Origin of the sequence: Luteimonas sp. MC1825, assembly GCF_014764385.1 — a bacterium.
Classification (GTDB): domain Bacteria; phylum Pseudomonadota; class Gammaproteobacteria; order Xanthomonadales; family Xanthomonadaceae; genus Luteimonas.
The window spans coordinates 564,373-675,253 of sequence record NZ_CP061714.1 but is presented as its reverse complement, the minus strand read 5'-3'; the positions used below and the strand labels follow the sequence as shown (position 1 = coordinate 675,253).

The 110,881-nt window shown below is 70.6% G+C and carries 110 protein-coding genes, 1 tRNA gene, 1 pseudogene and 2 riboswitches (2 of these 114 running past the window's edge); of the genes and pseudogenes, 64 read left to right on the top strand and 48 right to left on the bottom strand.

What is annotated here, in order from left to right; translation table 11 throughout:
- On the bottom strand, positions 1-193 hold the start of the coding sequence (locus IDM46_RS03160; RefSeq protein WP_185114784.1) for a hypothetical protein. Its footprint begins 509 nt before the window's first position; only the first 193 of its 702 coding nucleotides appear in the window; its start codon is at positions 191-193; its stop codon lies beyond the left edge, outside the window.
- 182 nt (positions 194-375) lie between these two features.
- Here IDM46_RS03160 and IDM46_RS03155 point away from each other — a divergent pair, with 182 nt between their 5' ends.
- A complete protein-coding gene (locus tag IDM46_RS03155) occupies positions 376-1,101 on the top strand; it encodes an arginyltransferase (RefSeq protein WP_185114783.1) in 726 nt (241 codons plus the stop codon).
- Positions 1,098-2,345 carry an endonuclease/exonuclease/phosphatase family protein gene (locus IDM46_RS03150; RefSeq protein WP_185114782.1) on the top strand — a complete coding sequence of 416 codons (1,248 nt, stop codon included), beginning with the start codon at positions 1,098-1,100 and terminating at the stop codon, positions 2,343-2,345. The genes IDM46_RS03155 and IDM46_RS03150 overlap by 4 nt, the downstream gene beginning before the upstream one ends.
- Positions 2,346-2,384: 39 nt before the next feature.
- On the opposite strand, the gene IDM46_RS03145 is transcribed toward IDM46_RS03150, so the two are convergent.
- On the bottom strand, positions 2,385-2,810 hold the full coding sequence (locus IDM46_RS03145; protein WP_182822605.1) for a hypothetical protein: 426 nt from the start codon (positions 2,808-2,810) through the stop codon (positions 2,385-2,387).
- 34 nt (positions 2,811-2,844) lie between these two features.
- The gene (gene purT, locus IDM46_RS03140) at positions 2,845-4,059 is read right to left on the bottom strand and encodes a formate-dependent phosphoribosylglycinamide formyltransferase (RefSeq protein ID WP_185114781.1); all 1,215 of its coding nucleotides are present in this window, start codon (positions 4,057-4,059) and stop codon (positions 2,845-2,847) included.
- Between the two features lie 81 nt (positions 4,060-4,140).
- On the opposite strand from purT, the gene IDM46_RS03135 reads away from it, so the two are divergent.
- From IDM46_RS03135 to rnk, 3 genes are all read left to right on the top strand, one after another.
- The gene (locus tag IDM46_RS03135; RefSeq protein ID WP_185114780.1) at positions 4,141-4,701 is read left to right on the top strand and encodes a hypothetical protein; all 561 of its coding nucleotides are present in this window, start codon (positions 4,141-4,143) and stop codon (positions 4,699-4,701) included.
- A gap of 9 nt (positions 4,702-4,710) precedes the next feature.
- The gene (locus tag IDM46_RS03130) at positions 4,711-5,514 is read left to right on the top strand and encodes a M15 family metallopeptidase (RefSeq protein ID WP_185114779.1); all 804 of its coding nucleotides are present in this window, start codon (positions 4,711-4,713) and stop codon (positions 5,512-5,514) included.
- 145 nt (positions 5,515-5,659) lie between these two features.
- Positions 5,660-6,070 carry a nucleoside diphosphate kinase regulator gene (rnk, locus tag IDM46_RS03125; RefSeq protein ID WP_182822613.1) on the top strand — a complete coding sequence of 137 codons (411 nt, stop codon included), beginning with the start codon at positions 5,660-5,662 and terminating at the stop codon, positions 6,068-6,070.
- A gap of 13 nt (positions 6,071-6,083) precedes the next feature.
- On the opposite strand, the gene hda is transcribed toward rnk, so the two are convergent.
- From hda to IDM46_RS03110, 3 genes are read right to left on the bottom strand one after another with little or no spacing between them, the layout of a single operon-like run.
- Complete coding sequence (gene hda, locus IDM46_RS03120; protein WP_182822615.1) at positions 6,084-6,779, bottom strand: DnaA regulatory inactivator Hda; 696 nt, start codon at positions 6,777-6,779, stop codon at positions 6,084-6,086.
- Positions 6,776-7,942: an AI-2E family transporter gene (locus tag IDM46_RS03115; protein WP_182823837.1), complete on the bottom strand. Its 1,167-nt coding sequence runs from the start codon at positions 7,940-7,942 to the stop codon at positions 6,776-6,778. Before IDM46_RS03115 ends, hda begins: the two co-directional genes overlap by 4 nt.
- A gap of 11 nt (positions 7,943-7,953) precedes the next feature.
- Complete coding sequence (locus IDM46_RS03110; protein ID WP_185115244.1) at positions 7,954-9,033, bottom strand: DUF2066 domain-containing protein; 1,080 nt, start codon at positions 9,031-9,033, stop codon at positions 7,954-7,956.
- A 102-nt stretch (positions 9,034-9,135) separates the two neighbouring features.
- Here IDM46_RS03110 and purM point away from each other — a divergent pair, with 102 nt between their 5' ends.
- Genes purM through IDM46_RS03090 form a run of 4 tightly spaced genes read left to right on the top strand, consistent with a single transcriptional unit; the run spans position 9,136 to position 12,369 of the window.
- Positions 9,136-10,179: a phosphoribosylformylglycinamidine cyclo-ligase gene (gene purM, locus IDM46_RS03105; RefSeq protein WP_223878015.1), complete on the top strand. Its 1,044-nt coding sequence runs from the start codon at positions 9,136-9,138 to the stop codon at positions 10,177-10,179.
- An 11-nt stretch (positions 10,180-10,190) separates the two neighbouring features.
- Positions 10,191-10,871: a phosphoribosylglycinamide formyltransferase gene (gene purN, locus IDM46_RS03100; RefSeq protein ID WP_223878014.1), complete on the top strand. Its 681-nt coding sequence runs from the start codon at positions 10,191-10,193 to the stop codon at positions 10,869-10,871.
- Between the two features lie 10 nt (positions 10,872-10,881).
- Positions 10,882-11,658, top strand: coding sequence for a DUF3108 domain-containing protein (locus IDM46_RS03095; protein ID WP_185114777.1), 777 nt, complete (start codon positions 10,882-10,884; stop codon positions 11,656-11,658).
- A complete protein-coding gene (locus IDM46_RS03090; RefSeq protein ID WP_182822621.1) occupies positions 11,659-12,369 on the top strand; it encodes a DUF3108 domain-containing protein in 711 nt (236 codons plus the stop codon). It begins immediately after the preceding gene.
- A gap of 118 nt (positions 12,370-12,487) precedes the next feature.
- On the opposite strand, the gene murA is transcribed toward IDM46_RS03090, so the two are convergent.
- Together murA and IDM46_RS03080 are read right to left on the bottom strand one after the other, a co-directional pair.
- A complete protein-coding gene (gene murA / locus IDM46_RS03085; protein ID WP_182822623.1) occupies positions 12,488-13,747 on the bottom strand; it encodes a UDP-N-acetylglucosamine 1-carboxyvinyltransferase in 1,260 nt (419 codons plus the stop codon).
- Complete coding sequence (locus IDM46_RS03080) at positions 13,747-13,983, bottom strand: BolA/IbaG family iron-sulfur metabolism protein (protein WP_182822626.1); 237 nt, start codon at positions 13,981-13,983, stop codon at positions 13,747-13,749. The genes murA and IDM46_RS03080 overlap by 1 nt, the downstream gene beginning before the upstream one ends.
- A 126-nt stretch (positions 13,984-14,109) precedes the next feature.
- Between IDM46_RS03080 and IDM46_RS03075 the strand changes: the two genes are divergently transcribed.
- The 15 genes from IDM46_RS03075 (at position 14,110) to mgtE (ending at position 26,554) form a co-directional block, all read left to right on the top strand.
- Positions 14,110-15,117, top strand: coding sequence for a KpsF/GutQ family sugar-phosphate isomerase (locus IDM46_RS03075; protein WP_182822628.1), 1,008 nt, complete (start codon positions 14,110-14,112; stop codon positions 15,115-15,117).
- Positions 15,118-15,127: 10 nt separating this feature from the next.
- The gene (locus tag IDM46_RS03070) at positions 15,128-15,676 is read left to right on the top strand and encodes an HAD-IIIA family hydrolase (RefSeq protein ID WP_185114776.1); all 549 of its coding nucleotides are present in this window, start codon (positions 15,128-15,130) and stop codon (positions 15,674-15,676) included.
- Positions 15,673-16,233, top strand: coding sequence for an LPS export ABC transporter periplasmic protein LptC (gene lptC, locus IDM46_RS03065; RefSeq protein ID WP_182822633.1), 561 nt, complete (start codon positions 15,673-15,675; stop codon positions 16,231-16,233). Before IDM46_RS03070 ends, lptC begins: the two co-directional genes overlap by 4 nt.
- On the top strand, positions 16,214-16,735 hold the full coding sequence (gene lptA / locus IDM46_RS03060) for a lipopolysaccharide transport periplasmic protein LptA (RefSeq protein ID WP_223878013.1): 522 nt from the start codon (positions 16,214-16,216) through the stop codon (positions 16,733-16,735). The genes lptC and lptA overlap by 20 nt, the downstream gene beginning before the upstream one ends.
- A complete protein-coding gene (gene lptB, locus IDM46_RS03055; RefSeq protein ID WP_182822637.1) occupies positions 16,735-17,454 on the top strand; it encodes an LPS export ABC transporter ATP-binding protein in 720 nt (239 codons plus the stop codon). The genes lptA and lptB overlap by 1 nt, the downstream gene beginning before the upstream one ends.
- Before the next feature lie 35 nt (positions 17,455-17,489).
- Positions 17,490-18,935 carry an RNA polymerase factor sigma-54 gene (locus tag IDM46_RS03050; protein WP_185114775.1) on the top strand — a complete coding sequence of 482 codons (1,446 nt, stop codon included), beginning with the start codon at positions 17,490-17,492 and terminating at the stop codon, positions 18,933-18,935.
- Positions 18,936-19,042: 107 nt separating this feature from the next.
- A complete protein-coding gene (gene raiA, locus IDM46_RS03045) occupies positions 19,043-19,372 on the top strand; it encodes a ribosome-associated translation inhibitor RaiA (protein ID WP_182822642.1) in 330 nt (109 codons plus the stop codon).
- A 26-nt stretch (positions 19,373-19,398) separates the two neighbouring features.
- Positions 19,399-19,866: a PTS sugar transporter subunit IIA gene (locus IDM46_RS03040; RefSeq protein WP_182822644.1), complete on the top strand. Its 468-nt coding sequence runs from the start codon at positions 19,399-19,401 to the stop codon at positions 19,864-19,866.
- Positions 19,863-20,819 carry an HPr(Ser) kinase/phosphatase gene (gene hprK, locus IDM46_RS03035; protein WP_182822646.1) on the top strand — a complete coding sequence of 319 codons (957 nt, stop codon included), beginning with the start codon at positions 19,863-19,865 and terminating at the stop codon, positions 20,817-20,819. The genes IDM46_RS03040 and hprK overlap by 4 nt, the downstream gene beginning before the upstream one ends.
- On the top strand, positions 20,816-21,685 hold the full coding sequence (rapZ, locus tag IDM46_RS03030) for an RNase adapter RapZ (protein ID WP_182822648.1): 870 nt from the start codon (positions 20,816-20,818) through the stop codon (positions 21,683-21,685). The genes hprK and rapZ overlap by 4 nt, the downstream gene beginning before the upstream one ends.
- A gap of 67 nt (positions 21,686-21,752) precedes the next feature.
- Entirely contained in the window at positions 21,753-22,145 is a 393-nt protein-coding gene (locus tag IDM46_RS03025; protein WP_185114774.1) for a PTS sugar transporter subunit IIA, read from the top strand.
- A 12-nt stretch (positions 22,146-22,157) separates the two neighbouring features.
- On the top strand, positions 22,158-22,427 hold the full coding sequence (locus IDM46_RS03020; protein WP_182822652.1) for an HPr family phosphocarrier protein: 270 nt from the start codon (positions 22,158-22,160) through the stop codon (positions 22,425-22,427).
- On the top strand, positions 22,427-24,151 hold the full coding sequence (ptsP, locus tag IDM46_RS03015; RefSeq protein ID WP_185114773.1) for a phosphoenolpyruvate--protein phosphotransferase: 1,725 nt from the start codon (positions 22,427-22,429) through the stop codon (positions 24,149-24,151). The genes IDM46_RS03020 and ptsP overlap by 1 nt, the downstream gene beginning before the upstream one ends.
- Positions 24,148-25,086, top strand: coding sequence for a 2OG-Fe(II) oxygenase (locus tag IDM46_RS03010; RefSeq protein ID WP_185114772.1), 939 nt, complete (start codon positions 24,148-24,150; stop codon positions 25,084-25,086). Before ptsP ends, IDM46_RS03010 begins: the two co-directional genes overlap by 4 nt.
- Positions 25,087-25,192: 106 nt before the next feature.
- Positions 25,193-26,554 carry a magnesium transporter gene (gene mgtE / locus IDM46_RS03005; protein ID WP_182822658.1) on the top strand — a complete coding sequence of 454 codons (1,362 nt, stop codon included), beginning with the start codon at positions 25,193-25,195 and terminating at the stop codon, positions 26,552-26,554.
- Between the two features lie 13 nt (positions 26,555-26,567).
- On the opposite strand, the gene IDM46_RS03000 is transcribed toward mgtE, so the two are convergent.
- From IDM46_RS03000 to IDM46_RS02990, 3 genes are read right to left on the bottom strand one after another with little or no spacing between them, the layout of a single operon-like run.
- Positions 26,568-27,500 (bottom strand): aspartate carbamoyltransferase catalytic subunit, encoded by a 933-nt coding sequence (locus IDM46_RS03000; protein ID WP_185115242.1) that lies wholly within the window; start codon positions 27,498-27,500, stop codon positions 26,568-26,570.
- Positions 27,501-27,538: 38 nt separating this feature from the next.
- Entirely contained in the window at positions 27,539-28,000 is a 462-nt protein-coding gene (ruvX, locus tag IDM46_RS02995) for a Holliday junction resolvase RuvX (RefSeq protein ID WP_182822660.1), read from the bottom strand.
- Entirely contained in the window at positions 28,000-28,560 is a 561-nt protein-coding gene (locus IDM46_RS02990) for a YqgE/AlgH family protein (protein ID WP_182822662.1), read from the bottom strand. The genes ruvX and IDM46_RS02990 overlap by 1 nt, the downstream gene beginning before the upstream one ends.
- 85 nt (positions 28,561-28,645) lie before the next feature.
- Between IDM46_RS02990 and IDM46_RS02985 the strand changes: the two genes are divergently transcribed.
- Entirely contained in the window at positions 28,646-30,493 is a 1,848-nt protein-coding gene (locus IDM46_RS02985; protein ID WP_221441769.1) for a DUF4153 domain-containing protein, read from the top strand.
- A 39-nt stretch (positions 30,494-30,532) separates the two neighbouring features.
- Here IDM46_RS02985 and IDM46_RS02980 read toward each other — a convergent pair whose 3' ends face one another.
- The 4 genes from IDM46_RS02980 to IDM46_RS02965 all read right to left on the bottom strand — a co-directional run bounded on the left by IDM46_RS02980 (position 30,533) and on the right by IDM46_RS02965 (position 34,345).
- Positions 30,533-30,994 carry a peptidylprolyl isomerase gene (locus IDM46_RS02980; RefSeq protein WP_185114771.1) on the bottom strand — a complete coding sequence of 154 codons (462 nt, stop codon included), beginning with the start codon at positions 30,992-30,994 and terminating at the stop codon, positions 30,533-30,535.
- Between the two features lie 429 nt (positions 30,995-31,423).
- Complete coding sequence (locus IDM46_RS02975) at positions 31,424-32,050, bottom strand: superoxide dismutase (protein WP_182822666.1); 627 nt, start codon at positions 32,048-32,050, stop codon at positions 31,424-31,426.
- 114 nt (positions 32,051-32,164) lie between these two features.
- Positions 32,165-33,295 carry a PilT/PilU family type 4a pilus ATPase gene (locus tag IDM46_RS02970; protein ID WP_182822668.1) on the bottom strand — a complete coding sequence of 377 codons (1,131 nt, stop codon included), beginning with the start codon at positions 33,293-33,295 and terminating at the stop codon, positions 32,165-32,167.
- A gap of 12 nt (positions 33,296-33,307) precedes the next feature.
- Positions 33,308-34,345 carry a type IV pilus twitching motility protein PilT gene (locus IDM46_RS02965; protein WP_182822670.1) on the bottom strand — a complete coding sequence of 346 codons (1,038 nt, stop codon included), beginning with the start codon at positions 34,343-34,345 and terminating at the stop codon, positions 33,308-33,310.
- A gap of 138 nt (positions 34,346-34,483) precedes the next feature.
- Between IDM46_RS02965 and IDM46_RS02960 the strand changes: the two genes are divergently transcribed.
- From IDM46_RS02960 to IDM46_RS02950, 3 genes are read left to right on the top strand one after another with little or no spacing between them, the layout of a single operon-like run.
- Entirely contained in the window at positions 34,484-35,176 is a 693-nt protein-coding gene (locus IDM46_RS02960; RefSeq protein ID WP_185114770.1) for a YggS family pyridoxal phosphate-dependent enzyme, read from the top strand.
- A gap of 50 nt (positions 35,177-35,226) precedes the next feature.
- The gene (proC, locus tag IDM46_RS02955; protein ID WP_223878012.1) at positions 35,227-36,072 is read left to right on the top strand and encodes a pyrroline-5-carboxylate reductase; all 846 of its coding nucleotides are present in this window, start codon (positions 35,227-35,229) and stop codon (positions 36,070-36,072) included.
- Complete coding sequence (locus tag IDM46_RS02950) at positions 36,065-36,550, top strand: DUF4426 domain-containing protein (RefSeq protein WP_185114768.1); 486 nt, start codon at positions 36,065-36,067, stop codon at positions 36,548-36,550. Before proC ends, IDM46_RS02950 begins: the two co-directional genes overlap by 8 nt.
- Positions 36,551-36,559: 9 nt before the next feature.
- On the opposite strand, the gene IDM46_RS02945 is transcribed toward IDM46_RS02950, so the two are convergent.
- Genes IDM46_RS02945 through pdxH form a run of 3 tightly spaced genes read right to left on the bottom strand, consistent with a single transcriptional unit; the run spans position 36,560 to position 38,428 of the window.
- Complete coding sequence (locus tag IDM46_RS02945) at positions 36,560-36,955, bottom strand: DoxX family protein (protein WP_221441768.1); 396 nt, start codon at positions 36,953-36,955, stop codon at positions 36,560-36,562.
- A gap of 49 nt (positions 36,956-37,004) precedes the next feature.
- The gene (locus tag IDM46_RS02940) at positions 37,005-37,835 is read right to left on the bottom strand and encodes a cobalamin-binding protein (RefSeq protein WP_223878011.1); all 831 of its coding nucleotides are present in this window, start codon (positions 37,833-37,835) and stop codon (positions 37,005-37,007) included.
- Positions 37,832-38,428 carry a pyridoxamine 5'-phosphate oxidase gene (pdxH, locus tag IDM46_RS02935; protein WP_185114766.1) on the bottom strand — a complete coding sequence of 199 codons (597 nt, stop codon included), beginning with the start codon at positions 38,426-38,428 and terminating at the stop codon, positions 37,832-37,834. Before pdxH ends, IDM46_RS02940 begins: the two co-directional genes overlap by 4 nt.
- A gap of 107 nt (positions 38,429-38,535) precedes the next feature.
- Here pdxH and IDM46_RS02930 point away from each other — a divergent pair, with 107 nt between their 5' ends.
- Complete coding sequence (locus tag IDM46_RS02930) at positions 38,536-39,342, top strand: kinase (protein WP_185115239.1); 807 nt, start codon at positions 38,536-38,538, stop codon at positions 39,340-39,342.
- Here the strand turns inward: IDM46_RS02930 and IDM46_RS02925 are convergent.
- The gene (locus IDM46_RS02925) at positions 39,311-39,514 is read right to left on the bottom strand and encodes a dodecin family protein (protein WP_185114765.1); all 204 of its coding nucleotides are present in this window, start codon (positions 39,512-39,514) and stop codon (positions 39,311-39,313) included. The genes IDM46_RS02930 and IDM46_RS02925 overlap by 32 nt on opposite strands.
- Positions 39,515-39,616: 102 nt before the next feature.
- Between IDM46_RS02925 and IDM46_RS13570 the strand changes: the two genes are divergently transcribed.
- The 4 genes from IDM46_RS13570 to hemE are packed head-to-tail and all read left to right on the top strand — an operon-like array spanning position 39,617 to position 42,656.
- Complete coding sequence (locus IDM46_RS13570; protein WP_223878010.1) at positions 39,617-40,162, top strand: shikimate kinase; 546 nt, start codon at positions 39,617-39,619, stop codon at positions 40,160-40,162.
- Positions 40,159-41,247, top strand: coding sequence for a 3-dehydroquinate synthase (aroB, locus tag IDM46_RS02920; protein ID WP_223878009.1), 1,089 nt, complete (start codon positions 40,159-40,161; stop codon positions 41,245-41,247). The genes IDM46_RS13570 and aroB overlap by 4 nt, the downstream gene beginning before the upstream one ends.
- A gap of 43 nt (positions 41,248-41,290) precedes the next feature.
- Positions 41,291-41,548 (top strand): WGR domain-containing protein, encoded by a 258-nt coding sequence (locus tag IDM46_RS02915; protein WP_182822685.1) that lies wholly within the window; start codon positions 41,291-41,293, stop codon positions 41,546-41,548.
- Between the two features lie 34 nt (positions 41,549-41,582).
- Entirely contained in the window at positions 41,583-42,656 is a 1,074-nt protein-coding gene (gene hemE, locus IDM46_RS02910; RefSeq protein ID WP_185114763.1) for a uroporphyrinogen decarboxylase, read from the top strand.
- On the opposite strand, the gene IDM46_RS02905 is transcribed toward hemE, so the two are convergent.
- Positions 42,653-46,216: a hybrid sensor histidine kinase/response regulator gene (locus IDM46_RS02905; protein ID WP_185114762.1), complete on the bottom strand. Its 3,564-nt coding sequence runs from the start codon at positions 46,214-46,216 to the stop codon at positions 42,653-42,655. The two genes, hemE and IDM46_RS02905, sit on opposite strands and share 4 nt — an antisense overlap.
- Positions 46,217-46,497: 281 nt before the next feature.
- Between IDM46_RS02905 and IDM46_RS02900 the strand changes: the two genes are divergently transcribed.
- Complete coding sequence (locus IDM46_RS02900; protein WP_185115238.1) at positions 46,498-47,106, top strand: YceI family protein; 609 nt, start codon at positions 46,498-46,500, stop codon at positions 47,104-47,106.
- On the top strand, positions 47,103-47,660 hold the full coding sequence (locus IDM46_RS02895) for a cytochrome b (protein WP_185114761.1): 558 nt from the start codon (positions 47,103-47,105) through the stop codon (positions 47,658-47,660). The genes IDM46_RS02900 and IDM46_RS02895 overlap by 4 nt, the downstream gene beginning before the upstream one ends.
- Positions 47,661-47,697: 37 nt before the next feature.
- On the opposite strand, the gene IDM46_RS02890 is transcribed toward IDM46_RS02895, so the two are convergent.
- A complete protein-coding gene (locus tag IDM46_RS02890) occupies positions 47,698-47,925 on the bottom strand; it encodes a glutaredoxin family protein (RefSeq protein WP_182822694.1) in 228 nt (75 codons plus the stop codon).
- 124 nt (positions 47,926-48,049) lie between these two features.
- Here IDM46_RS02890 and IDM46_RS02885 point away from each other — a divergent pair, with 124 nt between their 5' ends.
- On the top strand, positions 48,050-49,432 hold the full coding sequence (locus tag IDM46_RS02885) for an L-serine ammonia-lyase (RefSeq protein ID WP_185114760.1): 1,383 nt from the start codon (positions 48,050-48,052) through the stop codon (positions 49,430-49,432).
- Here IDM46_RS02885 and IDM46_RS02880 read toward each other — a convergent pair.
- Genes IDM46_RS02880 through IDM46_RS02870 form a run of 3 tightly spaced genes read right to left on the bottom strand, consistent with a single transcriptional unit; the run spans position 49,394 to position 52,823 of the window.
- Positions 49,394-50,548 (bottom strand): homoserine dehydrogenase, encoded by a 1,155-nt coding sequence (locus IDM46_RS02880; protein WP_185114759.1) that lies wholly within the window; start codon positions 50,546-50,548, stop codon positions 49,394-49,396. The genes IDM46_RS02885 and IDM46_RS02880 overlap by 39 nt on opposite strands.
- Positions 50,545-51,753: an O-succinylhomoserine (thiol)-lyase gene (locus tag IDM46_RS02875; RefSeq protein WP_185114758.1), complete on the bottom strand. Its 1,209-nt coding sequence runs from the start codon at positions 51,751-51,753 to the stop codon at positions 50,545-50,547. Before IDM46_RS02875 ends, IDM46_RS02880 begins: the two co-directional genes overlap by 4 nt.
- Complete coding sequence (locus IDM46_RS02870) at positions 51,750-52,823, bottom strand: homoserine O-succinyltransferase (RefSeq protein ID WP_185114757.1); 1,074 nt, start codon at positions 52,821-52,823, stop codon at positions 51,750-51,752. Before IDM46_RS02870 ends, IDM46_RS02875 begins: the two co-directional genes overlap by 4 nt.
- A 105-nt stretch (positions 52,824-52,928) precedes the next feature.
- Positions 52,929-53,047: riboswitch (SAM riboswitch) on the bottom strand.
- A 129-nt stretch (positions 53,048-53,176) separates the two neighbouring features.
- Between IDM46_RS02870 and IDM46_RS02865 the strand changes: the two genes are divergently transcribed.
- From IDM46_RS02865 to IDM46_RS02840, 6 genes are all read left to right on the top strand, one after another.
- Positions 53,177-54,274 (top strand): phytase, encoded by a 1,098-nt coding sequence (locus tag IDM46_RS02865; protein WP_185114756.1) that lies wholly within the window; start codon positions 53,177-53,179, stop codon positions 54,272-54,274.
- Between the two features lie 5 nt (positions 54,275-54,279).
- Entirely contained in the window at positions 54,280-55,167 is an 888-nt protein-coding gene (locus tag IDM46_RS02860; protein WP_182822706.1) for a peptidoglycan DD-metalloendopeptidase family protein, read from the top strand.
- An 85-nt stretch (positions 55,168-55,252) separates the two neighbouring features.
- A complete protein-coding gene (locus tag IDM46_RS02855; protein WP_182822708.1) occupies positions 55,253-56,857 on the top strand; it encodes a peptide chain release factor 3 in 1,605 nt (534 codons plus the stop codon).
- 58 nt (positions 56,858-56,915) lie between these two features.
- Positions 56,916-57,452 carry a hypothetical protein gene (locus IDM46_RS02850; RefSeq protein WP_185114755.1) on the top strand — a complete coding sequence of 179 codons (537 nt, stop codon included), beginning with the start codon at positions 56,916-56,918 and terminating at the stop codon, positions 57,450-57,452.
- Positions 57,453-57,493: 41 nt separating this feature from the next.
- A complete protein-coding gene (locus tag IDM46_RS02845) occupies positions 57,494-58,135 on the top strand; it encodes a hemolysin III family protein (RefSeq protein ID WP_182823857.1) in 642 nt (213 codons plus the stop codon).
- A 91-nt stretch (positions 58,136-58,226) separates the two neighbouring features.
- On the top strand, positions 58,227-60,203 hold the full coding sequence (locus IDM46_RS02840; RefSeq protein WP_185114754.1) for an AsmA family protein: 1,977 nt from the start codon (positions 58,227-58,229) through the stop codon (positions 60,201-60,203).
- A gap of 18 nt (positions 60,204-60,221) precedes the next feature.
- Here IDM46_RS02840 and IDM46_RS02835 read toward each other — a convergent pair whose 3' ends face one another.
- From IDM46_RS02835 to mtgA, 3 genes are read right to left on the bottom strand one after another with little or no spacing between them, the layout of a single operon-like run.
- Entirely contained in the window at positions 60,222-60,653 is a 432-nt protein-coding gene (locus IDM46_RS02835) for a CBS domain-containing protein (RefSeq protein ID WP_182822714.1), read from the bottom strand.
- A complete protein-coding gene (locus IDM46_RS02830; RefSeq protein ID WP_182823859.1) occupies positions 60,613-61,641 on the bottom strand; it encodes a glycosyltransferase family 2 protein in 1,029 nt (342 codons plus the stop codon). The genes IDM46_RS02835 and IDM46_RS02830 overlap by 41 nt, the downstream gene beginning before the upstream one ends.
- 20 nt (positions 61,642-61,661) lie before the next feature.
- Positions 61,662-62,414, bottom strand: coding sequence for a monofunctional biosynthetic peptidoglycan transglycosylase (gene mtgA / locus IDM46_RS02825; RefSeq protein ID WP_182822716.1), 753 nt, complete (start codon positions 62,412-62,414; stop codon positions 61,662-61,664).
- An 84-nt stretch (positions 62,415-62,498) separates the two neighbouring features.
- Here mtgA and IDM46_RS02820 point away from each other — a divergent pair, with 84 nt between their 5' ends.
- The 4 genes from IDM46_RS02820 to IDM46_RS02805 all read left to right on the top strand — a co-directional run bounded on the left by IDM46_RS02820 (position 62,499) and on the right by IDM46_RS02805 (position 69,144).
- Positions 62,499-63,395 (top strand): Hsp33 family molecular chaperone HslO, encoded by an 897-nt coding sequence (locus IDM46_RS02820; protein WP_185114753.1) that lies wholly within the window; start codon positions 62,499-62,501, stop codon positions 63,393-63,395.
- 142 nt (positions 63,396-63,537) lie between these two features.
- On the top strand, positions 63,538-64,353 hold the full coding sequence (locus IDM46_RS02815; RefSeq protein ID WP_182823861.1) for a hypothetical protein: 816 nt from the start codon (positions 63,538-63,540) through the stop codon (positions 64,351-64,353).
- A 171-nt stretch (positions 64,354-64,524) separates the two neighbouring features.
- Positions 64,525-67,413, top strand: coding sequence for a TonB-dependent receptor (locus IDM46_RS02810; protein WP_185114752.1), 2,889 nt, complete (start codon positions 64,525-64,527; stop codon positions 67,411-67,413).
- 114 nt (positions 67,414-67,527) lie between these two features.
- Positions 67,528-69,144, top strand: coding sequence for a sulfotransferase (locus IDM46_RS02805; RefSeq protein ID WP_185114751.1), 1,617 nt, complete (start codon positions 67,528-67,530; stop codon positions 69,142-69,144).
- On the opposite strand, the gene IDM46_RS02800 is transcribed toward IDM46_RS02805, so the two are convergent.
- Positions 69,141-70,139, bottom strand: coding sequence for a serine hydrolase domain-containing protein (locus tag IDM46_RS02800; protein WP_221441767.1), 999 nt, complete (start codon positions 70,137-70,139; stop codon positions 69,141-69,143). The genes IDM46_RS02805 and IDM46_RS02800 overlap by 4 nt on opposite strands.
- 75 nt (positions 70,140-70,214) lie before the next feature.
- The gene (locus tag IDM46_RS02795) at positions 70,215-71,819 is read right to left on the bottom strand and encodes a sulfotransferase (protein WP_185114749.1); all 1,605 of its coding nucleotides are present in this window, start codon (positions 71,817-71,819) and stop codon (positions 70,215-70,217) included.
- 4 nt (positions 71,820-71,823) lie between these two features.
- On the opposite strand from IDM46_RS02795, the pseudogene IDM46_RS02790 reads away from it, so the two are divergent.
- Positions 71,824-73,167: pseudogene (locus IDM46_RS02790) on the top strand (acyl-CoA dehydrogenase domain-containing protein); the annotation flags it as partial.
- A gap of 14 nt (positions 73,168-73,181) precedes the next feature.
- Here IDM46_RS02790 and IDM46_RS02785 read toward each other — a convergent pair.
- The 4 genes from IDM46_RS02785 to IDM46_RS02770 are packed head-to-tail and all read right to left on the bottom strand — an operon-like array spanning position 73,182 to position 78,230.
- Positions 73,182-74,366: an NAD-dependent epimerase/dehydratase family protein gene (locus IDM46_RS02785; RefSeq protein WP_185114747.1), complete on the bottom strand. Its 1,185-nt coding sequence runs from the start codon at positions 74,364-74,366 to the stop codon at positions 73,182-73,184.
- Positions 74,350-75,711, bottom strand: a complete 1,362-nt coding sequence (locus IDM46_RS02780) for an MFS transporter (RefSeq protein ID WP_185114746.1) — start codon at positions 75,709-75,711, stop codon at positions 74,350-74,352. Before IDM46_RS02780 ends, IDM46_RS02785 begins: the two co-directional genes overlap by 17 nt.
- Positions 75,712-75,737: 26 nt before the next feature.
- Positions 75,738-77,621: a M48 family metallopeptidase gene (locus IDM46_RS02775; RefSeq protein WP_185114745.1), complete on the bottom strand. Its 1,884-nt coding sequence runs from the start codon at positions 77,619-77,621 to the stop codon at positions 75,738-75,740.
- A gap of 6 nt (positions 77,622-77,627) precedes the next feature.
- Positions 77,628-78,230 (bottom strand): LemA family protein, encoded by a 603-nt coding sequence (locus tag IDM46_RS02770; RefSeq protein WP_185114744.1) that lies wholly within the window; start codon positions 78,228-78,230, stop codon positions 77,628-77,630.
- 83 nt (positions 78,231-78,313) lie between these two features.
- Between IDM46_RS02770 and IDM46_RS02765 the strand changes: the two genes are divergently transcribed.
- On the top strand, positions 78,314-79,726 hold the full coding sequence (locus IDM46_RS02765) for a serine hydrolase domain-containing protein (protein WP_182822742.1): 1,413 nt from the start codon (positions 78,314-78,316) through the stop codon (positions 79,724-79,726).
- Between the two features lie 104 nt (positions 79,727-79,830).
- On the opposite strand, the gene IDM46_RS02760 is transcribed toward IDM46_RS02765, so the two are convergent.
- The 6 genes from IDM46_RS02760 to IDM46_RS02735 all read right to left on the bottom strand — a co-directional run bounded on the left by IDM46_RS02760 (position 79,831) and on the right by IDM46_RS02735 (position 85,182).
- Positions 79,831-80,355 carry a hypothetical protein gene (locus IDM46_RS02760; protein WP_182822744.1) on the bottom strand — a complete coding sequence of 175 codons (525 nt, stop codon included), beginning with the start codon at positions 80,353-80,355 and terminating at the stop codon, positions 79,831-79,833.
- Positions 80,356-81,117: 762 nt separating this feature from the next.
- Positions 81,118-81,510: a glycine cleavage system protein GcvH gene (gene gcvH, locus IDM46_RS02755; protein WP_182822746.1), complete on the bottom strand. Its 393-nt coding sequence runs from the start codon at positions 81,508-81,510 to the stop codon at positions 81,118-81,120.
- Positions 81,511-81,579: 69 nt separating this feature from the next.
- Entirely contained in the window at positions 81,580-82,680 is a 1,101-nt protein-coding gene (gene gcvT / locus IDM46_RS02750; RefSeq protein WP_182822748.1) for a glycine cleavage system aminomethyltransferase GcvT, read from the bottom strand.
- A 52-nt stretch (positions 82,681-82,732) separates the two neighbouring features.
- On the bottom strand, positions 82,733-83,173 hold the full coding sequence (locus IDM46_RS02745; protein ID WP_182822750.1) for an NfeD family protein: 441 nt from the start codon (positions 83,171-83,173) through the stop codon (positions 82,733-82,735).
- A gap of 3 nt (positions 83,174-83,176) precedes the next feature.
- Positions 83,177-84,139: an SPFH domain-containing protein gene (locus IDM46_RS02740; protein ID WP_182822753.1), complete on the bottom strand. Its 963-nt coding sequence runs from the start codon at positions 84,137-84,139 to the stop codon at positions 83,177-83,179.
- A gap of 71 nt (positions 84,140-84,210) precedes the next feature.
- Complete coding sequence (locus IDM46_RS02735) at positions 84,211-85,182, bottom strand: aldo/keto reductase (protein WP_182822755.1); 972 nt, start codon at positions 85,180-85,182, stop codon at positions 84,211-84,213.
- An 86-nt stretch (positions 85,183-85,268) separates the two neighbouring features.
- Here IDM46_RS02735 and IDM46_RS02730 point away from each other — a divergent pair, with 86 nt between their 5' ends.
- The 4 genes from IDM46_RS02730 (at position 85,269) to dusB (ending at position 89,797) form a co-directional block, all read left to right on the top strand.
- Complete coding sequence (locus tag IDM46_RS02730; RefSeq protein ID WP_185114743.1) at positions 85,269-86,405, top strand: GGDEF domain-containing protein; 1,137 nt, start codon at positions 85,269-85,271, stop codon at positions 86,403-86,405.
- A gap of 80 nt (positions 86,406-86,485) precedes the next feature.
- Positions 86,486-87,784: a nucleoside transporter C-terminal domain-containing protein gene (locus IDM46_RS02725; RefSeq protein WP_182822760.1), complete on the top strand. Its 1,299-nt coding sequence runs from the start codon at positions 86,486-86,488 to the stop codon at positions 87,782-87,784.
- Positions 87,785-87,794: 10 nt separating this feature from the next.
- Entirely contained in the window at positions 87,795-88,745 is a 951-nt protein-coding gene (locus tag IDM46_RS02720; RefSeq protein ID WP_185114742.1) for a ribokinase, read from the top strand.
- Between the two features lie 53 nt (positions 88,746-88,798).
- Complete coding sequence (gene dusB, locus IDM46_RS02715; RefSeq protein WP_185114741.1) at positions 88,799-89,797, top strand: tRNA dihydrouridine synthase DusB; 999 nt, start codon at positions 88,799-88,801, stop codon at positions 89,795-89,797.
- Here dusB and IDM46_RS02710 read toward each other — a convergent pair.
- Entirely contained in the window at positions 89,743-90,816 is a 1,074-nt protein-coding gene (locus IDM46_RS02710) for a metal-dependent hydrolase (protein ID WP_185114740.1), read from the bottom strand. The two genes, dusB and IDM46_RS02710, sit on opposite strands and share 55 nt — an antisense overlap.
- Before the next feature lie 122 nt (positions 90,817-90,938).
- Between IDM46_RS02710 and metK the strand changes: the two genes are divergently transcribed.
- Entirely contained in the window at positions 90,939-92,150 is a 1,212-nt protein-coding gene (gene metK, locus IDM46_RS02705; RefSeq protein WP_185114739.1) for a methionine adenosyltransferase, read from the top strand.
- 391 nt (positions 92,151-92,541) lie between these two features.
- Here the strand turns inward: metK and IDM46_RS02700 are convergent, their stop codons facing one another.
- Positions 92,542-95,067: a prolyl oligopeptidase family serine peptidase gene (locus IDM46_RS02700; protein WP_223878008.1), complete on the bottom strand. Its 2,526-nt coding sequence runs from the start codon at positions 95,065-95,067 to the stop codon at positions 92,542-92,544.
- A gap of 92 nt (positions 95,068-95,159) precedes the next feature.
- A riboswitch (S-adenosyl-L-homocysteine riboswitch) is annotated at positions 95,160-95,236 on the top strand.
- A 51-nt stretch (positions 95,237-95,287) separates the two neighbouring features.
- On the opposite strand from IDM46_RS02700, the gene ahcY reads away from it, so the two are divergent.
- The 4 genes from ahcY (at position 95,288) to IDM46_RS02680 (ending at position 99,450) form a co-directional block, all read left to right on the top strand.
- Positions 95,288-96,736 carry an adenosylhomocysteinase gene (gene ahcY, locus IDM46_RS02695; RefSeq protein ID WP_185114738.1) on the top strand — a complete coding sequence of 483 codons (1,449 nt, stop codon included), beginning with the start codon at positions 95,288-95,290 and terminating at the stop codon, positions 96,734-96,736.
- Between the two features lie 152 nt (positions 96,737-96,888).
- Positions 96,889-97,710, top strand: a complete 822-nt coding sequence (gene metF, locus IDM46_RS02690; protein ID WP_182822773.1) for a methylenetetrahydrofolate reductase [NAD(P)H] — start codon at positions 96,889-96,891, stop codon at positions 97,708-97,710.
- 86 nt (positions 97,711-97,796) lie between these two features.
- Complete coding sequence (locus tag IDM46_RS02685; RefSeq protein ID WP_185114737.1) at positions 97,797-98,471, top strand: DUF4124 domain-containing protein; 675 nt, start codon at positions 97,797-97,799, stop codon at positions 98,469-98,471.
- Between the two features lie 58 nt (positions 98,472-98,529).
- Positions 98,530-99,450, top strand: coding sequence for a branched-chain amino acid transaminase (locus tag IDM46_RS02680; protein WP_182822777.1), 921 nt, complete (start codon positions 98,530-98,532; stop codon positions 99,448-99,450).
- A gap of 19 nt (positions 99,451-99,469) precedes the next feature.
- Here IDM46_RS02680 and IDM46_RS02675 read toward each other — a convergent pair whose 3' ends face one another.
- The 6 genes from IDM46_RS02675 to IDM46_RS02650 all read right to left on the bottom strand — a co-directional run bounded on the left by IDM46_RS02675 (position 99,470) and on the right by IDM46_RS02650 (position 105,207).
- Complete coding sequence (locus tag IDM46_RS02675) at positions 99,470-100,819, bottom strand: HAMP domain-containing sensor histidine kinase (protein ID WP_182822779.1); 1,350 nt, start codon at positions 100,817-100,819, stop codon at positions 99,470-99,472.
- Positions 100,806-101,489 carry a response regulator transcription factor gene (locus tag IDM46_RS02670; RefSeq protein ID WP_182822781.1) on the bottom strand — a complete coding sequence of 228 codons (684 nt, stop codon included), beginning with the start codon at positions 101,487-101,489 and terminating at the stop codon, positions 100,806-100,808. Before IDM46_RS02670 ends, IDM46_RS02675 begins: the two co-directional genes overlap by 14 nt.
- A gap of 4 nt (positions 101,490-101,493) precedes the next feature.
- Positions 101,494-101,952 carry a hypothetical protein gene (locus tag IDM46_RS02665; RefSeq protein ID WP_182822784.1) on the bottom strand — a complete coding sequence of 153 codons (459 nt, stop codon included), beginning with the start codon at positions 101,950-101,952 and terminating at the stop codon, positions 101,494-101,496.
- A gap of 271 nt (positions 101,953-102,223) precedes the next feature.
- The gene (rimK, locus tag IDM46_RS02660) at positions 102,224-103,153 is read right to left on the bottom strand and encodes a 30S ribosomal protein S6--L-glutamate ligase (protein WP_182822786.1); all 930 of its coding nucleotides are present in this window, start codon (positions 103,151-103,153) and stop codon (positions 102,224-102,226) included.
- Between the two features lie 65 nt (positions 103,154-103,218).
- Positions 103,219-103,292 (bottom strand) — tRNA-Gly (locus tag IDM46_RS02655).
- 79 nt (positions 103,293-103,371) lie between these two features.
- On the bottom strand, positions 103,372-105,207 hold the full coding sequence (locus IDM46_RS02650; protein WP_185114736.1) for an autotransporter domain-containing protein: 1,836 nt from the start codon (positions 105,205-105,207) through the stop codon (positions 103,372-103,374).
- A 151-nt stretch (positions 105,208-105,358) separates the two neighbouring features.
- On the opposite strand from IDM46_RS02650, the gene thiS reads away from it, so the two are divergent.
- The 4 genes from thiS to IDM46_RS02630 are packed head-to-tail and all read left to right on the top strand — an operon-like array spanning position 105,359 to position 108,986.
- Positions 105,359-105,559, top strand: coding sequence for a sulfur carrier protein ThiS (thiS, locus tag IDM46_RS02645; RefSeq protein ID WP_182823865.1), 201 nt, complete (start codon positions 105,359-105,361; stop codon positions 105,557-105,559).
- Between the two features lie 28 nt (positions 105,560-105,587).
- A complete protein-coding gene (locus IDM46_RS02640) occupies positions 105,588-106,388 on the top strand; it encodes a thiazole synthase (RefSeq protein ID WP_182822791.1) in 801 nt (266 codons plus the stop codon).
- A gap of 9 nt (positions 106,389-106,397) precedes the next feature.
- Entirely contained in the window at positions 106,398-107,135 is a 738-nt protein-coding gene (gene trmB, locus IDM46_RS02635) for a tRNA (guanosine(46)-N7)-methyltransferase TrmB (protein WP_182822793.1), read from the top strand.
- A gap of 9 nt (positions 107,136-107,144) precedes the next feature.
- Entirely contained in the window at positions 107,145-108,986 is a 1,842-nt protein-coding gene (locus IDM46_RS02630; protein ID WP_185114735.1) for an SLC13 family permease, read from the top strand.
- A 21-nt stretch (positions 108,987-109,007) separates the two neighbouring features.
- Here IDM46_RS02630 and IDM46_RS02625 read toward each other — a convergent pair whose 3' ends face one another.
- On the bottom strand, positions 109,008-109,388 hold the full coding sequence (locus tag IDM46_RS02625; RefSeq protein ID WP_182822797.1) for a Rieske (2Fe-2S) protein: 381 nt from the start codon (positions 109,386-109,388) through the stop codon (positions 109,008-109,010).
- Positions 109,389-109,441: 53 nt separating this feature from the next.
- Between IDM46_RS02625 and IDM46_RS02620 the strand changes: the two genes are divergently transcribed.
- The 3 genes in view from IDM46_RS02620 to mscL are tightly spaced (at most 45 nt apart) and all read left to right on the top strand, a layout consistent with a single transcriptional unit that may run on beyond the window.
- Positions 109,442-109,723: a hypothetical protein gene (locus tag IDM46_RS02620; RefSeq protein ID WP_182822799.1), complete on the top strand. Its 282-nt coding sequence runs from the start codon at positions 109,442-109,444 to the stop codon at positions 109,721-109,723.
- A 45-nt stretch (positions 109,724-109,768) separates the two neighbouring features.
- The gene (locus IDM46_RS02615) at positions 109,769-110,485 is read left to right on the top strand and encodes a fumarylacetoacetate hydrolase family protein (protein ID WP_182822801.1); all 717 of its coding nucleotides are present in this window, start codon (positions 109,769-109,771) and stop codon (positions 110,483-110,485) included.
- Positions 110,486-110,519: 34 nt separating this feature from the next.
- Positions 110,520-110,881 carry the 5' portion of a large-conductance mechanosensitive channel protein MscL gene (gene mscL, locus IDM46_RS02610; protein WP_182822803.1) on the top strand. It continues 43 nt past the right edge of the window, so 362 of the gene's 405 nt are visible here — the first part of the coding sequence; it begins with the start codon at positions 110,520-110,522; its stop codon lies beyond the right edge, outside the window.

Below are 110,881 nucleotides of genomic sequence, written 5' to 3'. Positions count from 1 at the left end.
CGCCATGGCCGCGACGGCCGTGGTGGCCCTGGCCGTGGCGCTGCGGACGCTCGCCGGCGAGCGCAGGCTGCGCAGCCCCGGCCTGCGACTGGGTAACGCGCGCGGGGGCGTCAGCCTGCGCGCTGGCGACGGACGCCGCGCCGAGCGCGGCGACGGAGAGTGCGGTGGCGAGAAACAGGGCATGACGCTTCATGCGTGACTCCTTTGCGCAGCGACATTGCTGCATGTGCACCGGTCAACGCCCACCGCGCCGCCGGGTTGACGCCGCGGCCAACACGTTCAGCCGGCGGTCGGTTCGCAGCACCTGCGACACGCGGCGCTATCCTGTGCGCATGCACCGCGCCCGCCACGTGCCACCGCGAATTGCCCGCCGCCATGGCTGAGCAGGGCGCCATGCGCCTGTTCCACACCGCGGAGCATGCCTGCGGCTACTGGCCCGAACGCGAGGCGCGCGACCTCGTGCTCGACCCGGGCGACCCGCGCCTGCCAGCCGCCTATCCGCGCGCGCTGGAACGCGGATTTCGCCGCTCCGGCGACCTGGTGTACCGCCCGCACTGCCACGGCTGCCACGCCTGCGTCGCGGTGCGCATCCCGGTCGCGGATTTCAGGCCCGACCGCAGCCAGCGTCGGTGCAGGGCGCGCAACGCCGATGTCGAGGCGCGCATCACCACGCCTGGCGAAACCGACGAACGCTTCGCGCTGTACCGCCGCTACCTCACCGGCCGCCATGCCGGCGGCGGCATGGACGCGCACGGCAAGGCGGAGTTCGACCAGTTCCTGGTCGGCAGCTGGTCCGATGGGCGCTTCCTGGAACTGCGCATCGACCATCGCCTGGTCGCCGTGGCGGTCACCGACCTGGTCGATGATGCGCTGTCGGCGGTCTACACCTTCTACGATCCCGACGAGGCCGCGCGCGGCCTGGGTACGCTGGCGGTCCTGCACCAGCTGGACTGGGCGCGCCGTGACGCGCGTCGCCACCTCTACCTCGGCTATTGGATCCAGGGACACCGCAAGATGGATTACAAGCGCAGGTTCCAACCCCTCGAACGCTTCGACGGCCGCAACTGGCAGTCCTTTCCACGCCAGGAGTGCGGCGCATGAGCAGGCGCGCCGCCACGCGCCGCTGGGCGATGCTGCTGTGCTGCGCGCTGCTTGCCGGCTGCGTGCGCGTGAACGTCCACGGCGACCCCGGACAGGCCATGACCCGACCCGACACCCTGCGCATCGCCAGCTACAACACCTCGCTGTATTCCGACGAGGCCGGCGGCCTGCAGCGGCGGCTCGCGACCGGCGACGCCAACGCGCGCAAGGTGGCCGCGGTGCTGCAGCGCGTGCGCCCGGACATCGTGCTGCTCAACGAGTTCGACCACGACCCCGAGGGCCGCGCAGCCGACCTGTTCCAGCGCGACTACCTCGGCCAGCCGCAGGCCGGCGGCGGCGAGGCGCTGCGCTATCCGTACCGCTATTTCGCGCCCGTCAACACCGGCGTGCCCAGCGGCCTGGACCTCGACCGCAGCGGCACCGTCGGCGCCGCGGCGGCGGCACCCGGCGAGACCCCGGCGGCGCGGCGCGAGCGCGGCAACGATGCCTGGGGCTACGGCCTGCACCCGGGCCAGTACGGCATGCTGCTGCTGTCGATGCATCCGATCGACGCGGCCGCGGCCCGCACGTTCCAGCTGCTGCGCTGGAGCGCGATGCCCAGGGCGGCGCGGCCGCTCGATCCCGCGACAGGCGCGCCGTGGCACGCGGACGCAATCTGGAACCAGCTGCGGCTGTCGTCGAAATCGCACTGGGACGTGCCGGTGCGCACGCCGCTGGGCGTGGTGCACGTGCTGGCCTCGCACCCCACCCCGCCGGTGTTCGACGGCGCCGAGCGCCGCAACAGTGCGCGCAACCACGACGAGATCCGGCTGTGGAGCGAATACCTCTCGGCGGGCAACGCGGACTGGCTATGCGATGACCAGGGGCGCTGCGGCGGGCTGGCCGCGGGCGCGCGCTTTGCCATCCTCGGCGACCTCAACAACGATCCCGCCGACGGCGACGGTCGCCACGAAGCGATCGTCGAACTGCTGGCGCATCCGCGGGTGCTGCGCATGGCCACGCCGCGTGGCGATGGCGCTGCCTACGCTGCAGGTGCCGACAAGCCCGGACGGCGCGGCGCGGTCGCGCATGCCACCGGCGATTTCGGCGCGCGGGTCGGACCGCTGCGGCTGGATTACGTGCTGCCGTCGAGCGGGTTCCGCGCCATCGACAGCGGCGTGTTCTGGCCGGCGCCGGGCACGCCGGATGCCGCGATCATCGATGGCAGCGACCACCGCCTGGTGTGGGTGGATCTCGCCGGGTGACCTGATCCTCCACCCGCTCGAGGGGGAAGATGCCCGGGCCTATGGGGCGGGCTTGGCCGCCGCGTCGCCGGGGTCGGCCACCGGCGCCACGTCGCCACCAGGGCCGCCTTCCGGCACGGACTGCGGTGGGGCACTGGCGGGAGGCGCCGGCCCGGCGATGACCGGCAGCGCGCCGGCCGCAGCGTCGTAGGTCCGCGGCCCGAAGCCGAACATGCCACCACTCTGCCGCGACACGACCATGCGCACCATCGTTGCCGGCACCATCATTTCCAGGGTCACGTCCTCGCCGGCGGGCGTGTGGCCCTTCATCGTCATTTCGATCAGGCCACCGCCGGTGTCGATCTCGTCGCACGACAGGTGCTGGCCGACCACCGGGTTGTCCTGGATGTAGGGCTTGATCGCCTCGCCCAGCGCTTCGAGTGCCTGCGGGAAGAAGAACACGGCATAGCCGTCACGGCCTTTCATCGCGGGTCGGTTCCTGTCGGTTGCGTGGTCGCCATCATCGCAGGTCGATGCTGAGCGCCGCGGCGGCGTGACGCGCGCTCGCGCGGGCACTGTCGACATCGGCCGCGCGCGCCAGGGTCACCGCGACGCGGCGCTGGCCTTCAACGCGCGGCTTGCCGAACAGGCGCAGCGCGGTGTCGGGCGCGCGCAGCGCGGCATCGACATTGCCGAACTCCGGCACGCCGTGGCCTTCGGCCAGCACCGCGCACGAGGCCGATGCGCCCCACTGGCGGATCACCGGCACCGGCAGCCCGAGGATCGCGCGCGCATGCAGCGCGAACTGGCTCAGCTCCTGCGAGACCAGGGTGACCAGGCCGGTGTCGTGCGGCCGCGGCGACACTTCCGAGAACCACACCTCGTCGCCCTTCACGAACAGTTCGACGCCGAACACGCCCCAGCCGCCGAGATCGTCGGTGACCGCGCGCGCGACCGCCTGCGAGCGCGCCAGCGCCGCGGGCGTCATCCGCGGCTCCGGCTGCCAGCTCTCGCGGTAGTCGCCGTCGCGCTGCAGGTGGCCGATCGGCTCGCAGAACGTGGTGCCGGCCGCGTGGCGCACGGTCAGCAGGGTGATCTCGTAGTCGAAGTCGACGAAGCCCTCGACGATCACGCGCCCGGCGCCGGCGCGGCCGCCGCGCTGCGCGTAGTCCCAGGCGGCGTCGATGTCGGCCTCCGCGCGCAGCGTGCTCTGGCCCTTGCCGGACGACGACATCACCGGCTTGACCACGCAAGGCAGGCCGATCGCGGCGACGGCCGCGCGGTATTCGGCATGCGTGTCGACGAAGCGGTACGGCGAGGTCGGCAGGCCAAGCGTTTCGGCCGCGAGCCGGCGGATGCCTTCGCGGTCCATGGTCAGCCAGGCCGCGCGCGCCGTCGGTACCACCCGCAGCACGGGGCCGTCCTCGCCCCCCGCAGCGGCGGATTCGCGCTCCAGGTCGACCAGGGTGCGGGTGGCGATGGCCTCGAGTTCCGGCACCACGATGTGCGGGCGCTCCTGGTCGATCAGCCGGCAGACCGCGTCGCCGTCGAGCATGTCCAGCACGTGGCTGCGGTGGGCAACCTGCATCGCCGGCGCGTCGGCGTAGCGGTCGGCGGCGACCACCTCCACCCCCAGGCGCTGCAGTTCGATCGCGACTTCCTTGCCCAGCTCGCCGGAACCGAGCAGCAGGACACGGGTGGCATGTGCGGAGAGCGGTGTACCAAGGCGGATCATCCGGATTCCTGGCGGCAAGGGGATGCCAGTGTATGGGGCACAATCGACTCCTGATCGCCGCACCGCCCCGAGAGGATCCAGATGACCGCCATCGACGCCCGCCGCCCTGCGCGCCTTCGCCGCGCCGCCCGCTTCGCCCTCGCCGGCTTCGTTGCCAGCCTGCTGCTCGCCTCCACGGCCTGCGCCCGGCCCGCCGCGCCGGTGACCGACGACGAGGCGGTCGCCATCGCCACGCGCTTCCTGGACCTGTTCGACGCCGGCAAGGTCGACGAGGCGCGCGACGCGTTCTCGGTGGACCTGCGCGACACGCTGAGCGTGGAAGACCTGCAGCGGACCCACGCCGTCTACGCGCGGCGTGCGCCCGAGAGCACGCGCGGCGAGCCGCGGGTGGAGCGGGTCGGCGACGCGGCGGTGGTGGAAGTACCGGTGCAGCGCGGCCAGCTGGTGATGCAGGCCTCGATCACCGTGGGGCCGGACCGACGGATCGAAGGCCTGTTCTACAACCTTGACCAAGGCCCGCAGGCCGGACCCGCGCCCGCCGCGGACGGTGCCACCGGGCCGGCTGGCGACACGGACGCGGCGCCCGGCGCCGACACCGATGCGGATGCCGATGCCGGAACCGGCGCCGGCGTCGCCGCCTAGGCCACGGCCATGCGCCGCGGCAGCGACCGGATCCTGTGCAATACCCCGGAGATCGAACTCTGGCCGGGGGGCGTGCTGCGCGCGCGCGGCAACCGCGATGCCCGTGCGCTGGCCCGTGCGCGCACGGTCCTGCGCCGCAAGCGCGACGGCGCGCTGCTGGCCGCGGAACTGCCCGAAGGCCTGCTCGCGCTGGTGCCGCGGCTGGCGCGCGAACCCGGCATCGATGCCGCCCTCGAAGCACTCGCACATCCGGTCCACCATGAACGCGCCGGCCTGGATGCGGTCGCCACGCTCCCCGTGCAGCGGATCGAAGCAAGGCTGGAGGCGCTGGGCATCGACGGCCACGCCTACGCCGCGCGCACCGGCCTGGAACTGGTGCCGGAACCCGCGTGGCTCGCGCACGCCGGCCACGACCGCTACCGCCGCGCGCTGTGGCTGCGCGCCGATGCCGCGCGGGCCTGGCGGGTGATGGTGGCGGCCGCGCTGCGCGAGGGCATCGTACTGGAGGCGATCTCCGGCTACCGCAGCCACGACTACCAGCTCGGCATCCTCGAGCGGAAGCTGGCCCGCGGGCTGGCGCTCGAAGCGATCCTGGCGGTGAACGCGGCCCCGGGCTGGTCCGAACACCATTCCGGCCGGGCGCTGGATATTTCGGCCCCCGGCGAACCCGCCGCCGAGGAAAGCTTCGAAGCCACCCCGGCGTTCGCCTGGCTGACAACCAACGCCGGCGCGCACGGCTTCACCATGAGTTACCCGCGCGACAACCCCCACGGAATCGTCCACGAACCCTGGCACTGGCGCTTCGGGGCCTGAGCGGCACGGATTGAGCTCGCCGCCGGCTCCCGCTACAGTGGAGTCCAAGCAAATCATTGCCGCCGACCATTCCGCGCCCCGGGGCCGACGCCAGTCGACCCGGGGCGTCTTGCTGGCGGCAGGCCCACATGCAGGAGAAGCACGCGTGGAAACCCGACCCAAGATCATCATGTCCAGCCTGGACGCCGAGCGGCTCGAAAGCCTGCTCGAATCCCTCCCGGACGGCAGCTTCCCCGGCCGCGCGGCGCTCGAGGCCGAGCTGCTGCGCGCCGAAGTGGTCGGCCCGAAGGACGTGCCGCCCACCGTGGTCACCATGAATTCCACCGTGCGCTTCCGCGTCGGCCCGGGAGAGGACTTCAACCTGACCCTGGTCTATCCACGTGATGCCGACGGCAGCGCCGACCGCATTTCGGTACTGGCCCCGGTAGGCAGCGCCCTGCTCGGCCTGTCGCAGGGCGACGAGATGGAATGGCCCAAGCCCGGCGGCGGCACCGTCAAGGTGCGCATCGAAGAAGTCACCTACCAGCCCGAACGGGCCGGCGAGTACCACCGCTGAGCGGCGCCGGCGCCTACGCGGCGTCGGGACCCAGCACCTGGCGCAGGAACGGCACCGTCACCCGCCGCTGCGCCGCCAGCGATGCCCGGTCCAGGGCATCGAGCTGCGCCGTCAGGCCGGCCAGGTCCCGCCCGGTGCGCCGCAGCAGCCACGCGATCGCCGCCTCGTCGAACTGCAGCCCGCGACGTCGCGCGCGCAGCCGCAACACCTCGGAGCGGCCCTCGTCATCCAGCGGTTGCAGCGTGATGCGCACGCACTGCGCCAGCCGCGAACGCAGGTCGGGCAGGCCAGGCGGCAGCGCATCCGGCGCGGCCCGCGCGGCATAGAGCACCTGGCTGCCGGTTGCGCGCGCGCGGTTGTGGAAATCGAACAGCGCGATCTCGTCGGCACGCGCGCCGGCAATGGCCTCAAGGCCGTCCAGCGCGACCAGCGCCATGCCGTCCAGCGCCTCCAGCGCGTCACCCAGCCGTCCCGCGGCCGCGGCCAGCGGCACGTACGCGGTGCGCCGGCCGTGTGCCTCGGCCTCGGCACAGGCCGCCAGCGCGAGATGGGTCTTGCCTGTGCCGGCGGCGCCGGCGAGGTACAGCCACTCGCCCTCGCCCATGGCAAGCACGCGCATCTGCTCGAGCGCGCCCGCCGGTGCACCGACGAAGCTGTCGAATCGCTGGTCGGGTGGATAGCGCAGCGCCAGCGGCAACTGCCTGCTCACGTGCCGCCGCTGTCCTTTTCCGCGTGGTCATCCGGCAGCACGATGGTCGGCCCGCCAGACGCGACCACGATGGTCGGCGCCTGCCCGGCATACAGGCGGCTGGCCGTGTAGCGCTCATGGGCAAAGCGCAGCAGCACGTTCGCCACCGCCGCCGCGGGCAGCGCCAGCAGCATGCCCAGGAAGCCGAACAGCTGGCCACCGGCGAGCACCGCGAAGATCACCGCAACCGGGTGCAGGCCGATGCGGTCGCCCACCAGCTTGGGCGTCAGCCAGTAGCTCTCGATCACCTGTCCGATGCCGAACACCACCAGCACCCCGGCCACGTGTTGCCAGTCGCCGAACTGCACCAGCGCCGCGATCACGCCGAGCACGATGCCGCTGGCCGGCCCGAGGTAGGGCACGAAGGTCAGCAGGCCGGCGATCAGGCCGATCAGCAGGCCCACCTCGAGGCCGACGCCCCACAGCCCGACGCCGTACATCACGCCGAGGATCAGCATGACCAGGAATTGCCCGCGCAGGAAGCCGCCCAGCACATCGCTGGAATCGCGCGCCAGCCGCGTCACGGTATCGAGGTGGTCGCGCGGGACCATCGCCGCCACGCGCTCCACCATGCGGTCCCAGTCGCGCAGGAAGAAGAACGTGATCACCGGCAGCAGCACCAGGTTGGTCACCCAGCCCAGCACCGCGAAGCCCGAGCGCGACACGAAGCCGAGCGCGGTGGCGGCCATCCCGCCGGCGCGCTCCCAGTGGTCGCGCACGTACGTGGTCAGGCGCTCCGGGTCCAGCCAGCCGAGGATGTCCAGGCCGGTGCGCGCTTCCACCCAGGGCAGGGCCGTCTGCAGCAGCCAGTCGCCATAGCCGGGCAGCGATTCCACCAGGGTGGACACCTGCCGCACGATCATCGGCACCAGGATCAGCAGCGCCAGTGCCAGCAGCAGCAGCATCGCGGTGAACACCAGCAGCACCGCGACGTTGCGCGAGCGACCACGCGCCTCGAGCCGGTCGACCAGCGGATCGCCCAGCCACGCCAGCATCGCGGCGAGCACGAACGGGGTCAGCACCGGTGCCAGCACCCACACCAGCCAACCGACCGCCAGCAGCAGCGCGGCGCGCTGCAGGCGCACCAGGAAGCGCGAGATCACGACATCGGGCCCGTCGGGCAGGGTTGGCTGGCTCATCGCAGGATGAACACCGGCGGCACGCCCTCGATGTTGTCCGGCGACTCGGCCAGCACGTCGCCGTCCAGCACGCGCCGGAAGCCCGCCAGGCCGGTCAGCAGGTCGAGCTCGAGCTCCAGCGTGTTGGGCGTCGCGCGCAGCGGGCGGATGCCGCGCACCACCGAAGTGGAATGCAGCCACGACGACAGGCGCACGAAATCGCTGGCGCTGCCGATGCCGCTGATGACCACGCGCTCGACGCCCGGCTGGCCGACGGGACTGGCCTTGGCATAGCGTCGGACCAGGGCATTGGCGGCGCCGTCGGCACCGCCGGCGATCGCGCGGCGGGCGCTGGCCTCTTCGGTTGTCCAGGTCGACAGCACGCGGCCCGCGTCGACGAAGGTCCAGTCGGCCTTCCAGCCGCCACCACCGCGGTACAGCTTGCCGATCAGCTGCATCGGCGGGTTGTAGCGCGCCGACAGGCGCGCGATCGCCGCGGTGTCGCCGCGCCAGATGGCCCCCACCGTCGCCTGCTCGGCGGCGCTGCCGTTCGGCAGGCCCAGGCGGTAGCCGCGTTCGATGGCGCGGTCGAGTACCGGCCGTGCCACGGTGTTCTGCGCCAGCGCCACCAGGCGTGGGCCGCTGCCGTCATCGATCGCCAGCCACAGCACCGGCTTCGGGCGCGGCTGCGGCCAGACCGGCAGGCCCAGCGTGGCGACGATCGCGTCCACGTCGTCCTCGCGGAAGCGCACCACCAAGGTGGTCGAGTAGGTCGGCGCACCCGCGGCGGAGCGGCCTTCGTCCTGGCGATAGTCGTACCCGGCGACGAAATCCCCGGCGCGGCGCAGTTCGCGCGCCACGCCCGGGCGACCAGCGACGCTGCGATCGCCGGACAACTTGCCGAGCACCTGCGCGAGGGCGCGCGAATATGCCGACTGCCGCGCCGCCTCGGCCTGGCTGGACACCGTCACCTCGGCCTCGTACAGCCCCTGGGCACCGGCGCGATCTCCTTCCATGCGCTGCGCCTGCGCCCATCCGGGAACCAGCAGTGCGACCAGCAACACAAGCAGCCACGCCTTCGACATTGTCGTTCCCAGGATCCGGTTCATGGCGAAATGGTGCCGCAGTGGGGGCGTGGCGTCCATGAAGGTCGCTCCGGGACTGCTAAAATCGCCGTTTCCCCGTCCCGGCGAGCCATCGTGACCACCCCCATCCCGCTGACCTACCGCGACGCAGGCGTCGATATCGATGCCGGCAACGAAGTCGTCGAGCGCATCAAGCCGCTGGTGAAGCGGACCTTCCGCCCCGAGGTGATGGGCGGCCTGGGCGGCTTCGGTGCGCTGTTCGACATGTCCGGCAAGTACCGCGAGCCGGTGCTGGTCTCCGGTACCGACGGCGTGGGCACCAAGCTGAAGCTCGCGCAGCAGCTCGGCCGCCACGACACCATCGGCATCGACCTGGTGGGCATGTGCGTCAACGACGTGCTGGTGCAGGGCGCCGAGCCGTTGTTCTTCCTCGACTATTTCGCCACCGGCAAGCTCGACATCGACACCACGGTCGCCGTCGTGGGCGGCATCGCGCGCGGCTGCGAGCTCGCCGGCTGCGCGCTGATCGGCGGCGAAACCGCCGAGATGCCGGACATGTACGCGCCGGGCGACTACGACCTGGCCGGATTCACGGTCGGCGCGGTGGAGAAATCCGAGTTGCGCGACGGCGGCCGCGTGCAGGCCGGCGACCTGCTGATCGGCATCGCGTCCAGTGGCCCGCACTCCAACGGTTACTCGCTGGTGCGCCGCATCTACGACCGCGCCGGGCGCCCCGGCGACCTCGACCTCGGCGGCACCCGCCTCGACGACGCGCTGATGGCGCCGACCGCGCTGTACGTGAAGCCGATCCTGGAACTGCTGCGCGGCGCGGAGGGCGATGCCGTGCATGCCATGGCGCACATCACCGGCGGCGGCCTGACCGAGAACATCATCCGCGTGGTGCCCGAAGGGCTGGGCCTGCGCATCGATGCCTCCAGTTGGACGATGCCCGCGGTATTCGACTGGCTGCAGCGCGAAGGTGCGGTGGCGCGCGAGGAAATGTGGCGCACGTTCAACTGCGGCATCGGCTTCGTGCTGGTGGTGTCGGCGACGCGCGCGGCGGCGGTGGAGGCGAAGCTCGACGCGCTTGCGCTCGGCCACTGGCGCATCGGCGAAGTGGTCGCTGCCGGCGACGCGCCGCGCGTGCACATCGGCTGACGGCGATCGCCGTGGCCACCCCCGACGCTGCGGCGGCCTCACCGCGACTGGTGGTGCTGGCATCGGGGCGCGGCAGCAACCTGCAGGCGCTGCTCGACGCCATTGCCGAAGGACGCCTGCCTGCACGCGTCGTGGGCGTGCTCGGCGATCGCCCCAAGGCACCCGCGCTGGCGCGCGCGCACGCGGCCGGTATTCCCGCGCTCGCCCTGCGCCCGCGCGACTTCGCGTCACGCGACGCGTTCGATGCCGCGCTGTTCGCCGAAGTCGTCGCCCTGCAACCGGATTTCATCGTCTGTGCCGGCTACATGCGCCTGCTGGGTGCCACCGTGCTGGCGCCGTGGGCGGGGCGCATCGTCAACATCCACCCGTCGCTGCTGCCGGCGTTCAAGGGCCTGGACACGCATGCGCGCGCGATCGCGGCGGGGGTGGCCGAACATGGCGCGAGCGTGCATTTCGTCACCGCCGACCTCGACGGTGGCCCGGTGATCGCGCAGGCGCGGGTTGCGGTTCAGCCGGATGACGACGCCGCGACGCTCGCCGCGCGCGTCCTCGAGGTTGAATACCCCCTGCTCGTGGCGACACTGGGGTTGCTCGTCAGCGGTCGCCTTGCGCTGCGGGGCGGCGTGGTGCTGCTGGACCGGCGCGTCATCGACACGCCGCTTCAGCTGGCAGCCAACCACCTCGCAGCATGATGGGCGTTCGATGAAGACCACTCCCGCCCTGCTGGCGCTGTGCCTGTTCCCGCTGCTGGCGTCGGCCGCCGCGGTCGACGCGCAGCGCGTGCCGGACGCGGTGCCGGTCGCGCCGCGGGCGACCGACAGCGCGCCGGCGGCGCTTTCGCCTTTCATCGCGACCTATGACGCACGCAATGCCGGCAAGCCCGCGGGCACCGCCAGCATGCGCCTGGCGCGCGAGCCGGCGCGCTGGCGCGTCGAGCTCGACATCACCGGCAACCGTGGCGTGGCGCGCCTGGTGCAGCTCGACATCGACCAGGAAACCCTGTTCGACGAGCGCGACGGGCAGTACCGGCCGCTGAGCCAGAGCACGGTGCGCAAGGCGCTGTTCTTCGGCCGCAAGGTGCACGGCACCTACGACTGGGGCAGGCGCGAGGCGCGCTGGACGGGCGACATCAAGGAGGCGCGCCGCGCGCCCGTGGTGCTGCGCGAGGGCGACATGAGCGGGCTGCTCATCAACCTGGCGATCGTGCGCGATGCCGCACCGGGCCGCACCCTGCACTACCGCTTCGTCGATGGCGGGCGCGTGCGCGACCACGAATACGCCGTGTCGACCGGCACCGAGAACGTCGTCGTCGACGGGCTCAGCTACGACGCCATGCGTGTTTCACGCACCAATGGCGGCAATGATGAAACGATCTTCTGGGTGGCACGTGGTGTTCCGACGCCGGTGCGCATCCTGCAGCGGCAGGATGGCGAAGACGCCATCGACCTGCAGCTGACCGCTTACCAAGGAGTGCAATAGATGCCGATGTCCAACCGCCGAAAGCCCCTCATCGCGGTCGCCGCCGCGCTGGTCGCGATGGCCAGTGCGCCGGCACTCGCGATCAAGCCGTTCTCCGCCGACTACGCGGCGAATTACAAGGGCATGGAAGCGACCGCGACCATGAGCCTCGCCAGCAAGGGCAACGAACGCTGGGAGTACCGCCTCGACCTCGCCGGCATGGGCGCCGAAATGGCGCAGAGCACCGTGTTCGAAGTCCATGACGGACAGTGGCGACCGATCTCGAGCACCGACAGCCAGCGCGGCACCAATGGCCTGGCGGCCATGCTGGTGAAGCGCAAGGCGGTGACCGCGAATTACGACTGGAACCAGGGGGTTGCGCGCTGGACCGGCGACGTCAAGCCGGACCGTGCCGGCCCGGTGGCGCTGCAGGCGGGCGACCTGGACGGCATGCTGATGAACCTGGTGCTGGTGCGCGACGTGGCCGCCGGCAAGCCGCTGGACTATCGGCTGGTGGAGGACGGGCGGGCCAAGCGCCAGCAGTTCACGGTCGCCGGCGAGGAGACCATCGCGGTTGCCGGCAAGTCGCACAAGGCGACGCGCGTGGTGCGCAAGGACGGCAAGCGCGAAATCATCGCCTGGGTGGTCGACGGGCTGCCGGTCCCGGCACGCGTGCTGCAGCGCCGCGACGGCAAGGACGACATCGACCTGCGGCTGACCGCGGTCAAGTGAAGTCCCCCGCGAAGCTCCCGTAGCGCAAACACGAGGCCCCGCATTGCGGGGCTTCTTTCGTTTGGACCCCTGTGGTGGCCGGCGCCCTGCGTCGGCGTTTCCCCCAGTCTTCGTGCCGTCAGTCGATCCGTCGGATCCGCGCGCCAAGCCCCGACAGCTTGCGCTCGATGTGTTCGTAGCCGCGGTCGAGGTGGTAGATGCGGTCGATGAGCGTTTCGCCGTCGGCCACCAGCCCGGCCAGGATCAGCGAGGCCGACGCGCGCAGGTCGGTGGCCATCACCGGCGCGCCGCTCAACCGATCGACACCGGTGACGGTGGCGCGGTGGCCTTCGATGTGGATGTCCGCGCCGAGCCGCATGAGCTCGTTGACGTGCATGAAACGGTTCTCGAAGATCGTCTCGTCGATGGTCGAAATGCCATCGGCGATGCAGTTCATGGCCATGAACTGCGCCTGCATGTCGGTGGGGAACGCCGGATGCGGCGCCGTGACGATGTCGACCGCGCGCGGGCGCCGGCCGCGCATGTCCACGCAGATGCGGTCGCCGTCGATGCCGATGTCGGCGCCGGCCTCGCCCAGCTTGGCCAGCACGGCATCCATGGTGTCGGCGCGCGCGTTGGTCGCGGTGACGCGGCCACCTGTCATCGCCGCGGCGACCAGGAACGTCCCGGCCTCGATACGGTCGGGCACTACGTCGTGGCGCGCACCATGCAGGCGCTCGACGCCGCGCACGACGATCCGCGACGTGCCCTCGCCTTCGATGTCGGCGCCCATCGCGCGCAGGCAGGCCGCCAGGTCGACGATTTCCGGCTCGCGCGCGGCGTTGTCGATCACCGTGGTGCCGAGCGCCAGGGTGGCCGCCATCAGCACGTTTTCGGTCGCGCCCACGCTGACGATGTCGAACATGACGTTGCCGCCGCGCAGGCGGCCGGCACGCGCCTTGATAAAACCGTGTTCCACCACGATCTCGGCACCCAGCGCTTCCAGCGCCCGGATATGCAGGTCGACCGGGCGCGAACCGATGGCGCAGCCGCCAGGCAGCGAGACCTCGGCGGCGCCGTGGCGCGCGACCAGCGGACCCAGCACCAGCACCGAGGCGCGCATGGTGCGCACGAGTTCGTAGGGCGCCACGTGGCTGTCGACGCTGCGCGGGTCGACCATGATGTGGCTGCCGTCGGCATCGTGCTCAACGCCCGCACCCAGCCCGGCCAGCACACGCGTGGTGGTGACCACGTCGTGCAGGTGCGGGACGTTGCCGATCGCCACCGGCTCGTCGGCCAGCAGCGTGGCGCACAGGATCGGCAACACGGCGTTCTTCGCGCCCGAAATGCGCACGTCACCCTCCAGGGCCACGCCGCCGGTCACCTCGATCTTCTGCATCAGGCGGTCCGCTGCTCGTCAGGGGTGTGGGTGCGCAGGGCGAGCGCATGGATCTCGTTGCCCATCAGCGCGCCGAGCGTGGCGTACACCATGCGGTGACGGGCCAGCGGCAGGCGCCCGGCGAAGTCCGGGTGCACCACCAGCGCCTCGAAATGCACGCCGTCGTCGCCGCGGACCTCGACCCGGGCGCCAGGCAGTCCCTGCTCGATCAGCTTGCGGATGGTGTCTGCGTCCAAGGCGGTCGCTCCGGTCATGTGGGCACGTGGGGCGGTTGCCGGAGGCGTGCACGGCGGGTCGCCGGCCTCGCGGCAATCCGCGTAATATGAACACGATAGCGTAGCGGAAAAGGCCCTCGCCCGGAAATGCCCGACAGCAGCAACCAGACACCCGGCGCGGCGGCGGCGTACGACTTCGCGGCCAGTGGCCGGCGCGTGTTCGACATTGAACGCAAGGGCCTGGCGGCGGTGGCCGCGCGCATCGACGGCGATTTCTCGCGCGCCTGCACGCTGCTGCTCGCGTGCCGCGGCCGCGTGGTCTGCACCGGCATGGGCAAGTCCGGCCACATCGCGCGCAAGATCGCCGCCACCCTCGCCTCCACCGGCACGCCCGCCTTCTTCCTGCACCCGGGCGAAGCCGGCCACGGCGACCTCGGCATGGTCACCGATGCCGACGTGCTGCTCGCCCTGTCCTACTCCGGCGAGTCGGACGAAGTGCTGATGCTGCTGCCGGTGCTGAAACGCCAGGGCAACGCGCTGGTGTGCATGACCGGGCGCCCGCGCTCCACCCTGGCGCTGGCGGCCAGCGTGCACCTGGATGTCAGCGTGCCCGACGAGGCCTGTCCGCTGCACCTGGCGCCGACGGCGAGCACCACCGCCTCGCTGGCGATGGGCGACGCGCTGGCGGTCGCCCTGCTCGAAGCGCGCGGCTTCACCGCGGACGACTTCGCGCGATCGCACCCGGCCGGCGCGCTCGGCCGGCGCCTGCTGCTGCACATCGCCGACATCATGCACACCGGCGATGACGTGCCGCGCGTGCACGGCGACGCCACCCTCGGTGACGTGCTGGTGGAGATGAGCCGCAAGCGCCTGGGCATGAGCGCGGTGGTCGACGACGACGGCCGCCTGCTCGGCCTGTACACCGACGGCGACCTGCGCCGCACGCTGGCCGTGCCGGGCATCGACGTGCACGCGACGCGCATTGCCGGATTGATGACGCGCGCACCGGTGACGATCGACGCCGATGCCCTGGCCGTGGAAGCTGCACGCCTGATGGAGACACACAAGATCAACGGGCTGATGGTGGTGGATGGCGATGGCCGCGTGGTCGGCGCACTGAACATTCACGACCTGTTGCGCGCGCGCGTGGTCTGATCCGCCGCCCATGCCTCCCGCGCCCCCCGCCAGTGTTTCCTCCGACGTGCTCGCCCGCGCCGCCCGCGTGCGCCTCGCGTGTTTCGACGTGGACGGCACGCTGACCGACGGTCGCCTGTACATCGGCGACGACGGCCGCGAGAGCAAGGCCTTCCATGTGCACGACGGCATGGGCCTGTCGCTGCTGCGCCGCGCCGGCATCACCGTCGCCTTCGTCACCGCGCGCGACAGCCGCGCCGCCGAACACCGCGCGCGCGACCTCGGCGTCGACGTCCACGTGGGCGTGAAGGACAAGCGCGCCTGCATCGAAGCGATGCGCGAGCGGCTTGGGCTCGCCGCCACCCAAGTGGCGTTCATGGGCGACGACCTGACCGATCTCGAGGTACTGGGCGCGGTCGGATTTGCCGCGGCGCCCGGCGACGCGCATCCGTCCATTCTCGGCCACGTCCACTGGCAGGCCACGCGGCGCGGGGGCGAAGGCGCGGCGCGCGAGTTCTGCGACCTCGTGCTGGCCGCGATCGATGCCGGCGCTGCGGGCGCCGGCGGCATGCCGCAATGACCTGGCGCACGCCCGTCACGCTGCTGCTGCTGGTGGCCGCCCTGGTGAGTGGTTGGTCAGCCTGGCGCCAGCGCGCCGGCGACGCGCCGGCGTCCGCCACCAGCCAGCGGCCGGACTACGTGCTGCAGGATTTCGAACTGGTCTCGCTCGACAGCGACGGCAAGGAGGCGTTCACGCTGCGTGCGCCTTCGCTCAAGCGCGACCCGCGCGACGGCACCATGGCGCTCGCGTCGCCGGTCTTCCTGCTGCCCGAGCGCGACGGCCTGTACTGGGACCTGCGCGCGCGCACCGGATGGATCAGCGCGGACAGCGAAGAGATGCGCCTGCGCGGCGACGTGCTGGCGGTCACCGACCCCGCCGGTGCGCGCGACATGCGCATGGAGACCGAAGAACTCGATGTCTTCCCGGGCACGCGACGGGCCCGCTCCGCCGTTGCCGTGACCGTCAGCCAGCCCGGCACTACAATGCGCGGCACCGGTATGGAAGCCGACCTGGCCGGAAAGCGCCTCCAGCTCCTCACCAAGGTACAGACCCGCTATGTCCCCACGCGCCGCTAGCCTCCTGACGGTCCTCGCCCTTGCGTGCGCGGGCTCCGCGTGGGCCAGGTCCAGCGACCGCAACCAGCCGATGGACATCGACTCCAGCACCATGGCCTGTTCGGTGGAGGACACCGGCGGTCCCTGCGTGTTCACCGGCAACGTGCACATCGTGCAGGGCACGCTCGACATCCGCGCCAGCAAGGCCGACGTGCGCCGTGGCGGCGACGACATCGAGAAGGTCATCCTCACCGGTGCGCCGGTGCGGTTGAAGCAGCAGCTCGACAGTGGCGGCGCGATCGACGCCAGCGCCCAGAACGTCGATTACGACCTGCGCACCGAGACGGTGGTGTTCACCGGCAATGTCGAACTCGTGCAGCCGGGGCGCGGCACGATGAGCGGCGCGCGCATCACCTACAACATGCGGACCGGCCAGGTGCAGGGCGCAGGCAGCGCGGCCGGCGGCCAGATCCGCACGCGCATCCTGCCCAAGGGCGCGAAGCCCTCGCCGGGTGGCGGCTGATGCTGGTCGCGGAGGGCCTGCGCAAGCGCTACGGCCAGCGCGAGGTCGTGCGCGAGTTCGGCCTCACCCTCGATGCCGGCGAAGTCGTCGGCCTGCTCGGCCCGAACGGCGCGGGCAAGACCACCTGCTTCTACATGATCGTCGGCCTGGTGCCGGCCGACGCCGGCCGCATCGTCCTCGACGGCCGCGACATCACCGGCGAGCCCATGCACCGTCGCGCCCGCCTCGGCGTCGGCTACCTGCCGCAGGAACCCTCGGTGTTCCGCAAGCTCAGCGTCGCCGACAACATCATGCTGGTGCTCGAGCTGCGCGACGACCTCGACCGGCAGGGCCGCGAGGCCGAGCTGGCCAAGCTGATGGACGAGCTCCAGGTCACCCATGTCGCCGGCCAGGCCGGCGCCAGCCTGTCGGGTGGCGAGCGCCGCCGCGTCGAGATCGCGCGCGCGCTGGCCGCCAAGCCGCGGCTGATGCTGCTCGACGAACCCTTCGCCGGCGTCGATCCGATCTCGGTGGGCGAGATCCAGCGCATCGTGCGCCACCTCAAGAACCGCGGCATCGGCGTGCTCATCACCGACCACAACGTGCGCGAGACCTTGGGCATTTGCGACCGCGCGTATATCCTCAGTGATGGTGGCGTGCTCGCGCAGGGGGCTCCGGACGCGCTGCTGGCAAATCCCGACGTGCGCCGGGTCTATCTGGGGGACGCGTTCCGCCTGTAGCCGTCGCGCGTCGCCCGCCATGAACCGGGGACGCCGTGAAGCCTCGCCTGCAGACATCGTTGGGACAACAGCTGGTGCTCACGCCCCAGCTCCGCCAGGCATTGCACCTGCTGCAGCTGGCGACGCCCGAGCTCGAGGCCGAGATCAACGCGGCGGTCGAAAGCAATCCGCTGCTCGACTGGGCAGAGCCCGCCGCGGCCGGCGATGCCGATGGCGCTGACGGCGACCAGCACCACGACTCCGCTGGCAACGGCGCCGAAGCCGCTCGCGAGGACGACCGCGGCGACGACGCCTGGCAGGACGATGGCGACGGCGCGTGGTCCGGGAGCGGCGGCGGTGGCGGCAGTGACGACGGCGACGGCGATGGCGACGCCTCGGAGCGCATCGCCCAGTCCGAGACACTGCGCGACCACCTGTCCTGGCAACTCAACCTGAGCCACCTGTCGCCGCGCGAAGTCGCGATCGGCGAGGCGATCGTCGATGCCATCGATGATGACGGCTACCTGCGCGAGCCGCTGGCCGCGATCGCCGAGGGCCTCGCACCCGAGCTTGACTGCAGCGAAACCGAGGTCGCCTGCGTGCTGGACAAGGTCCAGCGCATGGATCCCACCGGCGTGGGCGCACGCGACCTCGGCGAATGCCTGCTGCTGCAGCTGGCCGCCCTGCCCGCCGACACGCCCGGCCTGGCGGGCGCACGCCGCGCCGTGTCCAGCCTGATCGACCGCCTGCCCCGCCTCGGCGTGTCCGGACTGGCGGAAGCGCTGGGATGCGACGGGGCGGAGGCCGACACCGTCCTGCACCTCATCCGCAGCCTGGATCCGCGCCCCGGCGCGCAGGTGGGCGGCATGCCGCAGGACACCTACGTGGTGCCCGACTGCAGCATCGTCCGCCGCAACGGCATGTGGCGCGTGGTGCTGGCCGGCGGCAGCCACTCGCGGCTGACCATCCACCGCGGCTACGAGCAGATGCTGCAGCACGCCGCCGGCGCCGATGCCGGCTACCTGCGCGGGCGGCTGCAGGAAGCGCGCTGGCTCCTGAAGAACATCGAGGCGCGTGGCGAGACCCTGCTCAAGGTGGTGCGCTGCCTGGTGCGCGAGCAGTCGGGTTTCCTCGAATTCGGCGCGCAGGCATTGCGCCCGCTCACCCTGCGCGAAGTGGCGGCGCAGATCGGCATGCACGAGTCCACGGTCTCGCGCGCGGTCTCGCGCAAGTACGTGCACACGCCGCGCGGCACCCTGCCGCTGCGCGCGTTCTTTGCGTCCGGCATCGACACCGGCTCCGGCGGCGAGGCGTCCAGCACCGCCATCCAGGACATGATCCGCAAGCTGGTGGATGCCGAGGACCCGCGCAAGCCCCTGTCCGACGCGCGCCTGGCGGCAAGCCTGAAGGACAGCGGCGTGCCGGTGGCCCGGCGTACCGTGGCCAAGTACCGCGAGGCGCTGCACATCGCGTCATCGCACGAGCGCGTGCGCATCTCCTGAACGGCGATGCAACCTTTCCGGCCTACCGGCCGTGGGTTAACCTGTCCATGACCATCGCGCCGTCGACATGCGCGATGCTGGGTTCCCACCGAACGAGGAGGTTGCCGATGCGTATCGAGACCCATGGCCAGCAGATGGATGTCACACCTGCCCTGCGCGAGTACGTGGAGACCAAGCTCGGGAGGCTCTCCAAGCTCTACGATCCGCCGCTGGAAATGCGCACCCAGTTGAGCATCGACAAGCCCGACCACCTCGCCGAGGTCACCGTTTCGGTGTCCGGCAAGATGCTCCACGCCGATGCCCGCGCGGTCGACATGTACGCCGCGATCGATCTCCTCGCCGACAAGCTCGACCGCATGCTGGTAAAGGAAAAGAAGAAGCTCATCGACCAGCACCGCCGTGGCGGCAATCCGCTGCGTGACGGCGAGGTCGGCTGACGCCGCCACAGGGAGGGCCCGGGGGGATGCCTTACACCGACCTGCTGGCCGCCGAGCGCATCGTGCTGCTGTCGGCGCCCGGCACCCGCGACCAGGTGCTTGAAGCCGCCGCGCGCCTGCTGTGCAGCGCCGATCCCGCGGCCAGCGAGGCGCTGGCCGCCGGCCTGCGCGGGCGCGAGGCGGTCGGCAGCACCGCGATCGGCCACGGGGTGGCCATCCCCCACTGCCGCAGCGGCGCACATGCGGCCAGCGCGGCGTTCCTGAAGCTCTCGCCACCCGTGGACTTCGGCGCGCCCGACGGCGCGCCCGTCGACCTGGTGTTCGCCATGGGTGTGCCGGGCGGCAATGCGCAGCAGCACCTCGATACCCTCTCCGAACTCGCCACCCGTTTCGCCGATGCCGGCTTCCGCGACGCGCTGCGCGCCGCGCCCGACCTGCCGGCGTTGCGTGGCCTGCTGCTGCGCGACGCCGTCGCCGGACCTGCCACGCCATGAATGCCGCGATCACCGCGCGTGAACTTTTCGAGCAGCTGCGCGAGCGGCTGGGCCTGCGCTGGCTGTCGGGCCAGGAAGGCGCGGTGCGGCAGCTGGAAACGGTGGACACCGTTGCGCGACGCCCGTCGCTTGCCGGCTACCTCAACATCATCTATCCCAACAAGGTGCAGATACTCGGCTCGGAGGAGCTCGCCTGGCTGGACGGGCTGGATTCGCGCATGCGCTGGGAGACGTTGCAGCGCATCCTGCAGTACCGGCCGCTGGCGCTGGTGGTGAGCAAGGACCAGTCCTGTCCGCAGGACCTGCGTGAAATGGCCGAGGAGTCCGCCACTCCGCTGTGGTCGTCGCCGCGCCGCGGGCACGAACTGCTGAACCTGCTGCAGTACCACTTGGCCGGTGCGCTCGCGCCGCAGGTCACGCTGCATGGCGTGTTCATGGAGATCTATTCGGTGGGCGTGCTGATCACGGGCGAGTCGGGCACCGGCAAGAGCGAGCTGGCGCTCGAGCTGGTCACCCGCGGCCATCGCCTGGTGGCCGACGATGCCCCGCAGTTCGCACAGATCGCGCCCGACGTGCTCGACGGCACCTGTCCCGAACTCCTGCAGGATCTGCTCGAACTGCGCGGCCTGGGCGTGCTCAACATCCGCGAGATGTTCGGCGACACCGCGGTCAAGCGGAACAAGTACCTGCGCCTGGTGGTGCACCTGGCGCGCCCGGAATCCACCGCCGAGGTCCGCGACCCCAGTGGCATGGTGCGCCTGACCGGCGACCTCGGCTTCCGCCGCGTTCTCGACCTCGATGTCCCCATGATCACCCTTCCCGTCATGCCCGGCCGCAACCTCGCGGTGCTCACCGAAGCGGCGACCCGCACCCACATGCTGCGCGCGAAGGGTGCCGACCCTGCGGTCGCCTTCCTCGCACGCCATTCCAGGTTCCTCGAGGGTTCGTCGTGAGCGATGCCGGCCACTCCCTGCTGATCGTCAGCGGCATGTCGGGCAGCGGCAAGACGGTCGCGCTCAACACGTTCGAAGACATCGATTTCTACTGCGTCGACAACCTCCCGGCCGAACTGCTGCCCGATTTCGTGCGCAGCGCCACGCATCCCGAGCGCGCCTCGCAGAAGCTCGCGGTGGGCATCGACGTGCGCAGCCGCGGCGACCTCGCCAACCTCCCGGAGTGGCTGTCGGCGGTCGGCGCGATGGGCCTCGATCCCAGGCTGGTGTTCTTCGATACCCGCAACGACGTGCTGCTCAAGCGCTACTCCGACACGCGCCGCCGCCACCCGCTGACCCGCCTGGGGCTGGCGCTGAACGACGCGATCTCGCTCGAGCGCCAGGTGCTCAAGCCGCTGCGCACGCAGGCCGACGTGATCATCGACACCAGCGAGCTCAACGTGCACCAGCTGCGCCGGCGCGTGCTCACCGAGCTCGGGCTTGCGATGGATTCATCGCTGTCGCTGCTGTTCGAGTCCTTCGCCTACCGCCACGGCGTGCCGCAGGACGCGGATTTCGTGTTCGACGCACGCGCCCTGCCCAACCCGCACTGGGACGCCCGCCTGCGGCCCCTGTCCGGGCGCGACGACGGCGTGCGCGAGTACCTGGAGGCGCAGCCGGACGTGCTGGAGTACCGCAAGCACGTCTCCGACTTCCTCGACATCTGGCTGCCGCGCATGCGTTCGTCGACGCGCAGCTACGTCACCATCGCGTTCGGCTGCACCGGGGGCCGCCACCGCTCGGTCTACCTCGCCGAGGCAATGGCCGCGCACGCGCGCGCGCAGGGCTGGCACGAGGTCGCCACCCACCACCGCGAGCTCGATTGAGTCGTCCGGACATCGATCGGCGCGCCGGCGCTTCCTGACGGTCATCCGCCTCTGCTAATTTGTGCCGATGACAGTCGGCATCCTCCTGGTCACCCACGAAGGCATCGGTACCGCGCTCGCCGCGGTGGCGACCACCCTGTTGCGCACGCTGCCATTGCGCGTCGAGGTCTTCGAGGTGCCGTTCGAGGGCGATCCGGATGCGCTGCTGCCACAGGCGAGCGCGGCCCTGCGCCGGGCGGACGGCGGGGACGGCGTGCTGGTGCTGACCGACCTGTATGGCGCCACGCCAAGCAACCTCGCCGCGCGCCTGGCGCGCCTGGGCACGCCGGTGCGGCGCATCTCCGCGCTCAGCCTGCCCATGCTGCTGCGCGTGCTCAACTATCCCGAGCTCACGCTCGACGACCTGCCCGCGGTGGCCGCCGCCGGCGCGCGCAATGGAGTGCTCCACGATGACGCATGAGGCAAGGCAGCCATGATCGAGCGCGAACTGCTGGTTTCCAACAAGCTCGGGCTGCACGCCCGCGCCACCGCCAAGCTGGTGCAGGCGCTGTCGGGCTACGCCTGCAACGTCACCCTCACGGCGAAGGGCCGCGAGGTGAACGCCAAGAGCATCATGGGCGTGATGCTGCTGGCCGCCGGGCCGGGCACCGCCGTGCTGCTGCGCACCGATGGCGTTGACGAGGAGGCGGCGGCAGACGACGTCGCCGCCCTGTTCGAGCGGCGCTTCGACGAGGACAGCTGATGCGCAGGGAGTTGCCCGGCCACGGCGCATCGCGGGGCAATGCCCTCGGGCGAGCCCGGGTGCGCCAGCCGCATGCGCTGGTGGTCGCGGAGGAGCACATCGGCGTGGCCGACGTGCCCGGCGAGCTCGCGCGCCTGCACCAGGCGCTGGATGCCGTGCGCGAGGAATTGCGCATGATGCGCTCGCGGCTGCACGGCGCGCTGGCCCAGGAGGTGGGCGAGTTCCTCGACCTGCACGGGCTGCTGCTCGACGACCCGGAACTGCTGCAGGGCCTCGACGACCTGATCGCGAAGGGGCTGTACGGCGCCGACTATGCCCTGCGCCTGCAACGCGACCGCCTGGCCGCGGTGTTCGAAGGCATGGACGACCCCTACTTCCGCAGCCGCATCGAGGACATCGACCACGTCATCCGCCGCGTGCACGCCGTGCTGCACCAGCACGATGCCACCGTCGAGGGCGTGGCTGGCGAAATCCTGGTCAGCGACGCGCTGGCGCCGTCGGAAGTCGCGCGCCTGCAGTCGCAGGGCGTGCTCGGCATCGTCACCTCCGGGGGCAGCACGCTGTCGCACAGCGCCATCCTCGCGCGCAGCCTGCACCTGCCGCTGGTGGTCGGCGCCGCGCACGCGCTCGGCCAGGTCAACGACGGCGACGTGCTGCTGATCGACGGCAGCACCGGGCTGGTCATCGTCGACCCCGATGGCGACGACCTGCTCGCGCACCGCGCCCGCGTGCGCGAGGGCCAGCGCGAACGCCGCCAGCTGCACCGCCTGCGCCGCGAGCCCACGCGCACCCGCGACGGCATGGATGTGCGCCTGTTCGCCAACGCCGAATCGCGCGAGGACGTGGCCGAGGCGCATGCGCTCGGCGCGGCGGGGGTGGGCCTGTACCGCACCGAGTTCCTGTTCCTGCAGCGCAACGAACTTCCCGACGAGGACGAGCAGTTCCTCGCCTACCGCGACCTCGTGCTCGGCATGACCGGGCGCATGGTCACCATCCGCACGCTCGATGTCGGCGCCGACAAGGCCGACCGCAGCGGACTGGCCCTGGTCAACGAGCCCAACCCGGCCATGGGCGTGCGCGGCGTGCGCCTGGCCCTGCGCCGGCCCGATGTGATGGAGACGCAGCTGCGCGCGATCCTGCGCGCATCCGCCTACGGCCCGCTGCGCATCCTGGTGCCGATGGTGACGTGCCGCGAAGAGGTGATCGCGGTGCGCCGCGCGGTGCGCCAGGCAACGCTGCGGCTGCGACGCGAAGGCCATGTGGTGGCCGAGAACATCGCGCTCGGCGCGATGATCGAGGTCCCGGCCGCGGCGCTCGCGCTGCCGTCGCTGATCGACAAGCTGGACTTCATCTCCATCGGCACCAACGACCTGGTGCAGTACCTGCTTGCCGCCGACCGCGGCAATGACGCACTCGACGCGCTGCACAGTCCGCTGCACCCCGCGGTGCTGCAGCTGCTGCAGGCGGTGATCGCCACCGCGCGCGCGCACGACACACCGGTGGCGGTGTGCGGGGAGATGGCGGGCGATGCGATGTTCACCCCGCTGCTGCTCGCCCTCGGGCTCGAGGAGTTCAGCCTGCATCCGGGCACGCTGCTCGAAGTCCGCCGCGCGGTGCGCGCGCACCACCTAGGCGAACTGCTGCAGCGCGCGCCGGCGCTGCTGCGCGCCCGCAACCGCGCCGGCATCGCCCGCTGGCTGCGGCAGTGCGAGGCCGGCACGTGAGCGACGCGTCCGCGCTCCCGCTCGTTGCGCCCGACGTCGCCGCTGCGGCGGATGCGGTGCGCGCGCGCTTCACCTCGGCGCGGCCGTTCGCCCATTGCGTGATCGATGGCTTCTTCGACGACGCGTTCGCCAACGCGCTGCTGCGCGAGTTTCCCGCCTTCGCGCGCGGAGACCACCGCAACGAGCACGGCGAGGCGGGCGGCAAGTCCGTGGTCGAAGGCATCCGCGGGCTGGGCGACGCCTGGCGGGCGCTGGACGACTGCGTGCAGTCGCCCGCGTTCCTGGACCTGGTCGGCCGCATGACCGGCATCCCCGGCCTGCTGTACGACCGCGACTACTTCGGCGGCGGCAGCCACGACAACCGCGACGGCCAGAGCCTCGACGTCCACGTCGACTTCAACCACCACCCAGCGACCGGCTGGCACCGGCGGCTCAACCTCATCGTCTACCTCAACCACGCGTGGCAGGCCGACTGGGGTGGCGCGCTTGAACTGCACCGCGATCCGCGCGATCCGGCGAACAACGAGGTCGCGTCGGTGCTGCCGCTGTTCAACCGCTGCGTGATCTTCGAAACCACCGAGCACAGCTGGCACGGCTTCCCCGAAATCCACCTGCCCGCCGGTCGCTCCGACCTGTCGCGTAAATCGGTGGCGCTGTACTTCTATACCCGCGAACGCCATGCCGGCCAAACCGCGCCGCGGCATTCCACGGTCTACGTGGACCGGCCACTGCCGGCGCACCTGCAGCCGGGCCACGTACTCGATGCCGATGACGTCGCCGCGCTGCATGAACTCCTCGCGCGGCGCGACCAGCACAACCTGCGCCTGTACCGCGAACTCGAGGGCCTGCAGGCCAGGCTGGACCAGTCCACCATCGGGCGGCTGGCGGGGCTGGCACGGCGCGCGGCCGGTCGTTTGCGCCACACGCGCGGATAACGCGCACACGGCGGTGGGCAACAGCGGTGCATGCGGGCGATAATGCGCGCATGAACGCCTGATCCTGTCGCGCATCACGTCGCGCGACGCTCCCCGGAAGCCCGCCATGGCCGAAGCCGTCCGCCACGACAAGACCGCGCGCCAGCTGCGCCTGCTGTCGGACGCCATCGACAGCGGCCGCCTGGGCCCGGTGCGGCGGCTGGTCAACACGCTGGCCCCGGCCGAGATCGGCAACCTCCTCGAATCCCTGCCACCCGGCCGCCGCATGGTGGTCTGGGGCCTGGTCGATCCCGAGGACGACGGCGAGGTGCTGGTGCACGTGGGCGACGAGGTGCGCGAAAGCCTGCTCGCCGACATGGACACCGACGAGATCGTGGCCGCGGTCGAAGACCTCGACATCGACGACCTCGCCGACCTGGTGGGCGACCTGCCCGCCACGGTCATCGAGGAAGTCCTCAAGTCGATGGACCGCGAGAACCGCGAGCGCCTGGAGCAGGTGCTGTCGTATCCCGAGGACACCGCCGGCCGGCTGATGAATCCGGATGTGGTCACGGTGCGCGCCGACACCACGGTGGACGTGGTGCTGCGTTTCCTGCGCCTGCGCGGCGAACTGCCCGAGCACACCGACCACCTGTACGTGGTCAACCGCCGCCACCAGCTGATCGGCTGGGTGGCGCTGCAGGACCTGGTGACGCACGAGCCGGCGAGCCCGATCAACCGCCTGATCGACGACGAACTGACCGCGATCCACGTCGACGCGTCGGCCGAGTCGGTGGCGCGCCAGTTTTCCGACCACGACTGGGTGTCGGCGCCGGTGGTCGACGAAGGCAACGTGCTGCTCGGCCGCATCACCATCGACGACGTGGTCGACATCATCCGCGAGCAGGCGGAGCACCAGGCGCTCGGCGCCGCCGGCCTGGACGAGGACGAGGACCTGTTCTCGCCGGTGCGGCGCGCGGTGCGCGGGCGCATCGTGTGGCTCACGGTCAACCTGGCCACCGCGTTCCTCGCCGCCTGGGTGATCGGGCGCTTCGAGGGCACCATCGAGCGGATCGTGGCGCTGGCGGTGCTGATGCCCATCGTCGCCGGCATCGGCGGCAACGCCGCCATGCAGGTGCTGACGCTGATCGTGCGCGGCCTGGCGCTTGGCCAGGTGGGCGCGAGCAACGCGCGCGTGCTGCTGTGGAAGGAGCTGCGCGTGGCCCTGATCAACGGCCTGCTGATCGGCTCGTTCGTGGGACTGGTGGCGTTCGCGTGGTTCCACGACTGGCTGCTGGGCGTGGTCATCGCGGTCGCGCTGGTCATCAACTTCTGCGCCGCGGCATTGGCCGGCGTGCTGGTCCCGCTGGCCATGAAGCGCGCCAACATCGACCCGGCGGTGGCCGGTGGCGTGGTGGTCACCGCGGTCACCGACGTGATGGGATTCTTCAGCTTCCTCGGCCTGGCGACGGTGATCCTGCTGCGCTGAGGCGCGGCTCCGCTCAGGCGAGCAGCGCTTCCAGCACCGCCATGCGCACGGCGACGCCGTTGGACACCTGGCGCAGGATCAGCGACTGCGCGCCATCGGCGACGGCGTCGTCGATCTCCACGCCGCGGTTCATGGGTCCTGGATGCAGCACCACGGCATCCGGCGCGGCGCGCAGCAGGCGTGCGTGGGTCAGGCCGAAGTCGCGGTGGTAGGCCTCCAGCGACGGCACCAGGCCTTCCACCATGCGTTCGCGCTGCAGGCGCAGCATCATCACCGCGTCCACGCCGTCGAGCGCCGCGTCGAAGTCATCTCCGACCATGCAACCGGCAAGCGTGTCGTCATCGGGCAGCAACGCGCGCGGGCCGCAGGCACGGATCTCGCCGATGCCCAGCGTGCGCAGCGCGTGCAAGTCGGAGCGCGCGACGCGCGAGTGCCTGATGTCGCCGACGATCGCCACCTTGAGCCGCGCGAAGTCGGCGCCCTTGGCCTGGCGCAGGGTCAGCATGTCGAGGAGGCCCTGGGTGGGATGCGCTCTGCGGCCATCGCCGGCGTTGACCACCGCGGTGCCGGGCTGCGCGGCGGTTGCCAGCGCGGCCGCGGCACCATCGGCGTGGTGGCGCACGATGAAGCCGCGCACGCCCATCGCCTCGATGTTGCGCAGCGTGTCGAGCGCGGTCTCGCCCTTGCTGGTCGACGAGGTGGAGGCGTCGAAATCGAGCACGTCGGCGGCCAGGCGCTGCGCGGCGCGCTGGAACGACAGCCGCGTGCGCGTGGACGGCTCGAAGAACAGCGTGCACACCGCGCTGCCGGCAAGCGCGCGCGGATCCGCCGCGCCCTGGCCGTCGACGAACGCCTGGGCACGATCCAGCAGCGCCACCAGCGTCGCGCGCGGCAGCCCTTCAAGGGTCAGCAGGTGGCGCAGGCGGCCATCGTCGTGCGTCTGCATCGGCAGTGCGCGCGTCGCGGCCGGCTGCGGCGAGCCGGTCATGGCGTCACCGCCACCGCGTCCTGCGGCGCCGCCAGCCAGCGTTCGATGATCACCGCGGCGGCCACCGCATCCAGCGCCGCGGCATCGCGCCGGCGCCGGCGGCCTTCGGCGCGGTCGAGCGCGAAGCGTTGCGCCGCCTCGATCGAGCTCGAGCGTTCGTCGACCAGCACCACCGGGATTCCGTAGCGCACCGCCAGCGCGCGCGCGAACGCATGTGCGCGCGCACGGATCGGCTGGTCGCCGCCCTCGAGGGTCAGCGGATCGCCAACCACGCAGCCATCGGGCCCCCATTCCTTCCTGATCCGGTCGATCGCCGACCAGTCGACCGCGTCGCCATGCACGTCCACCACTTCCAGCGCGCGTGCGCCGTGGCCGAATGCGCTGCCCACGGCCACCCCGATGCGGCGCGAGCCGACGTCGAAGCCGAGTACGGTGCCGTCGCTGCGGATCGTGCCCATCAGGCGTGACCGGCGTAGTCCGCCATGCGCGCCATGTCGACGCCGATGCGGCCCGCGGCGGCCTGCCAGCGCGACTCCAGCGGCTCTTCGAACAGCAGCGCGGCATCGGCGGGCACGGTCAGCCAGCTGTTTTCGGTGAGCTCGTGCTCCAGCTGCCCGGCGCCCCAGCCCGCGCAGCCCAGCGCCATCGCCACGTTTGCCGGGCCTTCGCCGACGGCCATCGCCTCGAGCACGTCGCGCGACGTGGTGACGAACAGGCCGTCCGCGATCGCGAGGCTGGAATCCCAGCCGCGGTCGCCGTCGTGCACGACGAATCCGCGCTCGGGATGCACCGGGCCACCGGCAAGCACCGGAACCGCGCACAGCGCCTCGTCGGCGCAGGCGATGCCCATCTGCGAGAACACGTCGCCCAGCGCGTAGTCGGACACGCGATTGACCACGATGCCCATCGCACCCTGGGCATCGTGCTGGCACACCAGCGCGACGCTGCGCGCGAAATGCGGATCGGACAACGCGGGCAGCGCGACCAGCAGCTGGTTGGCGAGCGGGGACATGGTCATGCCGCCATTCTAGCCAGTGGCGGGCGCGCCCGCCCCAGCCGCGCAGGCATACTCGCCGGGCCCGACGACCGCAGGATGCAAGCCGATGACCGTGGACACCCCGCTGCCCAGGAACGAGCGCGCGTTCATCGTGCTGCTGGCCGTGCTGCAGGGCGGCCTGATGTACCTGGCGCAGAAGGGCGACGCCGCCGGCTGGTGGCCGTTCAACGCCCTCGGCGGGCGTGTCTGCTGGTACACGCTGGTGCTCGCCGTGCCGACCGTGATGGCGCTCAGCGTGCGGCGCCTGCGCGACGCGCGGTTCTGGCAGCACGCGGTCGCGACCCTGCTGGTGGTCGCCGCGCTGGCCACCTGGGCCGCCTGGAACGCCACCGGGGGGCCCGGCATCCGCGCCTCCGAGGTGCTGGGCCCGTTCGGCGTGTCCCTGGCCATCGGCCTGTTCGTGATCCTCCCCTGGCTGCAGTGCCGGCTGGTGGACGGCCACTGGCGCGCGGCCTACCCGGCGCTGGTCGAACACGCCTGGCAGAACGCGCTGACCCTGGCGCTGGCCGCGCTGTTCACCGCCATCTGCTGGGCGGTGCTGTACCTGTGGGCGGCGCTGTTCGCGCTGGTCAAGATCACGTTCTTCCGCGAACTGTTCCGCGAGGACGCGTTCGTCTATCTCGCCACCGGTGCCATGGCCGGCCTCGGCGTGCTCATCGGCCGCACCCAGGCGCGGGCGGTGCAGGTGGCGCGCCAGGTGCTCTTCGCGATCTTCACCGGCCTGCTGCCGCTGCTCGCCTTCATCGCCGTGCTGTTCGTGGTGAGCCTGCCGTTCACCGGGCTGGCGCCGCTGTGGGAGCGGGCGTCGGCGGCAACGATCCTGGTCAGCGTGGTCGCGCTGCTGGTGGTGTTCACCAATGCCGTGTTCCAGGACGGCGAGGGCACGCCGCCCTACCCGGCCTGGCTGCGCCGCGTGGTCGACGCCGGCCTGCTGGTGCTGCCGCTGTACGCCGTGCTCGCGCTCTACGCCCTGTGGCTGCGCATCGCGCAACACGGCTGGACCAGCGCGCGCGTGTGGGCAGTGCTGCTGGTGGCCGTGGTGGCGGCGCATGCGTTCGGCTACGCGTTCGCCGCGCTGCGCGGGCGCGGCCACTGGCTCGGGCCGGTGCGCGGCGTGAACCGGGTGATGTCCTGGGTGGTGGTGGCGCTGGTGGTGCTGGCGAATTCGCCGGTGATCGACGGCCAGCGCATCGGCGTGGCCAGCCAGATGCAGCGCCTGGCCGATGGGCGCACCGCGCCCGACGACTTCGACCTGGCCTGGCTGCGGTTCGACAGCGGGCGCCGCGGCTACCTGGCGACCCTGTCGCTGCGTGGCAATCCCGCATTCACGACCGAGCCCGCGCGCCTCGCGGAGCTCGAGCGGGTGCTGGCCCGGCCATCACGCTGGGGCGGGTTCGAGCCGGGTGACGACAACCGCAAGCGCGACGCCGAGGCGCTCCGCGCAGACCTGCAACTGGCGGGCAGCGCCGTGGCACCCGACGACGGCTGGTGGCAGGCCTTGGCCGCTGGACGCCTCGGTGCCGGGGACTGCCTGCGCGAGGGCTCGGACTGCATCCTGCTCACCCCGGACCTGGACGGCGACGGCACGCGCGAAACCTTGTTGTGCGTGATGCGCGAGGACATGGGCGGCGACTGCACGCACGCCACGCCCGGTGCCGATGGCGCCTGGCGCGTGACCGGCAGCCTGGGCCTGTGGCAGCAAGCCGATGGCGGGCGCGCCGGCCGCCGCCAGCTGCGCGCCGACCTCCTCGCCGGGCGCATCGCCCCCCAGCCGCGGCGCTGGCCGGACGTGCGCATCGGTGATGGGCCGGTGCGCGAATTCCACGACAACAGGGGCGAGGCGACGGTCGAGGCCGACGCCCGCCCAGGGGCGTGCACCGACTGCGGTCCCTGAGCGTTCGCTGCCGCTCGGGGCCGCCCGGGCGCGCTTATGTCAGCCGAGGCCGAATTGCACCTCGTCCGGGGTCGGCACGCGCACCGAAAGCACTTCGACTTCGGCGCGGAACGCACGTCCGGCCAGCGGGTGGTTGCCGTCGACGGTGATGCCGTCAGCGGACACCGCGGTCACCACCACTTCGAGCGGTCCGCTGGCGGTGGTGGTCTCGAGCTTGTCGCCGACCGTGGGCTCCGACGGGGCGCGCCACATCGCGCGCGGCAGGGTCTGCACCAGCGCGTCATGGCGTTGGCCGAAACCGTCCTCCGGCGCCACCACCACCTCGAACCGGTCGCCGGCCTTGCGTCCTTCCAGCGCCTGTTCGAGCCCGCGCGCGATGCCGCCGCTGCCATGCATGTAGGTCAGCGGCTCGTGGCCGCGCGTGCTGGTGATCGCCTGGCCGCTGGCCGCGTCGGTCAGCGTGAAGTGCACGGTGGCAATGCGGCGGTCTGCGATATCCATCGTCGGCGCGGTCCTCGAGGGGTGTCGCCGCAATCCTCGCCAGCGCGGCTCCACGACGCAACCCCGGGTGTGCCCGGGCGTCATCAGCACGTGTCCTGATTCTCCTCACATTGGAGAAAAAGCGCGGCGCTGATACGGGCGCCGGGTGCCAAGGCCCTTGAGGACTCATGTCCCCCGGCGATGGCCTTGCGGCCATCGCCTCCTCCTTGACTTCGCCCTCAAGGGCCTTGGCACCCGGTACGCCGCACTTCGCGGTGGTTTGAGGAGCAAAGCCACTGCCCGCGATCCCGTGCGTGTGCTCTCCGGAACCAGCGACGCGCGAAGAGCACCAGAGTGGCCGTGAGGCCAAACAAGAAAAACCCCGCATCGCTGCGGGGTCTTCGAGTTCGGAACCACTATCCCCGGCACTGCCGGGGAAGCGTGCGCTACTCAGCCCGCGATGGCTTCCTGGTAACGGCGCTCGACTTCGTTCCAGTCGACCACGTTGTAGAACGCGCCGATGTAGTCCGGGCGGCGGTTCTGGTACTTCAGGTAGTACGCATGTTCCCACACGTCCAGGCCGAGGATCGGGGTGTTGCCCGAACCGATGCCCTTCATGAGCGGGCTGTCCTGGTTGGCGCTGCTTTCCACCAGCAGCTTGCCGGCCTTGTCGGTGGACAGCCACGCCCAGCCGCTGCCGAAGCGCGTCAGCGCCGCCTTGGTGAAGGCTTCCTTGAACGCGTCGAAGCCACCAAGGTCGCTGTCGATGCGCTTGGCCACCTCGCCTACCGGGTTGCCGCCACCCTCATGCGACATCACCGTCCAGAACAGCGAGTGGTTGGCGTGGCCACCGGCGTTGTTGCGCAGCGGCACGCGCTTGTCCTCGGGCAGCTTGTCGAGGTTGGCGATGATCTCTTCGGCACTCTTGTCGGCCCACTCGGTGCCCTCGAGGGCGGCGTTGGCGTTGTTGATGTAGGTCTGGTGATGCTTGGTGTGGTGGATTTCCATCGTCTGCGCGTCGATGTGCGGCTCGAGCGCGTCGTAGGCGTAGGGCAACTTCGGCAGGGTGAAAGCCATGGGGATCTCCGGGTGTTGGAACGGCCGGTCATTGTCGCCGGTGGAAGGTAAAAAGGGCGCAAACGTGAAGGGCGCCACCAGGCGCCCTTCGCGGAACACGTGAAATGCAGCGTTTCAACGCACCTCGGCCACCTCGACGCCGTCCAGCCCCTGCGACAACGTGCGCGCATCACCGCCCTGCGCCAGCTTGATGCGCAGGCGCACCTCGTTGGCGGAGTCGGCGTAGCGCAGCGCATCCTCGTAGGAGATCTCGCCGGCCTGGTAAAGCTCGAACAGCGCCTGGTCGAAGGTCTTCATGCCGAGGTTGGTCGACTCCTTCATCACTTCCTTGAGCTTGTGGATCTCGCCGTCGCGGATGTAGTCCTGCACGAGCGGCGTGCCGAGCATGATTTCCATCGCCACGCGCCGCCCCTTGCCGTCCGGCGTGGGGATCAGCTGCTGCGCCACCACGCCCTTGAGGTTCAGCGACAGGTCCATCAGCAGCTGGCCGCGACGGTCCTCCGGGAAGAAGTTGATGATGCGGTCCATCGCCTGGTTGGCGTTGTTGGCGTGCAGCGTGCACAGCACCAGGTGGCCGGTTTCAGCGAACGAAATGGCGTGGTCCATGCCCTCGCGGGTACGCACCTCGCCGATCATGATCACATCGGGCGCCTGGCGCAGGGTGTTCTTGAGCGCGTTCTCCCAGCTGTCGGTGTCGATGCCGACCTCGCGCTGGGTGATGATGCAACCCTCGTGCTTGTGCACGAATTCGATCGGGTCCTCGATGGTGATGATGTGCCCGGTGGAGTTCTGGTTGCGGTAGCCGATCATCGCCGCCAGCGACGTCGACTTGCCGGTGCCGGTGGCGCCCACGAACAGGATGATGCCGCGCTTGGTCATCGCCAGGGTCTTGATGATCGGCGGGAGGTTGAGCTCCTCGACGGTCGGGATCCTGGTCTCGATGCGGCGCAGCACCATGCCGACCTGGTTGCGCTGGTAGAAGCACGACACGCGGAAACGGCCCACGCCCGAGACACCGATGGCGAAGTTGCATTCGTGCGTGCGCTCGAACTCCTCGCGCTGCGGCGGCGACATGACGTTGAGCACCAGGTCGCGCGCCTGCTGCGGCGTGAGCGGGTTCTGGGTGATGGGCGAGATCTTGCCGTGGACCTTCATCGACGGCGGCATGCCGGCGGTGATGAACAGGTCCGAGGCCTTCTGGTGGGCCATCAGCTTGAGGAACGAGGTGAAATCGATGGCGCTCATGTGGTGCTCCGGTTACTCGAACAGCCGCTTGTCCTTGGCGTAGTCACGGGCCTGCGGCCGCGTGACCATGCCGCGCTTCACCAGGTCCTGGAGATGCTGGTCGAGGGTCATCATGCCGTGCTGCTGCCCGGTCTGGATGGCTGAATACATCTGCGCGACCTTGTCCTCGCGGATCAGGTTGCGGATGGCGGGAATGCCGACCATGATTTCCCAGGCCGCGGTGCGCCCGCCGCCCACCTTCTTCAGCAGCGCCTGCGAGATCACCGCGCGCAGCGACTCCGACAGCATCGAGCGCACCATCGGCTTCTCGCCAGCGGGGAACACGTCGATGATGCGGTCGATGGTCTTGGCCGCCGAGCTGGTGTGCAGGGTACCGAACACCAGATGCCCGGTTTCCGCGGCGGTCAGCGCCAGGCGGATGGTCTCGAGGTCACGCAGCTCGCCGACCAGGATGTAGTCCGGGTCCTCGCGCAGCGCCGAGCGCAGCGCCTCGTTGAAGCCGTGGGTGTCGCGGTGCACTTCGCGCTGGTTGATCAGGCACTTCTGCGCGGTGTGCACGAACTCGATCGGGTCCTCGATGGTGAGGAGGTGCCCGTACTCGGTCTTGTTGATGTGGTCGACCATCGCGGCGAGCGTGGTCGACTTGCCGGAGCCCGTGGGGCCGGTGACCAGGATCAGGCCCTGCGGCTGGTCGATCAGCTCCTTGAAGATCCGCGGCGTGCCGAGGTCCTCGAGCGTCAGCACCTCGGACGGCACCGTGCGGAACACCGCGCCCGCGCCGCGGTTCTGGTTGAAGGCGTTGACGCGGAAGCGCGCCAGGCCGGGAATCTCGAACGAGAAGTCGACCTCGAGGAATTCCTCGTAATCGCGGCGCTGCTTGTCCGACATGATGTCGTACACCAGCGAATGGACCTGCTTGTGGTCCAGCGCCGGGATGTTGATCCGGCGGACGTCGCCGTCGACGCGGATCATCGGCGGCAGGCCCGCGGACAGGTGCAGGTCGGACGCCTTGTTCTTGACCGAGAATGCCAGCAGTTCAGCGATATCCATGCATGCTCCCCAGCGGCATTGCATCAGTAGACAAATCGAGTGGCCACGCCACCCCGCGGCTGGCGCCAGACTACTCCCCGCAGGCAGTATAGCCTCGTATCCGCGTCACAAATCCACGGTGGCCAGGGAGGCGGACCGATGTCATCCGGACGGCTCGAGCGCGTATTGCGCGACATTGAAAACGCCTCCCGCGACGCCCGCAGGCCAGACGCGCGGCTGGTCGCGGTGGGCAAGACCCGCAACGCCGGCGAGTTGGCGGCGCTGGCCGACGACTGGGCGCGGGCGCGGCCGGGTGCCGCGCGCGCGTTTGGCGAGAACTACGTGCAGGAGGCCGCGACAAAGATCGCGGCGCTCGCAGGCGCCGGACTGGAATGGCATCTCATCGGCCACCTGCAGTCCAACAAGGCCGCGCAGGCCGCCGTGCTGTTCGACTGGGTGCAGTCGGTGGACCGCCTCAAGCTGGTCCTTGCGCTGGCCGCGGCGCGTCCCGCCGACCGCGCGCCGCTGGCGGTACTGGTGCAGGTGAACATCGACGACGAGGACAGCAAGCACGGCTGCGCGCCGGGTGACGTGCCCGCGCTGGCCGACGCGATCGCGGCCCGTCCCACGCTCGCACTGCGTGGGCTGATGGCGATCCCGGCACCGCGCGCGGACGAAGCCGGGCGCCGCGCCGCGTTCGCCGCGATGCGTGGACTGTTCGACGCGCTGGCCGCCCGTCATGCCGGGGTGGACACGCTGTCGATGGGCATGAGCGCGGATTTTCCGGAGGCGATCGCCGAGGGCGCGACCATGGTCCGCGTCGGTACCGCGCTGTTCGGCGCGCGCGCCTGAGACCGCCCTCGGCGACAATGCCGCCATCGCTCGCATCCGAGACCGCCGCCATGCCCGCCCAGCCATCCGCTCCCGCCGACACCGGCATCACCGCCTTCGTCGGCGGCGGCAACATGGCGCGCAGCCTGGTCGGTGGCCTGGTCGCGCGCGGCGTGGATCCCGTGCGCATCCGTGTCGCCGAACCGGTCGCGGCGCTGCGCGACGCGCTGTCGCGCGACTTCGGCGTGCAGGTGTTCGAACACGCACGCGATGCGGTGGCGGGCGCCGACACCTGGCTGCTGGCGGTCAAGCCGCAGGTGATGCGCGGAATCTGCGAGGAGCTGGCCGCCACCGCGCGCGACGCTCGGCCGCTCGCGATCTCGATTGCCGCCGGCATCACCGCGGCACAACTCGACCGCTGGCTGGGTGGCAGCGCCGCCGTGGTCCGCGCCATGCCCAACACCCCCGCGCTGCTCGGCGCGGGCGTGAGCGGACTGCATGCCAACCGCCATGTCGATGGCGACGGCCGCGCGCGTGCCGAAACGCTGCTGGCCAGCGCCGGCGCCACGGTGTGGATCGACGACGAAGTGCTGATGGACGCGGTCACCGCGGTTTCGGGCAGCGGCCCGGCCTATGTCTTCCTGCTCGCCGAAGCCATGGAAGATGCCGCGCGCGCGCAAGGCCTGCCCGCAGACGCCGCCCGCACCCTCGTGCTGCAGACCATCCTCGGCGCGGCGCGCATGCTGGCCGAGTCCGGAGAGGCACCGGCCGAGCTGCGGCATCGCGTCACGTCACCCGGCGGCACCACCCAGGCAGCAGTCGAGACCTTCGAATCCGGCGGGCTGCGCCCGCTGGTGGCCGCCGCCATCGACCGCGCCACCGTGCGTGGCCGCGAACTGTCCGCCGCCAATGACTGAGCACACGATCGCCCCGCGCCGCCGATCCGCCCTGTTCGGCCTTGCCCTGGTAGTCACGCTGGCCGCCTGCGGCAACGGCCCCGCGCCGTCACCGCCGCCGAATGCGGTCGAACCGCCGGCCGAACTCCGCGACGGCGACCGCGTGCTGCGTGCCAGCCTGGTGCCTGCTGGCGTCGTGGGCGCGGCGATGGCGCGCACCTACGGCATCGACCGCGAGGCCGCCGGCATGGTGCTGGTGATCAGCCTGCGCGCGGGCCCGGACGAGGCGTCGCTCCCGGCGCGCGTGGAAGCAAGGGCCAGCGACCTGCTCGGCCGCGGCCAGCCGATCGCGCTGCGCGAAGTGCGCAGCGACGGCTACATCGACTATGTCGGCACCCTGCGTGTGAAGCCGCCGGAGACGCTCAGCTTCGACATCAACGTGGAGGCCGCGGGTGCCGCGCCGATGACGCTGCGCTTCAGCCGCGACATCCTGCCCTGAGCGACGCGCTCAGCGCTGGTTGAGGCTGTAGCGGCCGGGCCCCAGCAGCATGATCGCGACCGCCGTGGCGAGGAACATGCCCTGCAGTTCCAGCGCCCAGCCGCCCTCGCCGTTGAACTGGCCGAGCTGGCCCATGTGCGCCAGTACGACGGCGAACAGCATGTTGATGGCGACCAGCGCCGCGCCGAGGCGTGCATGGAAGCCGAGCAGCAGCATCAGTGGCGCCAGCACCTCGCCGACCAGCACACCGTAGGCCAGCACGCCCGGCAGGCCGTTGGCCTCGACCAGGCGCTCGATCCCGGACATGCCGCCGCGCAGCTTGGCGACGCCGTGCAGCAGCACCAGCACGCCGAGCGCGATGCGCAGCAGGAGGCGGGCGGCATCGTGCATGGCGGCCTGGTTCATGTCGGTTCTCCTCGGGGGTGGCGGATCATCGCAGAGCGCGCGGCGCGCGTCAGCCCCGGCCGCGCGCGCGTTCGCGCTGCGACCAGCCGTGCACGATCGCGGCCAGCGCGCGCACGCCGTCGGTCAGCGCCGCCGGCCCCGGCTGCAGGATCAGCGGCGACTTGACCTCGTGCAGCTCGCCGTCGCGGACCGCCGGGATCGCGTCCCAGCCCGGCCGCGCGGCCACCTTGTCGGGGCGGAATTTCTTGCCGCACCACGAGCCGATGATGATGTCCGGCGCGCGGCGCACCACTTCACCGGCGTCGGCGAGGATGCGCTGCTTCGCCAGCGGCTCGGCGGCAAGCTCCGGGAACACGTCGTCGCCGCCGGCGATCCGCAGCAGTTCGGCGACCCAGCGGATGCCGGTGATCGGCGGGTCGTCCCACTCCTCGAAATACACGCGCGGCCGGCGCGGGAGCGCGGCCGCCAGCGCCGCGACCTCGTCCAGACCGCGTCGCAGGTCATCGGCATAGGCATTGGCGCGCGCGGCCACGCCGACCAGCGCACCCAGCCGGCGCACGTAGTCGACGATGCCATCCACGCTGCGGTGGTTGCTGATCCACACCTCCACGCCGTTGCGCACCAGCTCGGCGGCGATGTCGGCCTGGATGTCGGAAAAGCCGATCGCCATGTCCGGGCGCAACGCCAGGATCGCGCCGATCTTCGCGCTGGTGAACGCGCTCACCTTCGGCTTTTCCCGGCGCGCCTCGGGCGGCCGCACCGTGAAACCGCTGATGCCGACGATGCGGTCCTGCTCGCCAAGCGCGTACAGGGTCTCGGTGGGCTCCTCGGTCAGGCAGACGATCCGCCGCGGCCCATGCGTGGCCCCCGCTTCGCTCACGGGTACAGCATCCGTTTGCTGCAGTCGCCGGCGTGGTCGCATTCGTACAGCCAGCGTTCGTGCAGGCGGTAGTCGGCGCCGTACCAGAACTCGATGCGGTCGGCGCGCACGCGCAGGCCGTTCCAGCGCGGCGGGCGCGGCACGTCGCGGCCGTCGAACTGCTGCGCATAGTCCGCCAGGCGGCGCTCGAAGTCCTCGCGCGCGGCCAGCGTCTCCGACTGCAGCGACGCCCAGGCGCCAAGCTGGCTGCCGCGCGCCCGCGTGGCGAAATACGCGTCGGCCTCGGCCTCGTCGATGATCGCCACTGGCCCCTCGATGCGCACCTGCACGCCCTGGCGGACCCGCGGCCAATGGAACAGCAGCGCGGCGCGCGGGTTGGACTTCAGTTCGCGGCCCTTGCGGCCGTCGAGATGGGTGTAGAACACGAAGCCGCGCGCGTCGTGCGCCTTCAGCAGCACGGTGCGCGCCGAGGGTCGGCCGTCGGGCGTGGCGGTGGCCAGGGTCATCGCGGTGCGGTCGGGCTCGCCGGCATCGCGCGCCTCGTCGAACAACGTGTCGAAGGTGGCCAGGGCTTCGGCGTACAGGTCGGTCATCACGGCAGGACTCCACATGGACGGCACGCGCGCGGCACGCGCCGGCGCCGCGCTATCGTGCACGGATGCAGACGCCCTTGCACCCGCGCGGCGGTTTCGGCGATGCCATGATGGCCGCCGTGCTGGCCGAGGTGATCGCGTCCGGCGCGCGGGTGTTCGCGATCAGCGGCGTCCAGGGCTCCGGCAAGTCGACGCTGGCCGCGCAGCTGGCGCGGGCAGCCGCCGCACGCGGCCTGCCCACCGCGGTGCTGTCGATCGACGACGTCTACCTCGACCACGACGCGCGCCAGGCCTTGGCCCGCGACGTGCACCCGCTGCTCGCCACGCGCGGCCCGCCCGGCACGCACGACCTGGCGCTCGCGTTCGCCACCCTGGACGCGCTGCGCGCCACCGGCTCGGCCGACCTGCCGCGCTTCGACAAGCTCGCCGACCGGCGCTGCACGCGCAGCGACTGGCCGCGGGTCGCCGGCATCCGCCTGGTGATCCTGGAAGGCTGGTTCATCGGCACAACCGCCGAGGACGACGCCGCGCTGGCCACACCGGTCAACGCCCTGGAACGCGACGAGGACCCCGACGCCACCTGGCGCCGCTGGTGCAACGCCGCACTCGCCCGCGACTACCCGGCCCTGTGGGCGCGCGCGGACCGGCTGCTGTTCCTGCAGCCGCCCGGCTTCGAGGTCGTGGCGGACTGGCGCTGGCAGGCGGAACAGGCGCTGCACGCCGCCGCGCCTTCCCGGCCGGCGATGACGCGCGCCGGCATCGAGCGCTTCATCCAGCACTACGAACGCGTCAGCCGGCAGGCGCTGCGTACGCTGCCGGCGATCGCGGACCTGGTGATCGGCCTCGATGCCGCGCGACGGCCGACCACTGACGCGCCGGTCCCTACTCGACGACGAACGTCACCCGCAGGTTGACGCGCCATTCGGTGATGTTGCCGCCGCCGTCGGTGACCACCTTGGTCTCGTTGATCCAGGCGCCGCGGATGTTCTTGACCGACTCCGCGCACTTGGCCAGTCCGGTGCGCACGGCATCCTCGACGCTGGTGGGCGAGGAGGCATTCACTTCGATGATCTTGGCGATCGTCATGGCGGGTATTCCGGTTGGCGGCGACACTGCCGCTGCCTGCAACCCTAGTGCGGCGCATGTTAAGGGCGCGCCGTGGATCACCGGCTGCTAGCATCGCGGAGCATGAATCCCGCCCCGAACCTCGTCCTCGTCGGCCCCATGGGCGCGGGCAAATCCGCGATCGGCCGCCGCCTCGCCGAGCGCTTCGCGCTGCCCTTCGTCGACGCCGACCGCGAGATCGAGCTGCGCACCGGCACCAGCGTGGCGATGATCTTCGAATGCGAGGGCGAGGCCGGATTCCGCGCGCGCGAACGCGAGGTCCTGGCGACTCTTCTGGCCGCCACGGGCTGCGTGGTCTCCACCGGTGGCGGCGCGGTGCTCGATGCCGGCACCCGCGTGCTGTTGCGTACCCGTGGCTACGTCGTGCACCTGCTGGTCGACGTGGAGGCGCAGCTGGCGCGCCTGGCCCGCGACCGCAGCCGTCCGCTGCTGGCCGGCGGCGATCGCGAAGCGGTGCTGCGGCACCTGGCCGAGGTGCGCGACCCGCTCTACGCCGCCGTCGCCGACATGCAGTTCGACACGCGTGCGCTCACCGCGGCCGACGCCGCCGTGAAGCTCGGCCATGCGCTGGACAGCGACTGGCAGCGCGGCCTGGAGCTGGCGTCGTGACCGCGATCCGCCATGTCGACGTGGGCGGTGACGCCGCCTACCGCATCACCATCGGACAGGGGCTGCTTGCCGACGGCGAAGCGCTTGCCGCAACCCTGCGCGGCCGCCAGGTGCTGCTGGCCAGCGACAGCAATGTCGCGCCGCTGCATGCGCAGGGCGTGGAGGATGCGTTGCTGGCCGCACGCCCGGACCTGCGCATCGCGCGCTTCGTGCTGCCCGCCGGTGAAGCGTCCAAGACCCTGCAGGGCTTCGCCGCCGCCATCGACGCGCTGGCCGCGCTGGGCGCCACCCGCGATGCCTGTGTGTTTGCGCTCGGTGGCGGCGTGGTCGGCGATCTCGCCGGGTTTGCGGCGGCCTGCTGGATGCGCGGCATCGACTGCGTGCAGCTGCCGACCACGCTGCTGGCGATGGTGGACTCCTCGGTCGGTGGCAAGACCGCCGTCGACCTGGCCGCCGGCAAGAACCTGGTCGGCGCCTTCCACCCGCCGCGCGCGGTGCTGGCCGATACCGCCGTGCTGCGCTCCCTGCCCGACCGCGAGCTGCGCGCCGGGCTGGCGGAAGTGGTGAAGTACGGCGCCATCGTCGACGCGCCCTTCCTCGACTGGCTGGCCGGCCACGCCGGCGCGCTGCTCGGCCGCGAGGATACGGCGCTGGCCGACGCCATCGCGCGCAGCTGCGCGCACAAGGCGGCGATCGTCACGCGCGACCCTTGCGAGCGCGGCGAGCGCGCCCTGCTCAACTTCGGCCACACCTTTGCCCACGCCATCGAGACCGAACAGGGCTACGGCGGCCTGAACCACGGCGAGGCGGTGGCGGTGGGCATGGTGCTCGCGGCCCGTCTCTCCACGATGCTCGGCATGTCCGCCAGCGGCGACGCCGACGGCCTGCGCGCGCTGCTGCTGCGCTTGGGGCTGCCGGTGGAGCTGCCGCGTGGACTTGACCCGCGGGCGCTGCTGGCGCGCATGCGCCTGGACAAGAAGGCCCAGGCCAGCGGCCTGCGGTTCGTGCTCTTGGACGGCGCGGGCCGCGCGCGGGTCGTGTCCGACGTGCCGGAAGCCGCGGTGCTGGACGTCCTGGGCGCCTAGCCAGCAGCGGCGTCCGGGACCCGCCGCCGGCTACAATCACCGGATGCGCCTGCTCCTGCAACAACGCCCCGAAGGCCGCGAACCGCCGCGCTTCGTGCAACTGATGCTCCAGCCCGACCTGCTCGGCGGCTGGGCGCTGGTGCGCGAAACCGGACAGATCGGCGGCCGCAGCACGGTGCGGCGCGAGCAGTTCCTCGACCAGACCAGCGCCGTGAAAGCGCTGGAGCAGGCCCGCGACCAGCAGCTCAAGCGCGGTTTCCAGCTGATGTTCGCGCAGGGCGCGGACGTGCCGAAACCGTGACCCTGCCCCGCGGGCCGTTACCAGGACCCAAGACGTGCCCCAGACCCTGAAGAACGACCGTTTCCTGCGTGCCCTGCGCCGCGAACCCGTGGACCACACCCCGGTGTGGCTGATGCGCCAGGCAGGCCGCTACCTGCCGGAATACCGCGCCACGCGCGCCAAGGCCGGCAGCTTCATGGGCCTGGCCACCAACCCGGAGCTGGCCTGCGAGGTGACCCTGCAGCCGCTGGCGCGTTTCGAGCTCGACGCCGCGATCCTGTTCTCGGACATCCTGACCATTCCGGACGCGATGGGCCTCGACCTGTACTTCGTCGATGGCGAGGGTCCGAAGTTCAGGCACCCGGTGCGCGACGCCGCGGCGATCGCCAAACTCGGCGTGCCCGACATGGAAACCGACCTGCGTTACGTGATGGACGCGGTGCGCGTGATCCGCCGCGAGCTGGACGGCAGCGTGCCGCTGATCGGCTTCTCCGGAAGCCCGTGGACCCTGGCCTGCTACATGGTGGAAGGCGGCGGCAGCAAGGACTTCGCGCGCATCAAGGCGATGGCGCACAACGACCCCAAGGCGCTGCACGCGCTGCTCGACGTCAACACCCGCGCGGTGATCGCCTACCTCGCCGCGCAGCGCGCGGCCGGCGCGCAGGCGCTGCAGGTGTTCGACACCTGGGGCGGCACGCTGTCGCCGGCGATGTACCGCGAGTTCTCGCTGCCGTACATGGCGCGCATCGCCAGCGAACTCGACCGCGGCGAAGGCGCCGAACGCACGCCGCTGATCCTGTTCGGCAAGGGCAACGCCACGCATCTTGAGGCGCTGGCGGCCACCGGCGCCGAAGGCGTCGGCGTGGACTGGCTGATCGAACTCGGTGACGCCGCGCGCCGCATCGGCGACAAGGTCGCCATCCAGGGCAACCTCGACCCGACCACGCTCTTCGGCAGCCCCGATGCGATCCGTGGCGAAGTGCGCCGCGCGCTGGACAGCTACCGCGACGGCAACGGCGGCTCGCGCGAGGGCCATGTCTTCAACCTCGGCCACGGCATGTCGCCTGGCATGGACCCGGAGCACGTACGCGTGCTGGTGGACGAGGTGCACGCCTACAGCCGGCGCTAGGACACCTCGTCCCCGGCCAGAAGCGCGTCGATGGCATCGGCGAGCAAGGCACCTGTCACCGGTTTGCGCAGGAACATGTCGAACCCGGCCGCGCGCGCCGCGGGCTCGGCGTCGGCATCCGCGCGCGCGGTGACCGCCAGCAGCGGCGCGGTGAATCCACAGGCATGCAGCTGCCGCGCCAGCGCGAGGCCGTCGATGCCGGGCAGGTCGAGGTCGAGCAGGGCGAGATCGAAGCGGCTGGCGGTGGTCTCGCTCAGCGCGGCCAGTCCGTGCGGCACGTGCACCACGTGGTGCCCCTGCGCATGCAGCAGGCCCACGATCACCTCGGCGACCGTGGCGTCATCCTCGACCAGCAGGATGTCCAGCGGCCGCTGTGCCGGGCGTGGCGGTCGGATGTTAGCTGGCCGCGTCCCGGGCGGCTGCGCGCCTGGCAGCGGCAGGTCGACGGTGAAGTCCGTGCCCTGCCCCGGCGTGCTGTCCAGCTCGATGCGCCCCCGCATGGCGACGGCAAGCTCCTGGCAGATCGCCAGGCCCAGGCCACTGCCGCCGTAACGCGACGCCGTGCGCACGCCTTCGGCCTGCTCGAAGCGCCGGAACAGGTACGCCTTCTGCTCATCGTTGAGCCCGGGCCCCGTATCGGACACCACCAGGCGCACGCCGGCGCCGGCCATCGGTGCCGCCTGCAGCGACACGCTGCCGACCTCCGTGAACTTGATCGCGTTGCCGAGCAGGTTGAGCAGGATCTGCCGGACGCGGCCGGCGTCGCCGAGCAGCCAGCGCGGGGTGTCGGCATCGATGTGCCGGCGGAAGGCAAGGCCGCGCTGGCGGGCCATCGGCTCGACCATGCCGGCCACTTCGTCGAGCAGCTCCACCAGGTCGAAGGGCTGGGCATCGAGCTCCAGCTTGCCGGCCTCGATGCGCGCGAGGTCGAGCGCGTCGTTGACCAGGCGCATGAGGTGCTCACCGGCGCGGCGGATGGCATCGGCATAGCCGCGCTGGCGCGGCTCGAGCTCGGTGCCCAGCAGCAGCTCGCTCATGCCCAGAACGCCGGTCATCGGCGTGCGCACTTCGTGGCCCAGCGTGGCCAGGAACCTGGTCTTGGCCAGCGACGCCTGTTCGGCCAGGTCGCGTTTCTGCTCGTTGAGCTGCCAGGCGTGGCGACGCTTCAAACGGCCCCGGTAGGCGCGCCCGATCCACAGCACGAGCAGGACCGCGAGCGCGACGAACAGCAGTTGCGCCCAGGCGGCCTGCCACCACGGGGGCTGCACGTGCAGCACCAGCTGCTGCGAGGGTGACCACGCGTCGTCGGCGGTGCGTGCCTGCACCTGCAGCCGATAGCGGCCAGGGGCCAGCTTCGGGAAGATCCGCTCGCCGGCCGCGCCGGTCTCAACCCAGCCGGCATCGTCGCCCTCGAGCAGGAAGCGGTAGCGGTGCGCGTGCGCGTCGGTGAACGACAGCAGGCGCGCGACCACGCGCAGGTCGCGATCGTCGTGGCGCAGTTCAAGCTGGGTGGCCAGCGGCGACAGCGACACGCGATCGTCGCCGCGGCGCAGGTCGATCGACTCCACCGCCAGCGTCGGCGTGCCCTGCGTCCATTGCACCTGCCGCGGATGGAACAGCAGCAGGCCATCGGCGGTCCCGGCGGCGACGTAGCCCAACGGCGACATCTGCATCGGGTACTCGCTGAACTCGTGGCTCGGGAGGCCGTCGCGCACGCCGTAGACGCGCACCCGGCGTGTCACCGGGTCGAACCGGACCAGTCCGCGCGCCGTGGTCATCCACACCACGCCGGCGTCGTCCACCAGCACCCCGCCCGGGGCGACGGTCGGCAGTCCCTGGGCGGCGTCCACCGTGTCCAGGTGGTGCAGCGACGCGCCATCCCAGCGATACACCGACAGCACGCCGTTGCCTGCGAGCCAGATGCGGTGGCCGTCTCCCGACGCTTCGATGGCGACGCCCTGCAGTGCGATCCCGGGCGCGCCGGGGATCGCTTCGAAGCGGCGCAGGCCGTCATTCCACGTACGCAGCCCGCCGCTGCCGACCAGCCACAGTCCGCCATCCGGCGCGCGCGCGAGCTGCTCGACCGAATCATTGAAGCCCAGGCCACGGCCATCGCCGCGGTGGACGGTGTCGAGCACCCGGCCGGCACGGTCGCGGTGCTGGACGCTGTGCAGGGTGGCCAGCCACAGCGTGCGGTCCTGCAATTCGACGAAGTGCGCGATGCGCCCGGGTGGCGCGGCATCGGCGCTGCCATCGGCATGCCAGCGGCGCACCGCCCGGCTCAGCGGATCGAAGCGCACCAACTGGTCCTGGCAACCGAGCCACACGCCGCCATCGCGCGCTTCGAGCACGCCGGTGACCAGCAGCGCCCCGCACACTTCGGTGAACCGGTGTTCGATGCTGCCGGTTTCCGGATCCATCCAGTCGAGCACGCCACCGCTGCCGACCAGCCACAGTCCACGCCCACCGGCGGCGGTGGCCGGTGCCACGCCGTAGACGAAGGCGTTGGCCGGCGAAGCCGGATCGCCAAGGCGCCGCTGCAGCACGGTGAAATTCCGCCAGTTGGCCGGCAGGTGCCAGAGGCCGGCATCGGAGCTGGCGAACCACAGGCCACCTTCGCGGTCTTCGTATGCGCTGGACCAGGCGGGACGCACCAGGCCGCGGCTGGTGGTGCTGTACAGCGGCACGTTGTCGACGCGACCGTCGCGCTCCCAGGCCAGGCCACTGCGGGTATCCAGCCAGCGCGCGCCCTGCGCATCCTCGAGCAGCATGTGCAGCGCGGGCTGGCCGAGCACCGGGTCCACCCATGGCAGGCGTTCGATGCGTCCATCCACGCGCCGCACCATGCCCGCGCCGTGCATGCCCATCCAGACCTCGCCGCCGTCGTCCACGGTCAGCCCGTCGATCAGCAACGACGGCAGCGCATCCACCGGCAACCTGGCGAAGCCCGAACCGGTCCAGCGCGCCACGCCACCCTTGGTGCCGATCCACAGCGTGCCATCGCGCCGGTCCACGGCGAGATGCGACACGCCGTTGGAGGGCAGGCTGTCGGCATTGCCCGGCTCGTGCGCGTACTGCCGCACGCGGCCGTCGGGCGATATACGGTGCAGTCCGCTCTCCGCGGTCCCGAACCAGACGTCGCCATCGGGCGTGCTCGCCACCGACCACACATCGTTGCCGGCGATCGCCGCGTGCGAGTTCCTGTCGTACCAGGTGAACGCCTCGCGCTCCACGTCCAGCATCGCCAGGCCGGCGTTCTGGGTGCCGATCCACACCCGGTCCTGCGCATCGACATGCACCGACCATATGAAGTTGTCGCGCAGGCCGTCGCCGACCCGCCAGATGCGGAAACCCACGCCGTCATAGCGCGCCAGGCCGTCGCGCGTGGCGATCCACAGGTACCCCTGGCGGTCTTCGGCGAGCGCGTTGACGCGATTCGACGGCAGCCCGTCGAACACGCTGATCTGGCGCGGCTGCGGCAACTGCGGCACCGCGGCCACGGCCATGCCCGCCAGCAACCCGCACAGGCAGAGGCCGATCCATGTCGCCAAACCTCGCATGTGCCTCCCCGGCCATCCGCGGCGGGCACGCGCCCACGCCACCCCAGCGCATCCTCGCAACGCACCGTATCCGGCGCAAGTTGCGCCGCGCCGGCGGCCTGCGCCTAGAATCGCCCGTCGGCGCGACGCGTCGTTCGCAGGGAACGCCCATGCATGCCATGCCGCGAACAGGCCGCCAGCCGCTGGCCGTGCTCCCCGTCATGGCGATGGCGGTGTCTTTGGCCGCCTGCATGCCGGCGGTGACGCGCGACGCGGCAGGCGCGCCCGATGGCGCAGTCGCGATGCCGCCGGCGGTGGCGGCCGGCACCGCCGCCGATGCCGACACCTACGCCATCGACCCGGTGCATACCCGCCTTGCGCTGGCTGTCGACCATGCCGGCTTTTCGCGCGCCATCGGCACCGTGTCCGGGACCACCGGCCAGCTGCGCTTCGTGCCTGGCGACTGGACCGGCGCGTCGGTGGTCGCGGACGTGCCGCTGTCGCGGCTGGACTTCGGTGATGCGGACTGGAACCGCGCGGTCGCCGCACGCGGACTGCTCGACAGCGAACGCCACCCGCTGGCGCGCTTCGCATCCACACGGGTCGAGGCCATCGACGACCGCCGCGCGCGCATCCACGGCACGCTGTCGCTGCGCGGGGTGACCCGCGACGTGGTGCTCGATGCCACCCTCAACGGCCATCGTCGCCACCCGCTGCCGCCATTCCGCCGCACGATCGGCTTCTCCGCCACCACCACGCTCAGCCGCGCGGACTTCGGCAGCACCGCATGGGGCTCGGTGATTGGCGACGCGATCGAGCTCCGCATCGAGGTCGAAGCGGTGCGCTCGCGCGACGACACGGCCCCGCCCGCCACCGCCACGCCGCAAGCAGAGGACACCACCCCGCCATGACCCTCAAGAACATCACCCGCTGGGGCGCCGTCAGCCAGGCCTTCCACTGGACCATCGTGGTGCTGCTGCTGGTGGTCGCCGTGGTCGGCCTGACCATGGGCGAGCTGCCGCGCACGCCCAAGTACTTCTGGGTCTACACCGCGCACAAGTCGGTCGGCCTGACCATCCTGGCGCTGGCGCTGCTGCGCCTCGGCTGGCGCCTGTACGCCGGCGCGCCACCGCCGGTCGCGGGCACCCCGCGCCTGCAGGCGATGATCGCCTCGGTGACCCACTGGGCGCTGTACGCGCTGATCTTCGCGATGCCGCTCAGCGGCTGGCTGTACGACTCCGCCAGCGGCCTGCGGCCGTTCCGCTGGTTCGGGCTGGCCGAAGTGCCGAAGCTGTCGCCGCCCAACGAGGGCCTGGCCGACCTGGCCAACGACGCGCACGAAACCATGTTCTGGGTGCTGGTGCTGCTGGTGGCGGCGCATGCCGGCGCCGCGCTGTACCACCACATCTTCCAGCGCGACGACACGCTGCGGCGCATGTTGCCCGGCTGGCGCGCGCGCGGCTGAACCGAACGCGTCCGCCGGCCTGCCTGCGGAGCTGCGATCAGGCCGTCAGGAAACGCTCCAGCGCCGCGGCGTCGAACGGCCAGTCCAGCTCACGGGCACCGGCGGCATCGCGCAGCACCGGCACGCGCACACCGTAACGGTGCTCGAGCGCCTCGTCACCGTCGATGAACACGCTGTCGAATTCAGGCGCACGCGCCTCCGCCAGCACCGCGATCGCGAGGTCGCAGAGGTGGCAGTCGTCGCGCTGGAAGAGGATGAGCTGCATCGGTCCGGGCCTTCAAACGTGCGCGCCGCGCAGGGGCGGCGCAGCGGCGCGGCTATGATAGCGGGCAGCCGCGCGCGCCCTCGCGCCGCCTGGACCCGGCAGCCTCCGGGGCAACCGGATCACCATGGCCGTCAGCACCTTCGACCTCTACAAGATCGGCATCGGGCCGAGTTCCTCGCACACCGTGGGCCCGATGCGCGCCGCGGCGCGCTTCGTCGAGCACCACCTGGCCGACGCCGGCAAGCTGCAGGACGTCGTGCGCGTGCGCGCCGAGGTGTTCGGCTCGCTCGCGCTGACCGGGCGCGGCCACGGCACCGACAAGGCCGTGCTGATGGGTCTTGAGGGCAACGTGCCCAACCTGATCGACCCCGACATCATCCCCGACGCCTTGCTGCGCATCCGTAGCGAACGCCGCGTCAACCTCGCCGGCCGCCACCCGGTGGCGTTCGAGGAGAAACGCGACCTGGTGATGAACAAGCGCCAGAAGCTGCCGTTCCACACCAACGGCATGCGCTTCACCGCCTACGACGCCAACGAAGAGGTCGTGGCCAGCCGTGACTACTACTCGGTCGGCGGCGGCTTCGTGGTCAACCAGGACGAGGCCGCGGAGGATCGCATCGTGGCCGACACCACGCCCGTGCCCTATCCGTTCGCCAGCGGCGACGCGCTGCTTGCGCAGGCGCGCGAACATGGCCTGAGCATCGCGCAGATGATGATGGCCAACGAAACCTCGTGGCGCAGCGGCGACGATGTGAAGGCGGGGCTGCGCGAGATCTGGCAGGCCATGCAGTCCTGCATCCAGCGCGGCATCGCCAACGGCGGCACCCTGCCGGGCGGCCTGCACGTCTCGCGGCGCGCGCCGGCGCTGTACGCGGAGCTGTCGTCGCGACCGGAGGCCGGCATGCGCGACCCGCTGACCACGCTCGACTGGGTCAACCTGTACGCGCTGGCGGTCAACGAGGAGAACGCCGCCGGTGGCCGCGTGGTCACCGCGCCCACCAACGGCGCCGCCGGCATCATGCCCGCTGTCCTGCGCTACTACGAGCGCTTCTGCCCCGGCAGCACCGAGCAGGGCATCTTCGATTTCCTGCTCACCGCGGCCGCGGTCGGCATCCTCTACAAGGAAAACGCCTCGATTTCCGGCGCCGAGGTCGGCTGCCAGGGCGAGGTGGGCGTGGCCTGCTCCATGGCCGCGGCGGGCTTGACCGCCGCGCTCGGCGGCACCCCCAGCCAGATCGAGAACGCCGCCGAGATCGGCATGGAGCACAACCTCGGCCTGACCTGCGACCCGATCGGCGGGCTGGTGCAGATCCCCTGCATCGAGCGCAACGCGATGGGTGCGGTCAAGGCCATCAACGCCTCGCGCATGGCCATGCGCGGCGACGGCAAGCACAAGGTCAGCCTGGACAAGGTCATCAAGACCATGCGCGACACCGGCCGCGACATGCAGGACAAGTACAAGGAGACCTCACGCGGTGGCCTGGCGGTGAACGTCATCGAGTGCTGATCCGCGGCTGCATCCGCGGGTGATCGCCAGCACGTCGTCGAGCAGGGCCGCCGCGGTCACCGCGGCGCCCGCGCCCGGCCCCTGGATCAGCAGCGGCCGCGCGTGGTAGCGGTCGCTCCAGATCGCCACCCGGTTGTCGGTGCCCGCGCCCGCGCGCAGAGGATGCGCGGCGTCGAGCGCGCGCAGCTCCGCGCGGGCACCGGCGGCGTCGACGCGGCCAACGTAGGCGAGCGTGTCGCCCCGCCTTGCCGCGGCGCTATGGCGTTCGCGCAGCGGCGTGTCCAGCATGCCCAGGCGCGCATCGACATCGGCGGCGTCGGCCGTTGCAAGCGCCGGCGGCAGCAGCGACTCCACCACGACCTCGCGCGGCTCGATCGCGAAGCCCGCCGCGCGCGCCAGGATCAGCAGTTTGCGGCGCACATCCTCGCCGGACAGGTCGATGCGCGGATCGGGCTCGGCGTAGCCGGCAGCGCAGGCCGCACGCACCAGGTCCGCGAATGGCGTGCTGGCGTCGTGGCGGTCGAACAGCCACGCCAGCGAGCCTGACAGCACGCCCTCGATGGCGTGGATGCGGTCGCCACCGGCGACCAGCGCGCGGATCGAGCGCAGCAGCGGCAACCCGGCCCCCACGGTGGCGGCATCGCCGTAGCGTCCGCCGCCCTCGCTGCAGGCACGCACGATCGCCTGCGCGCGTACGGAGTCGCTGCCTGCGCCGAGCTTGTTGGCGGTAGCCACGTGGATGCCGCGCAGCAACCACTCGCTGTGCCAGCTGGCGACGACGTCGCTGTCGCTGGCGTCGACAATCACGTCGCCTCGGCGCAGCCCTTCGCTCTCCACCCACGGCGGGAATCCGCCGCCGCGCGCCGGTGCCGCGCGCAGCCGCTGCAGCACCTCGCCGGCCGCACCCGGGTCGCAGCCCGCCAGCGCGCGCGAGTTCGACAGCCAGGCGAACTCCGGCAGTGCGACGCCCTGCCCGCGCAGCTGCGCGCAGCGCGCCACGAACGCGGCGCCCACCGTGCCGGTGCCCAGCAGCCCGAGGCGCGGCTGTGGCGGTTGCGCCGGCGGCACCGCACGCGGCACGGCCCCCGGCCGCGGCAGGCTGGCGACCGCGTTCATGCGTCCACCGTGCGACGCGTGTCGACCGTGGCCGTGGTTTGTGCGCGGTCGAGCGCCGCGGCAAGGTCGGCGAGCAGGTCGTCGGCGGATTCGATGCCCACCGACAGGCGCAGCAGGCCGTCCACGATGCCGGCACGCGCACGCGCCTCCGCGGTCATCGCCGCGTGCGTCATCGTCGTCGGGTGCGCCACCAGGCTCTCCACGCCGCCCAGCGACTCGGCAAGCGTGAAGCACTGCAGGCCGTCGACGAACGCGCGCACGGCCACCACGCCGCCGGCCAGTTCGAACGACAGCATGGCGCCGAAGCCGCGCTGCTGGCGCGCCGCGACGGCGTGTCCCGGGTGTGCTGCGAGACCCGGCCAGTACACCCGGGTGACCGCCGGATGCGCCTGCAGGCAGTCCGCCACCCGCGCCGCGTTCTGCTCGTGCACGCGGATGCGCGCGTCCAGCGTGCGCAGCCCGCGCAGGGTGAGGAAGCTGTCGAACGGCGCGCCGGTGATGCCCAACGCGTTCGCCCACCAGGTGAACCGCGCGTGCAACTCCGGCGATGCCGCCACCACGGCACCACCCACGACATCGCTGTGGCCGTTGATGTACTTGGTGGTGGAATGCAGCACCACGTCCGCGCCGGACGCGAGCGGCTGCTGCAGTGCCGGCGACAGGAAGGTGTTGTCCACCGCGACCAGCGCGCCGGCGCGGTGCGCGGCCTCCACCACGAAGCGCAGGTCGGTGATGCGCAGCAGCGGATTGGACGGCGTTTCCACCAGCACCAGCTTCGGCGACATGGCGAGCGCGTCGCCCAGCGCACGCGGGTCGGTGAGGTCGGCGGTGACGAGTTCGAAATGTCCCTTGCGCGCCAGCGCGTCGAACAGCCGCCAGCTGCCGCCGTAGGCATCATGCGGCACCACCAGGCGGTCGCCCGGCTCCAGCAGCGCGTGCAGCAGCAGGGTGATCGCCGCCATGCCGCTGGCGGTCACCACGCCGCCGGCGCCACCTTCCAGCGAGGCCAGCGCCTCGCCCAGCAGGTCGCGCGTGGGGTTGCCGCTGCGCGTGTAGTCGTACTCGCGCTTGTCGCCCAGGCCGGCGAAGCTGAAGTTGGACGACAACACCAGCGGCGGGGTGACCGCGCCGAACGCGGTGTCGCGGTCGATGCCGGCGCGCACGGCGCGGGTGGCGGCGTCGAACCGGCGCGCGGGCGTGTTCATGCCGCCACCTGCGCGTTGGCCGACGCCGTTGCGCCCAGCGCCGAGCGCAGGATCGCGTCGATGCGCGCCCCGCCCTTGAGGAAGGCATCGTGGCCGTGCGGCGAGCGCAGCACGCGCAGGCGCGCCGCGCCGCCGATGCCTTCGACCAGGTCGACGGCATCGGCCAGCGGCACCAGCTGGTCGCCGTCCACCGCGACCACGGTGGTGGGCACGCGCACCGCTGCGGGATCCACGCGATGCAGGTCGATCGATTCCGAAAGCCGTTGCCAGGCGATGGCCGGCGTGCGCGCGACGAAGCGCGCGCCGACGGCATCGAGATAGTCCTCCGCGGCCACGCGCACGCGGCCGTTGGCCACCACGGGCGCGGCCGCGAAGCGCTCGGCGAATTCCTGCGGACTGCGATAGCCGAGCATCGCGAACTGGCGCGCGAGCGACAGCCCCTGGCCGTCGGCGCATTGCAGCTGCCCGAGCGCGAGCGCCCTGCGCTGAAGCGCGCGGCAGGCCGCGGCCCAGGGATGCGCGCGGTGCGCGCCGCTGACCGCCACCAGGTGTTCCAGGCGCGCGCCATGGCGCGCCGCGAACTGCAGGCCCACCATCGCGCCATACGAATAGCCGACGAATGCGTGCAGGCGCGCGATGCCGAGCGCGTCGAGCAGCAGCGCCGCGGCATCGGCCTGGTCGGTGGTGTCGATCGGTGCGTCCAGCATGCCATCGGCGCCGACATGGTCGAATGCGAGCAGGCGCGTGCGCGCGGGATCGAGGGCTGTCCCGGCACCGGCCACCGCGCCGGCCCAGCCACGCGCGGGAAACACCGCGCAGGGCGCGAGGTGGCGATCGGCGGAGATGCCGCCGGCGACCAGCACCACCGGTGCGTCCCGCGAACCCTGCAGTTCGTAGGCCAGCCGCAGCGGGCGCAGGCCAGCGTGGCGCATCGGCAGCGTCACCTCAACCTCGCCACGGAGGCCGAGGCACGACAGGTCGGGAGCCGCAGCGTGCGGCGCGGCAACCGCGACATCGTGGTGCGGGGGCGTGGAGGCGCAGGCGGGCGCGGTGCGTTCAACGAAGCTCATGGCGATATCCGAGAGGGGACAAGGCCATCGACGCCAACGGGGCATGCCGGAGATCTGCCACGCGCCTGGCGGCACGCAACGCCACGGATGCCGCGAGGCGATCCGCAACCATCTTCCGGTGGACACACAGGTCCCCGCAGGACTTGGCACAGCGGACGGAGCTTGCGCTCCATCCAGTTGCCCCGGCGTCTTCGGGCCTGTCCCTCGGCCGGTCACGATGGATGCCGCGCAGGTTGGCAGCGCCCGCGCGGCTTGTCAATCGCTTCATGCGGATCAAGCGATGGATGGCGTTGGGTGCGTCGCCGACGTGCCGTCGATCGCCGGCGCGGGCGGCGCTGCCGCATAATCCCGCGATGCAAAGAACACTTGTCGCCGGCGCGCTGGCCGTGCTCCTGTCCGCCTGCGCCACGCAGGCCACGCAACCCCGAAACCCGCCTCCCGCCACCCCGGGCGTGGCCGAGGGCGCAACGCTGGTCCAGGAGGCGTGGATCTCCGCCGATGTCGTGGGCGAGGAGCTCGATTCGCTGGCCACGTGGAGCGCGGAAGACGGCCGCACCTGGTTGCTCGCCACCGGCAAGTCGGGCCATCGCCTGACCCTGTTCGACGGCGACAGCGGTGCCGTGTCGCGCACCGTCGGCGCGCGTGGCGAAGGCCACGGCAGCTTCAACCGCCCCAACGGGATCACCGTGTTCGGCGACCTGGTGTTCGTGGTGGAGCGCGACAACCGCCGTGTGCAGGTGCTGTCGCTGCCCGGCTTCGAGCCGCTCGGTGCCTTCGGCCAGGCCGAACTGCGCAGCCCCTACGGCATCTGGCTCAACGAGGTCGCGCCGGGTGAACTCGACGCCTACGTCACCGACAGCTTCATGTACGGCGCGCGTTTCGACGTGCTGCCCGCCGACCAGGAACTCGACCAGCGCGTGCGCCGCTACCGCCTCGAACCCCGCGACGACGGCATGGCTGCGCGCTACCTGGGCGCGTTCGGCGCCACCAGCGGTGCCGGCAAGCTGCACATGGTCGAGTCGATCGCCGGCGATCCCGCGCATGACCGCCTGCTGATCGCCGAGGAGGATCGAAACCGTCCATCCAACCTGCGCGAATACGACCTCGCCGGCCGCTTCGCCGGCCGCAGCCTCCCCGAAGGCACCTTCGACGGCGAGGCCGAAGGCGTGGTGCTGTGGTCCTGCGGTGTCGACAGCGGCTACTGGATCGCCGTCGACCAGCAGGCGCCGCTGACCCGCTTCCATGTCTTCGCGCGCGCCGACCTGGCGCCGGTCGGCAGCTTCCACGGCGCCAGGGTGGCGCGTACCGACGGCATCGCGCTGCACGCCGCGGCCACCACGCGCTTCCCGGCCGGTGCGTTCTACGCGGTCCACAACGACCTCGCCGTGGCCGCGTTCGATCTCCGCGACCTGGTGCAGGCGCTGCGCCTGGACCCGGCCTGCCTGCACTGACCACGATGCGCGCGTTCGTCGCCTGCCTGCTGCTGGTGGCAAGCTGCGGAGCCGCCGGCGCCCCGCCCGAGGTCTACCGCTGGACGGATGCCCGGGGCGTGGTGCACTTCGGGGATCGCGTCGACGACGGCGTGCCGCCGGCGCAGGTGGAGCGCGTGCCGCTGCAGGAGGCGCCGGCGCCGCTGGCGCGGCTGGTCATCGAAGACCGCGGCAACGGCCACGAAGCCTGGGCCGAAAACCTGCTCGCCGGCCCGATCGAGGTGGTGCTGCGCATCGAAGCCGGGCGCGCGCCGGCCGCCCAGCCGGCCCTGCCCGCGCGTGCGACGGTGCCGGCCCGTGGACGCGTTCTCGTCGCGCGCGTGGCCGCGGCCGATGCCCGCCTGCGCCTGGACGCCGTACCCGGCCATCCCGCAGCGCAGGTGCGCGACGTCGAATACGCCTGGCCGCTGGGAACCGCGGCGCTGCGCATCGAACAGGCCTGGGGCGGGCGCTTCAGCCACGCCGACGACGAGAACCGGCACGCGGTCGACTTCGCCACGCCCGTGGGCACGCCGGTGCTCGCCGCCCGCGATGGCGTGGTGATGCAGGTCGAAGCCGGATTCGCCGAAGGCGGACTCGACCGGCCGGAGGACATGGCGCGCGCCAACGTCGTCCGCATCCTCCACGACGACGGCTCGATGGCCGTGTACGCGCATCTCGCCCCCGGCGGTGCCGACGTCCGCCCGGGCGAGCGCATCCGCCGCGGCCAGCGCATCGGCCGCTCCGGCAATACCGGCTACAGCGGCGGTCCGCACCTGCATTTCGTGGTCCAGGCCAACCGCGGCATGCGCCTGGTGTCGCTGCCGTTCCGGATGTTCGGCCCGGGCGGGATCCTCCGCTTCAGCGAGCCTTGACACCCGGCACCCGCGCCAACCGCCACCGCGCCGTATAATCGCCGGCTTCCCGCACACTCCCGGCGCCAGCGCGGCGCGTATCGCCATGCCTGACGTTTCCGCCGAAGCCGCCCGCCGCCGCACGTTCGCGATCATCTCGCACCCCGACGCCGGCAAGACCACGCTCACCGAGAAGCTGCTGCTGTTCGGCGGTGCCATCCAGATGGCCGGCTCGGTGAAGTCGCGCAAGACCACCCGCCATGCGACGTCCGACTGGATGGCGCTGGAGAAGGAGCGCGGCATCTCGGTGACCAGCTCGGTGATGCAGTTCCCCTACGAGGGCTGCGTGATCAACCTGCTCGACACCCCCGGCCACGCCGACTTCGGCGAGGACACCTATCGCGTGCTGACCGCGGTCGACTCCGCGTTGATGGTGATCGACGTCGCCAAGGGCGTGGAGGAGCGCACCATCAAGCTGATGGAGGTGTGCCGCATGCGCGACACGCCGATCATGACCTTCATCAACAAGCTCGACCGCGAGGGCAAGGACCCGATCGACCTGCTGGACGAGGTCGAGACCGTGCTCGGCATCCAGTGCGCGCCGGTGACCTGGCCGATCGGCATGGGCAAGCGGCTCAAGGGCGTGGTGCACCTGATCACCGGAGAAGTGCACCTGTACGAGCAGGGCCGCAACTTCACCCGCCAGGACTCCACCATCTTCCCGTCGCTCGATGCGCCGGGGCTCGCCGAGCGCATCGGCGCGGACATGCTGGCGCAGGTGCGCGACGAGCTGGAGCTGGTGCAGGGCGCCAGCCATGCCTTCGATCTCCAGGAATACCGCGCCGGCCGGCAGACCCCGGTGTTCTTCGGTTCCGGCGTCAACAACTTCGGCGTGCAGCCGCTGCTCGACTTCTTCATCAAGCACGCGCCGTCGCCGCAACCGCAGCCCACCACCACGCGCGCGGTAGCGCCGTCCGAACCCAGGCTCACCGGCTTCGTCTTCAAGATCCAGGCCAACATGGATCCGCTGCACCGCGACCGCGTCGCGTTCATGCGCGTGTGCTCGGGCCGTTTCGAAGCCGGCATGAAGGTGTTCCAGGCGCGCACCGGCAAGGAGCTCAAGCTCGCCAACGCGCTGACGTTCCTCGCAAGCGACCGCGAGATCGCCGCCGAGGCCTGGCCGGGCGACGTGATCGGCATCCACAACCACGGCACGATCTCGATCGGCGACACCTTCACCGAAGGCGAGCAGCTCGCGTTCACCGGCATCCCCAACTTCGCGCCGGAGCTGTTCCGCCGAGCGCGCCTGCGCGATCCGCTCAAGCTCAAGCAGCTGCAGAAGGGCCTCGCGCAGCTGTCGGAGGAAGGCGCCACCCAGTTCTTCAAGCCGATGATGTCCAACGACATGGTGCTCGGCGCGGTCGGCGTGCTGCAGTTCGACGTGGTCGCCTACCGGCTGAAGGACGAATACGGCGTCGACGCCATGTTCGAGCCGGTCGGCGTGGCCACGGCGCGCTGGGTCCGCTGCAAGGATGCCAAGAGGCTGGAGGAGTTCCGCGAGAAGAACGCCACCAACCTGGCCATCGATGGCGCCGGCGAACTGGTCTACCTGGCGCCGACCCGGATCAACCTGCAGCTCACCACCGAGCGCTGGCCCGGGGTGGAGCTGCTCGCCACGCGCGAACACGCCACGGCCCGCAGCGACGGCTGACGGGCACGCGACATGGCGGGAGATTAAGATCGTGGCCTCGCCGCCCAGGTTGCCCGCCATGACACCTCGCACCGCCCACCCGACCGCGCTCGCGGTCGCCATCACCCTGATGTGCGTGCTCGCGGGCTGCGGTCCGCGTGCGCCCGCGGATGACGCCACCCAGGCGGCCAGTGCCAACGCGCCCGGACCTGCGGGCGATGCCGCCGCGCGCGACCCGGGTGCTGCCAGTGGCGACGCCACGCCCACCGCTCCGACGGACGGCGACGACGTGCTGAGTGGTGTGCCGCAGTCGATTCCGCTGCCGGCGCGCACCACCCCCACCATGCCGTTGCCGGACGCCACCGAGGTCACCTACCTGTGTGCCGACGGCAGCGACCTGCGCGTGCGCTATGGCGGGGGCCAGGCCAGGGTGAGCATCGGCCTCGACAACGTCGCGACCCTGGCGCTCTCGCCCGAAGCCAGTGCCGAGCACGGCGGCGAGGTCTACGTGGGCCAGGGCCAGGGACTGCGCAGGATCGGGGGCGTGGTGGAGTTCGATCCCGGCAAGGGCGAGGACGCGATCCGCCGCTGCCGCGAGGCGTCCAGCACAGCGTGATGGCGCATCCGACCAGCCCCCGTGAGGCCGCGCTCAACACGATGGGCCCGCGCCGGCAGCGTGAGGAATTGGCCAGTGCGCTGACCCACGGCCTGGGTGCCACGGCGGCGCTCGCCGCAGGCGCGGTGCTGGTGACGCTGGCGGCGATGCATGGCGATGGCTGGCAGCTTGGCTCGGCGATCGTCTTCTCCACGTCGCTGCTGCTGCTGTACGTGGCCTCGACCCTCTACCACGCGTTCCGCGATCCGGTGCTGAAGGGCCGGCTGAAGATCTTCGACCACTGCGCGATCTACCTGCTGATCGCCGGCACCTACACGCCCTTCACCCTGATCGGCCTGCGCGGCCCGCTGGGCTGGTGGATGTTCGCCGCCATCTGGTCACTGGCGCTGGCCGGCGTGGTCTTCAAGCTGTTCTACACCGGGCGCTTCAAGCGCCTGTCCACGCTCATCTACGTGGCCATGGGCTGGATGGTGCTGGTCGCGATCAAGCCGGTGCTGGTGGCGCTGGACGCATGGACCTTCGCGTGGCTGGTCGCCGGGGGCGTGGCCTACACGCTGGGCACGGTGTTCTACCACCGCGAGTCGCTGCCCTACTCGCACGCGATCTGGCACCTGTTCTGCATCGCCGGCAGCGCCTGCCACTACATCGCGGTGATGGCCCAGGTGGCGGTTCCGCTCGCCTGAACATGAAGGCCACGTGCACCGGCGGCGAGGATTCACTCCCGTTTGATGCACCACGGTGGAAGGTGGCGGCCTGACCGCAACCGGGCCGCGCATGCCTCCTGAAACCCCGCCACCTGCCGCCGCGCCGCCCCCACGGGCACGGCCGCGTGCACTCGACGCGGTCACCGCGCATCCGTGGCGGACGCTTGCCGGAGCGTTGGCCGTGGCGATCGTCGCGCTGGTGCTGCTCTGGGACTGGAACTGGTTCAAGGGGCCGCTGGAGCGCATCGTGGCGGCGAAGACCGGCCGCAGCTTCGAGATCGGCGGCGACCTCGATGTCGATCTCGGGCGCATCACCGTCGTGCGCGCCGGCAAGCTGCGGCTCGGCAACGCCGACTGGTCGGACGAGCCGATGATGGCCACCGCCGACCAGCTTGAACTTCACGTGCGCCCGTTCACGCTGCTGCCCGGGCGCCAGGCGCGCATTCCCGAACTGCGCCTGACCAACCCCGACCTGCTGCTGGAGAAGGGCGACAAGGCCGGCAACTGGGTGTTCCCCGCCATGGATGGCGATGGGCCCGGCCCGGCGTTCGAGCGCCTGTGGGTGGATGACGGTCGCCTGCGCTTCATCGACGCCAAGGGTGGCACCGACATCGATCTGGCGGTGGCGAGCCGCGCGCCCAAGGACAGCACGACCGCGCCGCCGATCACCCTCAAGGGCAGCGGCCACTGGCGCGGCGAGGCCTTCACCCTGTCCGGTGCGGCGGCCTCGCCGCTGGCCTTGCAGGCCGCCAGGCGCCCCTACGCGATCGACCTGCGGGCGGCGGCGGGCGCCACGCGAGCACATGCGCGCGGCACGGTGACCGACCCCGTGCGCATGGCCGACTTCGACCTGCGCATGGCGCTGTCGGGACGCAACCTCGAGGACCTCTACCCGCTGATCGGGGTGGCCCTGCCACCCACCGCGCCCTATGCGCTCGATGGCCGCTTCACCCGCGACGGCACCACCTGGCATTACGACGACTTCACCGGCAAGGTCGGCGACAGCGACCTCGGCGGCTCGGCCAGCGTCACCACCGGCGGCGAGCGGCTCATGTTGCGCGCCAACCTGCACTCGGCGCGCCTGGACTTCGACGACCTGGCGGGCTTCGTCGGCGCCGCGCCGCAATCCGGAGGCGGCGAAACCAGCAACCCGGAGCTCAAGGCGCAGGCCGCCAAACAGGCGGCGAGTGGCCGCCTGCTGCCCGACACGCCCTACGCGCTGCACAAACTGAGGGCGATGGACGCCGACGTGCGCTGGAAGGCCGCGCGCATCCAGGCGCCCGGCTGGCCGCTCGACGACATGGACGCGCACATCAAGCTGCAGGCCGGGCAGCTGCGCCTGGATCCGCTCGACTTCGGCGTGGCCGGCGGCACCATCCGCTCGACGATCCGCATGGATGCACGCAAGGACGTCATCCGCACCGACGCCGACATCCAGGCGCGGCGCCTGGATCTTGCGAAACTGTTCCCGAACATCGAATTGACCCGTGACGCAGTGGGGCGCGTCGGCGGCAACATCAACATCGCCGGCAACGGCAATTCGATCGCTGACATGCTCGGCTCCGCCGACGGCGACATCGCGCTCGGCATGGGCCGTGGCCAGGTGAGCAACCTGCTGATGGAGCTGGCCGGCATCGACATCTACGAGGCGCTGAAGTTCCTCATCGGCAAGGACCGCAGGGTCGCCATCCGCTGCGCGTTCGGTGACTTCAGCGTCAAGGACGGCCTCATGACCTCGCGCGCGCTGGCGTTCGATACCAGCGACACGATCATCGTCGGCGAGGGCACCATCGACCTTGGCGACGAACGCCTGGACCTGCTGCTGAAGCCGCGGCCCAAAGACCGCAGCTTCCTGTCGCTGCGCTCGCCGCTGGTGCTCGACGGCAGCTTCCGCGACCCCCGTTTCCGCCCGGACATGGGGCGCCTCGGCCTGCGCGGCGCCATCGCCCTGGCGCTGGCCAGCATCGCGCCACCTGCGGCATTGCTGGCGACCCTTGAACTCGGCGGCGGCGAGGACAGCGGCTGCGGCGGCGACTACGCGAAGTAGCCGCGGCCCGCGAGGCGCTCACGACGTGATGTAGCGCTGCAGCTGCTGGAGCTCTTCCTGCTGCTCCTCGATCACCGCCTTCACCAGGTCGCCGATCGACACCACGCCCAGCACCGCATCGCCATCCACGACCGGCAGGTGACGGATGCGGCGCTCGGTGACCATGCGCATGCAGGCGGACGCGTCATCGCCCAGGCCGACGGTGACCACGTCGGCGGTCATGATGTCGCGCACCGGGGTGTCCTTCGACGAGCGCCCGGCCAGCACCACCTTGCGCGCGTAGTCGCGCTCCGAGAGGATCCCGACCAGCCTGCCACCGTTGCCCAGCACCAGCAGCGCGCCGATGCCCTTCTCGGACATCAGGCGGATCGCGTCGATCACCGGGGCGTCCGGGCCGATGGCATGCACCTCAGGTGCCTTGGACTCCAGCAGATGCCTCACCGTGCGCATGGCGGCTTCCCTCGATGTTGGATGGCACGCCCGAGCATACCCCGCCGGCCGGATGCCAGGCGTCGACCACGTACAGCGGACGCTGCTTCGACTCCTCGTACAGGCGCCCCAGGTATTCGCCGATCAGGCCCAGCGCCATCAACTGCACCCCGCCGAGGAACAGGATGACCGCCATCATCGTCGGCCAGCCCGCGACCGGGTCACTCCACAACAACGCCTTGACGATCACCCACAGGCCATAGGCGAAGGCGACCAGCGCGGTGGCCACGCCGAGATAGGTCGCCAAGCGCAGCGGCGCGGTGGAAAAGCTGGTGATGCCTTCCAGCGCGAAATTCCACAGCTGCCACAGGTTGAACTTGCTCTTGCCCGACAGGCGCGCGTCGCGCAGGTAGGGCACGCTGATGCGGTTGAAGCCGATCCAGCCGAACAGGCCCTTCATGAAGCGGTGGCGCTCGCGCAGCTCGCGCAGCGCGGCAAGCGCACGGGGCGACAGCAGGCGGAAGTCGCCGGTGTCGGCCGGCACCGGGGTCTTCGACAGGCGCTGCATCACGCGATAGAACGCATGCGCCGATCCGCGCTTGATCCAGCCTTCGCCCTCGCGCGCCAGGCGCGTGCCGTGCACGTCGTCAAAGCCCTCGCGCCAGCGCGCCACGAACTCCGGGATCAGCTCCGGCGGATCCTGGCCGTCGGCGTCGAGGATGAGCGCGGCACCGTGCGTCACCCGGTCGAGGCCGGCGGTCAGTGCCGCTTCCTTGCCGAAGTTGCGCGACAGGCGCAGCAGCGACACCCGCGCATCGGCCGCCGCCAGCGCCTGCATCACCTGCCAGGTGCCGTCGCTGCTGCCATCGTCGACATACAGCACGCGCCCCTCGACGCCACTGGCCGCGGGCAGCGCGTCCAGCACCTGGGCCAGGCGGCGGTGCAGCACCGGCAGCGGCTCGGCCTCGTTGAAGGCGGCCACCACCACGGTCAGGCGATCGGGTTCCATGGCGGCATCGTAGCGCGGTCTCATTCCAGCGCTTCGCGCCACGCCGGGCCATCCAGGTTGCGCATGTTGCGCTCGATCCAGCGCGCGCGGCGCTGCACGTAGGGGCCCGGCCGGTGCGCGCTGTAGCGCTTCGGGCTGGGGAGCACGGCGGCCAGCCGCGCGCTCTCCGACGCCGCCAACCGGGACGCGTCCTTGCCCCAGTAGCTGCGGGCAGCCGCCTGCGCGCCGTAGATGCCATCGCCGAACTCGGCGATGTTGGCGTACACCTCGATGATCCGGCGCTTGGGCCACAGGGATTCGATCAGCACCGTGTACCAGGCCTCGGCGCCCTTGCGCACCCAGCTGCGCCCGCTCCACAGGAACAGGTTCTTGGCCAGCTGCTGGCTGATGGTGCTGGCGCCACGGGTGCGCCCGCCGCGGGCGTTGTGCGCGCGCGCCTGCTCGATGGCCTTGATGTCGAAGCCGCGGTGGGCGAGGAAGTTCTGGTCCTCGGCGGCGACCAGCGCCAGCGGCAGTGACGGCGCCAGCTGGTCGAGATCGCGCCAGTCGTAGGCAACGCGGAAGCCAGTGTCGCCGGCGCGCAGCGCCTCGAACTGCCGGATCGCCATGAACGCCGAGAATGGGGGATCGATGAAGCGCAGCGCCAGCACCTGGGCCACGCTCAGCAGGGCGAGCAGCAGCGGCAGCTTCCACAGCCAGTGCCAACGGCTGCGCCGGCGCGCAGGTGCCGCCTGTGCCGGCGACAGGCCGTCCTTGTCACGCGAAGCGATCATCCCCATCTCCCCCGGTCTCCCACAGTGGGCCCGGACCGGGGATTATCCGCCCCCGTCCACGCCCGGCAATGCACCGGAACCGCCATGACCCATCCAGACCGCGACCACCTCACCCGCTTCCTGCTGCCGCGCGCCGGCGTGCGTGGCGTGCACGTGCACCTCGATGACACATGGCGGTCGATCACCTCGAGCGACGACTACCCGCCGACCGTGCGCGCCATGCTCGGCGAATCCAGCGCGGCCGCGGCGCTGTTCACCGGGCATACCAAGGTCGACGGCCGGCTCTCCGTGCAGCTCCGCGGCACGTCCGCGCTGCGCACGCTGTTTGCCGAATGCACCGCCGCCGGCACCCTGCGCGGCATCGCGCGCATGGCCGACGACGCCGGTGACATCGCCGGCCTGCACGCCATCGGCGACGACGCGCTGCTGGCGATCACCATCGAGAACCCGGGCATCGGCGACCGCGATCCGGTGCGCTACCAGAGTCTGGTGTCACTGGACGCGCCCGACCTGTCGACCGCCTTCGAGGCGTACTTCGTGCAGTCCGAACAGCTGCCCACGCGCATCCTGCTGGCGGCCGACGGCGACTCCGCGGTCGGGCTGATGCTGCAGAAGCTGCCTGGCGACAGCGTCGCCGACGTGGACGGCTGGGACCGTGCCAGCGCCCTGTTCTCCACCCTGCGCTGCACGGAGCTCCTGGAAACGGGGGTCGGCGAACTCCTGCACCGCCTGTTCCACGAGGAGGATCCGCAGATCGTGGGCGGCCGTCCGCTGGAGTTCGCATGCTCGTGCTCGCGCGGGCGGGTGGAGGCCATGCTGGCCTCACTTGGGCGGACCGAAGCCGAGGCCGCCCTGGCCGATGGCGTCGCTTCGGTACGTTGCGAGTTCTGTGGCCAGGCGTACGCGTTCGACGCGGCCGGGATACACGCGATCTTCACGCAGCAGCGGAGCCCAATGGATGCCCCGCCCCGCCTGCAATAAGGCCCGGCGAGGCGCGCAGGGGATTGTTAAGGAAACATAAATCCACTAAAGTCCGACGCATCGGGTCGGGGAACTTCCTTCCGTAAAACGGGGTCGAAAGCGGGCCATGAAGCTGCGCATTGCACAACTGTCACTGTCCCTGCTGCTCGCCTTCGGCGTGGCGGCCGGTGCGCATGCGCAGTCGTCCAAGCGTGACCAGGCCGTGCTTCCGGTATGGAACCAGGCCAGCGGCAAGATCGAAGCCGTACTCCTGCTGGAACCAACAAACGGCAAAGCCGGGTCGCGGCTGCGCTTTGGCGACAGCACGCTCGATGCGGCGTTCGGCATCGAGGCCGGCAACTCGCTCGGCGTCTTCTGCGACCGCGAAACCGGCCTGGGCAGCGCGCTCGGCAACCTCGCCAACAATTGCATGCTGGCCAGCTTCGGCGACGGTGAAAGCCGCCGCGCCAGCGGCACCGCCGCGCTCAATGCCGGCAGCAACCGCATCGGCGTGACCGCCGGCGCTGGCACCGGCACCTTGCCCGGCTGGCTGAGCCCCGGCAATCGCGTCGCGTCCAGCAAGATCGACGTCAACGACCTGACCGTGTTCGCGCAGCGCAACATCGGCCGCGAGGGCGTGGTGTCGATCGCCGGCACCATGGCCAAGGCCACCCTGATGACCCCGGCCGAGGCGACCAGCCTCGGCCTGTCCGACCAGTGGACGTCGCGCAGCCTGAGCGTCGGCGGCGGCTATGGCCGATTCGGCGCCAGCATCGTGGGACACGTGGTGGACACGCCCGGCCAGCCGAAGTGGGAAGGTCTCGGCCTGGGTCTGACCTGGCGTACCCCGTGGAGCGGACAGCTCACGGTTGGCGCCGACAACCTGGTCACCCGCGGCAGGAATCCCTTCACCCCGACCATCGACGGGCGTGAAGACGAGGGCACCGTGCCCTACGTGCGCTACGAGCAGGATCTCTAAGCCGCTGATTTTCTTACGCTTCGTGAAAAGAAGCGTCGCCGTTTTAACAACACTTTAATTTTCTCTCCGTCGGGACTACTATCGGTTCCGGCCTTGCCGGGCTTGGTGTCTGCTTTGACGCCACCGGCGGGGTTCCCATGGGATTTACCCAAGACTCACTTGGAGAGAGAGATGACAGTTAAGACCACCAAGCTCCGCGACGCGATTACTTTCGCGCTCGTGTCCGGCGCGACCGTACTGGCCGGATCGGGCGTTGCATTCGCCCAGGACGCCACCACGGAGCAGCAGGCGACCACCCTCGACCGCATCGAGGTCACCGGTTCGCGCATCCGCAGCGCCGAACTGGAAACCGCGCAGCCGATCATCACGATCTCGCGCGAGCAGATCCAGCAGCAGGGCTTCAGCTCCGTTGCAGACGTGCTGCAGAACATGACCTCGGCCGGCTCCCCGGCAATCAGCCGTTCCGAAGTGCTCGCCTCCGGCGAAAACGTCGGCGGCTACTACATCGACATCCGCAACCTGGGCGCCTCGCGTACCCTCGTGCTGCTCAACGGCAAGCGCCTCGGTGTCAACACCACCGGTCTCCAGGACCTCGGCCAGATCCCGCTTGCTGTCGTCGAGCGCATTGACGTCCTGAAGGACGGCGCTTCGTCGATCTACGGCTCCGACGCCATCGCCGGCGTCGTCAACGTGATCACGCGCCGCAACTTCGAAGGTGCCGAAGCCAACGCCTACATCGGCCAGTTCTCCGACGGCGACGGCTTCAAGCAGAGCTACGACTTCACGATGGGCTCTTCGTTCGACCGCGGCAGTGTCACGTTCAGCGCCGAGTATGCGAAGGAAGATCCGGTTTGGGCGCGCGACCGCGACTTCAGCGCATTCGGCAACTCCGGTCCGGCGTTCCCGGGTTCGGGCTGGAGCGCTGTCTCGCAGAACGGCGTGTGGCTGGGCAACGTCAACGACGCCGGCGACTTCACCGATCCGTCCTGCTCCAGCGGCCTCTGCACGCTGAACGCCGGCGGCGACCCGCGCAACCCGGCTGACTACCACAACCTGACCACCGCCGAGCGCGCAAACTCCAACCAGCAGATGATGCTGCAGACGGGCATGGAGCGTCGCTCGATCTTCGTCAGCGGCAACTACGACATCACCGACGACGTCCGCTTCCGCGCCGACCTGAACTACAACCAGCGCACCACGGATCAGCAGGTCGCCGGCTATCCCGCGAACTACGGCTTCGCGATGATGTCCGCCGACAGCTACTTCAACCCGAACCCGACCGCGGGTGACGCGTACTGGTACCGCCGCCTCTGGGAAGTGCCGCGCACCACCAGCAGCGAGCTCGACACCTTCCGCACCAACCTGGCCCTCGAAGGCGCGCTGCAGTTCGGCGAGAAGTTCTGGGATTGGGACGTTGGCGTGATGACCAACCGCAACTCGATCCTGAAGATCGGCCGCGGCGACGCCAGTGTTCCGGCGCTCGAGCAGGCCCTGGGCGCGTCGTACCTCAACACGGCCACCGGCCGCGTCGAGTGCGGCACGGCTGCCAACCCGATCAACTACGGCACCAACATCGGCAGCGGCGAGTGCATCCCGTTCAACCCGTTCGTCCCGTTCGGCGTCGCCGGCCAGGGCTCGCTGGGTAACCCGGACCTGCAGACGTTCCTGTTCCCGACCTACCACGACTCGGGCCGCACCGAGACCACCGACTACACCGCCAACCTGTCGGGCTCGCTGTTCAGCCTGCCGGCCGGCGACGTCGGCCTGGCCGTCGGTGTCGAGCACCGTCGCGAGAAGGGTCGTTTCGTGCCGGACGCGTTCAACCAGGCGGGCATCAGCACCGGCCTGCCGGCGACGACCACGCAGGGCCAGTACGACGTTTCCGAAGCCTACGTCGAACTCGAGGTCCCGCTTCTGGCGGACGTCCCGTTCGCGCAGGAACTGACGCTCAACGTCGCCAGCCGCTATTCGGACTATTCGAACTTCGGTGACACCACCAACAACAAGTTCCAGCTCCGCTGGCGTCCGATGGACAGCCTGCTGGTGCGTGCGACCTACGCCGACGGCTTCCGTGCCCCGTCCATCGACAACCTGTACGGTGGCGTTGGCGGCAGCTTCGAGTTCTACACGGACGTCTGCGCCGTGGGCCAGCCGGGCTACGGCAGCGCGGCCTGCGTCGCGGCCGGTGTCCCGGTGAACTACGTGCAGCTCGGCCAGGGCGGCATTCCCTGCACCACGCTGCCGTGCCAGACCGGTTTCCAGTTCATCACCGGTTCCAACCCGAACCTGACGCCTGAAATCGCAACCTCCAAGACTGCCGGTCTCGTGTGGAGCCCGCAGTTCGTCGAAGGTCTGGACATCAGCCTTGACTGGTACAACGTCAGGCTCGAGAACGTGATCGCTTCGGACACCGTGGACAGCATCCTGCGTGACTGCTACGTCTCCGGGATCGCTTCGCGTTGCGACGGCATCACGCGCAACGCGGCGGGCGCCATCACCAACATGTTCTTCGGCCTGACCAACCTGGGCGAGCTGGAGACGGAAGGCTACGACCTCGGCGTGAAGTACCGTCTGCCGGAAATGAGCTTTGGCCAGTTCGGCGTCAACTGGCAGAGCAGCTACGTCAGCAAGTACGACCAGCTGGCGGACCTGGATCCGGCAACCCTTGTCGAGGGCTACGTGGGCACCCCCGGTGTCTTCCGCCTGCGCTCCAACCTGGGCCTGACCTGGGAGATGGGTGACGTGACGCTTGCCTACATGGGCCGTTACTTCTCCGGCATGAAGGAAAGCTGCGCCTCGGCGCCGCGTCCCTGCGACGACCCGACCAATCGTGACGTCTACGGTGCCGTGGCCCGCCAGAACCGTACCGGCTCGAACACGTTCCACGACCTGCAGGCGTCCATCGAGCTGCCGTGGAATGGTACGGTTGCCCTCGGTGCCAACAACATCACCGGCCACCAGGGTCCGATCATGTACACCAATCCGAACAGCCAGTACCCGTACTACGGCGGTTTCGACATTGGTCGCTTCGTGTACCTGAAGTACCAGCAGCGCTTCTGATCCAGGGCGTTATTGCTTGATATGCTACGGCCCCGTTATCGGGGCCGTAGTTTTTTGGGCCCCGCCCCCGCCGACCGTGCCTGGCACTTCCAGGCACCTGCCCTGGAGCACCCCTTGTCGTCCCGCATGAAATCGGCAGTCGAGGTTTTTGCGGAGGCACTCGAAGCGGTCGAGCGCGGCCAATGGATACGGGCCCAGGCGCTGGCGGAAAGCATCATCCCGACAGCCCCGAACGTGGCGGGCCCCTATTACATTGCCGGGATCTCGGCCCTCCAGCTCGACCAGGTACAACACGCGGTCATCCGCCTCTCACGCGCCTGCGCACTCGAGCCGGGCCGTGGCGACTACCAGGCCCAACATGCGCGTGCACTCGTGGTGCACGGCGATCTCCCGCAGGCCGCCGCAGCGGCGCGCCTTGCACTGCAGGCGCCGTCGTTGGACGCGAGCGCACTGGACACGCTGGGCATCGTGCTCGGCCGGGCAGCCCTGCATGCCGAAGCGGCAGCCGCATTCGAGCGCGCGGTCGCGGCAAGGCCTTCCGACCCGAACCTCCGTTACAACCTCGCCACGTCGCTGATGTTCCATGGCGACCTGGCCGGTGCCGAGCGCGAGTACGAAGAGTGCCTGAGGCTCGATCCGCGCCACTGGCGCGCCGACTTCTCGATTGCACAATTGCGCCGGCAGACTGCGGACGACAACCATGTCGCGCGCCTGCGACAGCGGCTGTCGCGACATGCGGCGGAACCAGGGGCACAGCTTTACCTGAACCTCGCCCTGGCCAAGGAGCTCGAGGATCTGGGCCAAACCGGGGCGGCCTTCGACCACTACACTTCCGGGAAGGGGCAGCTGGGCCACCGTGCCAAGCCGCTTGTCGACCTCGCCGAACGCTGCGTAACCCGGCTGATCGAGCGGCACGCGACGTCGCCGCCAGATGGCGGCGGGTACCGCAGCGGCGAGCCGGTCTTCATCATCGGCATGCCGAGAAGTGGCACGACGCTCATCGACCGGATCATTTCGAGCCATGACGACGTGCACCCGGCGGGCGAACTCGACAATTTCGGCATGCAGTTGCGCCGGTTTTCGGGAGCGCCGGCCCGCAGCCTGCTCGAGACCGCCATTGCGCTGCCACCCGGCTTCCAGGATTGGCAACGACTGGGTGACGACTATGTCGCCAGCACGCGTCCCGCGACGGGCCACACTCGACGCTTCACCGACAAGCACCCGCTGAACTTCCTGTTCGTCGCCGACATCGCGCGGGCACTTCCCGGCGCGCGGATCATCTGCATGCGGCGCAACCCGATGGACACCTGCCTCAGCAACTTCAGGCAGCTGTTCTCGACCGAGGCCGTCGACTATGACTATTCGTTCGACCTCCTCCAGACCGGCCGCTATTACCTGCTGTTCGACCGGCTGATGCGCCACTGGCAATCCGTCCTGCCGGGTCGGATCCTCGAGGTGGACTACGAGGTCCTGGTCAGCGCCCCCGAGCCGACCATCCGCGGGGTGCTGGAGTTCTGCGGACTCTCCTGGCAAGAAGACTGCCTCTCCTTCGAGCGCAATTCCGCGGCTGCCGCCAGCGCCAGCGCCGCACAGGTCCGTTCGCCGCTCAACCGCGATTCGCTGGAGCGCTGGAAGCGCTATGGCGCGCGTCTCGACGCGCTCCGCTCGCTGCTGGTTGCAGGCGGCATGCACATCGCGGACAACGCACCGGGTATCGGGCGGGCTCGCTAGCCTCCGTTGCCTGCCAGCAGCAGGCGCAGGAGCCTTTCCTGGTCGATCTCCTGCCTGCCACGGACGCTTCCCAGCACCAGTACCACCAGGTCGGCCGCCGGCAACACGTGCAATGCGTTCGAGTGGCGCCCGAGCGCGGACACCATGCACGGGCGCGCCGGGGATTCGCCGCCACGACCGGCATGGCATGCCGCGGTGCGCGAATCGAGCCACCAGCCGACGCCGTAGCGGCTGTTGGCCCGTGACGGCTTGAAACACTCCGACAGCGTCGCTTCGCGCAGCAGGGCCCCGCCCTGCCAGCGCCCGCCGTCGCGCACCAGCTTGCCGAACGCCAGCCAGTCGCCCGGGGTCATGAGTGCGCCGTCGGCCAGATGCGGGTGGCCGTCCGCGGTGGGCAACCACGACGCCCGCGCGGCGATGGGCTCCAGCACCCGCCGGGCGAGGTAATCGGCCGCTTCCATGCCGGTGACCCGCCGTACGGCTTCGGAGAAGACGAGGAAGGGATAGGGGCCGTAGCCGAAGCGGCGTCCGGGTGGCGCGGCGACGCGGGCCTCGAGCGCCGCGGCGATCGACTGCCCTGCGATCATTTCGCTGTCACGCCCCCCGCCCCGCGCGGGATCGAGCCCGGAATCAAGCGACAGCAGGTTGCGAATGGTGATTCCCGACCGTCCGCGCCCCCGCCACTCCGCGATGTACTGCTCCACGGGCGCGTCCCAGTCGAGGAGGCCATCGTCGACGGCGGCGGCGGCGATCACACAGCTGAAAGCCTTGCTCCCGCTGAACAGCATCTGCAGCTTGTCCGGGCCGACGCCGTCCGCGTACCGTTCGAGCACGGTGGCGTCCCCGCGCAGCACGATGAACGCCACGGCACCATGCGCGAACGCGTACCGTGCCGCGCGTGCCGCGCGTTCGGCGCGTTCGGCGCGTTCGGCGCGCTCGGCCTCAAGGTCGACCGCACGTGCGAGGCCGGACACGCACGCCAGGAAGAACAGCATGGCGAGCAGGATCGCCGTGCTGACAGGCGCGCAATCGCCGCTTGGAACGCTGCAACGTGGCACGTGGTCCGATCCTCAGGCGGGATTTCCGGCAGCAACCGCCGGGACCGGGACCCCCAGGTCACGCAGCATCGGCTGCAGGTGGGCCGCGTACGGACGCCAGGCGCCGCTTCGGCCGCGCAGGATCCCCTGGCGCACCTGCGCGGTGCTGGCCGTCGCAATGCTGCCACCGGCGCGACCGACATCCAGCATTCCCGGCTCGTAGTCGAGCCCGCAATATTCCGCGATCCGCATCGCGTGGGACGCGGGGTCCTCCACCAGCGCCCGGTAGTCGAGCGTCAGCACCCTGTCGGGCAGGAGCGCCTCCCAATGCCTCATCAACCTGGCGTAGCCGTTGTAATACGCGGCGACGTCGTGCTGGTCGTTGGCGTGGTCGACGGCACCGGAGAACAACGTCGTGAGATTCGCGAAGCAGGTGTCCATGGGATCGCGGCGGATATGGATGATCTTCGCCCGCGGCAGCGCCATGGCGATCAGCCCGACGTTCATGAAATTGCTCGGCAGCTTCTCGGTGAACATCGCGCGCCCCTTGGACAACCATGCCGCACTCGCCGAATAACGCGTCGCGATGGCATCCAGGTCGATGCAATCGATACCGTCGAGCACGGACACGTCGAACGCACCATCGAACCCGCGATCCACCTCCGTCCTGACCTCCTCCGCGAAGGCGTATGTCTCACCGCCGTCCGTGACCACCGAGTGGCCAGCCAGGATGCGCTCCAGCAGCGTCGTGCCCGAACGGAACATGCCGACGATGAAGACCGGCGTGCTGGCCAGCCGGACCGTCGATTGCCGGGCCAGCATTCGCGCATCGAACGTGGCCAGCATCCGGTCCACGAGTCGCGTGAACCGGTCGCGGTCGAACCGCGACGTGCGCTTCCCGATCTGGCACGCCCGCTCGAGGCTCTGCCAGGCAAGTTGATGGCGGCCCAGGTCGTTGGCTTCCTTGTACAGCGCATAGCGCACGAAGCACTCGCCATGCCCACCGGGAACGGCCTCGGTCGCCTCGCGGAGCAACCGGTCGACCCGGTTGTCCCCGGGGGTCGCCGTACGCAGGCCGGTCAGCATCCAGGAGGCCTGGAACATGCGCGGGTCACTGTCGAGGCAGGCGAGGTAGTCTGCGCGGGCGCCTGCCGTGTCGCCGCCGAACGAGCGCAGGTTGCCGCGAAAGTAGAGGGCTGCAGCGCAGCCCGGGTCGATCTGCAGCGCACGCTCGACCAACTGCATGGCGGAGGCGGTGTCGCCGGCGGCGACCAGGCCGGCGGCGGCTTCCGCCAGGATGCGCGGAGGCGCCTCGGCGCGGAACACCGGCCGCGCCAAGGTCTCCTTCAAGCGGGCGAATTCGTTGAAGCGGTACAGTCCGAGGGAAACGGCAAACAACAGCTGCGCGACATCCGGAACCGCGTCGTGCGCCTGCACCACCAGCTGCCGAGGCCGACGGTGCCGGCCCTTGCGCGACAGGGCCGCCGACAGGGCCAGCAACGTCTGCACGTGCCCCGGTGCGCGCGACAGATTGGCTTCGAACGCGACGATTGCGCCTTCGGAGTCACCCCGCTGCAACATCTGTTCGCCCGCCTGCCAACCCGCGTCGGCACGGTCGTCCGGGCTGGCGGGGTTCATTCGCCGCTCCATCACCCTGCCGTCAACCGCCAGCGGCGGCGCCAAGATGGGCGCGGTGACGACCGGCGCCTATGCGCGCATCCGCAAGCAGTTCGGCCTGTCGATCGGCCGCTTCGAGGGCGTGGAAGAGGCGCTGGCCCGCATCGGCGGCAAGGCATACGCGATCAGCGCGCTGTCGCAGGCGACCGCCGCCGCGGTCGACCGCGGTGATGTGCCGGCCGTGCCGTCGGCGATCGCCAAGTACCACTGCACCGAGATGGGCCGCGCGGTCGCCAAGGACGTGATGGACGTGATCGGCGGCAAGGGGATCATCCTCGGCCCGCGCAACTTCGCCGGCCGCGCCTGGCAGGCCTCGCCGATCGCGATCACGGTCGAGGGCGCCAACATCATGACCCGCAGCCTGCTGATCTTCGGCCAGGGCGCGATCCTCTGCCATCCCTGGGTGATGAAGGAAATGAAGGCGGCGCAGGACCCGGACGCGCAGGCCGGCTTGGAGGCCTTCGACCGCAGCCTGTTCGGCCACATCGGCTTCGCCATCTCCAACGCCGTGCGCTCGCTGTGGTACGGCCTGACCGCGGCGCGCTTCGGCAAGGCGCCCGGCGACGACTACACGCGGCGCTTCTTCCGCAAGCTCGATCGCCACTCCGCCAACCTGGCGCTGATGGCCGACGTGTCGATGCTGATGCTCGGCGGCAAGCTGAAGTTCAAGGAGTCGCTGTCCGGGCGCCTGGGCGACGTGCTGAGCCACCTGTACATGACCAGCGCCATGCTCAAGCGCTACCACGACGACGGCGCGCCGGCGGCCGACCAGCCGCTGCTGGCGTGGGCGTTCCACGACAGCATCCACCAGATCGAAACCGCGCTGTCGGCGGCGCTGCGCAACTTCCCGATCCGTCCGGTGGGCTGGCTGATGTGGGCGCTGATCTTCCCGCTGGGCCGGCGTGCCGAAGCGCCCGGCGACCGCCTCGGCCACCGCGTGGCGGCCCTGCTGATGACGCCCAACGAGGCCCGCGACCGCCTCGCGCAGGGCGTGTTCACCACGCCCTGCGAGAACAATCCCGCCGGCCGCATCAATGCCAGCCTCGCGGCCGCGGTGGCCGCCGAGCCGGTCGAACGCAAGTTCCTCAAGGCGCTGAAGAACAAGGGCATCGAGGCGCTGGACTTCGCGTCCCAGCTCGACGAGGGCGTGCGCGAGGGCTGGATCACCGCCGAGGAGCGCGTCCAGCTCGAGGAGCTGCGTGCGCTGACGCTCGATGCGATCACCGTCGACGACTTCGACGTGCACGAGCTGCGCGCGGCGAGCTACTACGACACGCCGCGGCCGGCATCCTCGCGCGAGGCGGCCTGACGCAAGCGCGCGCTTCAGCCGCGCGCGTGCCAGGCCTGGAGCACGGTGGCCTCGCGCGCCGGTGACAACCCCGCCTTGGGCTGCGCCCTGCGCTCGTCCGGCAGCGAGCGCCAGTACTCGAGCGTCGCGGCCACTGTGTCGTCCAGCGGACGCGTGCGCAGTCCCAGCGCCTGCGCGCGAGCCGTGCTGATGCGCCCGAAACCGGCGTAGTCGCCTTCGGCGGGAATCCACGCCGGCATGTCCTGCCAGGCGGACACGCCCTGCGCCTCGAGGAAGTCCGCCGGCACCCAGGTCAGCGTCGAATCGTGACCGGGCGGCTGCGGGCACGGCGCGCGCACGCACTGGATGGTGTTCATGCGCCGCGACACTGCCTGGCAGGTCGACAGCAGCCGGCCCATCGTGATCGAACCTGCGGGCGCGTCGGCGTTGACGATGCCCGTGTAGCGCTTCTCGAGCGCCAGCAGCAGGAAGTCGGCGAGGTCGCGCACGTCGATGAACTGGGTGGGATCGTCGGCGGAACCGGGCGCGAGGATCTCGCCGCCCCGGTCGGCACGCGCAGGCCAGTATGTGAAGCGGTCCGTGGTGTCACCGGGGCCGACGATCAGGCCGGGGCGCACCACCATCGTGCGGCCGGGCAACCCGGCCTGCGCGGCGTGCTCGCACAACGCTTTCAGCCCGCCGTAGGTCTCGCCGGTCACCTCGGTCGCGGTCGGGTCGACCAGCGTCGCCAGCGGCGCGGCTTCGTCCTGCCCCGGCGTGTCGGTCCTTGCATACACCGAGATCGTCGAGACGATCAGGTAGCGGTCCACCCGCTTCGCCAGCAGCTGCGCCGAACGCGTCACGTCGGCCGGGATATACGCCGAGGTGTCGAGCACGGCATCCCAGCGGCGCGAGTCGCCGAGCGCGGACAGGTCGAGCTTGCGGTCGCCGCGCAGCTGCTCGATATCGGCGAACGCCTCGCCCTCGAAGCGCCCCGGATTGCTCTTGCCGCGGTTGAACAGGGTCAGCGCGTGGCCGCGCGCACGCGCGGCGGCGACGAAGTGCGGGCCGAGGAAGCCGGTGCCGCCGAGCACCAGGATCTTCAGCGGCGCACCGCCAGCGGGCGCGGCATCGCCGGCGGCGGTGCGCGCGCAGGCCGGCAGGGCGGCGGCCACGGCGCAGGCCAGACCTGCCTTCAGCAGTTCACGTCGACGTGCCATGCACAGGCTCCACGCGGGGGTCCTGCGGGAGAGTGCGCTCGGCGCGCACCACGCGCCATGCGCCGTAGGTCATGCCCAGGGCGATGCCCAGGCCGGCCATGAACACCACGTGCGACCCCATCGCCGACAGCGCCTTGTGCGCCCACACGAAGGTCAGGTCGCCACCGCGATAGATCGCCGTGTCGATCACCGCCTTCGCCTTGTAGCGTTCTTCGCGCTCGACGCGCGTGTACACCGTCTCGCGCGCCGGCTTGGCCAGCGAGAACTCGCTGGCCCGGGTGACGATCTGCACCATGGCCACCAGCACCGGCAGCGGCGACGCCGACAGCAACGCAAAGCCGAGCACGATCGCCAGGCCCGGCAGCAACAGCAGCGGCGCGATGCCGTAGCGCTGCAGCAGGAACCGGGTCAGCAGCAGCTGCACCAGGATCGTCAGCAGGTTGATCGCGCCGTCGATCATCGAGTAGTAGGCGGTGCGCGCTTCGGCGGTGGGGAAGGCGGCGCGCGCGATCGCCGCCTGCTCGTTGTAGAGGATCGTCCCCACGCCTACCCCGAAGAACATCAGCAGGGCCAGCGCGCGCAGCAGCGGGCGCTGCCAGACCAGGCGCAGGCCGGCGAGCACCGAACCGCCCATCGCCCGGCCGTCGCCGCCGCCCTGCGCCTGCTCGCGCCGCTTGGCCCACGGGCGCAGCTTGTAGATGCACAGCAGGCACACGCACAGCAAGCCGGCCGAGACCAGCAGCAGGTTGGCCACGCCCACCGGCTCCACCAGCAGGCGCGTGATCGCCGGCCCGAGCAGCGCGCCCACCGTGCCCCCGGCGCCGATATAGCCGTAGACCTGCTTGGCATGCGCGTTGTCGAACACGTCGGCCATGAAGCTCCAGAACACCGTGACCGCGAACAGGTTGAACACCGCGACCCAGACGAAGAACAGTGCGCCGCGCCCGGCGGCGCCGCTGTCGAACGCCCACCAGAACCCGAGCAGGCAGGCGATGAAGACCAGGTACACCGCCGGCAGGAACACGCGGCGCGGGAAGCGCGACACCAGCGCGCCGTACAGCGGCTGCAGCAGCACCATCACCACGAACGTGGCGGTGAACAGCAGCTGCAGGGTGAAGTCGCCGACCGCGAAGCCATGGCGCTCGCCGAAGGCGATCAGCGCGCGCGGGAACACCGCCGCGGCATCGGCGGACGATCCCATGGCGTCGCGCACCGGGCGCAGCACGTAGTAGCCGCAAAGCAGGCAGAAGAAGTACAGCATCGCCCACCACAGCTGCGGCGATACGCCCAGCTCGGCGCGGAAGCGCCCGAACCGTCCGCGGGCACCCGCGGTCACGTCGTTCATGGTCGTGCCGCCATCGGTCGGATCGCTCAGCCGTGCTCGAGCATCGGCGGAAGCGGGCAGTGCAGCACCGCGCAGATCGTGCGCAGCAGCTCCGCCTCGGCCACCGAGATGCGGCCATCGTGGCTGGCCGCCGCGGTCACCGCCTCGACCATCATCTGCTTCGCCAGCGGCTCCAGGCCGTCCAGTGCCGGCCACACGTCGTCCAGCGCCAGCACGCCATCGGCCGGCGGCGCATACGGCAGGTGGTCGCGCGGGAGCACGCGCTGCAGGCCGGCGAGATAGGCGCGCTGCGCCTCGGCGCGGTCAGACGGATTGCCGGCCTGCGCGACGACCGCCAGCAGGGTGGCGAACTCCTCGCGCACGCTGCCCGGCTTGCGGCGGCCGAAGCGCGCGTGGCGGCGCGGATCCAGCGATTCGCGCAGCTGTACCTCCAGCAGGCGCGCCATGCAGTATTCGAACAGCGAGACCCGGCCATCGCAGTGCACCATCGCGTGCACGGTGTCGAGGATCGACTCCAGCTCCGGGCGTGGCCTGCGGCGCAGCACCGGGAACGCGATCGCGACCAGCGGCAGGCGCAGCATCGGGTGCAGGCCGGCCAGCTCGCCGCGCTGCAGCGCCGTGGCCGCATCGGCCACGGCGTGGCCCAGGCGGGCGCTGGCCTCGGTGGCCTGGCGCGTGCGGATCGCGTCATCGGCATCGAGCAGCAGGCCGAGCAGCAGCGGCACGACGGTCTCGCGCGACTGCGCCAGCGCGCGCAGCGATGCCGGCATGCTGCGCGCGATCGCGTCGGCGCGCAGGTAGTCGCCGGGTTCGGGAGTGGCCACCTGCGCGGCCACCATGGGTGGCGTCACGTTGATGCGCGCGTCGCGCGCCGGCAGCCCGCCGGCCTGGCTGTCGAGGCCCAGCCGCACGTCTTCCTCGAGTCCCGCAGGCGCGGCCACCATCCACTGCACGCGCAGGTGTTCGAGCTGGTCGGCGCGGAACGACGGCTCCAGCGCCTGGATGCGCTCGAGCAGCGGCGGGTGCGTGGCGAACAGCCCGCTGAAGCCCACGCCGTCGCCGAACAGCATATGGCTGGCCTCCTCGGCGTCGGCGCGGTCATTGAGGCGCGCGCCCGCGGGCAAGCCGGCGATCTTCTTCAGCGCGCCGGCAAGCCCGGAGGTCTGGCGCGTGAACTGCACCGCCGAGGCATCGGCCAGCCGCTCGCGGGTGCGGCTCACGCTGGCCTTGATCATCCGCCCGAACAGCAGGCCGATGCTGCCGACCGCCAGCGCCACCAGCGCGGCGACCATGACCGCGGCACCGTTGCGGCTTCGCCCGCCGCCCAGCCAGAGGATCTTGCGGCCGATCAGGCTGATCATCAGGATGCCGAACAGCACGCCGATCAGGCGGATGTTGAGGCGCATGTCGCCATTGAGCACATGGCTGAACTCGTGCGCGATGACCCCCTGCAGCTCGTCGCGGTTGAGCCGGTCGAGCGCGCCGCGCGTCACCGCGATGGCGGCATCCGACGGCGAGTAGCCGGCGGCGAACGCGTTGATCGCGGCCTCGTCCTCGAGCACGTAGAGCTTGGGCACCGGCACGCCGGAGGCGATGGCGATCTCCTCGACCACGTTGCGCAGGCGCCTGAGGTTGCGGTCGCTGGTCTCCTCCGGCACCGGCACGCCGCCGAACTGCAGCGCCACCGCGTCGCCGCCGCCGCGCAGCGACGCCATGCGGTACAGCGACCCCAGGCCGATCACCGCCAGCGTCACCAGCGTGGTGAATCCCAGCACGCCCCAGTGCACGCCGAGGAACACGGCCACCGCCAGGTCGACGGCCAGCACGATGCCGACCACGGCCAGCGCAAACAGGACGACCAGGCGGCTACTGGTGCTGCGGGCCTTGGCCTGCTGCTCGAAGAAGTTCATCCCGCGTCAGAACTGGACCTTCGGCGCCTCGCGGACCTCGGCCTTGTCGGCCGGGATCTCGAGCAGGGCCGCGTGCTGGAAGTTGAACATCCCGGCCAGGATGTTCGACGGGAACACCTCGCGCCGGTTGTTGTAGGCCATCACCGAATCATTGAAGGCCTGGCGCGCGAACGCGACGCGGTTCTCGGTGGATGTCAGCTCTTCGCTGAGTTGCATCATGTTCTGGTTGGCCTTCAGGTCGGGGTAGGCCTCGGCCACCATCATCAGCCGCCCGAGTGCGCCGTTCAGCGCACCCTGCGACTGCGCGAGCTCGGCCATCGCGGCCGCGTCGCCGGGATCGGCCTTGGCTGCCGCCAGCCCCGACACCGCCGCGGCGCGTGCCGCGATCACGGCTTCCAGCGTCTCGCGCTCGTGCGTCAGGTAGCCCTTGGCGGTTTCCACCAGGTTGGGGATCAGGTCGAAACGGCGCTGCAGCTGCACGTCGATCTGCGCGAATGCGTTCTTGAATGCGTTGCGGGAGGCGATGAGGCCGTTGTAGATGCCCACGCCCCACATCAGCGCGACTACGGCCAGACCCACAATTACCAGCAGGATCAGCAAGCTGGACATCAAAGCTCCCCTTGTTCATGCAATCGCGGAAGCAGGCGAATATGATCGGCCTGCCGTCGCAGCATACGCAGGGGATACACCCGATGAAAGGCATAGCACGCAGCCCGCGCCGACTCATTGCCGGGGTCGGCCTGCTCGCCGCACTGGTACCGGTCGCGGTGGGCTCGGCCGCGCAGCCACAGGGCTGGAACGCGGCATCGGCGCCCGCCGCCGCAACCACCACCACGGTCGCGGCCAACGTCGCGCCGCTGCTGCCGCCCGGGGTGAAGTCGATGCCCCTGGCGGGCGACTTCGATGTCGCCCGCTTCGAGGCGATGGCGCAGGCGATCGTCGCCAACCAGCGCGTGCCCGGCCTGGCGATGGCCATCGTCCACGACGGCAAGGTGCTGAGCGCGCGCGGCTATGGCATCACCGACGTGCGCGCCGCCGAGCCGGTCGACGCGCATACCGTGTTCCGCCTGGCGTCGCTGTCCAAGGCGTTCGCCGGCACCGTCACCGGACTGCTGGTCGCCGAGGGCGCGCTGCGCTGGGACAGCCATGTCGCCGACTACATGCCGTCGCTGCGCTTCTCCGACCCGCAGGCGGCGAGCCGGCTCACCGTGGCCGACGTGCTGAGCCACCGCGTGGGCCTTGGCCGCAACACCTTCGACCGCGACCTCGAGCGCAACGCCGACTACCGCACCCTGGTGCAGCAGCTGGCCAGCGCACCGATGACCTGCGGCGTCGGCGATTGCTACAGCTACCAGAACATCGCCTTCAGCCTGGTCGGCGACGTCGTGTTCGGCGCCACCGGCCAGTTCTTCAGCGAGGCGGTGACCGGGCGCATCTTCAAGCCGCTGGGCATGAACGATGCCAGCTACGGCCTCGAAGGCATCCAGGCGAGCCCGCGCTGGGCACGGCCGCACGTGCGCGCCGGCGGCGGCTGGACCTCGCTCACGCCCAAGCCCACCTACTATCGGGTCGCGCCGGCGGCCGGCGTCAACGCCAGCATCAGTGACATGGCGCAGTGGCTGCTTGCGCAGTCCGGTCGGCGACCCGACGTGCTGCCCGCGCCGCTGCTCGCGACGCTGCAACAGTCGCTGGTGTCCACCCCGGGCGAACTTCGCAGCTCGTCATGGCGGCGCCAGCGCCTGAACGAGGCGGGCTATGCGCTCGGTTGGCGCGTGTACGACTACTCCGGCCATCGCGTGGTGTTCCATGGCGGCGCCGTGCAGGGCTACCGCGGGCTGATGGCGATGATCCCCGAGCGCGACCTCGGCGTGGTGCTGCTGTGGAACAGCGACAGCAGCGTGCCCTCCGGCCTGCTGCCGACGATCCTCGACAGCGCGATCGGGCTGGCCCCGCAGCGCTGGCTCGACGTCGACTTCGATGCGGTGGACGACATGCTGCAGGCCGGGACCGAAAGCGGCGGGCGGCCACAGGCTGGTGCCGCGACGATCACGGCGGCGCAGGCGGGCGCCGGCGGTGCGGCGGCCTCTGTGGCGCGTCCCGACTGAGGCTCCGCCACGGCGCCTTGCGCGCCGCGGCACCGCGCAAATGAAAAACCCCTCCCCCGCCTGGGCAACGGGAGAGGGGTCGCGTCTTACGGCAATCGGGTTGCTTACATCAGGGGCGCGGGCGCCGCGGGAATCGCGACAACCGGAGCCTTGGCCTTGCGGGCCGGCTTCGCCTTCTTGGTGCCGGCCTTCTTCGCGGCCTTCTTTGCAGGTGACTTCTTCGCCGCCTTCTTGGCCGGGCGCTTGGCAACCTTGGTCGCCGCCTTCTTCGCGGTCTTCCTGGTGGCCTTCTTCGCGGTCTTCTTGGCAGCCTTCTTCGCCGTCTTCTTCACCGCTTTCCTGGCGGTCTTCTTGGCGGCCTTCTTGGCGGTCTTCTTCACCGCCTTCTTGGCGGTCTTCTTGGCGGCCTTCTTCGCGGTCTTCTTCACTGCCTTCTTGGCGGTCTTCTTGGCGGCCTTCTTGGCGACCTTCCTGGTGGCCTTCTTCGCGGTCTTCTTGGCTACCTTCTTGGCGGCGACCTTCTTCTTGGCGACCTTCTTGGCGGCCTTGCGCGCCGGTGCCGCCTTGCGGACGGCTTTCTTGGTCGCCTTCTTGGCGGTTTTTTTCTTCGCGACTTTCTTCGTGGCCATGAGATGGCTCTCCTCGTCAGTGGGTCTTGCAGGTACTACTGCCCAGTACGAAACGCACCGCGGGTATCGGACCCGCGATCAACCGCCGACGCGCCGGGCGCGTCGGTACGGATCACTCCGGTTGGCACGGCACGAAAAAACCCGCTGCGCTCGGCGCCGCGGGTCGCGTGTCGTTGCCCACCTTGAGGTTTTGCGAGGGAGACAAATCCCGAGTCCACCATGACGACCTTGCGGGCGGAGGACTGTGTTGTGCTGCTTGCTGTCGCCGGGTTCGCACTCACTCGCTGCTGTGGCCACCTGTTGTTGTGGCGAAACCTAATCACGGTTTTTTTCGCTGTCAACACCCCGACGACGAACGCGCGCGTCGAACACACCGCGCGCGACCCGCGAACCGAGTTGACGGCCTGCCGCGTCGACCATGGTGTTCCGGGCGCGCGCCAGCGACGCGCGCGGCGGGCCATTGCGAAAGCGCTTGTTTTAGGCGCTATCGCCAATCGACTGCGCGATGCAGTCGATGCAGCGCCGACAACGCGAGCGCTGCCGCCTCAGCGGTGGACGGCGTCGCTGCGCCGGTGAACGCGACGTGCACGCATGCCCCCATGGATTGCCTTGCGAGGCGTCGCGGATGTCGGATTGCGCGAAAGTGCGCAAACTTCCCGACGCGTCCGACGACCCGTGCGAGGCAAAAAAAAAGCCGGGCATGCGCCCGGCGTTGCATCCAACCGGCATCGCCGGCATGTCGCCGGCGCGCCGCGGACGACGTTACTCGTCGGCTTCGATCAGCTCGGCGTATTCGTCCGGCCCGAGCAGTTCCTTGAGCTGTTCCGGCTCGTCCATCTCGATGACGAACAGCCAGCCTTCGCCGAACGCATCCTCGTTGATGGTCTCGGGCTTGTCGGCCAGCGCGGTGTTGACCGCGACGATCGTTCCCGACACCGGCGCGTACACGTCCGACGCCGCCTTCACCGACTCGACCACCGCCGCGGCGGTGCCGGCTTCGGCACGATCGCCGACACCCGGAAGATCGACGTACACCAGGTCGCCGAGCAGGCCCTGGGCATGGTCGGAAATACCGACGGTGACCTTGCCGTCACCCTCGATGCGGGTCCATTCGTGTGACTTCATGAACATGAGGTCGCCTGGGATATCGGTCATGGCTTGTGCTCCGGATACGGCTGACTGGGGAAGTGGGGGGCTAGTTTAGCGAAGGCCGGGCCGGGCGCATCAAATCCCGTCGCGTGCCTTGCCATCGCGGACGAACGGCGCCTGCACCACGCGCAGCGGCACCTCGCGGCCGCGGATGTCGACGCGCACCTCGCCCGGCTCGCCCGCCGGCACGCGCGCGAACGCGATCGCCTTGCCCAGCGTGGGTGCGAACGTGCCCGAGAGGATCTCGCCCTCGCCGTTGCCCGCGACCACCTTCTGGCCGTGGCGCAGCACGCCCTTGTCGTCCATCACCACGGCGATCATCTGCCGCGCGTCGCCCGCGTCGCGCTGCGACTCCAGCGCCGCGCGGCCGATGAAGTCGCGACCCTCGTCGAAGGACACGGTCCACGCCAGCGACGCTTCCAGCGGGCTCACCGATTCGTCCATGTCCTGGCCGTACAGGCCCATGCCGGCTTCGAGGCGCAGCGTGTCGCGCGCGCCGAGCCCGGCGGGCGCCACGCCGGCCGCCAGCAGCGCATCCCAGAACGCCACCGCGTGCTCCTGCGCCATGACCACCTCAAAGCCGTCCTCGCCGGTGTAGCCCGTGCGTGCAACGAACAACGGCGCGCCCGTGGCCGCCTGCACGTCGCGCGCGGCGAACTTGGCGAGCTTGGCGACCGCCGCGCGGTCGCTCTCGTCGATGAGGCCCAGCACCTTGTCGCGTGCGTTCGGGCCCTGCACCGCGATCATCGCCAGGTCATCGCGCTCGCGGACCTCGATGTCGAACGGCCCGGCCTGGCCGCCGATCCACGCCAGGTCCTTGTCACGCGTGGAGGCATTGACCACCAGGCGATAGAAGTCGTCACCGAGGTAGTAGACGATCAGGTCGTCGATCACGCCACCCTGCGGATTGAGCATGCAGGTGTAGAGCGCCTTGCCGGTGACCTTGAGCTTGTCGACCGAGTTGGCCACCAAGTGGCGCAGGAAGTCCTTGACCCGGGCCCCGTGCAGGTCGACCACCGTCATGTGCGAGACGTCGAACATGCCGGCATCGCGGCGCACCTGGTGGTGCTCGTCGATCTGCGAGCCATAGTTGAGCGGCATGTCCCAGCCGCCGAAGTCCACCATCTTCGCACCGGCGCTGCGGTGGGCGTCGTTGAGGATCGTCTTGCGGGTCATGGCGCGGCTCCTGGTCGGTGACCGCGCATTATCCCAGCCCGCGGCGGATACTTCACTCCGCCAGCAGGACCTCGAGCACCATGCCGTCGCTGCCCACCACCCGCACCAGGGTGCCGGCCGGCAGCTCCACGCCGCGGACGACCCAGTATGCGTCGTCGATCTTGACCCGTCCGCGGCCACCGACGATGGCGTGGTCGAGCGGCACCACGCGGCCGACCAGCTGGTCGGCACGCCGGTTCAGCAGCGGCCGGTCGCTGGGGCGCTCGCGACGGCGGAACCATTTCCTGTAGGCCAGCACCGCGACCACGCTCAGCACGACGAACAGGATCACCTGGGCCAGCATGCTGAGGCCCGGCACCAGCAGCACGACCAGCCAGACCAGCGCCGCGGCGATGCCCATCCACAGCAGGAACGCACCCGGCATGAAGGTCTCGGCCGCGATCAGCACCAGCGCGATCGCGGCCCAGACGGTGGTATCGGCGCCCCAGCGCATGGCTCAGGCCCCGCCGCGCTTGGCGTCGATCCGCGCGCGCGTGTCGACCTGCTGCTTGCCCAGCGCTTCCTTGCCCAGTTCGGCGATGCCGGCGATCGAGCCGATGATGCCGCTGGTCTCCATCGGCATCATCACGAACTTGGCATTGGGCGCGGTGGCCAGTTCGCGGAACGCCTCCACGTATTTCTGCGCGATGAAGTAGTTGATCGCCTGCACGTCGCCGGCGGCGATCGCGTTGGACACCATCTCGGTGGCCTTGGCCTCGGCCTCGGCCAGGCGCTCGCGCGCCTCGGCCTCGCGGTAGGCGGCCTCGCGCTCGCCTTCGGCCTGCAGGATCGCCGCCTGCTTCTCGCCCTCGGCGCGCAGGATCGCCGAGCTGCGATGGCCTTCGGCTTCCAGGATCACCGCGCGACGGTCGCGCTCGGCCTTCATCTGCCGGCCCATGGAATCGATCAGGTCGCGCGGCGGCTGGATGTCGCGGATCTCGATGCGGGTGACCTTGATGCCCCAGGGATTGGTGGCGTGGTCGACCACGTTGAGCAGCTGGGCGTTGATGGTCTCGCGGTTGGACAGCGACTCGTCCAGGTCCATCGAGCCGATCACGGTGCGGATGTTGGTCTGCACCAGCGCGATAGTGGCGATCTCGAGGTTGGACACCTCGTAGGCGGCCTTCGCGGCATCGAGCACCTGGAAGAACACCACGCCGTCAACCTTCACCACCGCGTTGTCCTTGGTGATGACCTCCTGCGAGGGCACGTCCAGGACCTGTTCCATCACGTTGACCTTGCGGCCGATGGCCTGCATCACCGGGATCAGCAGGTGCAGGCCCGGCGACAGTGTGTGGGTGTACTTGCCGAAGCGCTCGACCGTCCACTCGAAGCCCTGCGGCACGATGCGGACCATCTTGAAGAAGAACACGATGAACGCGACCGCCAGTACCGCTGCGATGAAGGTTCCACCGGCCATTGCACACACTCCCCAGTTGTTGATCTGGAGTATAGACGGCGCCCCGACGCCATCTGTGACCCGACAAGCCCTCAGCCCGCGGTGACCGCCTCGGCGCGCGCGAACGCGGCATCATCCAGGCGATTGGCCAGCGCAAGTGCGCCGAGGTTCTCCAACAGCTGCCCGACCCGGCTCGCGCCCAGCAGCACCGTGGACACGTGCGGATTGCGCAGGCACCAGGCAATCGCCAACGCGGCGGGCGCCACGCCCAGTTCCGCGGCGAGCGCGGCGAAGCGCTGCGCGCGCGCGACACGGTGAGCCTCGCCGTCGCCTTCGATGACCATGCGCGCCAGGCCGGGATCACGCCCGAGCCGGCTGTCCTCCGGAATGCCGGCGCCATACTTCCCTGTAAGCAGGCCCGACGCGAGCGGCGACCACACCGTGGCGCCCATGCCGAACTCGGCGTACAGCGGGGCGTACTCCAGTTCCACGCGACGGCGATGAAGCAGGTTGTACTGTGGCTGCTCCATGGAGGGCGCGTGCAGGTGGTGGGCACGCGCCACCGCATGCGCCTCGCGCACCAGCGCCGCCGGCCACTCCGAGGTGCCCCAGTACAGCACCTTGCCCTGGCGGATCAGCGCGTCCATCGCGGCCACGGTTTCCGCCACCGGCACGTCGGGATCGGGGCGGTGGCAGAAGTACAGATCAAGGTAGTCGACGCGCAGGCGCCTGAGCGCGCCGTGGCAGGCATCGTGCACATGCTTGCGCGACAGCCCGCGCTGCATGGGCAGCGGATCGGCGGCGGACCCGAACATCACCTTGCTCGACACCGCGAACCCGTCGCGCGGCAGGCGCAGGTCGGCGATCACGTCGCCCATCACCCGCTCGGCCTCGCCGTTGGCGTAGCCCTCGGCGTTGTCGAAGAAGTTGATGCCGTGGTCCCAGGCGGCGGCCACCAGGTCGCGTGCCGCGCCACGCCCGATGCCGGCACCGAACGTCGTCCACGCGCCCAGCGAGAGCGCCGACAGCGCGAGTCCTGACGCGCCAAGCCTGCGGTAGTCCATCGCGCTGCTCCAGCCTTCTCGAACGCCGCAGTGTACGCGCGGCGCGGCGCGCTATCCTGCAGCCCGGATGTGGGGGACACAGACCGATGCATGCCAGCGAAATCCGGATCCGCGACACGCTGCAGCGCCTGCTGGTGCCGCCGGACGAACTCATGCGCGAGCTTGGCGCATCGGGGGAACTCCTGGTCGCCCGGGTGCGGGCGGCGCTGTCGGCGTTGATCCTGCTGCTGCCGCTGGTGGCCGCGGCCACCGGGGCCGGTACCCGGCGGGTGCTGCTGGCCCTGGGCGTGGCGGTGCTGGCCAATGGCATGGCGATGCTGTGGCTCGCCCTGGCGCGGCACGCGCGCCGCTGGCCGTGGCTGCCCTACGCCACCGGCGCCTGGGACGTGACCCTGACCTCGGCCGCGCTCGCGTTGCTGGCGCTGGAAGACCCCGTGGCCGGCCTGGCCAACCCGGTGGCCTGGTGCTTCTACCTGATCGCGATCTGGTTCACGGCCCTGCGCAACAACGGCCGCCTCACGCTGTTCGTCGGCGCGCTGGCGATCGCGCAGTACACGCTCCTGTTGGCGGTGCTGCTGGCTGCCGCGCCCGCGCACGACGCGCTGCTGTCACCGGAGCATGGCGCGGTCGGGATGGGCGGGCAGGCCTGGCGGTTGCTGCTGCTGGTGATCGCCACCGGACTGGCGGCCACCGTGGTGCATCGCATGCAGCGCCTGGTCGAGTTGTCCGGGCACGACGGCCTGACCGGCCTGCCCAATCGCTCATGGCTGCTGCAGCGCATGCCGCATGTGTTCGCCGCCGCGCGCAACGCCGGCGCCTCGCTCACCCTGGTGCTCCTCGACATCGACCGGTTCAAGCGCGTCAACGACGAGGCCGGTGCGGAGGTGGGCGATCGCGCCCTGCGCCACATTGCCGCCACCATGAGCGGCGTGCTGGCCACCGACGAACACCTCGCCCGGATCGGTGGCCAGGAGTTCGTGCTCGTGCTGCAGTGCCCGGTGGGCAGTGCCTGGGAACGCCTGGACCGCCTGCGGCGCGACCTCGCGGAGCGTCCGTTCCTGCCGGAGCGTGGCAGCGACGCATTCGCGTTCACGTTCAGTGCCGGGCTGGCCGCCTGGCCGCACGACGGCGGCAACACCTCGGCGCTGCTGGGCTGTGCAGACCGCCGGCTCAAGCAGGCCAAGGCCACCGGCGGCAACCGCATCGCCGCCCGCGACGCCTGACCGCGGTTGCCGGCACCGCCGGCGTGAACTAGTCTGCCCCGTCGCCGCGCACCCGCGGCTGTCCGGGGAACGGGGTCAGGATGGAAGTATTGTCGCGCGTCGGCTTCGGCCTGTTCGGACTGGTCGTACTGATCGCCTTCACCTGGCTGTTCTCGAACAACCGCGGACGGGTCGACTGGAAGCTGGTGGCGACCGGCGTGACGCTGCAGATCGCGTTCGCCACGCTGGTGATCCTGGTGCCGGGCGGGCGCGAAGTCTTCGACTGGCTCGGCCAGCTGTTCGTGCGCATCCTCGGGTTCGTCAATGCCGGCTCGGAGTTCATCTTCGGCAGCCTGATGGACGTGCAGACCTACGGCTTCATCTTCGCCTTCCAGGTGCTGCCGACCATCATCTTCTTCGCCTCGCTGATGGCGGTGCTCTACCACCTGGGCATCATGCAGTTCGTCGTCCGCGTCATGGCACTGGCGATCACCAAGGTGATGCGCGTGTCGGGCGCGGAGACCACCAGCGTCTGCGCCAGCGTGTTCATCGGCCAGACCGAGGCGCCGCTGACCGTGCGCCCCTACATTTCGCGCATGACCGAATCCGAGCTGATCACCATGATGATCGGCGGCATGGCGCACATCGCCGGCGGCGTGCTGGCCGCCTACGTGGGCATGCTCGGCGCGGGCGATCCGGTGGAGCAGGCGTTCTATGCCAAGCACCTGCTCGCGGCCTCGATCATGGCCGCGCCGGCGACGCTGGTGATCGCCAAGATCCTGATCCCCGAAACCGGCGAACCGCTGACCCGCGGCACGGTGAAGATGGAGGTCGAGAAGACCACCAGCAACGTCATCGACGCCGCCGCCGCCGGCGCCGGCGACGGCCTCAAGCTGGCGCTCAACATCGGCGCCATGCTGCTCGCCTTCATCGCCCTGATCGCGATGATCAACGCGCCGCTCACCTGGCTCGGCGAGATCACCGGCCTGCAGGCGATGATCGGCAAGCCCACCGACCTGTCCGCGATCTTCGGCTACGTGCTGGCGCCGGTGGCCTGGCTGATCGGCGTGCCGTGGGCCGATGCCGGCACCGTCGGCTCGCTGATCGGGCAGAAGGTGGTGATCAACGAATTCGTCGCCTACCTGCAGCTTGCCGACATCGTCAATGGCCGCGTCGAAGGCGTCTCGCTGACCGGCGAAGGCCGGCTGATCGCGACCTACGCGCTGTGCGGCTTCGCCAACTTCAGCTCGATCGCGATCCAGATCGGCGGCATCGGCGGCCTGGCCCCGGACCGCCGCCACGACCTGGCGCGGTTCGGCCTGCGCGCGGTGCTCGGCGGCACGGTGGCCACGTTGATGACCGCCACGATCGCCGGCGTGCTGACCAACATCGGCGCCTGAGGACCCGGCCATGGCGAGCGTTGTCGTCGTCGGCTCGTTCAACGTCGACCACGTCTGGAGCTGCGACGCCCTGCCCCGGCCGGGTGAGACCCGCGCCGGCGCCTACGCCAGCGGCCCCGGTGGCAAGGGCTTCAACCAGGCCACGGCCAGCGCACGCACGGGCGCCGCGACCACCTTCATCTGCGCGCTCGGCGACGATCCCGGCGGCGCGCTCGCGCGCAGCCTGGCCGCCGGCGACGGCATCGACCTGCGCGCGCAGCCGACGGACAGGCCCACCGGCACTGCCGGCATCTACGTCGACCGCGACGGCCGCAACAGCATCGTCATCGGTGCCGGCGCCAACGCCGCGCTGTCGGCGGCGTTCGTGTCCGCGCAGGGCGCGGCGATCGCCGCCGCCGCGGTGGTGCTGGCGCAGCTGGAGTCGCCCGTCGCCAGCGTGCTCGAGGCGCTGCGCGTCGCGCGTGCCGCGCGCGCCACCACCCTTCTGAACCCGGCCCCCGCGAACGTCGCGGCGCCGCGTGAACTGCTGGCGGTCGCCGATGTGCTGACGCCGAACGAAACCGAGTTCGCCGCCCTGCTCGCCCACCACTGCGACGACGACATCGACGCCGACGCCGTGGCGCGCAGCGACGACGCGCAGCTCCATCGCCTGTGCCGCGCGCTGCTGCCACGCGGCACGGTGGTGGTGACGCTGGGCGCGGCAGGTGCCTTCGTCTCGCACCGCGAGGACCAGCTGCGTGGCGACGCGCTTGCCTTCTACCGCTCCGCGGCGACGCGCGTCGAGGTGGTCGACACCACCGGTGCCGGTGATGCCTTCAACGGCGCGCTGGCGGCGTCGCTGGCACGCGCCACGCCGGCGCCGTTCGCGGCCCATGTCGCCTTCGCCTGCCGCTACGCCGGCGAGGCCACCCGCCTGCCGGGGGCCGCATCGGCCATGCCACGGCTGCCCGCGGACGCCTGAACGCGGAAGGGCGCGCGCCTGCCGACGCGGCGGTGATCGGCGACAATGCCGGCATGCGCATCGGCCCCTACAGCATCGCCCCGAACGTGGTCCTGGCGCCCATGGCGGGGGTCACCGACAAGCCGTTCCGGCTGCTGTGCAAGCGCCTGGGCGCCGGGCTGGCGATGTCGGAGATGACCATCTCCGACCCGCGCTTCTGGAGCACCGAGAAGTCGCTGCGGCGCATGGACCACGCCGGCGAACCCGATCCGGTCGGCGTGCAGATCGCCGGCACCGAACCCGCGCAGCTCGCCGACGCCGCGCGCTACAACGTGGACCACGGCGCGCAGGTCATCGACATCAACATGGGCTGCCCGGCGAAAAAGGTCTGCAATGCCTGGGCGGGTTCGGCACTCATGCGCGACGAGGCGCTGGTGGCGCGCATCGCCACCGCCGTGGTCGCCGCCGTCGACGTGCCGGTGACGCTGAAGATCCGCACCGGCTGGGCAGCCGGCCAGCGCAACGCCGTGGCCATCGCGCGCATCGCCGAGGACGCCGGCATCGCCGCGCTCGCCGTGCACGGCCGCACCCGCGACCAGCAGTACACCGGCAACGCCGAGTACGACACCATCGCGGAAGTGAAGTCGCGGCTGGCCATCCCGGTGCTGGCCAATGGCGATATCGACTCCCCCGAAAAGGCCGCCGCGGTCCTCGCACACACCGGCTGCGACGCGGTGATGGTCGGGCGCGCGGCGCAGGGCCGGCCGTGGATCTTCCGCGAGATCGCACATTTCCTGGCGACCGGCGCGCACCTCCCGCCGCCCACGCTGGGCGAGGTCGGCGACATCCTCATCGCGCATCTGGAGGCGCTGCACGCGTTCTACGGCGAGCCGTCGGGCGTGCGCATCGCGCGCAAGCATCTCGGCTGGTACGCGAAGGACCGGCCCGAAAACGCCGCGTTCCGCGCGGTGGTGAACCGCGCCGAGACCGCGCGCGCGCAGATCGACCTGACCCGCGACTATTTCGACGCGCTCTCCGCCGGCGTCGCGCCGTCGCTGTACGAGGCCGCCTGACACGGCGACAGGCACGCGCCGGGGTCCCGCCAGGTGCGCTGCCACGTGGTGTCCCACGTGCCAGCCAGGTCGCGCGTGACGCGCAGCTGCCGCGGTGCGATGGCCTGCCAGGGCCCACCGCGGCGCGCGACCGCGAAGTTGAAGAAATAGTCGGGCTCGTTGCCCATGCGCAGGTCGCTGAGCACCAGCTCGCCATCGACGTCGCGCGCACGCATGAAGCCGTGGTTGAACCACGCCAGGCGCGCCACCGCCGGGACATGCGATGCCTCGGCCAGCGCCTGCACGTTGGAGGCATGACCTTCGAAGTGCATCGCACCGTCGTCCGCGACCAGCGAGCGGAAGCCCTCGACGTAGCCCGTCGGCGTCATCGCCACCACCCGCCACAGCAGCGTGGTGAACGGCATCGGCACCGAGAACCGCGGCGCGTGGGCCAGCCCCATGGCAGCCAGCGCGCGGTCGGCTTCGCGCTCGACCATCGCCTTGGCGGCCAGTGACCAGCCGAGGTAGGCGGTGCTCAGCACCAGCCCGGCGACCAGCGCACGCTGCGCCGCCACGCGCCCGCGCAGGAAGAAGGCCGCGGCGCAGGCCAGCAGCAGCCACACCGTGTACAGCGGATCGATGATGAACACGCTGGACCACATCACCGGCGGCGTCGCCAGCGGCCACAGCAGCTGCGTGCCGTATACGGTGAAGGCGTCGAGCAGCGGGTGGGTGACCAGCGCCAGCTGAATCGCCCAGAACCAGCGCGCTGGCGCTTCGGCCACGCGGCCGCCGCGGTGCCGGAAGAACGTCCAGATCGCCCAGGCGAGCAGCGGCAGCACGAACAGCGAATGGCTGGCGCCGCGGTGCAGCGTCATCATCGCCACCGGATCGTCGGTGAGCAGGGCGATCGGCAGCGAGTCGAGGTCCGGCAAGGTGCCGAGCGCGGCGCCGGCCAGCAGCGCCGCACGACGGTGTCGCGCAGGCGCGACGGCGGCGGCGACGGCGGCGCCGAGAACGATCTGGGTCAGGGAATCCATCGCCGGATGCTAGCAGCGCGCCAAGCTTGACCGTGTCGCCCGACATGCCGGCAGAATGCTCAGAGCGGCGCGCCGGTGTATCATGCCGACCATCTTTTCATCCGAATCAAGGGATATAAGCGATGTCGAGCACCCTGTTCACCTCCGAATCGGTCTCTGAAGGCCATCCCGACAAGATCGCCGACCAGATTTCCGACGCGGTCCTCGACGCCATCATCGGCCAGGACAAGGGCGCCCGCGTCGCCTGCGAGACCATGGTCAAGACCGGCGTGGCGATCGTCGCCGGCGAGATCACCACCACCGCGTGGATCGACCTCGAGGCCCTGACGCGCAAGGTGATCCTGGACATCGGCTACGACTCCAGCGACGTCGGCTTCGACGGCGCCACCTGCGGCGTGCTCAACCTGATCGGCAAGCAGAGCCCACACATCGCGCAGGGCGTGGACCGCAAGAAGCCCGAGGAAATGGGCGCCGGCGACCAGGGCCTGATGTTCGGCTACGCCACCAACGAGACCGACAGCTACATGCCGGCGGCGATCCACCTGTCGCACCGCCTGGTCGAGCAGCAGGCGAAAATCCGCAAGAAGAAGAACTCGCCGCTGCCGTGGCTGCGTCCCGACGCCAAGAGCCAGGTCACCCTGCGCTACGACAACGGCAAGGCGACCGCGATCGACGCGGTGGTGCTGTCCACCCAGCACGCCCCGGGCATCCGCCAGAAGGACCTCATCGAGGCCGTCCGCGAGGAGATCCTCAAGCCGGTGCTGCCGGCCAAGTGGCTGCACAAGGGCACCAAGTACCACATCAATCCGACCGGCAAGTTCGAGATCGGCGGCCCCGTGGGCGACTGCGGCCTGACCGGCCGCAAGATCATCGTCGACACCTACGGCGGCTGGGCGCGCCATGGCGGCGGCGCGTTCTCGGGCAAGGATCCGTCCAAGGTCGACCGCTCGGCGGCGTACGCCGCGCGCTACGTCGCCAAGAACGTCGTGGCCGCGGGCCTGTCCGACCGCTGCGAAGTGCAGCTGAGCTACGCGATCGGCGTGGCCGAGCCGACTTCGATCTCGGTCACCACCTTCGGCACCGGCAAGGTCGGCGACGACGTGATCGAGAAGCTGATCCGCAAGCACTTCGACCTGCGCCCGTACGGCATCATCAAGATGCTCGACCTGATCCACCCGATCTACCAGCGCACCGCCAGCTACGGCCACTTCGGCCGCAAGCCGCAGGAAGTCACCTACGTCGGCGCCGATGGCAAGACCCAGACCGCCACGGCGTTCTCCTGGGAGAAGACCGACAAGGCCGACGAGCTGCGCAAGGCCGCGAAGCTGAAGTAATCCCTGGCAACGCGTGCAACAGGAAACGGGCCGCCATCGCGGCCCGTTTTTTTTGGTCCATGCGAGCACGCGGTACTGGTGCAACGCCGGCGCCGGGCACCAAGGCCCTTGAGGACTCATGTCCCCCGGCGATGGCCTGCGGCCATCGCCTCCTCCTTGACTTCGCCCTCAAGGGCCTTGGCACCCGGTGTGCCGGCTTACGCGTTGGCCCGGGAGCACAGCCCGAAGTACGGAGTCGCATGCTTGCAGTACTCGCGGCGAGCGCAAAGCCCCGAAGTGGCCGTGAGGCCTTCGCGGGGAAGTAAAGGAGGAGGCATCCGCTGCAAGGCGGATGCCGGGGGACATGAGCCGCGAAGGCCTCACGGCCACCACAGGGGCCCGCCGCGTCCCGTTACGGAGTGGCCGCAGCCCGCACCTCGACACCCGCCGCCCGCGGCGGCGCGTTGCGCACGTACTTCTCCAGCCAGTCGTTGGTCTCCGCCAGCATGTGCAGGATCGACTCGCGCGCGCGGTAGCCGTGCGACTCGTTGGGCAGCATCACCAGCCGCGCCTGGCCACCCAGTCCCTTGATCGCCGAGAACAGCCGTTCGCTCTGCATCGGGAAGGTGCCGGAGTTGTTGTCCTGCTCGCCGTGGATGATCAGCACCGGCTCGTCGATGCGATCGGCGTGGTCGAACGGCGACATCGCCTGGTAGGTGTCGGTGGCCTGCCAGTAGCTGCGCTCCTCGGCCTGGAAGCCGAACGGCGTGAGCGAGCGGTTGTAGGCGCCGCTGCGCGCGATGCCGGCGCGGAACAGGTCGGAATGCGCAAGCAGGTTGGCGGTCATGAACGCACCGTACGAATGCCCGCCGATGGCGATGCGGTCCGGATCGGCGACGCCCCGCTTGACCACTTCGTCCACCGCGGCCTGCGCGCTCGCCACCAGCTGCGCGATGTAGGTGTCGTTGGGCTCGGCATCGCCCTCGCCGACGATCGGCATGGTCGGACCGTCGAGCACGGCATAGCCCTGCGCCAGGTAGGCCAGCGGTCCCCAGTAGCTGATGCGGTTGAAGCGGTGCGGCGAACCGGTGACCTGGCCCGCGGCATCCGCCGACTTGAACTCGCGCGGGTAGGCCCAGGCCAGCATCGGCAACGGACCGTCGCGTTGCGCCTGGTAGCCCGGCGGCAGGTACAGGTTGGCGGTCATCTCCACGCCGTCGGCGCGGGTGTAGCGGATCTGCTCCTTGCTGACGTCGCGCAGTTCCGGCGTGGGGTGCGGGACGTCGGTCAGCGCGACCGGTGCCGCGCCATTGCCGAGTACGCGCAGGTACACGTTCGGCGGCGACGTGGGCGACTCGCGGGTGGTGAGGATGCGCGCGCCGGCGGCGTCGAGCACCGCGATCACCGCTTCGTAGACCGGCGCTTCGGACTGGAACAGGCGCTTGGTGCCGGCACCCGCGCGGAACTGCTGGCGATCCAGGAACGGGCGGTCGCCTTCGGCCGAGGCGCCCTCGCCGATGCGATAGATGCCCTCGCCGTCCGCGGTGGTCAGCAGTCGCTGGAATCCGCGCGCGTCGGCGTGCGTCACCGGCTCGCCCGGGTCGGCGTAGCGGTCCTCGCGCGAACCCTCGCGCAGCAGCACCGGTGCGATACCGGCATCGGGCGCCAGCCGCCATTCGCGCAGCCTGCGGGTCTTCCACCAGGACTCGGTGAGCAACGCCAGGCTGCCGTGGCCCCAGCGCACGCCGGCGTAGCGCATCGACAGGTCGGCGAGCACCTGCGGCTTGCCCTTGAACGGCGCGGCGTGGGCGAATACGCGGTCGCGCACCTCGGCCTCGCGTGCGGGATCGCCGCCGTCCTGCGCCTCGGCCCAGACCAGGGTCGCGGGCGCATCGGCGCGCCACGCGACGCGGCGCACGCCCGGCGCCACCGCGTCGTTGCCGGTCGGCAGGCCTTCGACCAGCGGCAGCGTGGCCACGGTGTGCAGCAGGCGACCGTCGAGATCGATCACGTCGATCCGGCGCGGGAAGCGCGAATACGGCACCAGGTACGAGAACGGGCGCTCGATGCGCTGGCGCAGCAAGTGGCGGCCATCGGGCGAGACCGCGGCGCCGACGTGCATGCCGGGCGCGGCGATCGGCGTCACGCGGCCGTCGAGCCCGACGCGCGCCAGCTGCGTGGTCATGTAGTACGCCAGCACCTCCGCGTCCTGGGGATTGCGCAACAGGTCCTGGTAGGTGCGCAGGCTCTGCACGCGTCCGTCGCCGTCAGTCTCCTGGATGCTCGGGCCGCGCGGCACGCCGTCGCTGGCGGGCGCTGCGCCCTGCCCCTGCGGTCGCAGCATGGCGAGCAGGCCGGAACCATCCGGCAGCCAGTCGAAGCCCTCGCCGACGACGCTGCCAAGCGGCTGGTCCGTCAGCCGCCGCGCACGCCCCGCGGCCACGTCGACCAGCCACAGCTCGACGCGCCCGGCGCGCGTGTCGACGTGGCTGAAGGCGATATGGCGCTGGTCGGGCGACCACTGCATCGCGGCCAGCGCCAGCGGCTGCGGCAGGCCGGCAATGCGCCGTTCCGCGCCGCCGTCCACTGCCTGCAGCCAGAGGTCGTCGACGAAGGTGAAGGCGCTGGCGGAATGGGTGCGCGGGTGGATGCGCAGCCCGCCCAGCCTGAGTTCCGGCTGGGCGACCACGTCGATGCCCGGCAGTGAAGGCACCTGCAGGTAAGCGATCACGTCGCGCCGCGGCGACAGCGACAGGCGCGGCGGCTGCGGTGCGTCAACCAGCGCGCGCAGCGCCGGTGGCGGCAGGCGGTAGCCGGAGTCGTCGGCGGCGGCGGCCGTGGCGGCCTGGGCGTCGCGCGCCTGCGCGGGAGCGGACGACCACAGCAGCGTGGCGACCAGGAACGGGGCGGCGAGATGCCTGAGGGCGAGCGTGGCCAATGCGGGGATCCTGTACAGATGCGATCCGCCAGCCTAGCCCGCCGCCGTGGCGCCCGTACCGTGGCGGGGGTCATGGGGATATAATCGGCGGCTCCGCCGAGGGGCGCTGCGACCGTGGAACCAGCACGGCCAGGCTCGGCGGAATACACCCCAACGGCGCCCGGTTCCCCACCCCACCCTCTCCCCGAGCGGGACAGGGAGCAGAAACCGGAGCTTCCGCATGAACGCACAGGTCAAGACCTTCTCTACCGAAGGCGACTACAAGGTCGCCGACATCTCCCTGGCCGACTGGGGCCGCAAGGAGCTCGACATCGCCGAGCACGAGATGCCCGGCCTGATGTCCATCCGCCGCAAGCACGCCGCCGACGCCCCACTCAAGGGCGTGCGCGTGACCGGCTCGCTGCACATGACCATCCAGACCGCGGTGCTGATCGAGACGCTGAAGGACATCGGCGCCGACGTGCGCTGGGCGTCGTGCAACATCTTCAGCACCCAGGACCACGCCGCGGCCGCGATCGCCGCCAGCGGCACCCCCGTGTTCGCCTGGAAGGGCGAGACGCTGGAGGAGTACTGGGACTGCACGCTCGAGGCGCTTTCCTTCCCGGACGGCAAGGGCGGCTTCCTCGGCCCGCAGATGGTGGTCGACGACGGCGGCGACGTGACGCTGCTGATCCACAAGGGCTACGAGCTGGAACAGGGCGACGAGAGCTTCGTCAACGGCCCGGCGTCGAGCCATGAGGAGCAGGTGATCAAGAACCTGCTCAAGCGCGTCGCCAAGGAGCGTCCCGGCTTCTGGGCCACCGTGGTCCGCGACTGGAAGGGCGTCTCCGAGGAGACCACCACCGGCGTGCACCGCCTGTACCAGCTCGCTGAGGCCGGCCAGCTGCTGGTGCCCGCGATCAACGTCAACGACTCGGTCACCAAGTCGAAGTTCGACAACCTGTACGGCTGCCGCGAGTCGCTGGCCGACGGCCTGAAGCGTGCGCTGGACGTGATGCTGGCCGGCAAGGTGGCCGTGGTCTGCGGCTACGGCGACGTCGGCAAGGGCTCGGCGGCTTCGCTGCGCGCCTACGGCGCGCGCGTGATCGTCACCGAGATCGACCCGATCTGCGCGCTGCAGGCGGCGATGGAAGGCTACGAAGTGACCACGATCGAGGACACCCTCGGCCGCGGCGACATCTACGTCACCACCACCGGCAACAAGGACATCATCACCGTCGCGCACATGCAGGCGATGAAGGACCAGGCGATCGTCTGCAACATCGGCCACTTCGACAACGAGATCCAGGTCGACGCGCTGTACTCGCTCGCCGGCGTCGAGAAGATCAACATCAAGCCGCAGGTCGACAAGTTCACGTTCGGCAACGGCAACAGCATCTTCCTGCTCGCCGAGGGCCGCCTGGTCAACCTGGGCTGCGCCACCGGCCACCCGAGCTTCGTGATGTCCAACTCGTTCGCCAACCAGACGCTCGCGCAGATCGACCTGTGGGCGAACAAGGACAGCTACGAGAACAAGGTGTACATCCTGCCGAAGAAGCTCGACGAGGAAGTCGCGCGCCTGCACCTGGAAAAGATCGGCGTGAAGCTGACCAGGCTCACCACGGAACAGGCCGACTACCTCGGCGTGTCGCCGGACGGCCCGTACAAGGCCGAGCACTACCGCTACTGAGCGGCCGCACCGATCGATGCAGCAGCAACGGGCGCCGAAAGGCGCCCGTTCTGTTTGTGCGTGCGCCGACGGACGCCGCTGAACGCCGCGCGCTCTTACCATCCATCGCGATATAGCGATACACTTCGCCGTCCCCGCCGGAATGCTGCCTGATGACCCCGATCAGCTTCGAGTTCTACCCGCCGAAAAACGACGAGCAGCGCGCGCAGCTCGAACGCACCGCCGCCAGGCTCGCGCCGCATGCGCCGGAATACGTGTCCTGCACGTTCGGTGCCGGCGGCTCCACCCTGAGCTACACCGGCGACACGATCCGCGGGCTGCTCGCCCAGGGCTTCGACGCAGCGCCGCACCTGTCCTGCGTCGGCGGCACCCGCGAGGAAATCGCCGCATTGCTGGTCGAGTACCGGGATGCGGGCTGCCGGCGCATCGTGGCGCTGCGCGGTGACCTGCCTTCGGGCATGGGCCATCCCGGCGACCTTCGCTATGCGTCCGACCTGGTGGAATTCATCCGCGCCGAACACGGCGACCATTTCCGCGTCGACGTCGCCTGCTACCCCGAAACCCACCCGCAGGCCGAGGATGCGCTGGCCGACCTGCGCCACTTCAAGGCCAAGGTCGATGCCGGCGCCGACGGCGCGATCAGCCAGTACTTCTACAACGCCGATGCCTACTTCCGCTTCGTCGACGCGGTGCGCCGGCTTGGCGTGGAGGTGCCGGTGGCGGCCGGCATCATGCCGATCTCGAACTTCAGCCAGCTGCGGCGCTTCTCGGAATCCTGCGGCGCGGAAATCCCGCGCTGGCTGGCCAAGCGCATGGCGGCCTACGGTGACGACGCCGAAAGCGTGCGCGCGCTGGGCGCGGACTTCGTCGCCGACCTCTGCCGACGGCTGGTGGACGGCGGCGCGCCGTCGCTGCACTTCTACACGCTCAACCTGGCGCGGCCCACGCTGGCCGTGCTCGACGCCATGGCCTGAACGGCGGGCCACGCGCGGCGCTTCGCGCGCCGCTCCGTGACCTCCAGCGCTATCGGCGCGGGGCGCGGCGGCGGTAGCCTTCGGGCATGTCGCATCCGATCCAACGCGTCGCCGCCGGCGCGCTGTCCATCGCCTTCGCCTTGGCGCTTGGGCCCATGCGCCCCGCCGCGGCGCAGGTGCACCGCTGCACCACCGCCGACGGCGGCACGCTGTACAGCGACCGTCCCTGCGCGGTGTTCGGCGCGAGCGAGAACACCGCCACGCCACCCGGCGGCGGGGCCACCGGCACGCGCTACCGCGGTGGCTGCTCGCGCCGACTGCAGGACCTGGTGTTCGAAGTGACCACGGCGATCGAATCCGGCGACGTCAATCGCCTCGCGGCGAGCTACCACTGGCCGGGGCATTCGACGCGCGGCGGCAACGCCACGATCGACCGGTTGGATGCCATCACCCGCAGGCCGCTGCTCAACATCACCGCGCTGCGCCCGGCGGACACCGTGGTCGTGGCCGACCCGGCCACCATGGCCCACGCCGGCACCGGCCCGGCCGCGAGCGGGTGGTCGCTGTCCGGCACATCCGCCGACGCGTCGGCGGCCGCGGCCGCCGACGCGGCCCGCATCGCCGCCGAGCACGCCACCTTGCGCGCCCCGCAACGCCCGGTGGCGCTGCGCATCGACCAGGTGCTGTCGGACGGCATCACGCCATCACGCACCACGTTCGGCCTGCGCCGGCACATGGACTGCTGGTGGGTAACGCTTTGAGCGCGCCACGCTTCCGCTTTGCTGCAAAATGACGGCCCACGCGCAGCGGAGCAGCGGCATGCAGCAGTACCCCGAATGGATCTGGCAGAACGGCATCATCAAGCGCTGGGCCGATGCCACCACGCACGTCATGTCGCACGCCCTGCATTACGGCTCGTCGGTGTTCGAAGGCATCCGCGCATACAAGACCACGTCCGGCACGGCGATCTTCCGCCTCGACGACCACACCCGGCGCCTGCATGCGTCGGCGCGCATCTACGAGATGGCCATCCCGTACAGCGCCGACGAGATCAACGCAGCCTGCCACGAGGTGATCAACCGCAACGGTCTCGAGCGCGCCTACCTTCGCCCGGTCGCCTGGCGCGGACTCGGCGGATTCGGCCTGTCGGCCGAGACGCCGATCGATGTCGCGGTCGCCGCATGGCACATGGGTCCCTATCTGGGCGAGGGTGCGCTGACCGAGGGCATCGACGCCTGCGTGTCCAGCTGGCAGCGCTTCGCGCCCAACACCATTCCGGCCGGGGCCAAGGCCGGCGGCAACTACCTGTCCGGCCAGCTGGTGGCGCGCGAGGCGCGGCGCCTGGGCTTCGGCGAGGGCATCGCGCTGGCCTCCACCGGGCTGCTTTCGGAAGGCGCCGGCGAGAACCTGTTCCTGGTGTTCGACGGCGCGTTGCACACCACGCCGGTCAGCGCCGCGCTGCTCAACGGCATCACCCGCGATTCGATCATCCGCCTCGCGCGCGATGTCGGCATCGAAGTTGTCGAACGCGACCTGCCGCGCGAGTACCTGTACCTGTGCGACGAGTTGTTCATGTGCGGCACCGCGGCCGAGATCACGCCGATCCGCTCGGTTGACGGCCGCCAGATCGGGGCCGGCCGCGCCGGGCCGGTGACGCTGCGCATGCAGGAGCTGTTCTTCGGCCTGTTCGACGGCCGCACACCGGACCGCCACGGCTGGCTGCAGCCGCTGCAGTCCTGAGCCGCCGACGTGCGCGGGCTCACGCCTGGGCGTGCCCGCCGCTGTCGTCGCTGAAGCGCAGCGTGGCCACCACGCCGCGTTCGGCGCCGGGCACCACCCGCACCTGCCAGCCGTAGAGCCGGCACAGGCGGCGCACGATGGACAGGCCGATGCCGCCGCCCTGGGTATGTTCGGCGTGGCTGCCGCGGTAGCCGCGCTCGAACAGCCGCGCCGCGTCCTCGGCGCTGAGCCCGGGGCCGGAATCGATGACGTCGATCGCGTCGTCGTGCAGCCGCGCGACCACTTCGCCGGAGTTGGTGTACTTGATGGCGTTGCCGATCAGGTTGCCCAGCGCGACGGACACGGCGGACTCGGGCGCGTCGACCACCAGGCGCCCCGGCCCGCCTTCCAGGCGCAGCACCAGGTCCTTGCCGCCAAGCTGTGCCCTGTGCGCATCGAGCAGCTGCTCGGCGACGCGGCCGACGTCGGTGGTGCCGTGGCCGCGCTCGGCGCGCGACAGCAGCAGCAGGGCGCTGATCAGGTCGGTGCACTGCTGTTCGGCGCGCTGGATGCGCTGCAGGCGTGCCTGCGTCTTCTCATCGAGGTCGGGACGCGACAGCAGCAGCTCGATCGCGCCGCGGATCACCGCCAGCGGCGTGCGCAGCTCGTGGCTGACGTCGGCGTTGAACTCGCGGTCGCGCTGCACGACTTCGGTCAGCCGCGCCGCATAGTCGTCGAGCGCGGTGGCGAGCTCGCCGACCTCGTCATCCGGGAAGTGCGGCGCCAGCGGGCCCGGCCGCGCGCTGTCGCTGGACACGTTGAGCCGGTTCGCGAGCTCCGACACCGGCCGCATCACCCGCGACGCCGACCACCAGCCGATCAGCCCGGCGAGAATGGTGAACGCGATCACCGCGGCGATCAGGATCAGCTTGATCCGCGCACGCACCTCGGCGGTGTTGGTCATGTCCTGGGCGAGGAAGAACCAGTAGTCGGCATCCTTCTTCACCACCAGGCGATAGACGAAGGATTCGCCTTCCTCCTCGCCGGTGATGTTGTACACGCCGGTCTCGAGTTCGGCCCAGTCCGGCGGCACGTTCTGCAGCTTGCCCGGGCCGTACACGATCGCGCGCACGTTGCTGAGCGGCGCCCATTCCGCGGACCGGTCGACGTAGAAGCGTTCGGCGTACTCGTCGACGTTGCTCTTCAGCACGCTGCCGACCGCCTGGTCCTCGACCACCGCGCCCACATAGGCCGCGGCGATCGCGAACATCGCCGTCAGGGCCAGCCCGAGCAGCGCGAACGACAGGATGATTCGGCTGCGCAGGCGGCGGCGATAGCGCCGCGGACCGCCCGCGGCCGGCGCCTGTACGGCTCCCTCAGGTGGAGACATCTGGCGCGGCGATCCGGTAGCCGATGCCGTGGCGCGTCTGCACCAGCTGGGTGGGGAACGGTTTGTCGATCACCGCGCGCAGGCCGTGGATGTGCACGCGCAGGCTGTCGGAATCGGGGAGTTCCTCGCCCCAGACACGGGTCTCCAGCTCCTGGCGCGTGACCACAGCCGGCGACGCCTCCATCAGCGACTGCAGGATCTTCAACGCGGTGGGGTTGAGCTGCACCAGCTTGCCACCGCGACGGACTTCGAGCGTGTCGAGGTTGTACTCGAGGTCGGCGACTTCGAGCACGCGGGTCTGCACACCCTTGCCGCGGCGCGCCAGCGCGTTCAGCCGCACCTCGACCTCCTGCAGGGCGAACGGCTTGACCAGATAGTCGTCGGCGCCGGAATCGAAGCCGGCCAGCTTGTTGTCCAGGGTGTCGCGGGCAGTGAGCATCAGCACCGGGGTCTGCTTGCGTGCTTCGTTGCGCAGCTTGCGGCAGACCTCGAGCCCGTCCATGCCCGGCAGGTTGAGGTCGAGCACCACGGCATCGAAGTCGTGCACCACCGCCAGGTGGAGCCCGGTCACGCCGTCGGCGGCGAAATCGACCGTATGCCCGCGGTCTTCCAGGTAGTCGCCCAGGTTGGCGGCGATGTCCTGGTTGTCCTCGATGACTAGGATGCGCAAGGCATCAGTTCCCGGGAGCCATCTGCCTGACACCCTTGCGCAGCCACTCCCGCGAAGCCTCGGAGTGGCGCCGGCGGTCGGCAACGGTCATGCAGCGGTTCGTGGTCGCGTTGGTGCCGGTCGTCTTCTCGCGCCTGCAGACCATGCGGCTGTCCTCGGAGGCCCTGGTCAGGATGGTGTTGACCGATTCCTGGTCGTTGAAGACGTCGACCTGGATGAGCGGCGGCAACCTGTCGACGCCGCCGGCCTCTTCGATTCTGGAACCCATGCGGTTCAGCAGGTAGGACACGCGGTTGCGGTCATCGTTGGAGATCTCGCGATACTTCACGCCAGTGGCCAGATCGACCTTGATCGCCTCGGCTTGCTCGGCGAAAGGCTTCGCCTTGAGGTCGAGCACGGTTTCTTTCGCGAAGGCGGTACTGGTGGCGGCGAAGACGAGGAAGCTGAAAATCAGTGCGCGCATCGTGGAGCCCCAAATATGAAAGGTACAGATGGAAGGCACGCGGCGCCTGGAAGCTTCGCCGACAGCCGCATTCTGCCACGGATACGCGCACCGGCCATTCACGGCCGGCGGGAACAAAAAAGGCCCGGGCAAGGAGATTGCCCGGGCCGAACGTTGTTGCCCCAATGACCGCAATCCACGACTGACGACTGGAGAGATGCGACCGCACGCACAAGGATTCCGACCAGCCCACGCTACCCGCGGCGCGATTAAAGAGGCGTTAAACCACCCGCTAAACTTCCGTTAAACGCCGTTTGGGTCGGCGGTGTGGCGGAGAAGCAGGCTTGGCGGCCGCCGCTGTTGCAACGAACTCGATGATCCGGCCGGCCACATCCACGCCGCTGGAACGCTCGATGCCTTCCAGGCCCGGCGAGGCGTTGACCTCGAGGACCAGCGGGCCGCGCGCCGACAGCACCAGGTCCACCCCGGCCACGCCCAGCCCCAGCCCCTGCGCGGCACGCACCGCCACGTCGGCCTGCCCGTCGGTGACCTCGACCGCCTCGGCTTCGCCGCCGCGGTGCAGGTTGGCGCGGAAGTCGCCGGCGGGTGCCTGTCGGCGCATGGCCGCCACCACCTCGTTGCCCACCACGAAGCAGCGCAGGTCGGCGCCCTCGGCCTCGGCGATGAACTCCTGCACCAGGAAGTTGGCATACAAGCCCCGCAATGCCTCGACCACGCTGCGCGACGCCGACGGCTTCTCGGTGAGCATCACGCCAGCGCCCTGGGTGCCCTCGTTGAGCTTGATGACGTGCGGCGGCGGGCCGAGCATGGCCAGCAGGTCTACGGTGTCGTCCGGGTTGTCGCCGAACACCGTGACCGGCATGTCGATGCCCTTGGCCGCCAGCAGCTGGTGGCAGCGCAGCTTGTCGCGCGCGGCCATGTTTGCGGCCGAAGGATTGGGCGTGTGGCAGCCCATCAGTTCGAACTGGTGCAGCACGGCGTTGCCGTAGCGGTTGATCGAGGTGCCGATGCGCGGGATCACCGCGCCATAGCCGGCCAGCGGCCGGCCCTTGTAATGCATGGTGAAGCCGTCCACGCCGATGCGCATGTAACAGCGCAGCGGATCGAGCACGCGCACGCTGTGGCCGCGCAGGCGCGCGGCCTCGACCAGCCTGCGCGTGGAGTACAGCTTGCCGTTGCGCGAAAGGATGGCGAATTTCATGGGGGGTGGCCGGAACGGCCCGGGACTGGAGCGCGGGGCTGGAGCGCGGGATTGGAGCGCGGGATTGGAGCGGGTGATGGGAATCGAACCCACGCTAGCAGCTTGGGAAGCTGCAGTTCTACCATTGAACTACACCCGCACAGGACGCCCAGTCTAGGGCGTGGATCGCGTCGTTGGCAACGCCGCGCGGACCGGCCGCGCGGCGCCCCGGCGCTGGTTCAGAAGCCGGCGCCGACGGTTGCGAACACCATCGCGTGCTTGCCGCCCTTCTGGCCGATGTTCAGGCTGCTGCCGACGTTGGCATCCAGGCCGAACAGCTGCGTGCGCGCGCCCAGGGTCAGCGTGCTGTAGCGCTGGTCGTAGTCCACGCCGGGCACGGCGTAGGCCAGCGAACCGGCGATCGACTGCGAGCGGGCAAAGGCCTGGGTGGCGGCGTCCTCGAACTCGCGGTCCACGGTCAGGCGCGCATACGGCTGCAGGTGGCCGGTGATCGCGTACGACACCTGCCAGCCGGCGCTGCCGACCAGCGAATCGAACGACTGGTCGGGGTACGCCAGCGAGGTCGACAGGCCCGGATCGCTCTCGGCGAAGCCGTCGACGTCGATGCGCTGCGCGGTCACGCCCAGCACCGGGCCGTGGCGCAGCGCGCCGTCGCCGAAGTCCCAACCGGCGTGCACGGCGAGGGTGAGGTTGCTGCCGTCGGTCGACGCGTCGTGCGTGCGCAGCGCCGGGCCCAGCGGCACCTGGCGCTCGATGTCGAAATCGATGCGCGTGTAGCTGGCCTGGCCATTGACCCAGGCGCCCGAAGCGCCGAACCAGCCGGCAAAGCCGCCCAGGCTGGCCTCGGACTGGTCCCACTCGCCGCGACGGCCACCCCAGTCGTTGCCCTGCGCGCCGTAGCCCGCGAATGCGCCATACACCAGGTTGCCGCGCGTCCAGTCCAGGCCCACGGTCAGCGCCGGGCCGGTGCCGTCGTAATGGTCACCGTGGCCGTAGCGCTGGAAGTCGCCACGCAGGTCGGTCCACCAGCGGCTGCCGTCCGCCTCGGGCTTGACGCCGATGCGGGCGGCCACGCGCTCGGCGCGGTTGCGGCCGGTGCCGGCCGCGGAGTGCGGCAGCACGGCCATCTGGCGCGGGCCTTCGATGGCGGCAACGGCGAGGTCGGCGATCGCGCGGTGCGCGCCGCTGGCCGGGTGCACGCCGTCCGCGAACAGGTAGCTGTTGGGCGCATCCGGGCTGACCAAGCTGGTCGGGTTGCAGGTCAGCGACTGCGCGGTGATCTGCGGCATGCAGGCGGTGCCGGTGACGTTGCTGATGCCGAACATGGCCGGGTTGGCGACCACTTCGCGCAGGAAATTGAAGCTGTCGACCGGGATCACGCTCAGGTTGTTGGCCGCCAGCGTGGCGAACAGCGCGTCGTTGTACATGGTCGCCAGCGCGGTGCCCTGCGCCTGCGCGGCCGGGCCCTGCGCCCGCTGCGCGGGGGTCAGGCCGAGGTCGGGGATGGTGGGCACCAGGATGTAGCGCGCACCCGCCGCCTGCAGCGTGCCGACGATGCCGGCCTGCGCGGCGACCGCGCCGCCGATGATCGCCTGGGCATTGCCCGGGTTGGCGGCCACGGCGAACAGGTCGTTGGCACCGCCCCACACCGTGTACAGCGCATCCGGATCCGCGCGTCCGCCATTGGCGGCCAGGTAGTTGCCGGTCTGCGTGGCGAGCGAGGGGATGAAACCGAGCGCGCCGGTCACGTTGACGCCATTGCGGGCACCACCGGCCGCGTAGTTGCTGCCGCCCTGCCCGTTGCCGTTGGCACCTGCGGTGGTGCCGTAGAAATCGGCCAGCCACTGCGACCAGACCAGGCCCGGGTTGGTGGTGAACTGGCCGGTCACGGCCTGCACGTTGGCCGGCAGCAGCGGCCGGAAGTAGCCGGCGTCGGTCAAGCTGTCGCCGAAGAACACCGTCTGCGAGAACGGCTGGTCTTGGGCCGCGGCGGGCAGGGCGGCCATGGCGAGCGCAGCGGCGAGGACGGTGCGGGCGGGACGGGACAGCGACATGGAGTGCTCCGGAGGAGGTGGCATGCCGGCGCCCGTGGGAATCGGCAAAGGGCGCGCATCGTTCCATGAACGGGCGCGCCTGCTCAAGCTGCAACGCGGCACGATGCGCGCCAGGCATGCATTCGGCGCGGCTCTTGGCGACAATGGCGCCATGGACATCCTGTTGAATGGCGCCCACTGCGCACTGCCCGGCCCGGCCACGGTGCTGGAACTCCTCGAGCGCGAGGCGCTTGCCGGCCGCAAGGTGGCGGTGGAAGTGAACGGCGAGATCGTGCCGCGCAGCCTGCACCCCACGCACCTGCTGGAGGCCGGCGACCGCGTCGAGATCGTGCACGCGCTCGGCGGGGGCTAAGCCGCCGGAGTTGCGCGATAATGCGGCGATGACCAGCCTAGACACCTTTGGCGACGACGCCCTCGTCATCGCCGGCAAGCGCTACCGTTCCCGCCTGCTGACCGGCACCGGCAAGTTCGTCGACCTCGACGAAACCCGCCGCGCCACCGAGGCCGCGGGCGCTGAAATCGTCACCGTGGCCATCCGCCGCACCAACATCGGGCAGTCGCCCGGCGAGCCGAACCTGCTCGACGTGCTGCCGCCCGACCGCTACACCATCCTGCCCAACACCGCCGGCTGCTACACCGCCGAAGAGGCGGTGCGCACCTGCCGCCTGGCGCGCGAGCTGCTCGACGGCCACAACCTCACCAAGCTCGAGGTGCTGGGCGACCAGCGCACGCTGTTCCCCGACGTGGTGCAGACGCTCAAGGCCGCCGAACAGCTGGTCGCCGACGGTTTCGACGTGATGGTCTACACCAGCGACGACCCGATCCTGGCCAAGCGCCTGGAAGAGATCGGCTGCGTGGCGGTGATGCCGCTGGCGGCGCCGATCGGCTCGGGTCTTGGCATCCAGAACCGCTGGAACCTGCTGGAGATCGTCGAGAACGCCAGGGTGCCGATCATCGTCGACGCCGGCGTGGGCACCGCGTCCGATGCCGCGATCGCCATGGAGCTCGGCTGCCACGGCGTGCTTATGAACACCGCCATCGCCGGCGCGCGCGAGCCGGTGCGCATGGCCACGGCCATGCGCCTGGCCGTCGAGGCCGGGCGCCATGCCTTCCTCGCCGGGCGCATTCCGCGCAAGCGCTATGCCAGCGCCTCGTCGCCGGTCGACGGCCTGGTCGGCTGACCGCCGCGCGTGGATCCGTTCAAAAGCCCGGGCGCCAAGGCGCCGCCCAAGCCGTTCACCGTGGAGGACGGCAACCGGCGCGTGCGCAGCTTCGTGCTGCGCCAGGGACGGTTCACGCCCGCGCAGCAGCGCGCGTTCGACGCACTGTGGCCACGCTTCGGGCTTGACTACACGGCCGCGCCGCGCGACTTCGATGCCGTGTTCGGGCGCCAGGCACCGCGCATCCTGGAAATCGGCTTCGGCAACGGTGAAGCCCTTCGCTTCTCCACCGGCCACGACCCGGCGCGGGACCATATCGGCATCGAGGTGCACGCCCCCGGCGTGGGCCGCCTGCTCAACGCGCTCGCCGATGACGACGTCGGCAATGTACGCCTCTACCACCACGACGCGGTCGAGGTGCTGGAGCACGAGATCACCGACGCCAGCCTCGACGAAGTGCGCATCTACTTCCCCGATCCCTGGCACAAGAAGCGCCACAACAAGCGCCGGCTGGTGAATCCCGCGTTTGCCGATCTGCTCGTGCGCAAGCTTGCGACGAATGGCCGCTTGCACCTCGCGACCGATTGGCAGGACTATGCGGAGCAGATGTGGGACGTGCTCGACGCGACCCGGGGACTGCGCAACCGCGCCGGCGCGCGTGGCCACGTGCCGCGCCCGGAGTGGCGGCCGCAGACCCACTTCGAAAGTCGCGGCCAGCGCCTGGGACACGGCGTCTGGGACCTGCTGTACGACAGGGACGGGAGCTGACGCCAGGACATGGAGACCCTCGCCCTCACCACGGACATGAAGCTCGTCCTCGGGCTGGTCGCGATGGTGATGGTGCTGTTCCTGTTCGAGCGCGTGCGCGTCGACCTGGTGGCGCTGGTGGCGCTGGTGGTGCTCGGCCTGACCGGGCTGGTGGCGCCCGAGGACATCTTCAACGGCTTCTCGTCCAACGCGGTGATCAGCATCATCGCCACGATGATCCTCGGCACCGGCCTGGACCGCACCGGCGCGCTCAACCGACTGGCGGCCTGGCTGCTGCGGCGCTCGAAGGGCGTCGAGAAGAAGCTGCTGCTGTACACCTCGGCGGTCGCCGGCCTGAACTCGTCCTTCATGCAGAACCCGGCGGTGATGGCGCTGTACCTGCCGGTGGCGTCGCGGCTGGCGTCGCGCACCGGGCTTGGCCTGTCGCGCTTCCTGCTGCCGATCGCCGCCGCCATCGTGATGGGCGGCGCGCTGACCATGGTCGGCAACTCGCCGCTGATCCTGCTGAACGACCTGCTGGTGGCGGCCAACGCCAACCTGCCCTCCGGCGTGGCCACGCTGGAGCCGCTGCCGATGTTCGCGCCGCTGCCGATCGGCCTGGCGCTGCTGCTGATCGCGCTGGCCTACTTCCATTTCTTCGGCGACCGCCTGCTCGGTGACAACATCGCCGGCGACGGCAGCGTCACGCCGGCCCGCACCGAGAGCTATTTCGCCCGCGCCTACGGCATCGAAGGCGACGTGTTCGAACTGACCGTCAGCGCCGACAGCCCGCTGGTCGGCATGGCGCTGGGCGAGGCCGAGACCGTGCACGGCGCGCCGCTGCTGCTCGCCCTGAAGACCGGCAACGATTCACGGCTGGCACCGCCGGCCGACGCCCGCATCTGGGTGGGGAGCGTGATCGGAGCGATGGGCGCGCGCCAGCAGGTCGCGGACTTCGCGCAGAACAACATGCTGCGCATGTCCACCCGCCTGCGCGAGTTCGGTGACCTGTTCAACCCCAGCCGCGCCGGCATTTCCGAGGCCGTGGTGCCGCCGACGTCGAAGTTCATCGGCAAGACCCAGGCGGAGCTGGCGCTGCGCAAGAACTACGGCATCAGCCTGCTGGCGGTGAACCGAGACAAGGACGTGCTGCGCGACAACATCCGCAACCTGCCGCTGCGCGCCGGCGACATGCTGGTGCTGCACAGCATCTGGCAGGACCTGGCGCAGACCGCCGCCAACCGCGACTTCGTGGTGGTCACCGACTACCCCAAGGGCGAGCAGCGCCCGCACAAGTTCAAGATCGCGATGGCGATCTTCGCGGTGACCATGCTGATCGCGCTCGGCTCGGAGCTGCCCACCTCGATCGCGCTGATGACCGGCGTGGCCGGCATGCTGGTCTGCGGCGTGCTGAAGATGGACGAGGCCTACAGCGCCATCAACTGGAAGACGGTGTTCCTGATGGCCTGCCTGATCCCGCTGGGCTGGGCGATGGACTCCAGCGGCACCGCGGCGTGGATTGCCGGCCACACCATCGAACAGCTGCCGGAAGGACTTCCGGTGTGGACCATCCAGCTCACCGTCGCGCTGCTGACGGCGGCGTTCTCGCTGGTCATCAGCCACGTCGGCGCGACCATCGTGATGGTGCCGCTGGCGATCAACCTGGCGCTGGCCGCGGGCGGCGACCCGACCGCGTTCGCGCTGATCGTGGCGCTGTCGGCGTCCAACAACCTGGTCACCCAGTCCAACCCGGTGATGTCGATGATCGCCGGCCCCGCCAACTATTCCGCGCGCGACCTGTGGCGCGTGGGCGCACCACTGTCGCTGGCGTACATCGCAGTGGTGGTGGTGATGGTGAACCTGATCTTCTGACCGCGTGGCGCGGCTGCCGGCTCAACCCGCCAGATAGACCAGGCCGTCGCGCACCACGACGGCGACCGCGCGCAGCGCCTCGCCGCGGCAGGGCCCGGCGGTGCACAGGCCACCGACGGTCTCGAACGTGGCGCCGTGCACCGCGCAGACCAGTTGCCCGTCCCTGGCCTTCAGGAACTGCCCGGGCGCCCAGTCGAGCCGACGCCCGGCATGCGGGCAGATGTTGAGCCAGGCGCGGACGCCGTCGGCGGCGTCGCGGTGGAGGATGATCGAGTCCATGTCGCCGTCGACCAGGCCCTCGCACTCGGCGAAGCCGCCGGGCGCGATGGAGGCCAGCGTGCGCAGCGGCGTGGACTCCGCCGCACCCGATCCGATTAACGCTTCGCTTACATCTTTCGACATCGTGCCGCCGATACTCGTCGCATCATCATTGCTCGGCATTCTGGCATCACCGCATGATCAACAGCAGCTTCCGCACCGCCCACGCCCGTTTCGACGCCAGCCAGTTCCGCGACCTGTTCGCACCGCGCAAGCCCAGGCATCCCCTGCTGCGCGTGGCGCTCGGGCTGCTGGGCGTTGCCTTGCTGCTGGTGCTGCTGGTCGTCGGCGTGGTGGTCGGCGGCACCATGCTCGCGCTCGGCCTGGTGCGCCGCGTGTGGCTGCAGCGCGGCAAGCCGCAGGCCCGTGGCGGCCGCGTGGTGGATGCCGAATACCGCGTGATCGACAAGCCCGCCTGAGCCCGGCCACCGGCCGCTCGCCCGCCACCCGTTGACGGAACTCCCATGACCGACGTGATTCCCGCGCCCGCCCAGGCGCGCCTGGCCGTGCGCGGCGGCGGCACATTCCCGGTGCGGCGCGTGTACTGCGTCGGCCGCAATTTCGCCGACCACGCCCGCGAGATGGGTGCCGCGGTGGCGGCGTCCAAAGCCACCCGAGGCCAGCCGGTGTTCTTCATGAAGCCCGCCGATGCACTGGTGACCGGGGGCGTGGTGCACTACCCGCCCGCCACCGTCGACCTGCACCACGAGGTGGAACTGGTGGTCGCCCTGGGCCGCGACGCCCCGCCCGGCATCCTCGACCGCGAACACGCCGCACGGCTGGTGTTCGGCTACGGCGTGGGCCTGGACCTGACGCGCCGCGACCTGCAGTCCGCGGCCAAGCAGGCCGGCCTTCCGTGGGATACCGGCAAGGCCTTCGATGAATCAGCGCCGGTGAGCGAGCTCGTGCCCGCCGCCGCCATCGGCGAGCTCGCGCCGCGCCGGCTGTCGCTCACCGTCAACGGCGAAGAACGCCAGGCAGGGCTTCTGTCCGACCTGGTCTGGGACGTGCCGGACATCCTCCACGAACTCTCGCGCCTCAACACGCTGCGCGCCGGCGACCTGGTGTTCATGGGCACGCCCGCGGGCGTGGCCGCGCTGCACCCCGGCGACACCTGCGAAGCGCGCCTGGACGACGCCATCGTGCTGCGCTGCCGCATCGCGGCGGCGCGTGTACCCTGATCGCGGCACCCGCCGTAACCATCAGGAGAGCGCAATGGGGATGATGTCCGAGTTCAAGGAATTCGCGATGCGCGGCAACGTGATCGACCTCGCCGTCGGCGTGGTGATCGGCGCGGCGTTCGGCAAGATCGTGACCGTGCTGGTCGAGGACGTGATCATGCCGCCCATCGGCATGCTCATCGGTGGTGTCGACTTCTCCAGGATCGCGATCACGCTCAAGGCCGCCACGGTCGACGCGGCCGGCGTGGTGGTGCCAGCGGTGCAGATCGGCATCGGCAATTTCATCAATGCGCTGATCACCTTCGTGATCATCGCGTTTGCGATTTTCATGGTGGTCAAGGCGATCAACCGCATGAGCCGCAAGCCGGACGCCGCGCCGGCGGAGCCGAGCGAGGA

Bases quoted from the DNA above. Each gene is read 5' to 3' on its own strand.
- IDM46_RS03155 (WP_185114783.1), top strand. From the start codon at position 376: ATGGCTGAGCAGGGCGCCATGCGCCTGTTCCACACCGCGGAGCATGCC.
- IDM46_RS03150 (WP_185114782.1), top strand. From the start codon at position 1,098: ATGAGCAGGCGCGCCGCCACGCGCCGCTGGGCGATGCTGCTGTGCTGC.
- IDM46_RS03145 (WP_182822605.1), bottom strand. From the start codon at position 2,810: ATGAAAGGCCGTGACGGCTATGCCGTGTTCTTCTTCCCGCAGGCACTC.
- purT (WP_185114781.1), bottom strand. From the start codon at position 4,059: ATGATCCGCCTTGGTACACCGCTCTCCGCACATGCCACCCGTGTCCTG.
- IDM46_RS03135 (WP_185114780.1), top strand. From the start codon at position 4,141: ATGACCGCCATCGACGCCCGCCGCCCTGCGCGCCTTCGCCGCGCCGCC.
- IDM46_RS03130 (WP_185114779.1), top strand. From the start codon at position 4,711: ATGCGCCGCGGCAGCGACCGGATCCTGTGCAATACCCCGGAGATCGAA.
- IDM46_RS03095 (WP_185114777.1), top strand. From the start codon at position 10,882: ATGAAGACCACTCCCGCCCTGCTGGCGCTGTGCCTGTTCCCGCTGCTG.
- IDM46_RS03090 (WP_182822621.1), top strand. From the start codon at position 11,659: ATGCCGATGTCCAACCGCCGAAAGCCCCTCATCGCGGTCGCCGCCGCG.
- murA (WP_182822623.1), bottom strand. From the start codon at position 13,747: ATGCAGAAGATCGAGGTGACCGGCGGCGTGGCCCTGGAGGGTGACGTG.
- IDM46_RS03075 (WP_182822628.1), top strand. From the start codon at position 14,110: ATGCCCGACAGCAGCAACCAGACACCCGGCGCGGCGGCGGCGTACGAC.
- IDM46_RS03070 (WP_185114776.1), top strand. From the start codon at position 15,128: ATGCCTCCCGCGCCCCCCGCCAGTGTTTCCTCCGACGTGCTCGCCCGC.
- lptC (WP_182822633.1), top strand. From the start codon at position 15,673: ATGACCTGGCGCACGCCCGTCACGCTGCTGCTGCTGGTGGCCGCCCTG.
- lptA (WP_223878013.1), top strand. From the start codon at position 16,214: ATGTCCCCACGCGCCGCTAGCCTCCTGACGGTCCTCGCCCTTGCGTGC.
- lptB (WP_182822637.1), top strand. From the start codon at position 16,735: ATGCTGGTCGCGGAGGGCCTGCGCAAGCGCTACGGCCAGCGCGAGGTC.
- raiA (WP_182822642.1), top strand. From the start codon at position 19,043: ATGCGTATCGAGACCCATGGCCAGCAGATGGATGTCACACCTGCCCTG.
- IDM46_RS03040 (WP_182822644.1), top strand. From the start codon at position 19,399: ATGCCTTACACCGACCTGCTGGCCGCCGAGCGCATCGTGCTGCTGTCG.
- hprK (WP_182822646.1), top strand. From the start codon at position 19,863: ATGAATGCCGCGATCACCGCGCGTGAACTTTTCGAGCAGCTGCGCGAG.
- IDM46_RS03025 (WP_185114774.1), top strand. From the start codon at position 21,753: ATGACAGTCGGCATCCTCCTGGTCACCCACGAAGGCATCGGTACCGCG.
- IDM46_RS03020 (WP_182822652.1), top strand. From the start codon at position 22,158: ATGATCGAGCGCGAACTGCTGGTTTCCAACAAGCTCGGGCTGCACGCC.
- ptsP (WP_185114773.1), top strand. From the start codon at position 22,427: ATGCGCAGGGAGTTGCCCGGCCACGGCGCATCGCGGGGCAATGCCCTC.
- mgtE (WP_182822658.1), top strand. From the start codon at position 25,193: ATGGCCGAAGCCGTCCGCCACGACAAGACCGCGCGCCAGCTGCGCCTG.
- IDM46_RS03000 (WP_185115242.1), bottom strand. From the start codon at position 27,500: ATGCAGACGCACGACGATGGCCGCCTGCGCCACCTGCTGACCCTTGAA.
- ruvX (WP_182822660.1), bottom strand. From the start codon at position 28,000: ATGGGCACGATCCGCAGCGACGGCACCGTACTCGGCTTCGACGTCGGC.
- IDM46_RS02990 (WP_182822662.1), bottom strand. From the start codon at position 28,560: ATGACCATGTCCCCGCTCGCCAACCAGCTGCTGGTCGCGCTGCCCGCG.
- IDM46_RS02985 (WP_221441769.1), top strand. From the start codon at position 28,646: ATGACCGTGGACACCCCGCTGCCCAGGAACGAGCGCGCGTTCATCGTG.
- IDM46_RS02980 (WP_185114771.1), bottom strand. From the start codon at position 30,994: ATGGATATCGCAGACCGCCGCATTGCCACCGTGCACTTCACGCTGACC.
- IDM46_RS02975 (WP_182822666.1), bottom strand. From the start codon at position 32,050: ATGGCTTTCACCCTGCCGAAGTTGCCCTACGCCTACGACGCGCTCGAG.
- IDM46_RS02970 (WP_182822668.1), bottom strand. From the start codon at position 33,295: ATGAGCGCCATCGATTTCACCTCGTTCCTCAAGCTGATGGCCCACCAG.
- IDM46_RS02965 (WP_182822670.1), bottom strand. From the start codon at position 34,345: ATGGATATCGCTGAACTGCTGGCATTCTCGGTCAAGAACAAGGCGTCC.
- IDM46_RS02960 (WP_185114770.1), top strand. From the start codon at position 34,484: ATGTCATCCGGACGGCTCGAGCGCGTATTGCGCGACATTGAAAACGCC.
- proC (WP_223878012.1), top strand. From the start codon at position 35,227: ATGCCCGCCCAGCCATCCGCTCCCGCCGACACCGGCATCACCGCCTTC.
- IDM46_RS02950 (WP_185114768.1), top strand. From the start codon at position 36,065: ATGACTGAGCACACGATCGCCCCGCGCCGCCGATCCGCCCTGTTCGGC.
- IDM46_RS02945 (WP_221441768.1), bottom strand. From the start codon at position 36,955: ATGAACCAGGCCGCCATGCACGATGCCGCCCGCCTCCTGCTGCGCATC.
- pdxH (WP_185114766.1), bottom strand. From the start codon at position 38,428: ATGACCGACCTGTACGCCGAAGCCCTGGCCACCTTCGACACGTTGTTC.
- IDM46_RS02930 (WP_185115239.1), top strand. From the start codon at position 38,536: ATGATGGCCGCCGTGCTGGCCGAGGTGATCGCGTCCGGCGCGCGGGTG.
- IDM46_RS02925 (WP_185114765.1), bottom strand. From the start codon at position 39,514: ATGACGATCGCCAAGATCATCGAAGTGAATGCCTCCTCGCCCACCAGC.
- IDM46_RS13570 (WP_223878010.1), top strand. From the start codon at position 39,617: ATGAATCCCGCCCCGAACCTCGTCCTCGTCGGCCCCATGGGCGCGGGC.
- IDM46_RS02915 (WP_182822685.1), top strand. From the start codon at position 41,291: ATGCGCCTGCTCCTGCAACAACGCCCCGAAGGCCGCGAACCGCCGCGC.
- IDM46_RS02905 (WP_185114762.1), bottom strand. From the start codon at position 46,216: ATGCGAGGTTTGGCGACATGGATCGGCCTCTGCCTGTGCGGGTTGCTG.
- IDM46_RS02900 (WP_185115238.1), top strand. From the start codon at position 46,498: ATGCCGCCGGCGGTGGCGGCCGGCACCGCCGCCGATGCCGACACCTAC.
- IDM46_RS02895 (WP_185114761.1), top strand. From the start codon at position 47,103: ATGACCCTCAAGAACATCACCCGCTGGGGCGCCGTCAGCCAGGCCTTC.
- IDM46_RS02890 (WP_182822694.1), bottom strand. From the start codon at position 47,925: ATGCAGCTCATCCTCTTCCAGCGCGACGACTGCCACCTCTGCGACCTC.
- IDM46_RS02885 (WP_185114760.1), top strand. From the start codon at position 48,050: ATGGCCGTCAGCACCTTCGACCTCTACAAGATCGGCATCGGGCCGAGT.
- IDM46_RS02880 (WP_185114759.1), bottom strand. From the start codon at position 50,548: ATGAACGCGGTCGCCAGCCTGCCGCGGCCGGGGGCCGTGCCGCGTGCG.
- IDM46_RS02875 (WP_185114758.1), bottom strand. From the start codon at position 51,753: ATGAACACGCCCGCGCGCCGGTTCGACGCCGCCACCCGCGCCGTGCGC.
- IDM46_RS02870 (WP_185114757.1), bottom strand. From the start codon at position 52,823: ATGAGCTTCGTTGAACGCACCGCGCCCGCCTGCGCCTCCACGCCCCCG.
- IDM46_RS02865 (WP_185114756.1), top strand. From the start codon at position 53,177: ATGCAAAGAACACTTGTCGCCGGCGCGCTGGCCGTGCTCCTGTCCGCC.
- IDM46_RS02860 (WP_182822706.1), top strand. From the start codon at position 54,280: ATGCGCGCGTTCGTCGCCTGCCTGCTGCTGGTGGCAAGCTGCGGAGCC.
- IDM46_RS02855 (WP_182822708.1), top strand. From the start codon at position 55,253: ATGCCTGACGTTTCCGCCGAAGCCGCCCGCCGCCGCACGTTCGCGATC.
- IDM46_RS02850 (WP_185114755.1), top strand. From the start codon at position 56,916: ATGACACCTCGCACCGCCCACCCGACCGCGCTCGCGGTCGCCATCACC.
- IDM46_RS02845 (WP_182823857.1), top strand. From the start codon at position 57,494: ATGGGCCCGCGCCGGCAGCGTGAGGAATTGGCCAGTGCGCTGACCCAC.
- IDM46_RS02840 (WP_185114754.1), top strand. From the start codon at position 58,227: ATGCCTCCTGAAACCCCGCCACCTGCCGCCGCGCCGCCCCCACGGGCA.
- IDM46_RS02835 (WP_182822714.1), bottom strand. From the start codon at position 60,653: ATGCGCACGGTGAGGCATCTGCTGGAGTCCAAGGCACCTGAGGTGCAT.
- IDM46_RS02830 (WP_182823859.1), bottom strand. From the start codon at position 61,641: ATGGAACCCGATCGCCTGACCGTGGTGGTGGCCGCCTTCAACGAGGCC.
- mtgA (WP_182822716.1), bottom strand. From the start codon at position 62,414: ATGATCGCTTCGCGTGACAAGGACGGCCTGTCGCCGGCACAGGCGGCA.
- IDM46_RS02820 (WP_185114753.1), top strand. From the start codon at position 62,499: ATGACCCATCCAGACCGCGACCACCTCACCCGCTTCCTGCTGCCGCGC.
- IDM46_RS02810 (WP_185114752.1), top strand. From the start codon at position 64,525: ATGACAGTTAAGACCACCAAGCTCCGCGACGCGATTACTTTCGCGCTC.
- IDM46_RS02800 (WP_221441767.1), bottom strand. From the start codon at position 70,139: ATGCTGTTCTTCCTGGCGTGCGTGTCCGGCCTCGCACGTGCGGTCGAC.
- IDM46_RS02795 (WP_185114749.1), bottom strand. From the start codon at position 71,819: ATGAACCCCGCCAGCCCGGACGACCGTGCCGACGCGGGTTGGCAGGCG.
- IDM46_RS02785 (WP_185114747.1), bottom strand. From the start codon at position 74,366: ATGGCACGTCGACGTGAACTGCTGAAGGCAGGTCTGGCCTGCGCCGTG.
- IDM46_RS02780 (WP_185114746.1), bottom strand. From the start codon at position 75,711: ATGAACGACGTGACCGCGGGTGCCCGCGGACGGTTCGGGCGCTTCCGC.
- IDM46_RS02775 (WP_185114745.1), bottom strand. From the start codon at position 77,621: ATGAACTTCTTCGAGCAGCAGGCCAAGGCCCGCAGCACCAGTAGCCGC.
- IDM46_RS02770 (WP_185114744.1), bottom strand. From the start codon at position 78,230: ATGTCCAGCTTGCTGATCCTGCTGGTAATTGTGGGTCTGGCCGTAGTC.
- IDM46_RS02765 (WP_182822742.1), top strand. From the start codon at position 78,314: ATGAAAGGCATAGCACGCAGCCCGCGCCGACTCATTGCCGGGGTCGGC.
- IDM46_RS02760 (WP_182822744.1), bottom strand. From the start codon at position 80,355: ATGGCCACGAAGAAAGTCGCGAAGAAAAAAACCGCCAAGAAGGCGACC.
- gcvH (WP_182822746.1), bottom strand. From the start codon at position 81,510: ATGACCGATATCCCAGGCGACCTCATGTTCATGAAGTCACACGAATGG.
- gcvT (WP_182822748.1), bottom strand. From the start codon at position 82,680: ATGACCCGCAAGACGATCCTCAACGACGCCCACCGCAGCGCCGGTGCG.
- IDM46_RS02745 (WP_182822750.1), bottom strand. From the start codon at position 83,173: ATGCGCTGGGGCGCCGATACCACCGTCTGGGCCGCGATCGCGCTGGTG.
- IDM46_RS02740 (WP_182822753.1), bottom strand. From the start codon at position 84,139: ATGGCCGGTGGAACCTTCATCGCAGCGGTACTGGCGGTCGCGTTCATC.
- IDM46_RS02735 (WP_182822755.1), bottom strand. From the start codon at position 85,182: ATGGACTACCGCAGGCTTGGCGCGTCAGGACTCGCGCTGTCGGCGCTC.
- IDM46_RS02730 (WP_185114743.1), top strand. From the start codon at position 85,269: ATGCATGCCAGCGAAATCCGGATCCGCGACACGCTGCAGCGCCTGCTG.
- IDM46_RS02725 (WP_182822760.1), top strand. From the start codon at position 86,486: ATGGAAGTATTGTCGCGCGTCGGCTTCGGCCTGTTCGGACTGGTCGTA.
- IDM46_RS02720 (WP_185114742.1), top strand. From the start codon at position 87,795: ATGGCGAGCGTTGTCGTCGTCGGCTCGTTCAACGTCGACCACGTCTGG.
- dusB (WP_185114741.1), top strand. From the start codon at position 88,799: ATGCGCATCGGCCCCTACAGCATCGCCCCGAACGTGGTCCTGGCGCCC.
- IDM46_RS02710 (WP_185114740.1), bottom strand. From the start codon at position 90,816: ATGGATTCCCTGACCCAGATCGTTCTCGGCGCCGCCGTCGCCGCCGCC.
- metK (WP_185114739.1), top strand. From the start codon at position 90,939: ATGTCGAGCACCCTGTTCACCTCCGAATCGGTCTCTGAAGGCCATCCC.
- ahcY (WP_185114738.1), top strand. From the start codon at position 95,288: ATGAACGCACAGGTCAAGACCTTCTCTACCGAAGGCGACTACAAGGTC.
- metF (WP_182822773.1), top strand. From the start codon at position 96,889: ATGACCCCGATCAGCTTCGAGTTCTACCCGCCGAAAAACGACGAGCAG.
- IDM46_RS02685 (WP_185114737.1), top strand. From the start codon at position 97,797: ATGTCGCATCCGATCCAACGCGTCGCCGCCGGCGCGCTGTCCATCGCC.
- IDM46_RS02680 (WP_182822777.1), top strand. From the start codon at position 98,530: ATGCAGCAGTACCCCGAATGGATCTGGCAGAACGGCATCATCAAGCGC.
- IDM46_RS02675 (WP_182822779.1), bottom strand. From the start codon at position 100,819: ATGTCTCCACCTGAGGGAGCCGTACAGGCGCCGGCCGCGGGCGGTCCG.
- IDM46_RS02665 (WP_182822784.1), bottom strand. From the start codon at position 101,952: ATGCGCGCACTGATTTTCAGCTTCCTCGTCTTCGCCGCCACCAGTACC.
- rimK (WP_182822786.1), bottom strand. From the start codon at position 103,153: ATGAAATTCGCCATCCTTTCGCGCAACGGCAAGCTGTACTCCACGCGC.
- IDM46_RS02650 (WP_185114736.1), bottom strand. From the start codon at position 105,207: ATGTCGCTGTCCCGTCCCGCCCGCACCGTCCTCGCCGCTGCGCTCGCC.
- thiS (WP_182823865.1), top strand. From the start codon at position 105,359: ATGGACATCCTGTTGAATGGCGCCCACTGCGCACTGCCCGGCCCGGCC.
- IDM46_RS02640 (WP_182822791.1), top strand. From the start codon at position 105,588: ATGACCAGCCTAGACACCTTTGGCGACGACGCCCTCGTCATCGCCGGC.
- IDM46_RS02630 (WP_185114735.1), top strand. From the start codon at position 107,145: ATGGAGACCCTCGCCCTCACCACGGACATGAAGCTCGTCCTCGGGCTG.
- IDM46_RS02625 (WP_182822797.1), bottom strand. From the start codon at position 109,388: ATGTCGAAAGATGTAAGCGAAGCGTTAATCGGATCGGGTGCGGCGGAG.
- IDM46_RS02620 (WP_182822799.1), top strand. From the start codon at position 109,442: ATGATCAACAGCAGCTTCCGCACCGCCCACGCCCGTTTCGACGCCAGC.
- IDM46_RS02615 (WP_182822801.1), top strand. From the start codon at position 109,769: ATGACCGACGTGATTCCCGCGCCCGCCCAGGCGCGCCTGGCCGTGCGC.